Origin of the sequence: Streptomyces rishiriensis, assembly GCF_003112535.1 — a bacterium.
GTDB lineage: Bacteria > Actinomycetota > Actinomycetes > Streptomycetales > Streptomycetaceae > Streptomyces > Streptomyces rishiriensis.
This window is the reverse complement of sequence record NZ_BEWA01000001.1, coordinates 1-115,343: the sequence shown is the minus strand read 5'-3', so window position 1 is coordinate 115,343 and position 115,343 is coordinate 1. Positions and strand designations below refer to the sequence as shown.

Here is a 115,343-nt window from a genome sequence, read left to right as displayed (position 1 = left end):
ACACGGTCATCATCACCAAGGACGGCCCCGCGGCCGCGGCCACCGTCATCTACCTGATGACCGTCGTCTCCGTCGTCCTGGGCGCCGTCTTCCTCGACGAGCCCCTCGGCTGGAGCGTCCTGCTCGGCACCGCCGCCGTGCTCGTCGCGATCGCGCTGCTGCGCCGCAAGCCCGTGGACAAGCCCGCGCAGCAGGCCGCCCCCGCCGGCGCCGCCCCCGCCGGCGCCCCCGCACCGGCGAAGGGCCTGACCGCCGGCGCCCAGTGAGGCCCGCGGACCTCACCGCACGCACCACCCCTGGACGGGACCCGGCGGGCCGGTGACACCACCGGCCCGCCGGGTCCCGTCGGCCGTCACCGCCCCGGGAGCCCGCCCGCCCCCGGCCCCCCGGCCGCTCCGCCCCCCCCGGGCCGCTCCCGCCCCCGCCTCCGGCCCCCCGCCCCGCCCCGGCCGCCACCCCCCCCGGCTCCGCCCCCTCCCTCGTCCACCGCCGCCCGGAACGGGACCGCCACCCGCAACGGGACCGGCGCCCGCGCCGCGCACACGCTGAGGTGACCCCATGCCCTACGTCGTCGAACGCACCTTCCACCCCGCCGAATCCCGCCTGCACCAGGCCTGGCCCGACCACGTCGCGTACCTGCGCTCACTGTCGGGCCGCGGCATCCTCGTCGGCGGCGGCCTCGCCGGCACGGGAAACGGGGACATCCTGGTGATCGCCGTGTCCGACGAGGTCGGCCTGCACCGGATCCTGCGCGGCGACCCCCTCGTCCGGCAGAAACTGATCGCCCGGACCAGGATCCGCTCCTGGAACGTCGAGTACGGCCACAGCGCGCTCACCGGACGCGAGCCCGAGGAGCCCGCAGCCGCTCCCGACGCGGTGCTCACCCCGCACGAGTCGCGCATCGCCCGCATGGTGCTCTCCGGCATGACCAACCAGCGGATCGCCGAGCGGCTGAACGTGTCCTGCCGGGCCGTGGAACAGCACCTCACCCGCATGTACCGGAAACTGTCGATCAGCCGCCGCGCCCAGCTCGCCGCCGCCCTGGGCGCCACCGTCCCCCGCTTCGGAATTCCGCAGCAGGAGCGCCTCACTGCGTGATTCCGTAGTGCCGCGCACCGCCCTCCCCACCTAGCGTTCCAGGCGACGGGAAAGCCCGCGACCGGACGTCCCCGGCACGGCTGAAGCCGTCTCGGGAAAGTCCCGGAAAGCCTCGGAAAAACGCCTCGGAAAAGGGGAAAGATGTCCTTGCAATCTGCGGAACGCCTCGGGGTCGTCGTTCCTTCCGGCAACGCCGCCGCCGAACCGGAGATCGCCGGCCTCGTCCGGCCCGCGATGAACGTGCACACCTCCCGCTTCCCGGTCCTGCCGGGGCGGACCCTGCGCGAGCGGCTGGACGCCTACAACGAGGGCCTCGACGAGGTCGTCGCCGGATTCGGCGGCCTCAAGCTCGGCGCGGTCGTCGTGGCGTGCAGCGGCTCGCACTACCTGCTGGGCCCCGACGGCGACCGGGCCCTGTGCGAGAAGCTCGCGGACGCGGGCGGCCGGCCCGTCGCCTCCTCCACCCTCGCCACCCTGGACACCTGCGCCGACCTCGGCGTCCGCGACATCGTCCTGGTCTCGCCGTACGAGCCCTGGCTGACCGACCTGTCGCGCACCTTCTGGGAGCAGGCCGGCCTCACCGTCTCGCGGGTCGTCCCGATCCGGGCCGGCGACCGCTTCTCCCCCTACGACGTCTCCACCGGCGACCTGGTCCGCCAGGTCGCCGAGGCCGGCCTCGGCGACGACGAGGCCCTGCTGCTCACCGGCACCGGGATGTTCACCTTCGACGCCCTGCGCCAGATCGGCGAGGGCAACGACCGCGTCCTGCTCACCTCCAACATCTGCTCGGCCCGCTGGGCGCTGAAGCAGACGGGCCTGCCGGCCGACCCCGCGGAGGAGACGGGCCTGCTGCGCCGGCTCGCCGCCCGCACAGGCGGAACGGCATGAGCGTGCGCCGCCGCCCGGTGGTCGTCGTCGGCGCCGGACCGGTCGGGCTCACCGCGGCCCTGGTCCTGGCCCGGGCCGGCGTGCCGGTCACCGTCCTGGAATCCTCCCGGGACCTGTCCACCGCCTCGCGCGCCTCCACCTTCCACCCCTCCACCCTGGACCTGCTCGACGAACTGGGCGTCGCGGCCCCCCTGCGCGCCGCGGGCCGGGAGGTGCACGAGATCCAGTGGCGCGACCTGGGGCAGCGGGTCCTGCACCGCATCGGCTACGACGCCCTGAACGGCCGCACCGCCCACCCCTACCGGGTGCACGCCGAGCAGTCACGGCTCACCCCGCTGCTGCTGGCCGCACTCGAGGAGTACCCGCACGCGGAAGTGTGCTTCGCCGCCGCCGTCTTCGACGTGCGGCCCCGCACGGACGCCGTACGGCTGTGGCTCCACGGCCCCACCGGGCTGCGCACACCGCTGGACGCCGACTACGTGGTGGCCGCCGACGGCAGCCGCAGCACGGTCCGCGCCGCCCTCCAACTGCCCTCCCGGGCCACCGAATACCCCTCCTACGCCCTGCGCGTGGTGACGCACACGGCCCTCGACGGGCTGCTGCCCGGCCTCGCGCCCCTGGCCTACGTCCGGGACAGCCGGCAGTCCTTCAGCATCCTGGGCATGCCCGACCACTGGCGGCTCATCTTCCGCATGCCGGCGCACCTGCCGCGCCGCCAGGCCGTGGAGCGGGCGCAGGTGAGCGCCCTGCTGCGCCGGGCCCTGCCCTCCTGCGCCGACGACGTCCAGATCGCCGACGCGCACACCTACCGGCTCGCCTCCTTCGTCCTGCCCGACTACCGGGCGGGCCGGGTGCTGTTCGCCGGGGACGCCGCGCACCTCACCTCCACCGCAGGCGGCATGAACATGAACTGCGGACTGCACGACGCCGTCGCCTGGGGACGGGCGCTGGCCCGGCTGCACCACGGCACGGCCGGCGAACGGATCCTCGCCTCGGTCGCCGCCGAACGGCGCCGGGCGGTGACGGACAAGGTGATCCCGCGCAGCGAGGCCCGCACGGCCGGCCTGGACGACCCGGCCCGTCTGCGCGGCGCCCTGGAGAGCATCGGCCGCATCGCGGCCGACCCGCAGCGCACCGCCGACTACCTGCTCAAGGCCTCGCTACTGGACTGCGCCCCCCGGCCGCAGCTCACCCACTGACCCACCGCCCCACCGACCCGCCCCACCCCCCCTTTTTCACCCCGCCCGCCCCTGTGTCCTGTCTTCCCCTGCCCGATTTCAGCCGAGAGGACGGAAGCGCCATGCGCATCTGGTTCCACAAACACACCGTGGAAGGACGGCTGCCACTGCTCGACCAGTGGTATCGCGAGCATCTGGACGCGATCGCCGCCCCCGGCACCGTCATCGACATCAAGACGCTGCCGGCCGACACCTACCCCGACAACACCCCCTTCGGACTGGTCGGCCACCACGCCGCCCAGGTCCTGTTCAGCGAACACTTCGCGCACGCGGCCCTGAAGGCCGAACGCGCCGGCTACGACGCCTGGATCACGGCGGCGGGCCAGGACCCCGGCCTGCGCGACGCCCGCCACCTGGCAGCCCTGCCGACGCTGGGCTACGGCGAGACGGCGTTCTTCCTGTCGGCCCTGACCGGGCACCGCTTCGGCCTGCTCGGCTTCATGCCGCCGCTCGAGGAGCCCATCCGGGCCAACGTCTCCCGGTACGGCCTGGAGCGGTCCATGGCCGCCTACGAGGTCGTACCGGGCGGCTGGGACGGCGTCCACCGCGCCCTCGACGGCGACGGCGACCAGTTCCTCACCGCCTACACCGAGGCCGCCGCCCGCGCCCGCAAGGCCGGCGCCGAGATCATCATCCCCGCCGAGGGCATCCCCAACGAGATCTTCTGGAACCTCGGCGTCCGCGAACTGCACGGCATGCCCGTGGTCGACCCGGCCGGCCTCGCCGTGAAGTTCGCCGAACTCACCGTGACCCTGCGCGACCTGCGCATCTTCTCCCGTTCCGACGCCGGCTACTGGTTCCACCGCCCGCCCGCCGAGATCTCCCAGCACCTCGAGAAGGTCTTCCTCGGCTCGATCCTCCAAGGAGCGTGATCCGCATGACCATCCACTCGACCATCGGCCCCGCCCCCGTCAGCACCCCCGCAGGCGCCCCGCTGCACCGCCCCCGCCGGCTGCGCCGCACCCCGCACCTGCGCCGCCTCACCGCCGAGACCCAGGTCCACGCGAGCAACCTGATCCAGCCCCTGTTCCTGCGCGAGGGCCTGACCGCGCCCCGGGAGATCCCCTCCATGCCGGGCGTCTTCCAGCACACCCGCGACACCCTGCGCAAGGCGGCCGTCGAGGCCGTCAGCGCCGGCGTGGGCGGAGTGATGCTGTTCGGCATCCCGCAGGACAAGGACGAGCGGGGCAGCGGCGCGGTCGACCCCGACGGCATCCTCCAGGTCGCGCTGCGCGACGTGGCGGCCGAGGTCGGCGACGCCACCGTCGTCATCGGCGACATCAACCTCGACGAGTACACCACCCACGGCCACACCGGCGTCCTGGGCCCCGACGGAGACGTCGACAACGACGCCAGCGTCGAGCTGTACGGTCAGGCGGCCGTCGTGCAGGCCGAAGCCGGCGCCCACATCGTCGCCCCCAGCGGCATGATGGACGGCCAGGTCGGACACATCCGCGCGGCCCTCGACGCGGCCGGCCACCACAACGTCGCCATCCTCGGCTACTCGGCCAAGTACGCCTCCCACTTCTACGGCCCCTTCCGCGACGCCGTCGAGTCCTCCCTCCAGGGCAACCGCCGCACCTACCAGCAAAACCCCGGCAACATCCGCGAGTCCCTGCGCGAGGTCGCCCTCGACATGGCCGAGGGCGCCGACATGGTGATGGTCAAGCCCGCCCTGGCCTACCTCGACATCGTCCGGCTCATCGCCGACCACGTCGACGTGCCCGTCTCCGCCTACCAGGTCTCCGGCGAGTACTCGATGATCGAAGCCGCCGCCGCCCGGGGCTGGCTGGAGCGCGACGGCTCCATCGTGGAGAGCCTCACCTCGATCCACCGGGCCGGCGCCTCCCAGATCATCACGTACTGGGCCACCGAGTTCGCGCCCCGCCTGGGCTGACCCGCCCCCTGCCACGCCCGGCCCCCCGGGCCGGGCGCCCGCCCCACGTCATCCATCGAGGTGTAAGGAACGTGCGACGAACAACACCGGACGACAACCGGTTCCTCGCGGTGGGCATCAGTCACGCCACCGCCCCCCTTGACCTGCTCGAACAGCTCTACGAGAGCCCCAAGCCGCTCGACGACCTGGCCCAGCGCCTCGCCGACGCCGACGGCCTGTCCGCCTCGCTGATCCTGTCCACCTGCAACCGGCTCGAGGTCTACGCCGAAGCCGCCCCCGACACCGACCCGGTGCCCCTCCTCGACGCGCTCATCGCCGACCACACCGGCGTCGACGCCCGGGAACTGGCCCCCTACCAGTACGTGCGCCACGACGACGACGCCCTGCGCCACCTCTTCCAGGTCGCCTGCGGCCTCGACTCGGTCGTGCTCGGCGAGGACCAGATCCTCGGCCAGGTCAAGGAGGCCCTCGAGCGCGCCCAGCGCGTCGGCGCCACCAGCAAGACCCTCAACCAGGCCGTCCAGGCCGCGCTGCGCACCGGCAAGCGGGCCCGCAACGAGACCGGACTGAACGAGGCCGGCCGCTCCCTGGCCACCGCGGGCCTGGCGTTCTTCGAGCGCCTGGTCGGATCGCTCGACGGGAAGACCGCCCTGGTCATCGGCGCCGGCTCGTTCGGCGGGGTCGTCCTGGCCGCGCTGCGCCGCTGCGGCCTGAGCCGGGTGCACATGGCCAACCGCACCCCGGAGAAGGCCCAGCGCCTCGCCGAGACCGCCGACGGCCGCGGCTACCCGCTGCAGGACATACCCCGCCTGCTGACCGAGGTCGACGTGGTCGTCAGCTGCACGGCCGCCACCGAACCCCTGCTGCATGCCCGCCAGGTCGCCGACGCCATGGCCCCGCGCGGCGGACGCGACCTGTACCTGCTCGACCTCTCCCTGCCGCGCAACATCGAACCCGAAGCCGGCCAGGTCCCCGGAGCCACCCTCGTCGACCTCCAGCGCATCGCAGAGGAAGGCGGCGACGACGAACTGTCCGTGGCCAGCGTCGAGAGCGCGCACCGCATCGTCGACACCGAGGTCGAGGCCCTGAAGGCCGCCCGCCGCGCCGCCCGGGCCACCCCCGCCCTCTCCGCGCTGCGCGCCACCGCCGCCGCCGCCACCGAAGCCGAACTCGCCCGGCTCGGCAAGCGGCTGGAAGCCATGGACGGCGAAACCCTCCAGGAGGTCTCCCGCACCGTCCGGCGCATCGTCGACAAGGTGCTCCACCAGCCCACCGTCCGCGCCCGCGAACTGGCCGGACGCTCCGACGGCGACGTCTACGTCGACGCCCTGCACGTCCTGTTCGCCCCGCACCCCGCACCCGCACCCGCGTCCGCCCAGGAGGTCATGGCATGAGCGCGATCTCAGCCCTGTGGAACGCCGACTCGATCGCCGTCGTCGGCGCCACGGAACGCCCCGGAGCGCTGGGCCGCAAGCCGATGGACTTCCTGCTGCGCCACGGCTACAAGGGCCGCATCCTGCCGATCAACCCGAAAGGCGGGAGCATCCTCGGCGTCCCCGCGTACGCCTCGCTCAAGGAGGCGCCCGGCCCGATAGACCTGGCGCTGATCATGGTGGGCGCGGACCGCGTCGCCGGCGCCGTCGACGACTGCGTCGAGGCCGGCGTACCGCTCGCCATCATCGCCTCCTCCGGCTTCGCGGAAACCGGGGCCGACGGGGCCGCCCTCCAGGACGAGATCGTCGCCCGGGCCCGCGCGGGCGGACTGCGCCTGATCGGACCCAACTGCATCGGCGCCGTCAGCTTCAACAACCGCGTCCTGGCCACCTTCAGCCCCCTGTTCGGCGCCGAGAGCGTCCCCTTCGAACCCGGCACCCTCGGGTTCGTCAGCCAGAGCGGCGCCCTGGGCTTCGGCGCGGCGAGCCTGGCCCTGCAGCGCGGACTGCGCCCCGGCTGGGTGGTGAGCACCGGCAACGACGCCGACGTCACCGCGCTGGAGGTGCTGCGCGAGCTGGCCCAGGAGCCCGAGTGCCGGGGACTGCTCGGCTACCTGGAGGACGTGCCCGACCTGGACGCCCTGCGCGCCCTGAGCGCGTCCGGCAAACCGGTGGCACTGCTGAAGTCCGGGCGCACCGAAGCCGGCGGCCGGGCCGCGGCCTCCCACACCGGCGCCCTCGCCACCGACGACCGCGTGCTCGACGCGGCGCTGCGCCAGCTGGGCATCGCCCGGGTCGACGACATCGACCACCTCCTCGACGCCGCCGCCGCCTTCGAGGTCCCGCTGCGGCCCAAGGGCCCGCGCGTCGCCGTGGTCACCACCTCCGGCGGCTCCGGCATCCTGGCCGCCGACGCCATCGAGGACTCCGGCCTCCAGCTGAGCCGACTGTCACCGCAGAGCATCGCCGCGCTCACCGAGATCGTGCCGCCGTTCGGCGCGGTGGACAACCCCGTCGACATCACCGCGACCGTGCTCAGCGACCCCACCCTGTTCGACCGGTCGCTGGACGTGCTGCTCGCGGACGACTCGGTCGACATCATCATCGCCTGCTTCTGCGTCATGGCCGGACCCGACGTGCAGAAGGCGGTCACCGCCCTGTCCAAGGCGGCCCGCAAGGGCGGCAAGCCGATCCTGGTGGCCCGCACCGGCGCCGACTTCCTCGCCCCGGACGCCCCCGCCATGCTCCGCGACGCCCAGCTGCCCGACTACCCGACGCCGGCCCGCGCGCTGAAGGCCGCCGCCGCACTGTGGCAGGTCAGCCGGCCCCGCCCGGACACCCACCGCGACCCGCTCACGCCGCCGCTCCCCGCGCCCGCGCCGCAGGCCACCGAGCCGCAGCTCAAGCAGCTGCTCGCCACCGCCAAGATCACCGTGCCGAAGGGCCGCACCGCCCGCGACGCCGACGACGCTGCCGCGCTGGTGCGGGAGCTGGGCGGCCGCGCCGTGCTGAAGGCCGTCGTGCCCGGGCTGCTGCACAAGTCGGAGGCGGGCGGCGTCCGGGTCGGCGTCACCGAAGCGCAGGCGCCGGCCGCCTTCGCCGACCTGGCCGCGCTCGGCGGCGAGGTGCTCGTCGAGGAACTGGCCCCGGACGGCGTCGAGGCACTGGTGGGCGTCCGCACCAGCGCGCTGGGAACCGTCCTGACCGTGGGACTCGGCGGCATCTTCACCGAAGTCCTCGACGACGTCGCGCACCGCGTGCTGCCGCTCGCCGACGGCGAGGCCGAGCGCATGATCGGCGAACTGCGCGGCGCCGCCCTGCTGCGCGGGGCGCGCGGCACGGCCGCACTCGACACCGCGGCACTGGCCGGCCTGCTGTACCGGCTGTCCGACGCGGTCCGCGACTGGCCGGGCGAGTTCGAACTGGACCTCAACCCGGTGCGGGTGCTGCCGCACGGCGCGATCGTCCTGGACTGCGCGTTCAGCGCCGCCCCCGCCCCGGCCCGCTGACGGCCGCCCCTCCCGGCCGCCCCCGCCGGGCGGGGCCGGTGGCCCGCCCCCGGCCCACCGGCCCCGCCCGGCCCCCCCTCACCCTCCGCTCTCCTCTTCCGACTGCGAAAGGCACCGACCGATGTCCTCATCCCCTGCACCCGCCGCCCTCGACGGTCCCGCCGGCGCCGTCTCGGCCTCGCTGTTCGAACGGGCCGCGACCGTCATCCCCGGCGGCGTCAACTCCCCCGTGCGGGCATTCGGTTCCGTCGGCGGCACCCCCGTCTTCATGGCCTCCGCGCAGGGCCCCTACCTCTACGACGTCGAAGGCCGCGAGTACGTCGACCTGATCTGCTCCTGGGGCCCGATGATCCTCGGCCACCGGCACCCGGCGGTCCTCGACGCGGTCGGCGCCGCACTCGCCGCGGGCACCTCGTTCGGCACCGCGACCGAGGGGGAGATCGCCCTCGCCGAGGAGATCGTCGACCGCGTCGCCCCCGTGGAGCAGGTCCGGCTGGTCACCTCCGGCACCGAGGCCACCATGTCCGCGATCCGGCTGGCCCGCGGCTTCACCGGCCGCTCCAAGATCGTCAAGTTCGCGGGGTGCTACCACGGCCACGTCGACGCGCTGCTGGCCGCGGCGGGCTCCGGCCTGGCCACCTTCGCCCTGCCGGACACCCCGGGCGTCACCGGCGCCCAGGCCGCCGACACCCTCGTCCTGCCCTACAACGACCTGGCCGCGGTCGAGCGCGTCTTCGCCGAGCGCGGCCCGGAGATCGCCTGCGTGATCACCGAGGCCGCGCCGGGCAACATGGGCGCCGTCCCGCCCCTGCCCGGCTTCAACGCCGGCCTGAAGGACCTGTGCCGGCGCCACGGCGCCCTGTTCATCTCCGACGAGGTCATGACCGGCTTCCGCGCCGGCCGCGCCGGCTGGTACGACCGCGACGGCGTGGCGGCGGACCTGTTCACCTACGGCAAGGTGATGGGCGGCGGCTTCCCCGCCGCGGCCTTCGGCGGCCGGGCCGACGTCATGGCCCACCTCGCCCCGGCCGGCCCCGTCTACCAGGCGGGCACGCTCGCGGGCAACCCGGTGGCCACCGCCGCCGGCCTGGCGACCCTGCGCCACTGCACCGAGGCGGTCTACGAGCGCCTGGACGCGGTGTCCGCCGCCATCGGGACCGAAGTGTCCGCGGCGCTCTCCGCCGAGGGCGTCGCCCACGTGCTGCAGTACTCCGGGACGATGTTCTCGGTGTTCTTCTCGCCGCGGCCGGTCCGCGACTACGACGACGTCCGGGCCAGCGAGGCCTTCCGCTACCGGGCCTTCTTCCACGAGATGCTGCGCCAGGGCGTCTACCTGCCGCCGTCGCCGTTCGAGGCGTGGTTCGTGTCCGCCTCGCACGACGACCGGGCCGTGGACCGCATCGTGTCGGCCCTCCCGCAGGCCGCCAAGGCCGCCGCGGCCGCCGTACCCCCGCCGGCGTGAGCAGGCCCGCACACGCGGACGCCGCCGGAGCCGGACCCCGTCCGGCTCCGGCGGCGCACACCGGGAGCATCACCTCCAACGCGCCGAGCCCATCGAACGCGCCGCAGGGGAACCCGGCCTTCAGCCGGCCAGCTCGATCCCCACGCGGACGTTGCCGCGCACGGCCCGCGAGTACGGGCAGCGGGCATGGGCCCGCTCCACCAGCTCCCGCGCCGCCTGCGCGGCCACGCCCGGCATCCGCACCGTCAGATCGGCGCTGATCCCGTAACCGGAGTCGTCACGCTCGAGGTGCACCCGGGCCGTGACGGCCGGCTCCTCCTCGAGCCGCACCCGCGCCTCACGCGCGGACAACCGCAGCGCACTGTGGAAGCAGGCCGCGTACCCCGCGGCGAACAGCTGCTCCGGATTGGTCCGCTCCCCGGAGCCGCCCACCTCCTTGGGCGCGTCCAGTCCCAGGTCCAGCACACCGTCCGAGGAGCTGACCCGGCCCTTGCGGCCGTCTCCCGACGACGTGACCTCAGCCGTGTAGAGAACCGTCACGATTCCTGCCCTTTCTCATCCGGGAAAGCAAGAGGAAAAACACTCGCAAGATAGGGAAGAAATCAGAGGCGAAACAATACGGAATCCCGAAGCGAAAATCGCGAACCGATTCGTGAAAACTCATCACCATAGACCCGTCCAAACCGCACCCGAGAAATCAGAGAAGTCACTGGAAAGGAGATGAGCCTCATGGGGCCACTCAACGGTGTACGCGTGGTCGAGCTGGCGAGCGGCGCACCCTGCGCCTTCGCCGCCACGCTCCTCGCAGACCTGGGCGCCGACGTCGTGCGCATCGACCGCCCGGGCGCCGGCACATCCGGGCCCGCCGACCCCCTCGGCCGCTCCCGCCGCTCGGTCACGGCCGACCTGAAGAACCCCGACGGCATACGCCAGGTGCGCGCCCTGGTGGACCGCGCCGACGTCCTGCTCGAAGGCCTGCGCCCGGGGGCATGCGAGCGCCTGGGCCTGGGCCCGGAGTCCTTCGCCGACTCCAACCCCCGCCTCGTCTACGCCAGGGTGTCCGGCTGGGGCCAGAGCGGACCCTGGGCGCAGCGCTCCGGGCACGACATCAGCTTCCTCGCCCTGGCCGGAGCACTCCACAGCGACGCGGACGCCGCCGGCTCCCCGTCGCCTCCCTCGACGTATCTGTCCACCTTCGCCGGCGGCGGTCTGCTCCAGGTCCTCGGTGTGCTGGCGGCGCTGCACGAGCGCTCCCGCAGCGGGCGCGGCCAGGTGGTCGACGCGGCCATGGCCGACGGAGCGGCCCTGCTGGAGGTGATGGTCCGCCAGTGGCGGGACAACCCGGGCAACGTCACGGTGACCGACGCGCCGTTCTACACCACCTACGCATGCCAGGACGGCGGGCACGTCGCGGTCGGCGCGATCGAGCCGCGGTTCTACGACGCCCTCTGCGCACAGCTCGACCTGGACGCCGCCGACCTGCCCGACCGCGCCGACCAGGCGAACTGGCCGGCCCTGCGAGGCCGGATCGCCGAAGCGTTCCGGACCCGCCCCCGGGACCACTGGGCCAAGGTGTTCGCCGACCACGACGCCTGCGTGGTGCCCGTCCTCACCCCCGGGGAAGCCGCGGAGCACCCCGCCCTGCGCGAGCGCGCGACGTTCACCGAGGTCGCCGGCCGCCCCCAGCCGTCCCCCGCCCCCCGCTTCTCCCGCACCCCGCCCCCCGCCCCCCGCCCGGCCCCCGCCCCCGGCGCCGACACCGACGCCGTGCCGAAGCACTGGAACACACCGGCCTGACCCCACCCGCAAACCAGACCCCACCGGCCTGCCCGCGACCGGCCTGACACCGGTCGCCGGCGACGGCACGAGGGCACGGCATTTCGAAGGCGATCGAAATCATGGCGTCCCCCCCCGGCAGGTCCGGCAAGAAGGGCAGCCGCTACTCGTACGGGGTCAGCGCCGTCTCCCTGAAGGGTGACACATACGCCGGCCTGTCCGTCGAGAACGGTTACTGCTGGTGACTGGCGCGGCATCGATGACGGAGACGTTCGCCCGTGGCGGACCCCGGCCGGCTACGGGCGGGTAGCGAGGGCGACGGCCTCAGCGATGGCCGCGGCCAGCGGTTCGGGGGCCTCCACCGGAAGGAAGAACGCCGAGCCCGGGATCGTCACCACACGGGCGTTCGGGCAGGCTTCCAGGGTGCTGCGCTCGGCGTCGGTGAGCCCGCCGTCGCCCTTCTCGGCGTGGATAAGCCAGGCCGGCACGCCGGCCTGGCACAGCCGGACGGCCCGCTGCTCGTCCTGGCGCAGCCACCGTGTGTACTCCAGCAGGATCCGCCGCATGACCGCCGGGTCGTTCCTGTCGAAGTCGGCGCGCAGTTCGGCCTGACGTTCCGTGGACATCCGCATGTGCTTGAGCATCACCCCGGTCGCCTTGCCCAGCAGCCTCACCGGGATGCCGCCGAGTACGCGGCCCAGCGCCACGAGCGCGCGGAAGAACGCCGGTTCGTCGGGGGAGCTGAGGCTGACGCCCGACAGCACGACCGGCCCGGTGAACGCGCCGGAGGTGACCATCTCCACCGCGACGGACGCGCCCATGCTGAACCCGGCCACGACATCCGCCCGCATCTCTTCCGCCAGCTCCGCCGACACCCGCGCGTAGGACGCCATGCTGCAATCCTCCAGAGGTGCGGCCCCCGCGTGTCCTGGCATGGTCGCGGCCACGAGCCGCAGCCGTTCGAGCACGGGTTGCGCCATCACCTCCGCGAACGACTCTGCGCTGCACATGCCCCCGGGAAGCAGCAGCACCGTGTCGGCGGCGTCTGCCGGTCCGGATTCGAGCAGCTGCCAGTCAGCGCCCATCCCCCACCGCCTCCTCCCTGCCGTACGGTGTGGGCCCGAGGGCCGGCGCGTCACGGCTGAGCACCCCATCGCCGGAAACGGCGACCGCGGGGGAACATTCCTTGTTCCACGCTAAGAGCCGTGATCGAGCCGCGCGACCGGCGGGCAACCGGGATGGCTCGGGTCCGCCTGGTGCGACCAGCGGACCAGCCACCACCGCTGGCGCGAAGCCTTTCGCCGGGCGGCAAGGGGCCGCCGCGGACCTCGCCGGTCGCGGTCGGCAGGTGCGGGCCTCACGGGGTGGCGCCCGTCCGGCTGCGCGACCGGTATCCGGCGACCTTGGCGAGGTTGCCGCAGCGTTCCATGGAACACCAACGGCGGCGGCGCGCCTGGGAGTCGTCCAGGAAGAGCAGGGAGCAGTCGCGGTTCTCGCACTTCTTGACCCGCTCCAGCAGGGGGCCGCGCACCAGCAGGACGGCGTCCCGGGCCACCGTCGTCAGCGCGGCACGCACCGGATGCCGGGCCGTCCAGCGGCGTTCGCCCAGCTGGGGGGCCAGGTCAGGGCGGGCAGCGCTCTCGTTGACCAGCGCCACGTCGGCCGGGTCCGGATCATCGTCGGCCATCGCCGACCGCAGGACGCGGTGGAGCGCCTCGCGCAGCACCCGGGCCTCGCTCAGGTCGCCGGCGGTGACCTGCAGGGGGCCCTCGTCCGGCGTGAGCCCGGCCTCGTGGAACCAGTGGGCCAGCGCGGCGGTGTCGGGGATCCGCTCGACCGGGGTGGCGTGCCGCCTGCCGAGCGTGGCGACGAAGTCCAGGCAGGGGCGGCCCCCTACGAAGGGGAAGGCGAGCACCGGGTCGGACGCACTGGTCATGCGAACGATCCTAACCTGCCTTGACACCGGTTCATGTGGTGTCGCAAGGTGACACCACATGAACCGGTGTCAGTCGTCCCGGCGGCTGCGGCAGGAAGCGGGTGCGGTATGCGTGCGGTGCGGATCGACGACTTCGGCGGCCCCGAGGTGCTGGTGCCGGTCGAGGTGCCCGATCCCGTGGCGGGGCCCGGGCAGGTGCTCGTACGGATCGCCGCGGCGGGCGTGAACCGGGCGGACGCCCTGGTCAGGTCCGGGGTCTACCACCGCGCCGGGCGGCCGCCGCTGATTCCGGGCGCGGAGGCGGCGGGAACCGTCGCCGCGGTGGGGGACGGAGTCACCGGGCTGGAGGTCGGACAGCGCGTGGCGGCCCTCGACGGGGACGCCGCTCCCGGCTTCTACGCAGAGCTGGCCGCGGTGCCCGTCGGGCAGGTGGTGGCCTTGCCCGACGCGGTGGACCTGACGACCGCGGCCGCGCTGCCGATCGCATGGCTGTCGGCCTGGTACTGCCTGCGGCACCTCGCCGGGGCCGGCAAGGGGGACACGGTCGTGGTGAAGGCCGCCGCGAGCGGGGTGGGCAGTGCGGCCGTGCAGATCGCCGCCGAGGCCGGCGCCCGGCGGCCGGGTGGTGGCGCTGGCCAATGTCGCACGGGAGCCCACCACCGTCGACACCCGCGACTTCTACCCGAAGAACGCCTCGATCCTCGGCTTCCAGCTCACCAACCTGCAGATCCACGGCTACGACCCGCGAGCCGACCTGCGGGAACTGGCCGAGCGCGTCGCGGACCGGACGTACCGGGTGCCGGTCGAGACCGTGCTGCCGCTCGAGGAGGCCCGGGCCGCCCACGAGCGGCTGGAACAGCGGGACAACCGCGGCAAGATCGTCCTCGCCGTCGGGGAGGCCTGACCTCAGGCGTACAGCTTGTCGAGGAAGACGGACAGACGGCCCGTCGCCGAACGCCGGTATGTGGTGCGCATCTACGGGCGTCGGAACGCAGTTGAACACATCTTTGACGTCTTTCGGCGTTGCCGCTCCAGAGCGAGGACCGCTGCTGCGATGAGCAACAGTCAAGACTTGTGGATCGGGTAGTTGCTCAGCTTCGAGTTGATCGGAGCCCGGTGAGTCCTCCGACCGCCGAGAGCTCGTCTGACGCTCGGAGGGGGGCTTGTTGGTGTACGGGGCGGCGGCTGGCCCGGTGTGTTGCTGGTTCGCTGAGAGGCGGGGCGGGTGGCTTCGGTGGGGAGGCCGGGGTGTGTGAGCTGGGCTTGTGTGGTGTGTGTGGAGCGGGGCTGGGTTCGTTGCAGGTAGCTCTAGCGTGAAAAGGCCCGGCGTGTGTTTGTGCTGGCCAGGCCTGTTTTGGTGGTGCCGTCGGCGGTGGTCGCGCCCGCCTCGGCGTAGAGCCCGGCCAGCCCCTCGCCGGGCACGACGGGCTGTTTTGGTGTGTATCGGCTGGGTGGTGATCGGCTTGTGTGGCCGCCGGACCGGTGCCCGCTATGTTTCCGGCTCGTAGAAGAACATGTCTGTCTCTGAACCGATGTCGGAAGAGTGCCAAAGCGCGCGGATCTCCCCAACTGGGTTCGTGCGTGGTGGCATTGCCTCACCCCGGAGGTAGGCGCCCAGGCAGGCGATGGCGTCACGGCAGAGGTGGATCCTGTCGACCCGTCGCTGCTCCCAGGTTCTGGTGTCGTCAGGAAGATGGAGAGGCATCAGCAGGCAGTTTTCTCTCACTCGGTCACGAAGGCCGGCGTCAGGAACGCGCTGCATCAGGACTTGGATGCTCAGTATGCGTTCGTGGAGTAGGTGACTGCGGGCGTTGTCGTGAGGGCCGGCTCGGCGGGCATCGCGTTCTATTTCGAGCAGTTCGGTCAGCGCCGCCTCAGTCGCTGTGGCTGCACGGGTCTGCCGTTGATCATCACGCGCTTGAGCTGCCTGCCGTCGCTGGGCAATGACTGCGGACCAGATCGAAAGGGTTCCTCCGATCATGGTTCCTGCCAGGCCGAATAGCGCCCCCACCCACGCCGATGAGTCCACGCAGGCGTCCTTCCCGGACGGCGGGAGGCTGACTCCTGGACGGGCTGGATTGGCCAAGGAACGGGAGCGAGTCCTTGGCGGCCGGTCGGCCCCTTGACGCTGCGACGGCCATTGCGTTTGGGGGCGGGGGTTATCGGGTGCGGGGACGGTGGTGGGTTTCGGCGAGGTGGTCGAGGCGGATGGTGTCGAGTGATTGCTTGGTGATGCGTTCGGTTCCGTCGTGGATGGCGGTGATGGCGGCTTGGCGGATGAGTCGTGTGAGGGATCCGATGCGGCTGGCGGTGCGTTGGTGGAGGTAGGGGGCGTGGCGGGGGAGGGTGCCGTTATTCAGGTTGGCGGCCAGGATGCCGTCGAGCGGTGGGAGGCGGCGGTAGGTCCAGCCGATGTACGTGCACGCCTTCGCCACCGCCTCAGCGGCCTTCATCGCGCCTGCGCCGCCGGCATCGGGGTGGCTGGGGCAGTCGGCGAGCAGGGCGGTGCCGTCGGTGTAGCGGGCGAAGAGCTGCGCCACCCTGGAACGCACCTGCCCGCGGGGGTTGCGCCACAGCAGCCGTACCGGCCGCCCCGTCAGGGCGGTCACGCGCGGATCGCGGTCGAGGACGATCAGCTGGGTGCGCATCGCGTTCGATCCCGCGGAGACATGCTTCCCGGTCGTGGCCGACCACCACAGGCCCGGTCCCCACCGCCGCCCCGGGATCACCGGGAACGCGGACACCGGCGCCAGGTCCTCGGACGCCACCGCGAGGGCGGCGTCCGCCCACCGCTGCCGGACCACCTGCCCGACGGGGTCGTGAAAGACTGCCTCGAACTCGGTAGGGCGACCAGCCGCCACCCGCCCTGCCAGGCTCCCCGGCCTGGCCGTATCTGCGTTGATCACCTGCTTCAGCCAAGCCGTATCCGCCTGCGGTCACCTGGTTTTGGGGATTCCTGCCACGAACGGGTACCGCGTGCGCTAACGGTTGACGAGCCCCCTTATGGCGGCCGCTCCGCGCTTGCCGGGCGGTCCTTCAGCCACTGTCTTCCTGGCCGGCCGTCAGCATGTTCATCAAGGCGTCAGGGGTCATGTCCACCCACCGGGCGACTTCTTCCAGGGGGATTCCGGCGTTCGCGGCCGCCAGAGCGGTCCGCTTCCAGGCGTTGTCGCTCAGGCCGGCGCTGTGGCGGAGGCTGCGCAGAAGCTGCCGGGTGACGTCGGCGGTCCCGGTCTGCACCCCGCGCAGCTGGAGCAGCTGTTCCTCGGCCCTCTCGATCGCCCGGGTGATCAGCGTGCGCTGTTCGGCGGGCACCGCCGCCCGCCACATCCTCCCCGAGCCGGGCGCCTTCTTCTCCTTGCCCAGTACCTCAACTGCCCTGCCATGGTCGCGCTCTGGTGCTCCTGGCGCAGCCACCACGGGTCGTTGTCGTATCCGGGCGGCCCGCCGGCGCCGCGGTGGAGGCGGATGACGCTGCCCATCCAGGAGGTCAGCGGGCCACCGTAGTCGGTCGCGGCCAACGGCCCCAGCCACGGCCGGCCGACCCGCTCACCGAGCCGGCCGCAGAACATCCCCTCGGCGGGCAGCGCCCGCGGCCGCCCGGCACCGCTGTCCATCCACACCAGCTCGGCCATGGCGGGGTCCAGCAGCGCGTCGGCGACGGCCACCACCTCGGGGAAGACGACCGCGTCCCGGCCCACGATCCGCCACCGCTCCAGCTCTGTCCCGGCGTGCCGCCCGCGACCTGGTGCAGCCGCCGCGGCCAGATCGCCTCGCGTTCCCAGCGAAGGGCCTGCTCCCACCACCGGGCCACGACCGCGTGCGCCAGAGCGAACACCCTCGCCGGCCCGGCTCCGGCCCGTGCTGCCCGCCGCGCCACACCGGCCCACCGCCGCGGCCACTTCGGGCACACCCCGTACGTCCAGATGTTCAAGAGGCTGGTCGGCGTCCGCGTCCAGCAGCCACCGCCGGTGCCGGGCGCACACCCGCTCCCATCGCGGCGCGTACCGCACGACCCGCACGGCCGTTCCCGTGCGTCGGGCCGCGCACAGGCGGCAGCCGAACGCCACCGGCCCCGCGGCCGCGCCGCCGGTCCGCCACGCCGCCGCCGGCACCCCGTTCTTCCCGGCCGACAACTTGGCGTCCTCCTGTCCCCAGGACGGCAACGCCTGCGCAAGCACGTCTTCGGTGACGCCGCACAGGCCTGCCAGGAGCTGCCGTCCGGCTGCGTTCAGCGGCACCTCGGCGTCGGCCCGCGCGCCCCCGCCGTCGTGCCCTGGCGGGTAGTTGCGCAAACTGCCAGGACGACCGCAACGCTTTCGCTTCCATGCCGTAGCGGCTCGCGATGCGGCAGATCAGCGACGAGGTCGTCTCACCCTGCAGGGGAGCTGTCCGCAGGAGGCCGGGATGATGGGTCACTCCACCACGGTCTCGTATTCGCCGATCCGGGCGGGCGCTTTCGCAAGGGAGCCCAGCGGAAATCCAAGCAAGCCGGTTCCCCGAAGAACGGCTGTGGAAAGCTGCCCCTCGGCTCCTGGGCACCCCCGCCGGTTTCAGTCCCAGCCGCATGGACCTGTCATCTCCCGCTCCCCGCAGGCGGCAGCCGCGCGTGGACCAGGTGCCGCGAGGACGGGACACAGGAGAGGATCCGTGTGTTGATGCCTACCGCAACGCACTTCGTACGTGTTTCGTACGGCAAACGTACGCGATAAGTACGGTTCGTGGTTAGGGTGTTGCTCAGGAGGTGTTCGATGTCCGAGTTGTTCGACGCGGTCGATGCGCTGGTCGCGTCCCGGTCTGCGCTGCCGCCGCCTGCGGAGCGCAAGCGGCTGCGTGCCGCGCACGGCCTGACGATCGACGAGGTGGCAGGCGCGCTGAAGGTACGGCGGGCGACCGTCAGCGCCTGGGAGTCCGGCAAGACCGAGCCTCGCCCGCCGGAGCGCGACGCCTACGCCCGGCTGCTGGACCAGCTCGCGGAGCTCTACCCGGCGCCTTCAGCGTCGGAGGAGACGGACGCCCCGGCGGTGCCGGCCACGTTCACCGCCTCACCGACCCCGGCGGATGCGGCTGTCGAGGCTGCGGACATGACTGCAGTCGAGAACACCCAGCCCAGCCCCGCCCCCGTCGCCGCTGCCCCGGCGGCCGCGACGCGTCCGGTGCGCACCGCCAGGGCTACGTCGTCGGCGTCGCGCCGCCCGGGCGCGAAGGAGGAGGCTCCGGCTGGAACCCCGGCGGGCGGCACGGACCTGCGGTTCGAGAACGGACCGCTGGCGGTCGTCGATGTCGACGCCGATGGGCAGGTACTGGCGTACTGCACGGGCGGTCTGGTCCTGGACGTGCCCGCCAAGTCGATCCCGTCCCTGGTGGAGTGGACGTTGCGCGAGGCGAAGCTCGGTCAGCCGAAGCTGGCCGGTCCGGGCAAGGACGCCGATCCGCTGCTCGTCCTCACCCAGTCCGTGCTGGAGCGTTACGGCCTCCCCGCCACCCTCACGGATGAGGAGCGGCTCGCCGGGCGGATCCCCGAGGGCCACAAGGTCATCAAGCAGTTGGTCCGTGCGGAGTGGAAGCTGACGAAGCGCGGGTTCGGGCCGTGGGCGCGGATCTACCGTCCCGCGACCGGTTCGGACCGCCAGTGCGTGCAGTTGTGCATTCCGTCGTGGAACGCGCTGGACTCCCGGCACTGGGGCGAGGCAGGGCAGCTTCCGCCGGCGGAACTCGCGCGGGTCCTGGGTGTGTACGCGTCGCGGGTGATGACCCCGCGCGGTTCGACCGCGGTGACCGGCCTGGAGCTGATGACCGCGCTGCACCCGCCGACCCGTGCCTCCGAGCCCGACGCGGCGGGCAAGCGGCACTCCGAGCACAACCCCGGCTCGCTGGGCAAGGATCCGGTGGACTGTGCGCCGTGCGAGGCCCCCGACGGGCACCCGCTCCTGGCGGATCTGCCGCGGTTCCACGTGCGCGGCCCGGGGGAGAAGTTGTTCGAGGAGGCGTACGACTGGGCGCGGCCGATGACGGATGCCGAGTGCACCCTGCGGCACCTCGTGGGCATCGACGTCAACATGGCCTTCGCCGCCGGCGCCAACGGCCTGACCGTCGGCATCGGTGCGCCCACCCGTGTCAAGGCCCCCGCGTTCGACGCGAAACTGCCCGGCTCCTGGCTGGTTGACCTCTCCCATGTGGACCTGTCGCGGGTGAAGGCCGGCAAGGACAAGTGGGCGGAGCTGGAAGCGAGTCTGCTGCCCAGCCCGTTCACGCCGAAGGGCGACCGCCCCGAGGGCCCGGCCTGGTACGCGACGCCCACCGTGGCGTACGCGGTGGAGCTCGGCTACGACGTCGCGCCGCTCGAGGCGTACGTCCGCTACGAGAGCGGCCGCTATTTGGACGGCTGGTACAACCGGCTGCGCGACGCGTACCTCGCCACGATGGCCGACCTCGGAGTCGACGCGGACATGGCACCGACCGACTTCCTGGCGGCGATGGACGGCTACCGCGGCCGTGACCCGGAGCTGGCGATCGTCGTCTCCGCGGTCAAGGCGACGGTCAAGGGCGGCCTGGGCAAGCTGCGCGAGCGCCCGCGCGGGGAGGGCTGGAAGCCCGGGCAGCCGTGGCGGGCCCTGTCCCGCCCGACGTGGCGGCCCGACATCCGCGCTGCGGTCATCTCCCGTACCCGGATCAACCTGCACCGCAAGATCGTCAAGCATGCGGCGTTCACCGGCCAGTACCCGGTCGCGATCCTGTCCGACTGCGTCGTCTACGCGGCCGACGGCACCAGCCCGCTGGACTTCCTGCCGTACCGGGACGGCAAGCCGCTGCCGGGCGGGTTCAAGCTGGGCATCAACCCGGGCCTGGTCAAGCACGAGGGCACCCAGAGCGTCCTGTGGGGCGAGGAGGTCCGCGAACGGTTCGACGCGCCGCAGCTCAATCTCGCCCGGTACATCAAGGACGGGCAGGTCACGGACGAGGACAGCGGGGAGTAGCAGGCGATGAGCACGTTCGGGGACGGCCTGGACCAGGCGGTGCAGAAGGCGTTCACGCGCCCGGTCCCGAAGTCGGCCGGCGCGCAGATGCGGTACCTGGTCAAGCAGCTCAAGGGCACCAAGGCGGTCGCCCAGATGCTGCGGATCTCCCAGCGCACCGTCGAGCGGTACGTGAAGGACCAGATCAAGAAGCCGCGTCCGGACCTCGCCGCGCGCCTGGAGCGCGAGGTGAAGGCACGCTGGCAGCCGCAAATCCGGGCCAAGGCCAAGGAGCGGGCGGCGACGACCGGCGGCATCGTCATCGACACCCGCGCCCGCCTCGGCTACACCGCGCCGATCGGGTCGACGGACCAGGACCGTATCCGGCACCTGACCGTCGCTCTGCCCCCGCAGTACGCGGCGCGCCTCTTCGAGGCCCAGGAGCAGGGCGCCACCGAGCAGCGCCTTCAGGAGCTCGCGGCTGAGGCACTCAAGGAGGTGTACTTCCAGGACGGCGGCCGCCGCGCCGGAAGCCTGGAGGAGGTCCGCTTCACGGACATCGAGCACCTCGAGTTCGACCTGTAGATCTCGAACATCCGCGAGCCCCGTCGAGGGCATCAGGCTGTGGTCAGAGCCGGCCGGCCGCCCGGAACTCGATGTCCACGACGGTGGAGGCGATTTCGTCCTTGCGCCACTGCTCGGGGGAGTTGTGGTTCACCAGGCCACCCGTGTAGGCCATGCGCAGCAGTTCTGCCTTGGTGTGCTTGCGCATCAGCTCGTTCATCCGCTGCGCCCGCGCCCGGCCCCGTGCCGCCTGAGCCTCGCCCTCCGTCACGGTGTCGCCCTGGCCGTGGTCTTCCAGCGCCTGTGCGTCCGACGGCGCGGGCTGGACCGAACCGTCGTCCCCCGATGCCGGGCTGGACGGGGCCGGCACCGCAGCCTTCGCCCAGGGCACACCCAAGGCGGCGAGGGCGGCCTGCTGCTCGCAAGTGAGGTTGTCCCGCCTCGCGCGGGTGTTCGATGTCCATACGCCCAGCTTCACCACGGTCGGTTCCGTCTCACCGTCGACCACGATCTCCTCAGCGTGGCCGCGCGGCGTCGGCCGGTCCGGGCCTTCCCGTTCCACCCACTGCGCGAGGGCCGTAAGTCCGCGCTGGAACGCCTGCTGCGCCTTGCCCGGCTTCGTCGCGCGGGTGGCCGCAGGGGCCGGAGACGGCGCCTGGATGGGCTTCAAGCCCAGCTGGGACAGTCGTTCCTGTTGCTCGGTCGACAGTTGTGCCCAGGTGCTCGCTTCGCGTTGCCGTGCGAGCCATCGTCCGAGGTCGTCGCCTTCGTAGAGGACGCCGGGGGCGATGTGGGGCAGGAGGCCGTCGGGTTCGTCGGCGGCGAGGTCGGCGATGACGCGGTGGTGGCGTTGCCAGTCGAGTGGCCATGGGCAGTCCCAGTCAGGGTCGATCTGAGCGAGCTGCGTGGCGCGGGCCGTCGCGCGCTGCGGGTTCTTGCCGAGGCCGTCCTTGCGGCGGAGGTTGGCCATGTGCTCCCCGACCGGGACCAGTTCACTGTCGGCGTCGCCCCATACGGCGTCGCGTCTGGGGGCGAGGTGGCCGTGGGCGCGGTGGTAGGAGCGCAGGGCGGCGAGTTTGGTCTCCCAGGCTTCGTCGCCGGGTTCCCACACCATCCCGGCTTCGTCGAGCAGCTTCTGGCGGTGGTCGTCGAGTTCACCGGCGCGGTAGGTGCGCCGCTGCTGGTGAACCCACCGCCCGAGGGGGAAGCGTTCGGTGGCTCCGGCCTCGGTCTCGGTGTCGTACGGGACGGCGTACAGGCCGGTGATGTGGTTGTCCTTCCGCCAGTGCAGCAGGGCCTGGTAGCCCTCTAGCCAGACCAGGGACTCTGGCCGGTAGACCCGGGTGCGCAGGAACGCCGCGATCGTGGCGGCGTCCCGGGGAGAGGAGAAGTGCAGCAGCGCGGACTCGGCAGCGGTGCCGGTGTCGCCCTGCTCCTCGCCCGCTTCGCCGCCGGCTCCGACGATCTGCCCGTCCTCGTCCCGTTTCACGTACACGTGCCGCTGCCCGCTGCTCAGGGCTCGGCTGGCGAGCTGTTCGACGAGGCGTTCCGAGTGCGAGCGCAGGCCTTGGAGAACGGCTACGAGGGGGGCGAACGAGGCGGAGGCGACCATGTCGGCGGGGTCTTCGCCGGGCTTCAGGAAGACGGGCACGACGATCCTTGCGGTCTTGGCCGTGCCGTCGAGGTTCGGGCGCAGGGCCCGGCCGATGTTCTGCACGATCTCGACCTGGGAGCCGCGGGTGTCGGCGAAGCAGATCGCCTCCACACCGCGTTCGCCGACGATGTCGACGCCCTCGCCCAGGACCCGCACGCTGGCCAGGAACGCCCGGTGCACGCGCCTGTTGCCGGCGTCGAGGCCGCCTGCGAACTGGCGCAGGACTTCGCGGCGTTCGGCGACGAGGTGGTCGCCGCACAGCCAAGCCGACCACACGCGGTCCGGGGGCACGTGGCGGCCTGCCTCCAGCTCGTAGAACTCGGCGTCGATCGACGACTTCGGCAGGGTCTCCGCGCCGGCCAGGTCCCTGTCGGAGACCTCGGCCTCGTAGAGTCGCGCTGCCGTCTGCGGCATCTTCTGCGCGAACGCGGCGGCCTCCTCGACACGCTGGTGGAACGTCATGACGGTGCGCAGGTTGCGCGCGGCGGCGTGCTCCAGGAGCGCCGCCTGCAGCAGCGCCAGACGCCGGCCCCGCTGCGCCTCCTCCGATTCCGCAAGGACGGGGGAGGGATCGTGGATCTCCAGGACGTCGATTTCGAACCCGGCGAGGATGCCGCGTTCGATCGCCTCGGACAGTCTGAGCTCGTAGATCCACGCGCCGTAGGGGCCGTCCGGGTCGGACGCCATGGTGGCGATCTCCAGCTCCTGGCCGGCCCTGCCTTTCTGCGGCCGTGGGGAGGCGAGGATGCGAGGGGTGGCGGTCAGGTAGAGCCGGAAGGCGGCCGGGATGCGGGTGTTGTCGTGGATCGCCGCCCACGGCCGCCCGAGATCACCGGCGGTTGCATGGGCTTCGTCGACGACGGCGAGGTCGAAGCCGTCGAACGTCTGCCCGTACAGCCGCTCCCCGCCCGCCAGAGCGGCCTCCAGCGGCCCGCGCACCTTCGCCCGGCCCGTGACGTCCTCGGGGTCCTCACGGTCCACGAGGGAGGCGTACGTCGCGAACACGACCACCGGCCCCTGCCCCGCCCACAGTGCCAGCTGGATCGGGTGGGTGGTCGTCCGCACGCCGAACTGCTCCAGGACCTCGTCCTTCTCCAGCGAGCACACCGCGACCATCGGCCCGTGGTGGCCCACGCTGCGCCACGCTTGGGCGGTCTGCACGAGCAGGTCGAGGGTGGGGACCATGACGAGGATCCGCCCGCCACGAAAGCACTCCAGCGCAGCCCATGCGGCCGTGATCGTCTTCCCGGAGCCGGTTGCGGAGACCACCGTCGCCCGAAGCCCCTGGGCGGGCGTGGACGACCGTACGGGGAATCCCGCCCACGCGCGGATCTGCGAGACGGCCTGCGCCTGGTGTTCCCGAAGACTGATCACGACGCATCCCCTGCCCGGCCGGCAGGCTCCGGGCTGTCCTGCGGCTCCGGACTCTGGGACGGCGGCTGCTGGAGCGGGGGAGTCTGCTGCCTACGGCGCCGGCGCAGTTCGCGCTGGGCCTGGGCGCGGGCGCATTCGCGGGTGCAGTACTTGATGCCGCTGGTGCGGTTCTGCCCGTACTCGGCGCGGCCGCGCTGGCGCACGAAGCTGCGCCGGCAGGTCTCGTTCGCGCACTCGCGGATCGTGGCGTCCTCGGCGAGGTGGTTGTACAGCTGCAGGAAGACGACCGAGAGGATGCTGGGGTAGCGGTCCGTCAGGCCGCCGATGCCGATGCTGAACGGCCTGAGCGCGGCGTTCAGTTCATCCACCAGGTCGCTGATCTTCATTCCCAGGACGGTCTCGCGCATATGGTCCAGGTCATGCGGCCACACCTTGCCCCCGTCCGTGTTGTCGGACTGCCACTGCGCCAGCTTTTCCCCTGAGATCTCGGCTTCGACGAGCGCGTCGAGGCCGCCCTCGCGGCGCAGGGCCAGCCAGGTAGTGATGGCCGCCTGGGCTTCCGTTACGTAGAGCGTGGCCAGCTCGCCGTGTAGGCAGAACGGCCCGCGGACTGGGTGTTCGCGCTCGGTGAGTTCCTTGAGTCGCTGGTACTCCTCCTCGTCCCAGCCGCCGGTCGTGATGCTGCCGCCCAGAGACCCGTAGGCGCACATCATGGCGGCCACGGCATCGAGATCCGCGGGGTCAAGCTCCATGAACTCACGCAGGTAGAAGTCCTCCGGCAGCGGAACGGTCTCTCCCTCGGATCGCAAATGGGGCTCCCAGACGATCCACTCGCCGTCAGCCCGCGCCCCGGTCACGGGCCGCAACTCCGGTGCGGGCACGGGTGTTCCCGGCCAAAGCGTGGGACGAAAGCGTGGGTCAACGTATGCCGCCATGAGGGGCATCATAGCTAGCGGATGGGTAGTACGAACAGTGAATGCTTCGTATCACGGGCGTGGCTTTCGGGACTTACTCGAGGGGGAACCGGCAGTGGGGCAGTGGGAGGACCGCAAGGCGGTAGGTGACATGCACGAACGTCGAGTGGCTGCCGCTCTGCGCGCACGCGGCTGGACCGTTCACCCCTGCGGACAGGGCACCTACTCGCCCGCCGTACGCGACGCCCTGCGCCGGACCCGCTCCGCCCTGCGGCACTTCCCCGACCTGATCGCCGCCCGCGGCAGCGACCTGATCACCATCGACGCCAAAGACCGCATGCCCAGCACCGACACCGACCGCTACGCCATCAGCACCGACACCGTGAACGCTGGCCTCCTCTTCACCGCGGCCCACGCACCCACTCCGCTGTACTACGTCTTCGGCGACCTCAAGGTCCTCACCCCGGCCGAAGTCGTCCACTACACCGCCCACGCCTTACGCCACCACAGCGGCGCCTTCCACCTCGTACGCACAGAGCAAGCACACTGCTTCGACGACGTGTTCGGATCGGCTGGCGCAGCAGCTGCGGCATGACCGCCACCGCACCTGCTGCTCGCCAGGACGCTTGTCTGGCCTTGCGCTCAAGGTGGCGAACGTCGCGAGCCCGAACCAGTCCGGGGTCGCCGGCCGCCAGCCGGGAGGACAGTGGCGTTCAGTGGCTGAGGGTGTCCCCCTCGGGATGGTCCGCAGCGGTGAAGAAGGCGTCGATGAGGTAGCTGGATGCGTCACGGGGGCCTGTATGGTCCCTGGCGGCAGGCTTCGGGGTGCCGGCGCGGGCGGGCTGCTGAGGTAAGTGTTGAAGCGAGGGCTGTCGCGGAGGACGTCGGGGAGGCGTTCGTAGGCGGGCAGGCGGGTGGCGTTGCAGGGCAGGCACAGGAGGCCGCGGACGCACCGCCCGCATGAGCCGCCGGGCGGGCAGCAGCGGTGGTCGTGGTCGACGTGCCAGAAGCTGACAGCGTCGGGGCAGTGGTCGATCGGCAGGCCTTCCTGGCACAGGGCGCAGACGTCGCCCTGGAAGCGCAGGATCGCGTTCCTCCGCGGCAGGGTGATCTGGTAGTGGCGGACCTGCCGCTCGGCCCTGTCGCAGCGGACGCACAGCGTCTTGTCCTGAACGCGGGACCCGCGGGTCGGGTGTGTCGTCGTCGCCGCACCCGCCGCAGAGAAAGAGGTGTCGTAGGCGCCGCGGGGCAGTGCTGTCCTGGGGCGTTATTGCATGTGGGGTGACGCTGTCTCAGTTTCGTGAGTTCTGATCCGCTGGCCGGTGGGTGTTGGTGTGCTCGGGGGTGTGGATCAGGGAGAGCAGGACCCGGTCCCGGATGGGGTGGGTGGTGACGCGGGTGGGGCTTTGCCGGCTGTGTCGGTTCGGGCGTTGCGGGGAGTGGCGGTGCGCCGTCTGCTGGCCCTGCGGCGGGAGGGGAAGCTCACCACTGGGCAGGTGAGGTCGGCGGCGGACGTGCTCGGGGTGCGGGAGCGTGCGGTGTGGCGGTGGCTGGCGGCCGCCGAGCGGGACGAGGCTGCGGCCCGGGCACCGGGGGAGCGGGCCGCGTATCCCGGGCGGTTCACGGTTACTGATGAGGTCCGGGCTCTGCTGGGGCTGTGGAAGGGGAACGTCGCGGCGGTGCATCGCGAGCTGACCGCTCGCGCGGCCAGGGGCGAGGGGCGAGTCTCCTCCGTCGATCAGCCGATACACCGAGGGCTCTCGAACCGCAGCGCTGGTTGCGTGCCGCGTCACCCCGTTTGGCAGCGGCAGCAGAGCAGGCCGGCCGGTTCCTGTGTCCTCGCGACTTCGCCCTCCATCTGCTCCGAGACCTCGATGCGGTGCCGCTGGCCTCGGCCTGCACTGGAGCTCCGGCGGACCGAAGGCGCCGTGAACCGTATCAAGAAGATCAAATGACGAGGGACGCGGGCTGACCTGAGGTTTGCTGCACAAACACTTCGGACCAGTGAGAACTACGCTCGGTAGTTCTCACTGGTCCGTGGTGTTTTCCGGTGCACTGTGCCCTGCCCGATCACACTGGCACCGCATGGTTCCCGAGGGCACGACGGGCCGGTTCTCACACGGCGTCGTCCGGTCGACCTGGAGATCCAGAAGGAGGCTCGACATGGTCGGCTACGAGACTCAGGATGTCCCGGCTGCTCATGCCTGATCTCCGCGCGGTCCGGACGAAGTGGAGGCAGGCTTCGATGACCATGGCCTGGTCGGCGGCTTCGGCGGTGACGACCGCTCCGCGTCCAGGTCGGAGATCGATAAGCCGGTCCTCCTTCAAAATCTGGTAACCCCGCAGAACCGTATGCATGTTGACGTCCAGAGTGCGGGCGAGAGCGCGAGCGGAGGGCAAGCGGTCGCCCTTCCCGAGTCTGCCCTCGGCCATGTTGCGGCGTACCGAAGCGGCGATCTGCTCGGCCAGGCCCAAGGGCGAGGAGTGGTCGATGGTGACCAACATGTCAGGGACCTTCGTGTCCGCGAGCGAGCAGGTGGTTGGTGAGCTCGGCGGCTGTATCGGCGTCATCGATGGTGATGACGAACTGGCTGCCGCCTGTGAGGGCGAGCCAGATGGCATCGCCTTCGCGCAGTGAGATGCTGCTGAGTCCCGGGTTCCAGCGGTAGCCCCACCCTCCGATCTCGGCGGGCTTGGTCCATCGAGCCGAGGCGCTCTCGATGCGTTCGAGAGGGAAGCGCCGTCGTAGAAACGGCACAAGCAGCGAGCCGGCTGTGACTCCGCGGGGGGAGACCGTGACTCGGATGGCCCCGACGATGAGAAATGCGGCCGGGAACACCAGAAGCCACAGCATGAACGATCGGTGATGGGGGTCGACACCTGCCAGGACGAACAAGCCGACCGCTGCGACGATGCCCGTGGCGAGCATCCAGCCACTGATCAAGGTGCGGTGCCAGACGGTGACCCGCTGCGGCCCGTGTTCCTGGTTCATGCACGGCTCCGGGAAGCGAACCATGCGGCGGCGGCCACGACTGCACCTACAAGGACGTCCACGGCCCACTGGTACGACGGCAGATGAACATTCCGTCCGCTGGAGTCGCTCACGACCCACAGCGTGGCTATGAGGTCGTAGGCCGTCCCGGCGGCGAGCCCGCAGCAGAATGCCCTCAGCCCCCTGGCGGCCCTGGGGGCCGCCTTGACGGAGAAGACCACACCGAGCGCGCCGATCGCCTGGATGGCGAACAGCAACATGTATTGGCCAAGCGTTGTCCCTGGGCTGCTGTAGCCGTCGGCGCTGCCGCCCAACGTGAAATGAGTGGCGATCCTGTCGGGCAGAGAGCCCTTGAACAGCAAAAATGCCACGCCGGTGATCACTGCCCCACCGGCGAAGGGGACGGTCGCCTCCACCACTAGACGGGTGCGACTCAGGGCAGGGGCACGGTTCTCTAACACAAACGTCAGGTCCTTTCTGTGAAGCGCGTCACCAGGATTGTTCACTTTGAAGTAGAACGATAGTCGCGCACTGACACATCCTTTGCCCCGCCCTTATGACACTCATGCGGGCCCTGATGAGCTTGGCTTGATCTCTACCGGGTGACGTTTTAAGTCGTTGGCCTCCGTTTCGAACGCTTGTAGCGTTCACCCGTCCGTGTCCAGAGATTGCGCTGAGTGACCACTGGACTATCACGTCGTACCACGGGGAGTCACTATGCACAGACGCGTGAGCGTCGCCATCGCCGCTGTCGCCGTCCTCGGACTCGGCGGCGCCGTGGCTCAGGAGGCCGCTGCGTCCGCGGCCACGACCCATGCCACTTCCTCCTTAACCTCGGGACCGCGCACGAAGACGGAGGCGACCAAGGACGGCCGGCTCCTCTTCGAAGGCTTGGCCTTCGCCCAGGGACCGGTGGCGGAGAAGCTCGCCCGATCGGGCAAGTTCGTCGATGTCGCCACCCTTCGGAAGGAGAACAGCACCGCAGAGCAGATGAAGGCCGTGACCGCGGTGCTGGACAGGATCCAGAAGGAGCACTCGGACTTCTTCAGCTCCTTCTCGGCGAAGCTGCGCTCCGGTGACCCGCGCCAGGTGGAAAGCGGTGTGGATCAGGCCGCCGGCATCCTCAAGTCGCTGGCGACCACGAAGTCCAGGACCGGTGACACCGGTACCGGCATCGGCAGGTGCGCCAACGTCGTGGTGGCCGTCAACGTGCTTGTCGCCGTCAACTTGGGTGGCGCGGTAAACGTCTCGGTGGCCGTGAACTTCCAGGCAGCCAAGTGGGTGGTGACCACATCCCACTTCTGGTCTGCCACCGAGAAGGGACAGAGCTCCCTCAGCAGGGATGAGGAGATGGCCCAGCTGACACAGGTTCTGGCGGCTTAACCCAGCCGGGTGGTGGGCCGAACTGCCATTCGCTGTGACAGTCCGGCCCACCGCTCTGCGCCGTTCACCTGCACGCCGGCTCCCGCACCATGTCGATCAGTCGAGGGCACAGCAACCATGCGTCTCATCCTCACCATTCGTCTGCGCTCACGCGGTCCAGCCCACTCCGCCACGGTGCCCCGCGCCTGGGTCGCGACAATCTCCGCGATCTGGGTTGTCGTGAGCCTTTACGTCGCCCAAAGCTTTCTGCCGCACAACGTGATCTCGTTGCCCGGACAGGGCGGCATCGGGAAGGTCGCCACCGTTGCAGCGCCCCAGGGCTGGGCCTTCTTCACCAAGTCAGGGAAGGACCCTCAGTACGCTCCGTACCGCATGACCGACGGTCACTGGCACAGTGCCGCCCTCACGCCGCACTCCAGACCATCGAACGCCTTCGGGTTCGACCGGGCCTCCAGATCGCAGGGCATCGAGATCGCTCTGCTGCTGCACCAGAAGCACCTCAGATGGACATCATGCGACGGGACACAGTCCGTGAGCGCTTGCCTCGCACACGCGTCGGCACCGGTCGCTGCGACGACCAATTCCTCGCCGACCCCCACCCTGTGCGGTCGGGCGGCAGTTGTGGAGATGCAGCCAGTCCCATGGGCATGGCGCCGCCTGTCCTCTGAACGCCACACTCCCACTCGTGTTGCCGTCTGGAGCCTGAAGTGCCCGTGACCCAGCGCCCCGTCCCGCTGCCCTGGACCAACGTGTACGGCTTAGCCCGCACTCTCGTCGCCCTTGGCACCGCCGGAACCCTGGCTGCCTCAAGTGCTGAAACTCTCTTCCGACCGGTAGCGACCATCGGTGACTATCCGCTGTGTACCTCTACCACCGCCGCGAGCGTCTTCTGTCTGGCACCCCACAATTACACTCACCTGGCCTGGATCAAATGGGCGTGTGTGATGGTTCTTCTGGTTGTGGCCTCGGGCTGGCGGCCTCGGTTCACCGCCCTGCCGCACGCGTACATCAACTACAGCGTCTTCTCGGGCATCGCCATTGCCGACGGAGGCGACCAGGTCGCCCTCATTCTCTCAGTGCTGTTCGTACTCCCGGCCATCGGAGACAAGCGCCGCTGGCATTGGGAGCCGCAACAGCAGGCGTCGGGGTCACGTACCGCCCCCCTGCTGGCGCTCCTCGGCACCAGCGCACTCGTCATGGTGCGTCTGCAGATGGTCGTGATCTACTTCCAGGCGGCTGTCGCCAAGCTGCCTCACGCCGAATGGCAGGACGGAACCGCCATGTGGTACTGGGGCAGCAACCTCGACTTCGGACCCGCTCCATGGCTCAACACGCTGATTGCGCCGATCATCGCCACACCATTGGGCGTGGCCCTGATGACCTGGGTTCCTCTGGCGATCGAGCTCTCGCTGGCCATCTGCCTCCTGCTCCCGCAACGTCAGCGATGGTGGGTGATGGGCGCAGGGCTGCTATTCCACTTCTCCATCGCCCTGATCATGGGCCTGTGGAGCTTCGCTCTGGCCATGGCTGGCGGCATCCTGGTTCTGTGCCAGCCCCTCGGCGGGTCCATACACGTTCGACGGGTCACGAACTCCGTCCATGTGGCCGCTTCAGACGCGCCTGACACCGAAGAAGGCTCACAAAACGATCTGGATGGCTCATCGGTCCAGCCGGCTGGCATGGCGTAACCCTCTCGTGAAGACACCTGACGATCGCTGACACGGGCCTGGCGTGCAACACTTGCTCGTACGCCGTTCGGTGTAGAGCAAGCCGTCGAGGTTGTGAGGTCGCACCGTTGTTGCGGTGACTGCATGCAGGTGGCCTGCGGGGCTGCAGATGGATTGCGACGGGTTCTGGACCCTGCTCGGGCCGTTTGACCTGCGATCCTGCAGGTTGGGTGAGAGTGCCGCAGGTGTGGTGAGAACGCCTACTGTGGGGTGCTGGGGGAGTGCGCCGGAAGGTGATCATGGACGCAGCTCGGGGAATGCCTCCTCCCATACGTCCTTGATGGCCCTGCTGATGAGCTTGTGGAGCACTGGCCAAAGCTCAAGCAGGATGTCCCGGTTGAGGAAGCGGCATAGGTCGTCACGCATGCCTTCGGCGAGCACCGTTCTGTACAGGCTCATGCGCTGTCGTGGCAGGCCCAGATCGAGGGTGCGCAGTCCGGACCACGCGATGTGAAGCGGCAGCTCCACCATTCCGTGCTCGGGCCCGGTCAGCTCGTTGAGGGTGGAGGGCAGGCGTTGCTTGTACCTGGCTCGCAGCAACGATGCGATGGCGCTGGGGTCGTCGTGCACGGCGTCCATCTTCCTCTGTGCGCTGGCTCCGGGACGGCAGCAGGCAGATCGGGACTCGTTGGCGGGGAAGGCTACTTCGGGGCGGCGATGAGGGGTGCCCGCAGGGGGTGGGAGTAGGCCCGGACGGCGAGGCGTGCCTGGTGGCGGGCACGGGGCATGACGACGTGGTCGCAGTTCCAGCCGGGACGTCCCAGGTAGCGAGTGGTGGCGCACGTTCAGGTGCCTGTACAGCCGCCCTTCGGGCCGCCTGGCCTCCTGCGCCGTGCCGTTCTCTGTCGCCGTTGTCTGCCGAGTGCGAGCGGCCTTTGGACGGCTGCAGGAGCCAGCCAGGTCAGCGAGGAAGCTCCGGCTTGGTGACCGAGGTGCGGGAGTAGTCATTGAGATTTCTGTTTCGGGTGACGGGGGCCTGCCACCTCCTGTCAGGGCAGCCATCCTGGATGGCGCTTTTGTTCGATGCGTCTCGGGGGTCTCGCAGCAAGGGGCTTTCAGTCCGAAAATGGTCGAAAGGCGTTGTCGTCCAAAAGCTGTCGAGCGCGCACGGGCATGGTGATGGGCCGATCGCCTGATGGTCGGTCCCCACCCTGGAGGGGGAAGAGTGTGGACGAGGACCAGTCGCCGGACTGCTTGGGCTGCTGCGACGAGTTGAGTCGTCAGAAGGTGGTGTTCCCGAAGGACAAGGACCAGGATGGCGACTCTCGTGCGGAGTCGCCGGTCGGCCTCTACACGGACCGTGCGCAGTGGTGTCCGACCTGCTGGAAGTACCGTGAGCCGTTCGACCGGTTCCATCTGCTGTATGGCCAGCGACTGCGAAACTACTCCCGCGGGGTGCTCAACCACCTTCCGTCCGGCCTGCGTCAGACGGCGGCGGACGATGTCACTGCGGAAGCTCTGGAGGCGCTGTGGAAGCAGCGCGAGAAGCTCAAGGTGCCAGAGCGCGCCATGTACCGCATGGCCAAGCGGATGGCCTGGAGGCGTTTCCCGCTCGAACCAAAGGAGACGCCCGCCGAGCCGTCAGAGGCTGAAGAAGCAGCCGAGGATCTGATCGATGAACTGGTCGACCTGCTGATCTTGGAGGAGGAGCTTGCCAAGCTTCCGGAGAAGACACGGCAGTACCTGTACGAGCACAAGGCACTCGGCAAGACGGCTGAGGAAGTGGCGGCTTCCTACGGCGTGCGCAAGAGCACGGTGACCGAGAGCGCCAGGCGTGGCCTGGCCGCGCTCCGGCCAGCCTTCGACTACCTCCGTTACCTCGCGGCCATCGCGGAGTTGGTCCGCTCAATCGTCCACTGGTTGAGCTGAGGTCCCAGCGAGCCGTCCCCCGGCGTGGGCTCGGTCGGCGGCGGGAATCGCCGGTGCGGTCGCAGCCGCACAGCAGGGGGTGAGCGGGATCAAGCATTATTTCCCGGCCTCACCCCCTCGGGGCAGGTGTCGTGGCGGGCCGCGTTGGTGGGGAAGGGCTATTCCAGGGCTGCGATGAGCGGGGCCCACAGAGGGTGGGAGTTGGCCGGGACGACCAGGTGCGCCTGGCGGCGGGCACGAGTCATGACGACGTAGAGCAGCCGTGAGTTGATGGGGAAGGGTTCACTTTCGTAGCCGTACCATTCGCCGTCGGCCAGCAGCAGGATCGTGGTGTCGGCTTCGCGGCCCTTGGTCTGGTGGAGGTTCATGACCTGCACCGGCCGCGGGCGCGGCCGTGTGTCGCCCACCAGCGTCTCGTCGCGGGCGCGGTGGAGTTCCGCGGCCACCGCCGTGATGCTCTGGTCTTGCTTGAGCAGGCGCAGTGCGCGACGGGTGGTGGGAGCAGCCTGAATCCAGGATTCCTGGCCGCGAAAGGTTCCGATGCGTGCGTAAGCGCCGGTGATGATGTCGGCGAGGAGGTCGATGTCGGCGTTGGAGCTGGTCCCTGCTGAGCGTAGATCCTGGGCAAGGGCCCGCAGGGCGCGCTCCAATGCGGGATTGGACTTGTCCAGCATCTGCCGTGCGAGATCGGAGAGTCCGCGGCTGCGCAGGCACGCGGTGACGAACACCGCCAGTGCCCGTCGCACCTGCGCCCCCTTCTCCCCGAGCGCGAACTGGACGAGGGCGAGTTGGGCGGAGAGAGCTTCTGCGTGAGCCTCGGGAAAACCGACCTGCTCGTGGATCACGCCTGCCGTCGACCCTGCCTTGCGGAAACCGGGCGACCTGCTGGCTCAGCGGCGCAAGGAACTGCTCGAGCTCTCGCAGGCCTACCGTCCACGAGCTGCCTCGCTCACGATCGTTCGGGAGAAGGAGCAGGAGGAGCAGGAGCCCGCGGCAGCGCGGGGAGCGGTCGCGCCGGAGCAGCGGCTGCAGGCTCGGGAGGGCTGGCTGGAGACCATCGGGAGCGTGCACGCCCGGGACTCCCTGCTCTATCTGCAGGGCCGCTGCCAGGGGGCCGGGTGGGACAGCCGCGACAAGCGAACAGCACTGGCCCTGGCCGCCGACGTGACAAGCGAAGCGGATCTGCGGGAGCTGGGCGCACAGATCCGAGACGTCCACTTCGGGTTGCACAAGGCCTTTGCCGACGCGGTCACCTTCTCCGCCGACTCCTTCGACGTCCGCCCCTTCCGGGAGGACCCCGGCCGGCTGGGGCCGCTGGCCGGAGTGTGGGTGTACGGGTCGAACCTGCACGGCCGGTACACGGGCCGTTCCCACGGAGTGGGCGACGCCTGCCGGCATGCGAGGTCCCTGGGCCCGGGCCTGGAACGGATCTCCCTCGCGCAACTGCTGGAGCTGGAGGACTTCTGGCAATGGAACGGGCCCAGGTGCTCGTTCTGCAGCGGCTGGTCGGGACAGCGCCTGACCGAAGAGCAATACACGCACTACCTGAGCGCCACGGCAAGACCGCGAACGGCCGCCCCCTGAACGCGCAGTAGCGTCGATGGAAGCCGGGGGAGGAGTTCTTGGTGTCGTTATGTCTGTGCGGTGAGGAAATCGCTGACCGCTTCGTGTTCTGCCCGCACTGCGGCGTGGAGTTGCGCGGGCCGGGGCAGGCGGCCGTCCCCTGCGTCTCCCCGGCGGCGCGTTCGGTGTGCCGGACCCTGCGCGCCTGCGCCACGCGCACCTTCGAGCGGCTGGCGCTTGACCACTTCACCGGCTCCGCGTCCGGGGAGGAGATGTACACACAGCTCAACCTCGGGGATCTGCAGCGCCTGCACAGCGACCGCATCGTCGTGCGCGAGTTCCACCGGCGTCAGGAGGCCCGCAACGGGGCCGACTGGGAGTGGTGGTTCCACACGGCCAACCGGGGATTCGGGATGCGCGTGCAGGCCAAACGCGCCAAACGCGGCGGCGGATACAACCTCGAGCATGTGGTGCGCACCACCGGTGAGCGCCAAAGCGAGTTGCTGGTCCGCGATGCACTGGCCGCCAGCTGCCTGCCCGTCTACGTGCTGTACAACCACCGCAATTGGGTGCCGAGGTCACCGACGGGCCTGGTGGTCGACTGCCGTCACGGCCGCGGCTCGCCGACCCAGCTGGGATGCACCATCGTGTCTGCATTGACTGTGCAAGCCGTCCTTCGGGACCGGCCGATCAGGGCGTCCTATGTCCGGGACCGGAGCGTGCCGTGGCATCGCGTCCTGTGCGATGCGCCGGGTGCCGGGCGGAGCGGCCTTGAAGCAGCTCACGCGACGGTTGCAGATCTCCACCGTCGCGGGAGTGATGACCTGAGGGCTGCGGCTCAGACCGAGGTGGACCGGCTGCGCACGTCAACTCGCCGTGACGTTGCGGCCCGTCCCGGGCCGACGGACAGCACTGGCGGATCAGCGCGGCGTGGGCGATCGAAGCCCAGGGCGGCAGCTTGGGGGCGTGAGCCGCTGGACGACCCGGTCTACCCGGGACTGGATGAGCTCGCCGGGCGTCCGTTGTCCCGGCTGCCCGACCGGGTGAAATTCATGATCCGCGAGCGGGGCTTCGAGCCGCCTGACGCACGCGCGGCCGGAGTGGTGCTGGTGGACCTCACGGACATCTAGCTGTTCAGGACAGCCGCGGCCCGCCGTCGTCGTGTCAGCACAGCCTGCCAGGTGTCTGACGTCATCCGCCTCAACGACACCACTCGCCCGGGTGACGGAATGCCTGCCGCCGGTGCCCGCCCTCTACCATCGGCGTCCGTGTCATCTTCACGCCCTGCCGCCGGCGCCCGCGTCATCTACGCGCTGGTTGATCCCCGGGACAACACGCAGCGATACCTGGGCCAGATCCCCGTCTCCTCCCGACTGCCTCTCGCGCAGACTGTGTTGAAGAAGCAACCCTCGGCCCATGCTGCGGCCGCCTGGGTGCGCGGGCTGGAGGAATCCGGCCACACCCCAGCGGTGGAGGTCGTCCGCGACCAGGTGCCGGCCGCCGAGGTCAAACGTGTCCTGCAGGAGGAGCTGACCGAGCGCCTTGCCGCAGGAGCCCCGCTCCTGAACGAACAGGGCGCCGCCAAGGGGCGCAAGCTGCGCCAGGAACGGGTGATGGCCCAGCGCGCAGCCGACGAGACCGCCGCCTGGGCCGAGATGGCGCATGCCCTGCGCACACGCCTGGGCGGGCCCCTCCCGCCGAGTTCCGCGACGGCGATGCGGCTGCCCGAGCTGGTCAGGACTCACATCCCCTTGCTGCCCGACAGCGACCGCGATCCTCTGGCCTTCTCCGAATGCTGGAACACCCTGGAACACACCGACCGCCTCGAAGGCGCGTTGACACATGCGGTCGACGCTCTGTTCTGCGAGCTGGAGGACCTGCACAGCTACGGCGACAACGGCCCCCGTCAACAGCTGCACTACCGCATCTGCTCCATCGCACTGCGCCGACGACGAACCGACCTTGCCCGGCTGGAGCAGATGATCGGGCTCGTGCCCTGGTGCATGTATGCCGTCGCACCCTGGTATCGCATGGCCCAGGCCGGCCGCCTGGTCGACAGCCCCGCCCAGTTCATTCCGTGGCTCGGCGACACCCCGGCGGCTCGCGCGCTGCGGCTGCTGGCCGGTGAGGAACGCCAGTTGTGCCTCATGCTCGAGCACCGCCACGACGATGGGCGGGTGCGCCCGGAGACCTTCCTGCTGGCCACCGCCGCCGCCCACTGCCCCCTGGACATCCCGGCCCCGCTACAAGACCAGGTGCGCCGTCTGCTCGCGGATCTGCTGCCCGATCCGATGCTCACCCAGCCGATGGCGGATCTGCTGCTGCGGCTGGACCCGCAGGCCCTGCGCGCGCTGGGGCTGGATGTGGCCCCCGGGACGGATGAACGGCTGGGGCTGGCGGAGGGCACCACGGCACGGGTCCTGGCCGATCTCGCGGCGCACCGTGCCTTCGACAGTAACCGCCAGCTGCGGCAGGCCGCCTGGCGCGCATCGGGCAGCGCACCCACGGTCGACGTGCCCGACTTCGGCGGCTGGTCCGGCCCGAGCGTACCGACCATGCGCGTGGTATCCGCCAACCTGGTCCACGCCGGTGTCCTGGCTGCGCCCGAGGGGCGATCGGCCGCCGAGTACGTCACCGGCGTCCAGCGCCTGCTTGCTCCCAACTACGACACTCACGCCGCGCGACGGCTGACCAGCGAGCCGACCGACGGGCACGGAGACCCGGTCGGCCGGCCGCACTGACTCGTACGCCGGTCAGGCCGCCTCGGCCTCGAGCTGGGCGGGGATGTAGCGGTTGCTGCGGTCCAGGTGGATCTCACGCACCCCGGCCAGTGGGCGGGTCAGGGGGTCGTTGACCGCGGCGATGATCTGCATCGGGGTACCGTCCGCATCGCCGTCGGCGGCCGCGTCGGCGAGCTGCTCCAGGAGCCGCTGGGCCATCTGCCCGTCCAGCCCTTGTCCGCCCAGGCCGCTGAGCGGCGAGTCGACCATGAAGAACAGCGGGAGCAGCACTGTCGGCACCGCACGTGCCACATCGCGCAGGGCCAGCATGGCGCAGAGGTTGGCCAGGGTCTGTGGGCCGCCGGCTACCGCCTGGTCGTCGAAGGCTAGCCCGTCCACATGGGGCAAGAACGTCTCCGGATCGATGTGGGCATGGCGCACATCGGGGTTGACTGCCCTGAGCCGGGTGAGGAAGTGGCGTGACCACTGCTCCACCAGCTGCTTCAGCTCGGTGGCGAGCTTCTTCTCCGTCTCTTTCCACACTTCGTGAGCCTGATCCTTCTCCTCCAGTAGCCGGTCCCGTTCGGCCTCGAGAGCCGCCAGGACTCCGACCTCCTTGATGCGTTCCTGGAGTTGTTCCAGGCGCCCGGCGAGGTGTGCGGCCTCCTTCTCGTAAGTCAGGGCGGCTGCCCGGCAGGGGTCCAGGGTCGAACGCGTGAAGTCACCGATCGCCTGCTCGGCCGCCCGCACCGTCTCCCGGGCGGCGTCTTCCGTCTCTTGCGCCCCGGCCAGCTCGCCTTCCAACCGCGCGCAGGCCTGCCGTGCCGAGGCGAGTGCCTTTTCCGCCTCCGCGAGAAGGGCGGACCGGTCCGCCAGGCGCTGCGCATACAGCTGGTCCTGCTGTTTACACACCCGGCAGTGGTCCTCAGGCAGGCCATCGACCTGTAGTGCCTGAGAGCAGTGCGGGCAGTGCTGGGGCACGGACGCCTGCTGCCGTAGTCCCTCCAGGCGGCCTTCCAGACGGCCCTCTTGACGCTGGGCCTGCCGCATTCGCTCTTCCACCGAGCCGGTGTGACGGCGCGCCGACTGCTGTGCCGCCCTGGCCTGCTGGCGCTGCCGGTCCAGCTCGGCCACATGACGCTGATGCCTGCTCAGCTCCTCTTGGGCATGCTGCGCCCGCTCGGCAGCGGCAGCGTGCTCCTGCTTCCACAGCTGCTCGGTCGCCTCCAAGTCCATCGGGCCGGGCAGCCCGGCCGCCTGGCGCGCCGCGCGCATGGCCGCGGCCGCAGCCTTCGCCTGTGCATGCGCCGCCTTGGCCTCCTGGAACCGCTGCTGGAGGGCGTCGATGTGCTCGTCGTGCAGGCCCAGCAGCACCCGCCCCGTCAGCCGACGCACCGCGTCGCTTCCTCCGCCCAGGTAGGCGGTGGCAATGGTGGACTGCCGCAGCGCCAGCCACCGCTCCACCTCGGCCAGCCCGACCCGGCCCTGGCCGCTGCCCAGGAGCGGGATCCCCAGCAGCTCCATGACGAACTCGCTGGCACTCTGCTCGCCACCGCGCCCGCGGACGACCGGTCGGCGCACCTCGCCGAGTGTCGGATCGCTGAGATTCTCGAAACACACATAGCCGCCGCGGTGCACAGCCGGCCGTGTCGCCTGCCACCGTGTGTCACCGACCCGGAAGACCAGACGGACCTGGGTACACGACCGCACCGCGTGCATGATCTTCCCGCTGTTCAGCCCCAGGGGATACAGCAGCGACTCAAACCCCGTCGACTTCCCGGACCCGGAACACCCCACGAACAAGGTCACCGCGCTGGTGAAAACCTGACCCACCCAGGAGCCTTGGACCTGGAATTCGTGCCGCTCGATTCTGAAAGACCGCCGACGCACCGCGCATACTCCCTCCGCCCGGCCCGCATGGCCGAGTGCGCTGTCGCCAACGAAGGGCCCGCCCCGCATGTGACGGGTGCCGCCGTATCTCATCCGCACGGATGATCAGCAACCCCGCATCCTCGGAAGACCTTCCGTCCGGGCCTGCGCCGCCCCCTTGGCGGAACAGACCACTGCCACAACACCGCTGTCGACGCATGGCCTTGAAGCACCCGCGGCGGCAGACGTCCCACCGGTGGTGACGAAGGGTGCCTGAGATGTCAACCCGCCATCGTGGCGCAGAGTTGACGCGACGTCACCCCCACGCAGACGCAGTCCGGGCCGCTGACCCAAGGGGATCCCGTGGGGGCAGGGCGCCATAGGCCCGCCCACCGGATCGCGTAAATGCTCGCCCATCACACGAAGTAGCGATAAGACCGTCACATCCACTGCTCTTCGTCTCATCGGTCGTTGCCCTGGGGGAGGGAGAGCACCGGTCACACGGGCTGGTGATCTTTACGACGAAGCAGGGGGCACCCATGGGGCGTACCAAGAAGAACAAGCCGCGCCACAAGCTGCGCGGGCTGCACGACACCAGCCAGCGCCAAAGCGCCAAGGCCCGCGCGGCGCAGATCGCCTGGACACCGCTGAAGCAGGCATGCGGCTGCGTAATCGACTGGGGATGGAGCAGTCAGACCGCCGACCCGATGACATTCAGCAACTGGTGCGTCAGCCGCCCGATCGTGCCCTGCCCCTGGCACACCACCCCCGTGGCCGGAGTACCGGGACCTGATCTGCCCGACGAAATCACCGTGCAGCCACACGGCACCAGCGTCCTGCTGCACGCCCGCAAGGCTGCTGCCGACCGCCACGAGCTCGGCGGCGAACTCACCTTCCGTCTGGCCCACTTGATGGAGACCGTCAGCCGGGGACAAACCGCAGTTCTGGACGACGCACCGGCCGGCTTTCGTAGCTGGCTGATCGCCAACACCGCTGACCCCGTCCAGGCCTGGCTTGAGCATGAGCTGTGCGAGATCATCCTCAACCAGGGCCGCTCCGCCCTGCCGCGTGAACTCCTCGAGCACCTGCCTGAACAGCTCCGGACCGCTTCCCTCGAGAACTCCCAGCCGCAGAGCGTGGCCTGCAGCATCTGCTCCTTCTCCGCCGCCAGTGGCGGCATCCTGTGCACCTGCGGACACGACTGGTCGTGCCACCCCACCAACGCAGAGCGGGACGAGCCGTGCTCGCACTGCCCCTGCAGCGACATGCAGGACGCCTGAGTCCTCCACGCCTGCAAAAGGACCATGCCCGTGAACTCCCCTGCCCTGCCTTCCTCCCGCCCTTCGGCTCCCCACGCCGTCGTATCCCGCGCGGTGTCCGTGTGGGAGCTCCTCCACGAGGCCCTGCACACGGCTGCCCACCGGTGCGAGGGCGGCACGATGACCTACACGTCCGGCCTGCTGGGTGTCCCCGTGGCACGCGCCAGCCTTCTCGCCCTCGCCGACCAGCTGGCTTCCTCCCACAGCGGCCTGGAAGGCAGGATCCTGCGCCTGGAAGGCCACGACGAAGAAGGAACTGTCCTGGTCGAGAACGACCGCCGGGGCCGGCGCTTGCGGCTGAGCCACGGCTACTGGCCCGGTGTGCGCCGGCTGTGCCAGCAGACCGGATGCCGCCATGAACTCGCCCGGTACCGAACTCTGTGCGACACGCACATGAAGGCTGCTGGCCCATCGGCGGTGCGGGAACAGACCACCCTGGTCGCCGAGGAACTCCGCATGGACCGTGAGGCTGCAGACTTCAACGCCAGTGAGGCGATGCGGCAATTGATGGAGGCCGCACTTGCCGTGGGCATCCCGGCAGCAGGGCACGCCCGCTACTTTGCCGAGCGGCTCCACCTGGCCGACGCCGAAACCGCGGAGGACTGGGAATACGACGAGCACGAGCACGAGATCCGGCAGGACGAAGTGCGGCTCCTGCTCTGCATCGGGACCCAGCTCCAGAGGGAGCAGACGCCGGTGGACCGCGGCGCCGCCCGACCGATCGGTCCTGCTGATCCTCGGCAGCTTCCAGGCTCCCCGGACCACTTGACGCTGGACTTCTCGTGCACCACGGGCGGCATGCCGCTCGGCCGGGTCGATGACGACATCCAGTACTGGCAGGTGGGCGTGCACCACCGCGTGCCGGACACCGCCCGCCGAACTGGGGAGCGCGACCGGGGACAGGTCGGCCAACTGGCCTTGCTGAGGGTTGGCTGGGGGCAGGACACCCACCTGCTGGACGGCACGGATGCAGGGTTCAATACGGGTCTGACCGCAAGGGCCGCCTACGATGCTGTCGACGATCCAAGCAGTGCGATCCACCAGCTGGGCTTGCGTGCGGAGGGTGACCTGCTGCTCCTGCTCACCGTGGAACTGGACCCGGCGTGGCGGGGTTTCGGGCTCGGTGCATTCCTGGCCCGCCAGGCCCTTCACGTTCTGGGCCGCGGATGCCGGGTGGTCGCCACCACTTGCGTCGAGGACGCCGATTCGCCCACTGGTCGTCTGATGCTGGCTGCGGGGTTTCGTCCCGTCAGCCCGTTGCTGGCCGTGCTCGACCCGTCCAGCAGTGGTCAGACTGTGCAGGAGCGGCTCCTGCACAGGCACCACCTCGACCGGCTCGTCACCCTGCGAGACCCGGACCGCGACGCTGAGCCGCCCCTCTGACCGCTGGCCGCTGGCCAGGGCCGGTCTTCGTGCTCTGGCCAGCGGGTTCGGCTGGCACGCGGCAGAGCGGACCCGCCTGTCCTTGCTGGCGGGCAGTGGCGTGAGCCGCGTGATGCAGTGTCTGGTCACCACTGCTTCAGCGGGTGGTCGTCGAAGCGGCCCACCAGCTGACCATCGAGCAGTTCCTCGGTGATGGCCTCGATGCCGGTCTCGATGGCCTCCTGCGCGGCCTGGCAGACGAGGTAGGACAGCGGCTTCATGTAGCCGCCGGTGCGGCGGTGCAGGTGGGCGGCGAGCTTGAGCAGGTCGCCGGGGCGGTGCTGGTGCAGGCACAGGCCCTCATCGAGGGCCTTGACGACCTGGTGGAACAGTTCGTAGTCGTCAGCGCTGTAGGGGATCGGATTGACCGCCAGCGTGGGGATGCCGCCTGCGCCGCCGTCGGATGGTCCAGGCCGCCTGCCGCGCCGGGCCTCGTTGACGATCTCCTGGGAGCCGACCCCGCAGTAGACGAAGGACACGTTGCATTCCGCGGCGAGATAGCCGAAGTAGTCGAAGGCCGTTTTCAGTTCGCAGTTGTCCAGCCGGTCGATGCCGTCGACGAGGACCAGCCGGGTGCCGCGGGTCTTCATAACGTGGCACACGGGTCCGGTCATGTCGGTGCTGCGCTGGCTGCTCTCGGGGTCCTTGGTGTGCTTGTGGCCCAAGAACTCGGCGAACGGGATCGACATGTCCAGCTTGCTGCCCGGTGCCAGGGGCGTGTTGATGTGGACCACCGGGATCCGCTTGGGGTCGGCAGGCAGCCGCTCCCGCACGATTTTCTCGTAGGCCCGGCCGATCTGCCGCAGCACCGTGGTCATCCCGGTCTCACCCGGCCCGTCCACGGCCAGGTGCAGCGGCCCCTCGCTGCGCGGGCCGCCCACCAGCCACAGCCGCCGTGCGACGGCGACCGCCTTCTTCAGCGCCGGAGTCTGCAGGGTGCCCATCGTGGCGTGGTACACCAGCCGCGGATCATCCAGCGGGACGGGGCTGTCGGTGAGCGGGCAGGCCGCCAGGTCGGGCGGTTCGATGACGCGGTCCAGTTGGGCCTGCCAGCCCGTACGGGTCGTCAGGGGCACAAACCGGTCGGCGGTGTCAGGGGTTTCGGGCACAGACATGGCAAGCGTCCTCGGGGAAGCCGGCGGTGGCCCGGGACACTCGCGACGGCCACCACCAGCAGACGGGAATGAGAGCTAGGACTGTCCGGCGGATGCGCCGCCGTGACTGCCGGTATCGCCCGGCAGTGATGTGCTCGACGGGCCGCCCGGCAGAGCCAGGCGGGTAGCCGGCGCAGCCAGCGGACGCGGGCCGGCATCCAGGACGGGCAGGCTGGCCACGCTGTCAAAGGCGGGGGCGGGGATGCCGCGGTAGGGGTCCTGCACCGGGGCCGGGCCGACCTGCATGCCACGGTCGACGGGAGCCGGATGCGGTGAGGCGGTGCGGGAGGGGCCGCGGCCGGCGCGCTCCAGCAGGGAGCGCACCAGCCGGGCGATAGCGGTCTCGTCGCGGGTGGTGCCGCCCTTGTCGAGGTGGGCGGCGGTGGCCTGGTCCCAGACGTGCTCGCTCCAGGCGTCGCCGATCAGCCGCTGGTAGACGAAGTCCGCCTGCGCCCAGGTGTTGTTGCGGTGGTCCTCAAGCCAGACCTTCTCCGGCTGGTGGGGGTGGTAGCGCACCGGCCACCGCTGGCCCTTGCCCGGCCACCCGGAACGGGCGTTGCGGTAGCCGTTCAGGGCGCGGCTGTCGTAGGTGCGGTTGTTGAGGCGGATGCCCTTGTCGGTGACCTGAACCCAGGCGGTGGGCAGCAGCCGCAGCCGGTCCTCGGCGCTCAGGCGCACAGGAACGTAGCCGCTGCTGGCGACGTGGGCGCCGAACACCTGGTTGGGAGTGCGCGGCGGCATGGATGGCAGGAAAGGGTTGCGCAGTTCGCTGTGCGGGCGCTGCTGCCAGCCCAGAGCGATCCACTGCTGCAGGAAGTCGTTAATCTGGTCGATGCGCCACAGCCGCTCACCCGCGACGTGCTTGCCGCGGTGGGTGAGGTCCTTGCCGGTGTATCCGGGAAAGAACTGGCTGAAGAGGCTTTTGACCGAGCCGAACGTCCGCTCGATGATCGCCTTGTGGGTGGGGGAGTTGGCGCAGGCCGGGCGCACGGAGATGCCGAGCTGGGCGCAGGCGTCCATGAAGGCCCGCCCGGCGAACACCTTGCCGTTGTCCATGACGATCATTTCCGGGATGATTACCGGCCGGGCGGCGGCGCCCTTCATCCGCTCGTCGGCCTCCACCAGCTGGGCGTAGGGCAGATCGGAGGCTTTCGCGGCAGCCTTGAGAGACCAGTGCGGGCGCATCTGCTGCGGGGTGCACATCTCGGCCAGCAGCACCAGGGCATCCACCGCCTTGGTGGCCCTCCCGCCGTGACGGCGGGAGGTGGAACTGGTCTTGGTGCCGCTGGACTTGGGCCGCACGACCGCGGCCAGGACCGACCGGCTGACCACGTCGATGGCCGCGGTCAACTCCAGGGAGACCACGCATCCGCTCTCGTCCAGGCCCAGCATGTCCAGCGAGGTGGTGTCGATCTGCACCTGCTCGCCCGGCGCGGTGGCCATGGCCAGCGTGAACGGCGGCCCGGGGCGGTAGCTGCCGTCGCCGCGCCGGGCGGCGGCCTGCTTTCCGCAGACGATCCCCAGCCGGTCCAGCAGCCGGTAGAACGTCGCCCGCGACGGCATCAGCTGCTCTGCTCGTTTCTTGAACTTCCTCACACACGCCCTCCTGAGAAGTTCGAACAGCCGTGACCTGGTCCCGACGGACCGCTTCTCCTGCCGCTTGTGGATCTTCCACAGCAGCGTGACGACCTGCTCGTCGACACGGCCGTGCCGGCTGGGCCCGCGCACCCGCCGTTTGTCGACGAGCCCCCACACGCCCTGCTCCAGCCAGGCCAGCCGCTTGCGTTCCACCGTGCCTGCCGACACTTGGTGATGCGCCGCGCGCAGTTCAGCGGCCTTGGTCTCGTAGCGCTTGCGCAAGGTGGTGTGCCCGGGGTCGTAGCAGGGGCGCGGCGCACTGCCCGGTGCTGCGAATCCGGGAAGTCCCGTGTGCACTTCCAGCACATGGTCGAGCCAGAAGCCGACCTCTCGGCGGGCTTGGTCCGCCAGCCCGTCCAACAGCTCCGCACCGCCCAGAGACCGGCGTGCGGCCACCAGCGGCTCGGCGGGAACGTCGTCGTCGACTTCCGTGTCCGGCCCGTCCAGCACACGGAAGCCGGGGGAGCGGTGCAGCGCGTCCAGCAGCACGACGGCGTCCTCGCCGTCGGCTTGCCGGCTGAGCAGGTGCACACTGCTGCCCTGCAGCGCCGCCACCAGGTACGTCTCGCCGCACCAGCGCACGGCGCTGCCCACTCTCACGACGCCAGGCCTGGCCGGCGCACGCACCGCCATCACCGCACCCCTTGCAAGGACCACACCAGGGAACGGGCGGGCACGAAGGGGGTGCTCCAGTCGATGAGGAGCTCACGCATCCACACCAGGTGCAATGCCCGGGCCACCGTGGCTAGTTCGGGCAGAGCGCTTGCCTTCACCCCGTCGGCGAACGGGCGGGGCCGGGCGAACACCTGGTGCAGGACGCGCGCGGTGTCCGTATCCGCCAGCCGCGCATGCCGGTAGCGGGACAGACGCCGCCGATTCGAGGCCGCGGCCGTGTCATCCCCGCCGGGATGCACCCGCACCTCCCAGCCGGCCTGCTCGCCGGCCGCCTCCAGAAGCCTCGAGGTCTCCTCCCACCCGCTCGTCGCCCGTTCCGGCGGCCGGCACACCACCAGCCTCGCCCGCCCGTCGGCCAGCCGGGCGAAGAAGTCCGGCACGAATCCCTGCGTGCTGCCCGCCCAGGCCAGTCGCACCGGCCAGCCCGTGAACGACACCACCTGCGGATCGAACTCCAGGCCCACAGCCGCCTCCAGGGCACCGAGACTGACGCAGCCCGCGTGCCGGGCCTGCGCCGCAGGCCGCCACCAGGTGGCGATCGCCTGCCGTCCCCGGTACCGGTGGGGTCTCCACACCTCGGCCCGCTCCTCCAGCCGCTCCTGACGGACCTGGTGCACGGGTTTCTCGAGCAGCCGCCCCGCGGGGGACAGGAACTGTGCCCAGACCACCTCAGTCACGACAACACCTTCCACACGGCGAAAAGCACGGATATCGCCTGTGTGATCGATCGGGCGACGTCGATCACCGTGGCCGCTCGGTGACCGCGAAGAAAGCCATCCGGATCGAACGCACTCGAACGAGCGAGCGCGCGCCGCACCCCGCGCGCCGTTCGATCGCACGGGCGAACGGCCCGTCGTGCCAGGTGAACCCGCCCGGCAGAGGCCGGGAAGGGGGCGCAGGACAACACGCGGCGCGCGCATCGCTCGAACGGAGCAGATTTCCCGCCCGGTCCCGCGCCATCTCCGCAGGTCGACAGCCAGCGAAACGTTCATGCGACTGACGCATGAGATTTGCGACTCCTGCATGCTGCGCTGCCAAGCGCACCTGCCGACCAGCAGCGCGCATCCGAGAGATCAAGCACCAGCGGGGGAGCAGACCCAATCGTGGACGCACTGTTCGACGTCGACCCCATCCCAGAGCCCGGGCCCACGCCCGACGGCCTTCCCATGCCGGCGCAACAGCGCAGGCTGCGCCGCGAGTGCGGACTCTCCCTGCACCAGGTCGCCGACGCCTGCGACGTGAGCGAGGACACCGTCCACTCCTGGGAACAGGGCAGCACCACCCCACGCGGCGACACCGCAGCCGTCTACCGCAACCTGCTGACCGCCCTGCACGCCCGGCAGGAAGGCGCCGCCGCACCACCGCAGCCCTCACCCGCCCAGACCCCCGACTGGGCCGCACTGGGCGCCCTCCGGCACGAGATCCCCACCTTGGCGCCGGCTCCCGCAGCATGCCGCCGCTGCCAGCAGGCCACCCAGCACCGCGTCGGAGGCCACCCCCAGCACCTGGGCACACGCTGCCCCGCGCCCGACCCCGACCCCGCACCGGCCCAACCGGCCCCGCCTCGGCCCCGGACCGCCCCCGCGCAGCCTCCTGCGGCCGCCCCTGCCCCGCCCGTGCAGCGCACACCCAACGGCCCCACGGCACGCTTGGCCTATCCGCCGATCAGAGCCCGGGGCATGTCCGACGGCCCTCTCGCCGTCCTCGAGGCCGGGGCCTCGGGCCTGATCGCCCACCTTGCTGACGGCCGCACCCGGTCCTGCCCCGCCGACGACCTGCGCGGGCTGCTGGCCTGGGCCGTGAACACACCGCTCGGCGCAGCCCCCGTCCGCTCCGAAGCCCTCCCGCCCGGACCGCTGCTGGTCCTCACGCCCACCGCCCGCGCCCGTCTGGCGCTGCCCGCCGACCTGCCCGACCTGCCCGGCCGGCATCCGCGCAGCGACCACCCCCTGCAGCAGCAGGCCCGCGTCATCGGCTGGCAGACCGACGCAGACGGCCTCGGCCCCTGGACGCGGCTGCACCCCAGCACCGGTGATCCCGCCTGCGACCGCATCCACCTCGCCGTCACCGACTGGGGCGCCCTGCACCACGACGCCTGGAACCTCCCTGAACACCTCACTCCCAGCGAACTCGCCGCACTCCTCGGCCAGTACACCTCGCTCGTGACCACTCCGCTGGGCACCCCGGGCGCCTGCGGCCACCAGCTCATGCGTGACCTGCGCCCGCCCGCACACCGCCACACCACCACCGGCGCCGTACTGACCACCGGGGTGCGCGGAGCCCTGACACTGCCCGTCGACCCTGCCCCCTGCGAAGCCCCACCCGGCCACCAACTCGCCCGCCACCGCGCCGAACAAGACGCCCTCGCCGACGCCGACATCGACTGGTGGAGGCCGCCTGCCCCCGACGAAGCCGACCGCGCACACGTGGTGTGCCTGGCCGTGAACCTGCTCCACCTCGCCGGCAGCAACGAGATCCAGGTCGCCGACGGGCCGGCCCGCCACGTCCACCACCCGCCCTTCGACCCCAAGCAGCCGGGCAGCTGGCTCGTCGACCTCTCCGCCGTCCCCCAGCACCCCCGGCTCCCCCCGGCCTTTGCCGGCACCGGCCTCGCCTGGCACACCACACCAGCCGTCGCCTACGCCGCGCTGCGCGGAGCACAGCCCAAGCCCGTCCAGGGCTGGCTGCGCCCCGGCCCCAAAGGCCCCTACCTGAACCCCTGGTACCAGCACCTGCGCCTGGCCCGCCTGGCCGTCCTCGAACGCCTCGGCATCACCGCCACCCAGGAAACCCCCGACCTGCTCACCGCCCTCGCCTCCCTGCCCCACGCCGACCCCCTGCAGCAGGCACTGCTGCACGCCCTGCACACCACCGTCCAGGACGCCTTCGCCGCCCTGGAGCAGCCGCCCACCCAACCCGACCAGGCCGCTCTGGCCGCCTGGCCCACCCCCCAAGAGCCCACCTGGCGCCCCGACCTGCGCGCCGCAGTCATCGCCAACGCCCGCGCCAATCTCCACCGCAAGCTCGCCCGCACCGCCCGCGGCGGCTACCACCCCCTCGCGGTCTCCGGCGACCACATCGTGTACGCAACCCGCACCCCGCACCTGACCGAGATCACCGGCACTGCCTACAGCGACTTCAGGATCGGCATCTCACCCGGCCACGTCCGGCCCGTCGCGGTACGCCCCCTGCACTGGTACACCGCTCAATGCGCCCAGGGCACGAACCCTGCCCAACTGCTGAAGGACACCTGCCCGTCATGGTGAGCACCCAGCCCGCTCGCGCCACACCCCGGCCCACCGGCACCCCCTCACTCCAGGGCCGTCACGGATCGGCCCAGCCGCCAACCAAGACACGACGCCTCCTCAAGCGCCCCCCGTTCCAGCAACCCGTGATGCGGTTCCATCACCGGCAGATGCCCCAACCGGTAGCCGGGCGGCGGCGCCGACCGGGCCAGCCGGGCCACCACCGGCGCGGTGACGCGATGCTGCAGCGTCCACTCCCGCAGCATCCGGTAACCGCCGCGCTCCATAGGGCCGGCCATCCCCAGCCGCTCGCCCACGAAGGTAATCCAGCGAGGCGAGATCCAGCCTGGTGCACCGTTGTCGAACTCCCGCCCCCAGTGCCGCTGCCGCTCGTACACGGCCATGGCCTCGGCGACGATGACGGCTTCCGGGTAGACGACCAGCGGCACCGCCCACCGCTGCCGCCCCGTGCCCAGCACCGCTTCCCGACCGGCCCATACCGTTTCCGAGCCCATCTGACGGCCCTGCCACCAGGCCGAAGCCACCTGCAACGCGTCGGCCAGCAGAGCCCGCGCATACGGTCCCACCCGCTGCTGGAGCCTCACACGCCGCCGATGCGCCTGGACCACCTCCTCCAGCCCGGCCAGCAGAACCCGCGCGGGACCGCCGTCGGCAGCGCTGCGCAGCCAACAGCCGTGGCGCACACACACCTGCCACGGCTCGCCGCCGGCCACCACCACCGGTGCCACGAGGTCGTCATGCCGGGCCAGGCACCCCACGCACGGTCCAAGCGGCGTCCACTGACCGGGCCACGGCAGCACCCGAACCGGCTGCCCGCGACCGGTACCGGCGGCCAGCGTCGGCAGGGCACGCAACAGCTCCTGCGGCGTCCGCCAGGCCATCACCGCCAGCCGCGCGACCGCCTGTTCACTGAGAAACACCTCCTGCGCCCACGGATCCAGCTCCTGAGGCGGCCTGCGTGCTCCCGCCTCCCGCAGCACCTCCCCGGCAGGCAGCCCGTTGAGCAGGGCCAGCCTCCGGACAAAGGACGCCGCCGCCTCGCCCGGCACCGGCTCCAGCCCCACCGGCTTCGGCACCGCTTCCTCGTCCACGCCCGCCCCTCCCGCCTACCTGGCCCGGGCTCCGCCCCAGCACCTCACCGCGGACAACGATCAGCCCACACACCGGTAACACCTGGCAGGAGACCACCCACGCCATGCCGCCGCCGAACACCTCCGTCGCCCACGCGCTCGACCTCGCCGACGCCCGGCACTGGACAAGCCAACCCCCCAAACGTCCCGCCGCCCGCCTGCGCCACCTGCTGCGCCACCACAGCCCCGCCGTCCTGGCCCCGAGACTGTTCGCCTACCCCGACGCCCTGACCCGGTGGACCGACGGAGACACCAGCGACCTCACATCCGCCCACGCCACCCTCATCGAGCGCGAGATCCACCGCATCTGGCAATCGGACGTCCGCCGCGCTGCGCACCAGCAGATCCTCGACCGCGGCGGCTGCGTCACCGCCCAGCTCCACGCCCGCTTCGCCTACACCACTCTCAGCGGCGAATTCCACGACCCCCGCCTGCTCCGCGTGACCGAGGACCTCCCCGCCCTGCACGCCCGCCATCTCTTCTCCGCCCGCCATCACGACGCCCCCGAAGACGAACTGCGGCGCATCCTCGCCGACGGCATCGGCGAGGCCTACTTCTTCCGTGCCCTGCCCGCCGACCAGCAGCAGGCCGCCGTCGCCATCAGCGACCTGCACCTCATCCAGTTCCATTACTGACCCAGGAGCCCCATGACCGTCATCTACGCCTTCAAGGACAGCAGCGGCCACTGGCACGGCGACCCCGATGCCCCCCTGTACGACCCCGCCGACGAGTCCGGCCGCGGAACCCTCACCTACCAGCCCGTGCCCGGCACCCCCGAAGCGGCAAACCCTTTCGCCGGCCAGCGGCTCACCGTCCTGTACGGCGTCACCGACCTGGACACCGGCCCCGTCACCTACCAACTCGACACCGGAGGACGGTTCCTGGCCACCTGGCACGTCCACACCCTCCTCGCCTCCCCGATGGGCGCCGCCCCCCTGCCCGCGCCGCCCGACCCCGTACCAACACCCTGCCTGGAGTCCGCCTTCACCGAGAACGGCCGCCGCTACGTCCTGACCGGCACCCGCTGCGACAACGGACAGCTCACCCTGGAACTCACCATCAGCAGCGAGCGCGGAGACATCCAAGGAGAACTCTGCGGCGCGGTCACCGCAGACGCCCTCGCACCCCTGGCCCGCCTCCTGGACGCCTCCTCCCGCACCCTCACCAACCCCGCCCCCGTCCCGCCGCCCCGCCAGGACTCCACCTGGGCACCCGCAGCCAGCGCCCGGCTCGCCACCCGGTTCCGCCAGAGTCGCGACTTCGCCGTCCTCGCTGCGGAGTTCGGCTGCTCCCGCGGCGCCGTCTACGAAGAACTCAAACGCCAGGGACTGCTCCGCGCGCCGGGATCCGATCCCGCCCCCACCAGCCGGCCCCTCTCCGACGTCATGCAGCAACGCCGGCAGGTCCACCGCAACTCCCACGCCCGCTGGAGCGACGAAGACGACCGGCAGCTCGCCCAGCGCTGCGCCGACGGAGTACTCGCCCCCGCACTCGGCGAAGAGTTCGGCCGCAGTGAACAGGCCATCGAATCAAGGCTGCTGAAGATCGGGGCAGTAGGCCCCGCCGCAGACGAAGCCCGCCTCAACGCTCTTTGAGGCCACCACGATGTACAAGCCTGATCAGATAACTGATCAGGCTTGCAAACAGAGATGTGTGCGGCTACCGTCCTCTCCAGCACCACACGCCACCGAGGAGACGGACATGGCCGTACTGCTGACCACAGGACAGGCCGCCACCGAACTCGGCTGCGCCATCACCACCCTGCGCCGCCTCATCCGCGCCGACGTCCTGCCCGGCCTCTCCTACCGCGGCGTCCGCGTCATGATCCCTCTCGACGTCGTCCAGGCACTCCACCAGCGCCCGCCCGCCCCGCTGCACCGCCTCAGCGCCCGCGAGATCGCCGTCCTGCGCGTCGACGCAGCCCGCCGCGTCGACGAGACCGACCGCACATGGATCGGCTACGCCCCCCACCTCGGCCCCAGCCACCTCCTCAAAAGCCTGCGCGGCTGGTGGCGCTGCGACCCCACCAGCATCGCCACCGCAGGCCTGCTCCCCATCACCCTGTCCGGCTACGTAGTCGCCGTCCTCACCGGCCTGGACACCTGGCAGCGCAACGACCAAGGCCGCTACGCCTTCCCCGACGCCCGCCTGGCCGGATACGTCACCGACCTCGCCGCCCCCACCACGGAACTGCCCTCCACCCGACAAGACGACCGCACCCTCGCCGCCCTGCTCCTCGGCACCCGCCTGGAATCCCACTCCGGCGGCACGATCGCCTACGTCACCCCCCACCCCGCCAGCTGACCGAGCGCCCACGAGGAACCACGATGGATGCACAGACCTACACGACCGGCCTCGCTGAGCTGCGCACACTGCGCGACGACATCAAAAAGACCGCAGCCGCCCTAGCCCGCCTGGAAACCCAGCGGAACAAGACCGTCACGGCCCTGGCAGCCCACGACAAGGCCAAAGCAGAGCGGATCGCCCCCGCAGCCGGACTCAGCATCGCCGACATCGTCGCCCTCGCCCCCCACCTCGCCCCCCAGGGCATCCCCGCCCCCCACACGGCCGAACCGGCACAGCAGACCCCCCAACCCGCCACCCCCGCCCCGGACCCGGCACCCCCCGCGCCGCCCCCGCCGGCAGCCACCGACCCCTCCACCCCCCGCGAACTGCCCAACCTGCCGCCGGACACCGACACCGGGCGCTGGTTCACCCCTACCCCTGGCCTGGCCTCCACCCGCCCCAACTTCACCCAGCAAGCCCGCCCCACCGTCTTCCTCGACACCGCCACCGGAACCCTCGTCCACCGCGACCAGACCATCCGCCTCGATCTCGGCGACCAGTCGGCCGCAGCCATCCTGGCCGCCGTCTTCCACACCGTCCCCGACACCACTCAGCGCATCTACATCACCTCCGGGGCTCCCTGGCACCACGACGCCGACCGCTACCCCTACCTCCGCGACGCCGTCGCCGCCTGGCTCAACGCCCCCGTCCCGGGCTGGCGCACCGACACCGGCCGAGGCCGCGACCGGATGGCCGGACACTTCGTCCACGCCCGCAACCCCGTCGCCCGCTACCAGCGCGAACACAGCGACCACCACGTCGAAATCCGCAGCGTGGGGGAGTGGTTCGACGTCGAGGACGCCGACCACCCCGGCATCGTCCGCGACGCCTTCCGCCTATTGTGGGAAGAACTGCGCCGCCACTTCAGCGACGCCGTCATCATGGGCTCACCCTCCCAGACCGGCCGCGACCTGTGGACCCGCACCATCCCGCAGCGCGGCCAGCACGCCGACGGATTCCCCGTCCTGTCCGAAGAACTGCGCGGCCTGCTGCACGCCACCGCAGGACAGGGCCGCAACGAACTCCTCACCCCACCCCGCATCCCCGACCAACTGCCCGCACTGATCGAATACGACCGCACCTTCGCCTACGCCAAACACACCTGGAAATCCCCGGTCGGCGCCCCACGCCGCATCACCGGCAAGACCTTCGCCTCCTGGAGCGCAAAAGAACAACACAACGCCCTCTACGGCTGCGGCCACTGGCACATCCGCGTCACCGTGCCCGACGGCTGGAACCACGTCGGCCTCCTGCCCGCCCCAGCACCCGGCGAGCGCGCCTGGCACTACCCCGCCGAACCCGGCACCACCTTCACCACCTGGGCCGGCGGACCAGAAGTCCACGCCGCCCTGTCCAACCCCCTCCAGCCATGGAAAGTCGAGATCCTCGACGGCATCCTGTGGGAGGCAGGCAAACCCCTCGACGACTGGTCCAAGAAACTCAAGGAGACCTGGACCAGCCTCTCCGCCCAGGCTCATTTCCAGGGCAACCCCCAGCAGGCCCGGGCCGCCCACCTCGCCTCCCGCGCAGTCCGCTCCATCCTTCTGTACGGCATCGGCTCCTTCGCCCAACGCCCTCGGATGGTCACCGGTACCACCCCCCGCACAGCGGAGCGCGACGTCCCGCCGGACGCCGAAATCATCGGCTTCGACGACGAACTGATCACCTGGCAGAAACCCACAGGCTTCGCCCGCGACCCCAACGCCCACCCCGAATGGGCCGCCGCGATCTGGTCCGGCGCCCGGGCCGCCCTGCTCACCCAGTACCACCGCGACGACGACACCTACGCAGGCGCCCTGCATACCCCGCCCGGTACCGTCATCGCTTTCCGTACCGACGCCGTCTACCTAACCCAATCCCAAAACTGGCCCTACCATCACCGGCCCGGCGACTACCTCCTCAAAGGCCACCTCCCCGGCCCCGTCGACGCCCCCGCCGACGAAACGCAACTCCTCGTCCTGCGCGACATCGGCCGCCAGACCCTGAACAGCACACCGGAAGGCACCTGATGCCGCCCCGCCGCAATCCGACAGCACGCGCAGGCGAGTTGAACGAGGCAGCCCGCCTCGCCGACCGGCTCCAGGCCGCCGGCTACACCAAACGCGACATCGCCCGCATCATCGACCGCGACCCCTCCTTGGTCTCGCAGTTCTACACCAAGAACAAAGGCGCAGCGTTCGTCCCCGCCCTGCGCGAAGCCCTGACAGCCGTCGAAACCGGCGGAATCACCGACCTGCCCGAACTGACCGCGATCGCCGCCCGACACACGACCCGCCGCACCACCTCCTCCGGCGCCCGCGCCCGGGTCCGCAGCAAAGCCGTCCTGATCACCCCCACTGGCACCGGCTCCGGCCGCGTCGCCGCCCAGGCCATCGCCTCCGGCTCCGCCCGCCTGCGCCCCCTCATCGCCGAAGCCGCCCGCCAGGGCCTCCGCCTAGCCTTCACCGTTCGCTTGGCCAAGACCGCATACCTGCATCCCTCCGGCAGCCGCACCGACTCACCCGGCATCCGCCGCGATGTCATCCAACGCGCCGACCACACCGAAGAACGCTCCTACGGCTCCGCCCAGACCGGCGGCTTCGACGCCGCCGACATCGCCCGCCGCGTCAACGCCGCCGCCGGAGACGTCACCGCAGCTGTGCACCAATGGCTGGTCGAAACCGGACGCATCCACCCCGACGCCCGCATCCTCCACCTCGAAATCCGCACCTGGCGCCCGCACTGACCGGCCCTCCACGACACACCAGGGCTTCCCCGACCTGCCGACGTGCAAACGTGGCAACGATGGACAGCGGTAGGTTGACCACCATGGTGCTGTCGTCAGGGGAGCGCGTGAGGGCCGCGATTGCCGCGCTCATGCAGTTGACGGGGGAGACGCAAGCCCACCTCGCTGTGGCCCTGGGAGTCAGCCAGGCACAGGTCAGCCGCCGCCAGTCCGGCGCCGCGGCGTGGCCCCTGGATGACTGCGACCTTGTGGCGGCCTACTACGCCATCGACGTACTCGACCTCCTGGCCGGGCCCACCCGCGCCTGCGAAAGCCTGCCACCGTCGCGTCGACCCACCCCGCAGCCCCAGTATCCACCGACTGCAAAAGGCCCCAGATGGTGGTGCGTTCATCAAGGCGCGCCGACCCATGACTCTTCCTAAAACTCCGTTGCCCGGCCTCCTGTCCACGGACTTTGTCCAGACGTCCCGTGCCTGCAACCTGCCGGCTCGGCTGGTGATGGAAAGCGGGCAGTGTCCTGCTCGCCCGGTGCGGCTCGAGTGCATCGTTCGCACTCCAGAACAGACAGCTTGATCTTGGCTTGCGGCCCCTCTACGAGGCGCTTTGCTTCTCTTGACAGGTGCCCTCCCTCCAACTTCCCTTCCCCATAGGCCAGGTCGTCAGGGCGAGTTCTGAGGCCGTCGCTACTGACCTTTGGGGCATGATGCCGTCAAAGTGAGGCTGGCGAGGCTGGTTTCGGCGAGGCAGGTGGCGGTGGTCAGTAGGGCTTCCATATCGCTGTCGCAGGCAGGGCAGAGCCGGGGGGCGGGGCTGGTAGCGCCCCGGCGAGGCCAGCCGCCGGCTTTCCAGGCGGGTGCGTCGGCCAACTCATCTTCGTAGAACTCCTGCGGTAAGACGTGTAGGCGCAGCCCACGACCGCGTTCAGGCTCAGCACGGGGCCAGGCACCGCTCTTTGACTACCGGTACCAGTACTTCACGCCCCGGTGCCGCGAGCAGGTGCCACGGAAGTGGGCACTGTACGAGTACGTCCCGTCCTTGCACTTCGCCGTTGCCCCACGCGGGTGCGGACTGTTCGCCTTGCACACGCCCGTCGTGTGCCGGGCGCACGACGCCGCTGCTGCGTCTGTCGCCACCGCCAGCGGTGCCAGCAACGCGCCCGCCACCAACGCTGCGGTCACAGCACCCCGAAGCCTGACAAACATGAAGCCCCCTTCTACGTCGAACCGGAGATGAGATCATCCACCGGTCGGCCGCAGCACCGGCACAGAGTCCAAGGCACTTTGCCGGGCTGTGACAGAGAGAGCCGAAGAGACACCCCACGTTCGACAGGATCGGACTTATGTGCGAGGGCGGCGGTCGTCGACGCACGCCCCCCCGTCGGACGGTGTGGATGCTCCCGCCCGGGCACCCCGCCCGGTGTGCGCGATTCCCGGTAGGGCAGCATCTGCTCAGTTGCCGCCTGCCCGTGAGGGGTCGTCATGCGCTTCACTAGCCGCGCTGCTGTGTCTGCGCTGCTGACCTGCCTGTCTCTTGCAGGCTGTTCGTCCGTCCCGCTGGGCATGCCGGGCCCGTCGTCATCCAGCGCGGCGGCGTCTTCGGCGGGTGCCGCGGGCGGGGCCCGGTCGATCGCGGTGGGGGCCGGCCCGCAGAAGAAGTACACGGTGCAGCAGCAGCCCGCGGCGGGCAGCTGCCACTACCGGTATGAGAAGGGGGAGCCGCTGGAGGACCCGAAGTGCACGCCGGGCGCGATCTCCCCGGCCGTCACGCAGGCGAACCTGAAGTCGACGATCTGCCGCAAGGGCGGCTACACCTCCGGCGTGCGCCCTTCCGCGTACGTGACCGGCAAGGAGAAGCGGCTCAACGCCGCCTCCTACGGCTACACCGGGAACACGGGCGACGCCGAGTACGACCACTTGATCAGTCTGCAGCTGGGCGGCGACCCCAACGACTACCGCAACTTGTGGGTGGAGCCGGCCGACCCGGGCCACAAGAGGGGCAGCGGGGTCAACAACGGGAAGGACCCCGTGGAGACGAAGCTGCACACCGCGGTCTGCGCCGGCAAGGTCACCCTCGCGCGGGCACAGCAGGCGATCGTCTCCGACTGGACCACCGCGCTCACCACGCTCGGCCTCAGCTGACCCGGAACCCCTCAGCGTGCCGTACGTGGGGCCGGGCCGGCGGTGCACCGAGACGGCCGCGAAGCGGCTGTTCAGCGACCAGCTGGTCGACCAGGTACAGCGCCTGTCCGGCATCCACACCTGGATCGAGTAACCACGCGCCATCACGAGTAAGAATGCGAGATGAGTGAAAGCGTGCGACGAGCCAACGGACTCGTCCCGGTCCAATACCACCAGTTCAACATCAGCGACGAGGACGGGCCGACCGGACCCGGTCTGGCACCCGAGCACAACGGACTCGTCCAGGTCACCGACGGCGTCACCACTGTCCTGACCGGCATCCACACCGGCAACGTCGACGTCACGGTCACGCTTCACCAGAACGAGCCCGCACCTGACGACGCCGACTGGCAGGAGCGCGTGGAGATCTCCGCGCACTCGGCGTCGGGCGACTGCATGGTCCGCGGACTCATGGACGATCTCGACGAAGAACTGCCCGTCCTTTCGTTCGACGGCCCCGGCGACTACCGCCTGCGCATCCACGCCCGAGGCCGAGACACCGCAGTCGACCTCGCGCCCGACGAGGTGACCGAGTGGTACCTCATCCAAGTGTGGCCCGCACCCGCCGCGCCAGCGGCAGTACTCAGCCGGAGTGACGCCCACGGCGCATCAGTACGCGGCGGTCACTGACAGGCCGACCCCTCTGCTCGCCCGCCACAGGGCGGGCAGACGGGCCGCCGCCTGCTGCGCCAGTCGTACTACTGCGACGAGTTCTCCACCGTGGCGGTCATGCACTCCCTGATCGCGGTGGAGATCGTGCTGCGCGACCGCATCCCCGACGCGGGGACCAAGCCGCTGTTCCAGCTCATCAAGCAGGGTGCGCACGCGCGGTCCTGAGGGAACGGCAGGCGGAGTGCCTCGACCACGGCCGGCAGATCCGCAACGGCATGGCCCACGGCAAGACCACGCACGCGGTGACGCCTCGTTTTCGATCGTCTCCGAGCTCTGTGCCGCTGTCCGATGACGATGGACTTGGACCGTCTGCCATCCAAGTTGGGTCATTGCAAGCCCTGGAGCTACTCGCCTCGATCGTGCCGTACCTGTTCGCTGTCCGCCGTAGTCGGTGCCCCTCGCTGCGTCGAGCGCCGTAAGAGCATGGCTGGTCTGATCATCAGATAGATGGCCGAGAACACCACGCAACGGGACGCCAGCTCGGATCCCCATGCCCTGTCCGTCAGAAGGGTCACGGTGGCACCTGCTGCGAGGCCAAGGGCGACTGGTGCCGCCACCCACAGCCACCATCGCCTCATACCTGGCGAATACCCCCAGGGGGCGGTTCTACTTCGATGGCGATCGGTCCGACTTCGGTGGCATAGGACAGCCGCGCCCGCCTGAGGATCACGGATCGGTAACGGCGCTCGAGCGAGTGTCACACCGTCGACTTCCGCCACACCTCCAGCAGGTGACGGGGGATTCCATCCAGCCCCCGCGCCACCGGGAGCGCGAACCTGAGCCGCGCTCGACCTGGTCAAGGGGTGTCGAGCGGCCTCCGGACGGCTCGGAATCCAGTGCCGTGAACGGTGCCGCGAACGATTCCAACGTCTTTCCCATCACCGCAGCTCACACCGCCCGCCAGGGTGCATCCCGGCACGCTGACACCTCTCTCCTTTCTCCTGAGACGTCGGCGAAGGGGAAGAAGTCCACCCCTGCGGCCAAGGTGCGTGCCGATGCGCTGCGGATGCTGGGGTGTGTGCGGATAGCGACGGTGCGGCAGATGGCTGAGGTGATCACGGCGGAGGATCGGGACGGTCGGTCGTACGTGCGCAGGGCGATGAAGAAGCTGGCGGAGCTGGGGCTGGCGGAGACAAACGGCAAGGACGGCAAGCATCAGATCTGGAACCTGACCCCGGTGGGGCAGAAGGCCGACGGCAACGAGTTGCCTCCCCATCCGAAGGCCGGCACCGGGGCGAAGGCTGTTCGAGCCGGGTTCGGTCCGCATGGCGTCGCGGTGACGGACATGATCCTGGCCTTCGGCCCGCAAGCATCTGACCGACTGGCAGGTGGAGGTGAACCACGCCATCAAGGACACCGGCCTGAGCTTCACCACCGACGCCGTCCTCGCGCTGCCGACCAAGACCAGCGAGATGCGCCTCTTCGAGCTCGACAACGGCACCATGTCCCAGGCCCGCCTCGCCCGTGAGGTCTGGGACTACGAGCGCTACGCCGGACACCGCGTCTGGGAAGGAGCCCGCGGCACCAACGGCCGCACCTTCCTGGCAGCGCCATCGCTACACCCGCTCCCAGACCTTCCCGCGGCTGCACGTCGTCCTGGCGGGCAAGGAGGAGCACCTACTCGACAACCGGCTCCAGGCGCTCACCGCCGACGTCCAGGGCATCGCCATCGCGATCTGGGTGAACACCCTGCCCCGGCTCCTGTGAGGGGAGCCCTGGTACGAGATCGGCGTCGACGACCCGACCGGCGCCGCCAGCGCTCCCCCGAGCCCGCCGGCCGCTGAACGCCGCCCACGACGCCGGGCGCGTCCTTGCGTACGAAGGGCCTGCCCGGCGCCCGCCCCGGCGTAGGGATGATGGCAAAGCGGCGACGCGATACGGCGAACGTCGACAGACAGGGCCAGCACCAGGCCGGCGGACGGCGAGGGCGTGATCGTCACACCCGACCGCCTCCGCAAAAGGCCCCGAGTGGGACGTAGACGTGACCTCAGCGCTCCGCCGCCTGTTGCATCGGCGGGGGCGCATGGTCCGGACGCGCGCTCCCAGGACCACGGGGGATGCGGATGACGTATGAGGACAGCGCCCTCACTGTGCTGGAGGTGGTGGCTGACCGGCAGGAGGCGGCCGGCCACGGCTGGGCCTTGGACTGGGACCTGCGCCCGGTCAAGCAGCGCGTGTTCAACCTGGCCGCACGCGGCTTGGTGGAGTTGGCGGGGCGGGAGGACCGTGCGGAGCTGTCGGCGTGGGAGGGGCGGGCCGTGCGGTGGGCGGCGCGTCCGACGCCGTGCGGTCACGACCTTCTCCTCTACAACCGTCTGCGTCCCCAGCCCGCGCCGGATGAACCCGGGCCGGGGCTGCGGCGGGTGGAGTTCATCCCGGCGCAGATGACCGCGCTGCGCCTGTTCGTCGCCCTCACCGGCCGACTCCGGGTGCCGCCCGCCGATGGACTCGCGGAGCGGGTGCGCAGGGCCCGGCGGGAGGCGGGCACGAACCGGCATGTGCTGTACCTGTCGCCAGAGCAGATGGAGTCGGTGGCGTACGGGTTCTGGCTGCACAAGATGTCCGGTTCCGCGCTCGAGGCCAACCGCTTCGCCCGCGAGTACGGCATCGCCCACCCCACTGCTTCGGCCACCGAGCCCTCGGCCCGGCCAGGCAGCACAGAGGGGCTCCAGATCTGTCGGTAGCGAGGGCGGCTGTCACCCACTTTCGGGTGACGCCTCATCGCGAGGCGGGGTGGCGTGCCGTGGCGGACAGGCACGATGCCTCAGCAGTACCAAGGGGCGTCGCCGCGCCAGGCCGTCAACTACGTGCATACACGGGATAAATGGTTGTTACAGGCGACAGTCACAGAGAAGCGGGCAACCAGTAACACAAGCCCTGTTTCCCTCCGGACTCCGGTGAGCGGCGGCCAGAGTGTGTGTGCGGCCAAAACCGGCCGCCACCCACACATCGCACCGACATCCCCGACGGCCCTGAACGCCGGCGGGGGAGGGTGCCCGCACCATCTGGGGGACTTCTTGTCCGCTTCTGCTTCCGTCACCGCCCGCCGTCTGGCCTCCGCCGCGCTCGCGGCCGGCGCTCTCGTCTCGGTGGCAACCCTGCCGGCGTCCGCGGCCGACCACCGTGCGGCCCGCCCGACGGTGGAGATCTCCGCCGTCCAGGCCGACTCCCCGGGGCGCGACGACCGCTCCAACCGCTCGCTGAACAAGGAGTGGGTGGAGCTGACCAACACCACCCGTCAGAGCGTGAACCTCGACGGCTGGACCCTGAGCGACGACTCCGGCCACCGCTACACCTTCGACCACTACCGCCTGGCCGGCCGGGCCACGGTCCGGATCCACACCGGCGTCGGCCGCGACACCCGCACCGACCTCTACCAGGACCGCCGCGCCTACGTGTGGAACAACGACCGCGACACCGCCACCCTGCGCAACGACCACGGCCGCTTCGTCGACGACGCTTCCTGGGGCCACCGCCGCGGCGGCCGCCACTGACCCACCCGCCCTCCCACAGGGCCACGCCACGGGTCCATCGCCCCGTGGCGTGACAGACATGCCGGCAGCGCGCGACCCGGTGGTGCGGTCGCGCGCCGCTTCCCCGTTTTCCCTCGGGGGAGTACTTCCCGGTGCCGGGGGCTGCTGGTGTTCGTAGGCTGGAAGTGCTCGGGGCCGGCGTTGGTGGAGGTGTGTGGTGCCCCGAACGATTTGGTCCGGCGCGATCAGCTTCGGCCTGGTCACGGTGCCGATCCAACGTGGTGAGCGCTACCGAGGACCACAGCATCCACTTCCACCAGTACCGCGTGGAAGACATGGGCCGGATCCGCACCCGCAAAGCTGCTCAGGGTGCGCGAGGACGCGATCGTTTTGCACGCGATGCGCTGGCCGGACGGGATCCGCGACCCCGCCGAACTGCTGCCGCTGGCCGTGGAGCTGTCCGAGGGCGAGATCGAGGGCGCGATGGCGCTGATGGAGTCCATGAGCAGTGAGGATCTTGAGGGGGAGGAGTTCCGCGACTCCTACACCGAGGCTGTCGCGAAGATCATCGAGTCCAAGCGGGAGGACAAGCCGCTGCCCGAGGCGCCCAAGCCCAAGGCGCAAGGCCAGGTCCTGGACCTGATGGCCGCGCTGCAGGAGTCGGTACGCAAGGCTCAGGCCTCCGAGGCGAAACCGACGACACCGAGGCCGACGTCCACGACCTCGCCCAGCCGAAGAAGAAGACCGCCGCCAAGAAGACCGCGAAGAAGACGCCGGCGCGCAGACCGCGCAGGGCGTGATCCGGGTGGCGCGGTGGGTTCGGTCACCCGGATCCGCCTGCGCTGTGAGCCAATTATGGGGCGGTTACTTCGGGGGAACGAGCATGTGTTCGGTGCCGAAGGTGGCGCCGGTGTGTGTGTACATGGTGGTCTCGCCGTCGGACCAGCGGACGAGCAGGTCGTCCGGCCAGCCGTTGGAGTCGTAGCTGCCCGCCGTCATCACCGAGTCGTGAGACCAGATGCTGCCAGCCGGAGCCATTTGGATCTCCTTGCCGACGCCGCCGGGGCCGGTCTCCTGGAACTGGGAGACATGTCCGTCGGACCAGCGCACCAGCGTGTCCCAGTTGTTGCCGCCGGTGAAGTCACCCGCAGTCACCAGAGTGGCGTCCTCCCAAGCACTCTTCGGCTTCTCCAACTGGTGTTCGGTGCCGAAACCCTTGTCGCCGACCGCGGTGTAGTCGGTGACTTCGCCGTCGCTCCAGCGCACCAGCAGGTCGCTGACATACTTCGCGGTGCCGAAGCTGCCCCCGGTGATCTGATCGGCATGGCTCCAGATGGAACCGGCGTCGGCCAGTTTGCTCCCGCCGTCCACGCCCTTGGTGCCGACGTCGGGGAACAGGCTGACCTCGCCGGAGTCGAACACCACCAGCAGGTCCGAGCCGTTGCCGCCGGCGAAGTCCCCACCGGTGATGGACTTGGCGTTTTGGAAGATGCCGTGCGGCGCGGCCAGCCGGCGCTCGCCGGTGAAGCCGTCGTTGCCATCACCGGTGTACAGGGTGACCTCGCCGTCGGTCCAGACCACGATCAGGTCGGCTTTGCCGTCGCCGGTGTACTCGCCCGAGGCGAGCAGCTTGGCATGGGACCAGGTCTCACCGCCGCCCATGGAGTACGGCAGCGGCGGCTGGTCGTAGGTGCTGCCGTGCTGGGGGACCTGGTTGTTCTTCGCCTCGTCGTACAGGCGGAAGAACCAGTCGCCGTGCATGGGGCTGTAGGTGAGCCAGTCCACGTTCGCGTCGTTGCCGCCGCCGAAGTACCCGCCGACGTTCCCGATGATCTCCCCGGTGCCTTTCGCCCAGTCCACCTGGGAGAACCAGGGACCGCCGGAGACACCGCTCCACATGCCACGGCACTTGGCCTGAACCTGGTAGAAGCCCGGCAGCGCCTCCGTCTGCGTGGGGCACCGCACCGGATGGTCCTCGGGGTCGTGGCTGGAGGGGTAACCGACCATCGTGACCTTGTTCAGGTAACCGGGAGTCCGTACCAGCGTGTTCGCGCCCACCACGTCCTGCGCCTGCTTGCCGCTCTTCGAAGGCTCGAGCCGGCCGAAAGAGAAGTCCAGGTCGGAGACAGGCTTCTTGGTGTTGTGCACGTAGCGGTTGTCGGTAAAGAACTTGGCGACGCGGTAGAAGCCGAAGTTCTGCTTGTCCAGCGTCTGTTCGGCGGCGTACATGGGGACGAAGACGGCCTTGCCCCCGTCGCAGTGCCCCGCGGTCAGGATCAGATTGTGCCCGGGGCTCTCCACCACGCTGGCGGTGCAATGGTGCGCGTGCATCCGCTCGGTGGTCGGGTCCGTGTCGTAGGTGAAGATCGTCCCGACGGACGGCAGGCCGAGGAAGTGCTCCGCGGTCGGCATGTCTGCCGCCACGCCGGGATCGGCCGGGGCCGCCCGCCGTAACTGGGCCTTGGCGCTCGGGTCCGCCTGTTGCGCGGGTCGCGCCGGGTCGGTGGCCGAGGCCATGCGTTCAGGCGTCCAGAAGCGGATGGCGTCCTCGTCCGAAAAGGCGTCGTCGCCGGGCTCGGTCGCGGCGGACCCGCTGGCGCTCGCTGAGAGTGAGGCCGAGGGCTCCCCGGTGCCGGTCCCGGTCGAGGGGCTGGCAGATACCGAGGGCGCGGGTTCACCGGACGGTGCGGCTGACCTTTCACGGGACGGTCCGGCGGACGGCACCGTCGCCGGGGACAGGTGGGGCGCCGATGTGGCGTCCTGAACTGTGGCCTGCGCCTGGGCGAGGCTTCCCCCTCCGGTCAGGAACAGGGTAGTTCCGGCCGCGAGGATCACGAGGCGCGATATTCGTCTGTGTGAGGTAAGCAAGGAATACTTTCTGAGTCGTGGACAAATGGCCTCCGGACCGGAAGCGGCCGGAGGCAGCGAAGGAGATGAAGGGAGTACCGGAGAAGGCGGGGAACACAGTTCGGCACGCGCCCACCGGTGCCCGCTCGAGCCGCTCGGGGTTGACGGTCCGCGGCCGCCACGTTCGCCGCTACGCGGAGGGCGCAGCCTTCCGTGAGCGGCGGCGCCGTACCGCGAACGCGCCGCCGGAGGCGAGGACCAAGGCTGCGGCCGCGCTGCCACCGGTGACTGCCCAGGACGGGCCGCCGCCGTCCGCGATGGGCTGGCCGGCGATCGTGACGTGCTGCTTCGTGGTCTGCTGCCCATGGTGGCTGACCACGGTCACGGTGTAGCGGCCGTTGGGTACGTCGCCTCGCAGCTGTCCGTGGCCCGCGTATACAGTGCCAGGGTCGTCGCATTTGCAGCCGGGGTCGTCCGGGCTGTCCGTCTTGATCGTCAACGGGCCCTTGAGGATGGGCGACGTGATGGTCAGGGAGTTCTCCCCCGGTGCGGCCCGCAGGTCGGTGAGGACCACCCGGACGTCGCTGCCCGGGCGGAGGGAGGCGGGTGTGCCGCTGCCGGGGGACGCGTTCCTGGGCCCGATGACGAACCGGTAGATCTGCGCAGTGTTCTCCGCTAGGACCTTGAGTTGTGCGGTGGCGATGGTACGGCCGTGGCTCGTCGCGGTGACCGGATAGGTGCCCGCGCGCAGGCCCGAGCGGACGCGGTGGTCTGTTCCTGGCGCGTCCACCTGGACCGACTGCGGCGAGCCCTTCTTCAGGGGAGTCAGGGTGATTGGCTCCTGCAGGGCGGGGGAGGTGACCTCGACCTTGTCCCATCCCGGTGGCATTCCGTCGAGGCTGAACGAGATGTCGTCACCCGCCTCCAGGGCGAGGTTCTGATTCACGTGGTACTCCAGGCGGACCGCCGGAGGCGGGCTGCCGCCCGGAGCGGGGCTCGCGCCCTCGGCGGCCGACGCCCCCGTCGCCCCTCCCAGCAAGGGCGTCACGGCAAGGCCAGCGACGCCCACGGCCCGAACTGCGTTGCGTAACAATGAGTCTCCTTCGATGCAGGACAGCTGAGCCGGGAAGGCCACATCGATACCGATCCGCCCTCGAGGAAGAGGGCAAAGACGCGCATCAGGTTGCGAAAGATCCTGTTCACGGTGCACGGCCCCTCGCCGAGGACGAACACCCCTACGCATCCCCCATGCGCCGCACGCAGTCCGACAGCTACGCGCTGAACTACGGCGCCGCTTAAAGAACGTTTTGTCCCGGCGAGGTTGTTTGGTTCGAGGTTCAGGTGTCGCGCCAGTTCAGGGTGGATTCGCGGGTGAGTCTGCGGCTTATGAGGTCGATCATCGCGACGTGGATGATGGCTTCGGAGCGATGGGGGTGGGTTTCGTAGTCGCGGGCCAGTCGGCGGTGGTGCATGAGCCAGCCGAAGGTGCGCTCGACGACCCAGCGTCGCGGGATCACCTCGAAGCCTTCGGTGCCCGGGGTGCGTTGGACTACTTCCACATCGATGCCGAGGCGGGCGCCGTGTTCAATGGCTGGCTGCGTAGGTGAGACCGGAGAGCGCTTTTAGGCGGTTCCGGAGAGCGGTCTGGGTGTCCACCCCTGTGGAATGTTGCTGAGAACTGGCAGCAGGCAGTTGCGTCGGAACCGGATGACGTCAAGCAGATGAGAAGCGGAGCATCGTCACCGACACGATCGGCCTTCTCCTTGCCGTGCTGGTCACCGCGGCGAACGTGCAGGACTCCACCGTTGGCACCCAGCTCCTGGACCAAGTCGCCGCCGACCATCCCCGCATCCGCAAGGCGTGACGCGGGCGGCTATGTGGAGGTGGCACCCGCGCGGCGTGGCCGAAAGAAGCTGGACACGTCGCGTCTGTCGGTGTACTTCGGCGAGGAGGGCATGCGGCGGGCGGCAGCAGCGGAGGAGAGCGAACGGGAGACCGAGGCGGCCGACGGCCAGGGCTGACGCCGAGTCACCGGAGACACACAGGGGCACCCCCACCCCACCGGACGGACGAGGTGGGGGCGCCGCTGCGTGTGTGCCCTTGGCGAAGGCTCCACCCGGCAGCTACCTAGACTGCAGCCTCAGCCGCAGTCCACGTTCGGGTTGTAGTAGTAGTGCACAGCGCCCGTCTTCACCCGCGAGGCCAAAGACCACTGGCCCGGCGCCGTGCAGGCGCTGCGCGTGAGGCTGTCGCCGGTCTGAACTGACGACGTGTGCCCGTTCTGCGGGTGCTTGTAGTTCGACCAGGCGGTGTTGGCGCCCGAGTCGTAGCTCCACGTGCCGCCAGCGATGTTGACGGTCGTGGCAAGTGCCGGCGAGGCGGCAGCGAGCAGAAGGGCCGCAGATACGACGGCGGCCTTCACTCCTGTCCTTTTGTTCATGAATGACTCCCCTTTCACCATGATTTTTTGATGAGGACAAGTCAAGATCATGACGCGCAGAGTAGCCGCCGCACAACCCAATGTTTATGTGACCTATCCAACTGTATGCCGCATACAGCAGTGGCGAGTCGACCTTGACACTCTCGTGTCGCGAACGGGCAAAAGGCAAAGGAGCGGAGCCACAGGCATGAACTGCGGCTCCGTTGGGTTAGTTCCTATTTCCGGCACATCAGGCGGCGGAGGTCGTCAACGCAGTAACGATCAGCGGGCAGACGCGCGCCGCTCGTAGAGAGTGACCCTGCGGCCACGATCCTGCTTGTCGGCTACTGCCGTGAAGTACGATCCCAGCACGGAAATCTTCATCTTGTCCCGATCGGCTGTCACCGGTTTCGCCACCGTAGAAGCATCCCCGACCAGCAGGATCTGCTGCTGCAGCAGCATCGCAGCACGAATCTTCGCCGGATTGGCCTCCACGCCCTTCAGCGTTCCGGACCTCTCCGGGCTCTCGGTCAGGGCGATGTCATGGAGTCCGGCAAAAGCTCCTGGGGAGACCGATTTGACGTCTCTGCGGGCCGATGGGACGAACAGCACCGCACTGCCAGTCTTCTTCATCCGCTGTATGTCTGCTGCCACAGCCAGGACGTCGTCCACTCGACTTTCGGGAGAGCGTTTGGACAGTGACTGCGGCAACAGGGCCGCCATCGCCGCAGCGACCACCAAGGGCAAGATCCACACCGACAACCTCGGGAATCGAGGCGCTGCCGCCTGTACCGCTGAGCCGATGATTCCGCCAACCAACAGGGCGAGGCCCAGCATGCTAAAGAGGATGTAGCGGTCCAAAAACAACGGTTGGATCAGGGAAAGACCGATGAGGCCAAGCTGTGGCACTGCCAACAGCGGTAGCCCGACGGTGGCCAGCGACAACTGGCCGGCCCGCGGCCGGTCAAGCAGGGCTCCCACGCCACCGATCGCCAGCAGGACCGTCGGGCCGATCAGCATGTGCCAAGTCAGCGGGGGTATCCATGACACCTGCGCTGACTGGCCTTGGCTGAAGAGGATCAACGGCGACACGCAGGCCACAGCGACTGCAGAAGCTACCAACCAGCGACACCACAGCGCCCGCGATGTTCGGGACCAGGCCAGAGTCGCCAGGTGAGCCAGCAGAACCATGAGTGACAGCCAGTTAAGCGCTGCACAGATCAAGACAGTGCCGCCGTAAGCAGCCCAGTGCACCGCACGGGCGCGTCCCTGAAGCACAGTGATGAGCAGCAGAGTCGAGATGCCAACCCCGGCTGCCACAAGCGCATATGGCCGCCCTTCCTGCAAGTAGAACTGCACGGCCGGAAGCAACCCGAACGCCAGGCCGCCGGCCAAGCCTGCCCACGTGCCGGCAAGCCGCTGACCGATGACCGTGACACAGGCCGCTGCCACGCTCGTGGCCAGGACCGAAGGGAGGCGCAACGTCGTGGTGCCGGCTCCGAAACACTCGAACAGCACATGCATCAGCAGGTAGTAGCAGCCGTGCACGACGTCCACGTTCCCCAGCAAGTGCCATATCTCAGACGTGGAGCGCTGAGCTACGTTCCAGGTCGCGGCCTCGTCGCGCCAGACACTGTCTTGCCGAGACAGACCCCATGTGCCGAGGGCGAGTGTCCACAGCATCGGTATCAACCAGAGAGGGACGGGGCGACGCAAAACAACTGTGGGTGATGGCATGAAATGTGTTTCCGACCCTCATGTTGCGGTGCAATGACCGAATTGCCGGTCTGTGGACGTGTACTTCGGAACAGTGGCTGTCGCATACAGCGCTACGCGGCAGCAGCCGGACACGAAGCGTATGCACCGTAGCGCCCCAGCGCGGTCTGACCCGAAGTCGGGGTGATCCAGGGCGGCATCTCCACGACGAGATACCGCAGAGCCTGGCCTGCACTCCGACGACTCTTTTTCGCCAACCTGTCTCGGCCAGAGGGCGCGAAAGATTCTGCGACCCAGAGGTTCAAGGTGACCCAGGACCTCTCTGCGTGCGGCGCGTACCACCAGGTCCATGCCCATGCCAATCGGCGCGCGGATAGCTGTACATCTCACCTGGTTACGTAGATCACATAAGCGCAAGGTTGCGCACCGGCTACCCTCCGCGTCAAGATCTTGACCTGTCCTGATCAAAATCATGGTGAAAAGGGGAATCATTCATGAACAAGAGGACTGGGGTTAAGGCCGCCCTGGCATGCACCGCCATCATTTTCGCCGCGGCCACGCCGGCGATGGCCATCACAGTCGACCGTGACGGAGGCAAGTGGAGTTACGACGAGGGCGCCAACAGTGCCTGGTCGAACTTCAAGCACCCGAATAACAAGCACGCGTCGTCGGTGCAGAACAATGACCAGATCTCCCGTAGCGGCTGCACGGCGGCGGGGGTGTGGTCCCTGGCGTCGATACAGAAGGGCTCCAGGAACAACATCAGCTTCTACTACAACCCGAGCTGTTAAGCGTTCATCGAGGTCTATGCCGGTCGGCGGCACGCTGCCTTTGAACGGCTAGCTCGACTCGGCTGTGGAGGCGGATCATCTCGCCTCCACAGCCATTTCCTACCGGTCTCTTTCTGAACGCGCCCGGCGAGGCGCCCTGATTTTTAGGTATCCGATGCTGCATCGAGGCATAAGATTCGTCCACGCTGCCGTCTTGGTCTTCTCAGCAGCGCTGGCTTTTCTGCTCGTGCAAGCGCTGGATGAGAGCGAACCGCTGGGTAATTCTGCTCTGGTTTACGCGCTCGATTCCGATAACTCAGTGAACAGTACGCAAGTTATCCAGGCCATCACGTCATTCTCGCATGAACATCATGTAGTGGTCGCTCGCGAGATATCCGACCTGCACGATCCCGACGGTCTTCGGCACCTGTATATGACTTCGGGTGCCACGGACGCCACTGCAGCGGATTGGCTAAAAAAGGGATACCCGGAATTCAGCAGGAACTATAAGACTCGCGTGCATCCTATCTCAGAGATCGCGCAACGCGATCCACGCGGAATGTATTACGTGTTTGGCTCCTCTGAGGCTGGCGTTGACTTGAAATCCGAGCTCGATGGGCTCGGTCTGGTCACCAGCGTGTCTCATCCCCTCTCGTACAGCGAACTGGCTGATCAGTATTCGGGCGATCCTCTGCTGTTGGCCTTTTACGCTGTCGCTCTCGCGGCGCTGACGCTGACAGGCGCGAGCGTGCTGCTCAGCGCGAAGTCGTACGGGGTGCTTCGCATGCAGGGAATGTCGCTGGCAGATATCCTGATTCGCGATCTCCGCCAGTTGGTTCTGTTCTGGTTCCTGACGGCCGGCATCGTAGGCAGCGCGGCACTCGCTTTCCTGGGCTTTTACAACGGCCTTGCCTGGCTGGGGCTCTTCGCTTCCATAGCCGCAGGAATCGCCGCCCTCCTAACCACCGTCGTGCTGGTTACCCATGCCGCCGCTCTTGCTCTGACCTCCAAGGTCGGCATACTTCGCGCACTGAAAGGTGAGCTGCCTTCGCGTTCGGCATCCGTCAGCGTCTACCTCGTACGCATCCCTGCTCTGCTACTCACTCTCAGCATTGCCACGGATGTCACTCTGGCTGCTCGCGATGTCATGGCGCGTCAAGAGAACCGTGGTGTCTACCAAGAGGTAGGCGATGCCGTTTCGCTCCGCCTCAGCGGTGCTTACGCGGCACATTTGGATGAAATGGACAGGCGGCTGGGGCCTTGGCTAAGGAACGCGGACAGAAAAGGCGAGGTGATCGTTGCGGGACGCCGGGATCTTCAGATTTCTGCCCCAGGTGCGAACTTGCCTTCCGGTGAATTCCTCATCGTCAACGACACCTATCTGAGTAAGCAGCCAGTTTTTGACCCAGCGGGACGCCGATATGAATCGGAGGCCGCGAGCGCCAAGGTACCTGACTCGCGCCCTGTTCGACTCATCATTCCCGAATCGCTCGGTCCCCATTCGCAGGCAATCGCCAAAGCTGCCTCCCAGATAATTGACCCGGCTCAGCGTCGGAATATTCCTACCGAGACGCTCAAAAGCAGGGTGAACCAGCGCCTGTTCGGCTATAATTCCGGCGCTCAGGTTTACAACTCGGCATACGGTCCGACGGAGGACAGATCCTTCGTCCGTAATCCCATTCTCATTGTCGTACCCAATGGTTCTCGCTTCCTAACGAACGACGCCTACGATACATATGCGTCTCAAGACGGCGTGATCTTCCCCGACCCTGATGACGCCTTTAAGTCCATCGAAGCGCAGAAGTTGCAGACGTACATAACGGCGGTCAGCCCAGTAGGTCAGAAAGTCGCCCGAGACTACAAGAATTCGGTCGGCGAGCTTCGGCTGCAAATCTTCAATCTTATTGCCGCTATGGTGGTGCTACTTGTGGCCGGCGTCGGCATCTGCATCATCTACTCACGCAAGAATGCGCAGAGTATCTTCGCGCAACATGTGAGCGGCTGGAGATATGTCGCCACTCATCGCTTCATCCTCGCCGTAGAAGTGGCTATTGCTGCCGTGTTCGCCACGCGAGTTCCATTCGAGGCATGGCAGCAGAACCGAGAGCTGGACAAGTTCGCTGCTTCGGGTGCACCCGCCCCCTTCCAACCCACTCACATCACTGCACTGGATCTCGGTGTCATCACGAGCATCGTCGTCCTCGAGCTCGGTGCGGTGCTTATCGCTCTCGCATTCTTCCACCGACGAGTCATCAAGGAAGCGGCAGCGGCATGAGTCACTCAGTCCCAAGAATATTGCCAGTCCGGAGTGCGCTGTGATCGAAATCGCCAATCTCTCCAAATCCTTCGGCAATCGAGCTCTGTGGCGGGATGTCACCTTTACCGTAAATCACGGTGAGATGCTTGCTCTCGTAGGGCCGAGCGGCTCAGGTAAGTCAACTCTTCTCAATTGCCTCGGATTGCTCGACAGGCCAAGCTCCGGAACGATTCGATACGAAGGCAAGGAAATCACCGGATTTAATCGACGTGAAATCCGTAGATTCCGCCGTGACACTCTTGGCTACCTGTTCCAGAACTATGCCTTGATAGAGAACGCGACAGTCGCGGAAAACCTAGAAGTGGCCGTGAAGCCGCGGAAATGGTTGCGCACCAAGAGCAGCACGGCTATTTCTGATTCCCTGGACCGAGTCGGTCTGTTGGGGCGGGAAAAAGAGACAATCCACCACCTAAGCGGTGGAGAACAGCAGCGCGTAGCGCTCGCCCGTCTCATCATCCAGCAGCCGAGCCTGGTTCTCGCGGACGAACCGACCGGTGCTCTCGACGAGGCCAACACCGTTGTTGTCGTCGACATCCTCCGTGACTTGAGCAGAGCGGGATGTGCCGTGGTCATCGCAACCCACGATGACCACGTCCGCGACCGATGCGACGCTGTGTTCGCTGTGCATGAGTCCTCTCTCGTAAGCACAGCTGAGACGGCTTGACCACCACTGGCTTGGGCGCAAGTTCAGATAATGTAGCCAGCCCTGTCTGCCTCAAGGTTGAGGGCGCCTCGGCAGCGGGGCCGCCTCGACGTCGACCGGCTGCGGACCGCGCTGGCCGGCCTGCCGCTGCCGCGCGCCACCGACGGCCGCCTGGTCCTCGCGGTGGACGTCTCTCCGTGGCGGAGGCCGGATGCGGCGACTTGCCCGGACCGGTCGTTCTGCCACACCTACGGCCGCGGCGACGCCAAGCACCAGATGATCCCCGGCTGGCCGTACTCGTTCGTCGTCGCGCTGGAGGCCGGCCGGACCTCGTGGACGGCCGTACTGGACGCGGTGCGGCTGACACCCGGCGCCGGCGGCGCGCTCCGAGCTGCGGCAGCTGGCCCGCGGCCGGCGAGCCGTCCAGGCCGCGTGACCGCGCGCCTCGGGCGACCAGGAGCCCGAGGTTGCGCCAAGGGCTGCGCCCGACCTTGCGCTGGATGTCGCGCCAAGGGCTGCGCTAGGTGTTGCGCGGCCCGCAGGACCGTCCCCGTATCCGCGCAGATCACCGGACGGTTTTGCCGTGGTCGGCCCGCTGACCGATACCGGACGTGCCACCCTGACTTCCAGGCAGGAGAGCTGATGCCGCTCCCACGCCGCCACGGCCGCCCCCGGCAACAGGGCGCACCCAGCGAGGCGGCCCGCCTCGCTGACCGGCTCCAGCAGGCCGGCTTCACCAAGCGGGACATCGCCCGCATCATCGACCGCGACCCCTCGCTGGTCTCGCAGTTCTACACAAAGAACAAGGGCGCGGCCTTCGTCACCGCCCTTCGCGAAGTCCTCGCCGCCGTCGAAGCCGGCGGCATCACCGATCTGCCCGAACTCGCCGCTATCGCCTCCCGCCACACCGCCGCCTCCGGTGCCCCGTGCCCGAGTCCGCAGCGAAGCCGTCCTGATCACCGCCACTGGCTCCGGGACCGGCCGGGTCGGTGCCCAGGCGATCGCCTCCGGCTCCGCCCGCTGATCGCCGAAGCCACTCGCCTGGGGCTGCGCCTGGCCTTCACCGTCCGCCTGGCCAAGACCGCCTATCTGCACCCCTCCGGCAGCCGTACCGATTCACCCGGCATCCGCCGTGACGTCATCCAGCGCACCGATCACACCGAAGAACGCTCCTACGGCTCCGCCCAGACCGGCGGCTTCGACGCCGCCGACTTCGCCCGCCGCGTGGACGCGGCAAGCGGTGACGTGACCGCCGCAGTCCACCAATGGCTCGTGGAGGGAGCACGTATCCGAGCGGACGCGCAGATCATCCACCTCGAGGTGCGAACCTGGCGGCCGCGCTGCGACACCACGCCCTTCTCGGCTGTTCAGCGGTGACAGGACTATGGGCGGCTCCTGTGGCGCGGGCCCACCACGGTACTGCACTTGGAATGGCGCGGCGGGAGTGTGGCGCGCGCAGGCATGCCAGCCACACTCGGCCTACAGGGGTTTTGACGCCGGGGCCGAACTCTGCGGCTTCAGCGGGCCGCGTCTTCGGGCTACGCCTCGGCCTGGGCCGTAGTTGTCGCCTCCGGCGCCTCGGGGCTGGTGTAGTAGACCGAGGAGCCCTGCTTGGTGCGCTGTGCCTGGTTCTTGGCCACGAGGCCTTCCAGCGTCGTACGCACCACGGTGGCCTTGACCGCGCGCTCGGGATGCTGCTGTCCCAGGGCGGTGGTGATCTCGGCCGCCGAGCGAGGCTCGCCCTGGCCGGTCAGGTGTGCCCGCACGAGCTCCACCAACGTGGGTGCAGCCGTCGGCGCGGCTGATTGTGCAGCGGTGGTCTTCTTGCTGGCCCGCTTCTTCGCAGGTGCGGCTTTCCCCGCCGGCGCGGTCTTCTTCGCCTTTGCCTGCTTGGGCGCACCGGATGCGGCCGCAGCCTTGTTGCGGGGCGCGGGCACCGCCGTGACAGGCTCAGCCTCGGGTGCATCGGACGCCGCGGGGATGCCGAGGGCCTGCTGGAGGCTCACCAGGATGGTGTGATCGTGCTGTAGGGCGGTCAGCTTCTCCTGCAGTGCTTCGATCTCACTGCTGAGGCGTTGTTGTTCCTTGAGGTTGCGCTCCAGGTCGCCAGTCACCTGGGCGCTGTACTGGGAGGTCAACTCGGTCGTCTGGGCAGTGGTTTCGGACATGATGCTTGCGCCCTTTCTGTGTTCAGCCGCTGATGAGCGGCGCTCTCATGGCGTACGCGATATCAAAGGCTCATGCTGTGCAGCCTGCTGGCGCGGAGTGCAGCGGCAGTTGCTGTCGCATAGCTGCGTTGTAGCGATAGTACGGAAGCCGGCCGCGTTGTTCTCGCTTGTATGGCTGAGATGTGTGGGGCGGGCTCCGGCGGCGGGTTATAGCGCTGGCCTGCTTGCGGGAGGGAGGGGGAGCTGGTGATGCGATGCAGGTTTCCAGTGCACCTCGTCGGTGTCCCTTTGATGCTGCCAGGCTGCCAGGGTTCCGTTTGCCGCGAGCCGGTCGAGAAGTTCTCCCGTCTGCTGACAGGAGTGTCCGCACAAGCGGGAGATGACAGTCATGTCGGCGCTGATGCCGGACAGTCCGGTGTGGGCTGCCAGTACCAGGGCCGTCAGACGTTCCGCCGGCGCAGCCGTCGACGGCACGGTCAGGGGGGCAGGCTGCAGGGCCCAGTGAGCGGCCCGCCGGCGAGCCCCGCGGCTGGGGGCCTGATCCAGGATGGCGTCGTCCAGTAGCCGGACCCGCATGACTGCGGCGCGGGCGGTGGGCAGTTCGAGCCAGCCGTCCCGGGCCAGTTCCTGCCACACCTCGGCGCGCCGGTACAGACGCATGCCGCGCAGCAGCCCGGCCGCCAGCCGGGCGTGGCCCTCGGCGTCGGCGCGCAAGGCGCATTGCACAGCGAGCAGCCGGGCGGCGGGAGAGGTGACGCAGCCGAGCGCGGACGCGAGGTAGGTGAGCATCTCCCGCACTCGCCGGGCCTCATTGTGCAACTGCCGCCGCGCCGGGGGAGGAGAGGCTGCGGGCCGCTCGGGGGCGAGCACCGTCTCGGGCACGGCAGCGGTGCGGCTGGTCGCGGCCGCGCAGGCCCCGCACGCATCGGCGAGCCGCCAGATGCGGCCGCTGCGGTCCCGTGTGAGCGTGAGCAGCACCGGTCCGGCGCACCCGCGGTGCCGCGGGTGCCATGCGCATCCCCGTTCACGGCACTGACAGATCCGCAAGTGCCGGGGAAGAGCGTCGGCGCGGGCATGGCAGGCCAGATGTGCCAGCGCGGCGGAGCGCGCTGAAGCGGCCGCGGAAAGCGGGGGGTGGGCGGTGCAGTGAGGGCAGACGAGGCGCGGGCCGTCCGCCTGCGCCCGCAATTCCACCGTCCAGATACGCCGCACTGCCTGATGCGCGCCGCCAAGCCTCATTGGCTGGTCGTCCTCCCGTCTGCCTACGCCGCGATGACCGCTGCCCGGCCGTGGGAGCCGGAGACCCCGGCACGCTAGTGCAGATCCCTGCACTGCAAACGTCACTCTCGCCCGGACAGATAGTGCAGAAGTCTGCACTGACAGGGCAGGGGTCTGCACCGTCGGATGGTGGGGTGACGATCTTGCCGCCCGACCCCGACTTCAATGCGCTGCGCATCGAACTCGCGCGCCTGCGGGGCGAGCGCGGCTGGACCTTTGACGAACTCGCCAGCCGCAGCGGCCTGGCCCGCCGCACCCTCATCGACCTAGAGCACGGCCGCACCACCGGCAGCCTCACCACCTGGCACACCCTCGCCCACACCCTCGACGTCTCGCTCGAGAACCTGATGGGCAGCCTCTGCACCGGCCACACCCCACCCGGTACGCAAGGCCCCTGACCCCTCACGCGACCGGGCGAACACCGCGCAACAAATCACCCGGACCGGCGAGCCGAATAGAACCTCCAGTCGACCAGTAGTCCACACGTTCGCTGCGATTAGGCCAGCCGGGCGACCCGCCTGCCGACGCGTTGCGTACTGCCGCACCCCGCCTGGCACGGTCCACGCATGTGCCCCCACCCCCACCCCGCACACCGCCACTGGGACGGCAGCCCTCGCACCACACACCCGCGCCGCCCACTGCGGGTATCCGCCACCAGCCCCAGCCGCCTGCTGCGCACCGGGCAAAGCGGCCACTGCCGCCGATGCGGCAACCGCATCGACATCTACCAACGCACCGACCAGCAGCCCGTCGCCCTGCATCCTGCCGAACTAGCCAGCGACCACGTCCCCGAAGTCTGCCGCTGGCACCTGAGCGAAGGCGTCGCCCACCCGCACCACGACAACAGCACCTGGTGTCGCATCTCCCACCATGTCATCTGTCCCCGCCACACCCCCGCCCCGCATCTGGGGCCACACCTTCAAGCCCTGCGCCGTCAGCTCTCCCTGCTCACCCGCCGCCTCATCGACACCGGCGCCCTCCCTGCAATCCCGACCGCCACCCCGCGACCGGTCACGGCCGCCGCCATCCCCGCCCGCCCCATCGTGCAGCTGCTCCTCAGCCGCTACCTGGCCGGCAGCCCCGTCGAAGACATTCAATGCGTGACCCAGACCCGCCGGCGCCAGCGCTGCCCCCGCCCCGTACGCGACCCGAGCCTCCCGGCCGGCCGCTGGAGACTGCTGCCCACCGGCCCCAGGCGCGGCCAACTCACCCTGCCCACCCAGCTGATGGCCGTCTACGACCTCGGTCACCTCCCCTACGCCGAACAACTGCGCTGGCGCTCCCAGCGCTGCCCCGCCCATGAGACGGCCCTCGGCGCCGCCGACCTCGCCCTGACCGGATGGCAGGTCTTCGACCCCCTCCTGCACGCAGCACACATCCACACCCGCCTCCCGCACCCCCACAGCGCACGGAGGTGACAATGCCGCACCACGCCCTAGAGATCACCCTGACCTGCCCTCTCTCACCGGCGGCCCTGCACCACGCCGCCCGCAGGCTGCCGCTCGCCGCGAACCACGACGCCACCCGCCGCCCGCCGACTGCGGCACCGGCTCGGCGAGCAGCTGCCCATCGACGTGATCACCACGCACTATCCCGACACCGACGACAAGGTGCTTCTCAACGTCGCCTTCCCGCCCTCCGTGCACGCCGCCCTCGCAGCCGCAGTCCGCTGTGAGGGCCAGAGACCAAAACGAGCGGTGGAACTGGACGTACGCCGGGCCCTGGACGAACACGCCGACCAGTGAAACCGACCGCCTCGCCCGGGCGGTACGCCAACTGTTGGCCCACACCACCCCCGCCTACCTGTTGGCCGCCGTCGGGCAGGTACTCACCCCACTCCTCGAAAGACCCACCCCATGAAGCCCACCGACGAACAGACGGCAGCAGTCGACGCCTTTTACGCCGGCCACCATCTCGCACTGCAGGCCGGCGCGGGCACCGGGAAAACCGCCACCCTCACACTGCTCGCCCGCACCACCCAACGCCGCGGCCGCTACCTCGCCTACAACCGCGCCATCGCCCAGGACGCCACCGCCCGCTTCCCCAGGAACGTCTGGTGCAAGACCGCCCACGCGCTGGCCTACGCCGCCATCGGCCACCGCTACCGCCCACGCCTGGGCGCCCCCCGCCGCCCCGCATGGCAGACCGGTCACGCCCTCGGAATCACCAAAGCCATCCGCATCGACGAACGCGACCTCTCCCCAAAGGCCCTCTCCTACGCCACCCTGCGCACCGTAGCCCGCTTCTGCCACACCGCCGACCCCTACATCACCCACCACCACGTCCCCCACCTGCGAGGACTCGAAAACAAAGACCTCCACGCCCAACTCGCCGCACATATCACGCCCTTCGCCCGCAAGGCCTGGGCCGACCTTCAGCAACCCGACGACGGCGCGGTCCGCTTCGACCACGACCACTACCTCAAGATCTGGGCCCTCACCCACCCCAAGATCAATACCGACTTCCTCCTCCTGGACGAAGCCCAAGACACCAACCCCGTCGTCGAACAGATCGTCCTCGCTCAACGCGACCACGCCCAGCTCGTCATGGTCGGCGACTCCGCCCAGGCCATCTACGACTGGCGCGGCGCCAAAGACGTCATGACCACCTTCGACGGCACCCGGCTCGCCCTGTCACGCTCCTTCCGCTTCGGCCCCCAGCTAGCCCAAGAGGCCAACCGGTGGCTTGCCCTCGCCAACGCCCCCATCCGCCTCACCGGCACTGAAACCGTGCCCACCGAACTCGGCCCCCTCAGCCGACCCGACGCAGTGCTGTGCCGCACCAACGTCGGCGCCATGGCACAAGCCATGGACCTGCTCACCACCGGATACCGAGTCGGACTGGCCGGAGGAGGGGACACCCTGCGCGCGCTGGCCCTAGCCGCTCGCGACCTCAAAGAAGGCCACCGCACCAGCCACCCCGAACTACTTCTCTTCCCCTCCTGGGGCACTCTGCAGGACTATGCCGCCCACGACCCGGCCGGACGCGACCTCCAGCCCCTGGTCGACCTCGTCGACACCCACGGCACGGACGCCATCCTCAACGCTGTCGCCCAGCTGGCACCCGAACAACAAGCCGAGGTGACCGTTTCCACCGCACACAAAGCCAAAGGCCGAGAATGGGACCGCGTGAAGATCGCCGATGATTTCACCCCGCCCAAGGACAGCGACCTGCACGACGAGGCCGGCCGCCCCCTGCCCGGTCCAATCGACGACGCCGAAGCCCGTCTCGCCTACGTAGCCGTCACCCGCGCCCGCCACCGACTCGACATGGACGGGCTGTCCTGGATCCACGACCACCCTGACGGGATCCGCGAGCGCCCTCGTCAGACCGACCGCTGAACCGGCCATGACGATGCCACCCAGCTCCTGCCCTTGCTGGACGCGGTCGCATCCATCCGAAGTCTGAGGGACGCCCCCGCCGCGAGCCTCGGCGACTGTACGAGACCGGGCTACGACTTCGACAAGTCCCGCGTCAGGAGGTTCGGGTGTCTCAGACTGCTTGCCATCTCAGCGAACGGGCCGAATGAAGGTTGCTCGGCGCGCTGGGTCCTGCCCCAGATGTCTCACGAACCATCGAGGAGTTCAACGAACTACCGGTAACTCCGCCCATCGAAGATTGCGTACAGGTCCCTCATGAGACCGGCGGGGCCGGGTGTCGGATCCGGGGCGATCAGAGAGGCGGGCTCGATGTACAGCCCCGGGATCAGGGCGTAGTCATGCTCGCGTACTGTCGCGACGCTCGCCGAGAAGCAAAAGTCGGGTTCGTCGTGGTAGTGCGAATCTGTGCCGCGCCAGGCAAGGTAGACACCGGCGATCTTTGCGAGGTTGGCGTCCGTCAACACACGCTCTCTTTTGCTGGCCGCTGTGCCCATCTCATGAGCGTCAATGAACAGGATCTGGCCGCGTCGGTCCGCCAGTCTCTTCGCGGATTGCGCGGACTTGTCCTTGGCGAGAATCCAGAGACAGGCCGAGATGCGAGTCGTGTGGAAGAGCTGGGGTGGCAGGGCCACAATGCACGCGACGAGGTCGTCCTCCACCATCGCTTGGCGGATCTCGCCCTCGGCGTTCCGCGCGGATCTGATTGAGCTGTTGGTCAGGACGACTGCAGCAGTTCCCTGGTCACCCAATTTCGCAACCACGTGCTGGAGCCACGCGAAGTTGGCGTTGCTTGCCGGGGGTACCCCGTACTTCCAGCGAGAGTCGGCCACGTCCCTCGCCCAGTCGCTGACGTTGAACGGAGGATGAGCCATGACGAAGTCAGCTCTGAGGCCTGGATGTTGGTCATCGCTGAGGGAGTCGCCACGGCGCACCGTATGGTCGCCCCGGACGCCGTGGACGGCGAGGTTCATCATGGCCAGACGCCAGGTACGCTCGTTAATTTCCTGACCGAAGACGGAAATGTGGCCCTCGGCCGGGTCGGCTCCTCCGAACTGGGCTGCCTGGGTGAGCATGCTGGCGGAGCCGCACACCGGGTCGTACACCCGCCCTGCCTGGGGCGACAGCATCTCCACCATGAGTCGGGCTACGGACCGCGGGGTGTGGAATTCGCCGCCCCGCATGCCCTCGGCCCTCGCGAATTGGGCGAGAAGGTACTCGTACACCTGCCCCTGCGCGTCCCGCGCCGACCCGTCTGCGATGCCTCCCAGGCGCACGTCACCTATGAGATCGATGAGTTCGGCCAGACGTTTCTGGTCGATGTTGTCGCGGTCGAAGACCCTCGGGAGAACCCCGGCCAGGGCGGTGTTGCCCTGCATGACCGCGTCCATCGCCGCGTCGAGGACTCTGCCCGCGTCCGTGTTCCTGGCGTTGGCCGCGATCCAGGACCAGCGGGCGGTCCTCGGTACCCAGAAGACACCGGCGCCGGTGTAGTTGGCAGGGTCTTCCACCAAGTCGTCGCGCGGGTCCCCTGTGAGATCCTCGCCGACGAGCCCTTCAACGAGGTCGTTGCGGCGCTCGTCGAAGGCGTCGGAGAGGTACTTCAGGAAGACCAGCCCGAGTACCAATTCCTTGTACTGAGAGGCATCGATGGAGCCGCGCAGTTTGTCGGCGGCCCTCCAGAGGGTGGCCTGAATCTCCTTAGGGGTGGAGGCGGCCAGCAACTTGCGGTGCTCGGCGGACATCCTCTCGCGTGACACCATGTCGTGATCACCCCCTCTCCCGTTTGATTGTTCCACGATCGATGCCCGGGGTGTCTGACGAGCGTTGTAACGTACCGATGACCTACTGATTTTAGAACCGGGGGTGGGGATGGCGACGAGCGGTGTGGCTGCGGCCATCGAAGAGCTGCGGCAGGAGCTGTATCAGGCACAGGCGCTCGGTGCCAGCCAGCAGTTCGCCTTCGGCGTGGAAGAGGCGGAGCTCGAACTCCAACTCGAACTGCGCAAGTCCGCGAAGGGCGACGGCAAGCTCTCCTTCGGTGTGGTCGCCGTCGGTGCGGGCGGCGAGCGGTCGACCGTCCGTACTCACAAGCTCACGCTGAAACTCTCCGTCAAGGACAGGGCCCTTGGCGGCGCGAGTCTTGAGATTGGAGACGACGAGTCCGGGTCGCTGGACGAGGATTGACATGGATCCGCGCAGACTTGCGTTGATCCGTAGCGGAGGCGTCGGTGAGGGGCGCGTTACCATCGGCTCCGGCTATCTGATTGCTCCGCGGCTGGTGCTGACCGCGCGTCATGTACTGCTTGATCGGGTCACCGAAACGTTCTGGCCGAAGATCACGGTACGCCTCGGTCACGAGCGTTACGGCGCGCTGACGAAGGCGGGTGCGGAACTGGTCTGGGAGCACCCGGACGGCCTGGACGTCGCGCTCCTGCGCATCGATCAGCCGATCGACGTGAGTGACGCCGTTCGCTGGGGCCGCCCCGCGGGGATCGCACCACTGCCGTATGAGGGGTTGGGCTATCCCTGGGCCGCCAAGAACCGGGAGAGACGGGAACCGGAGTATTTGCGCGGTGTCTTGCCGGCCCTCTCGGGCGGCCAGGGGCGCTACATCCTGGACCAGTCTCCGGCCCCCCTCCCCCGTGTTGGCGACGGGAACGCATGGGGCGGAGCATCGGGGGCCGCGATCTTCTGCGGCGGCCATCTAGTCGCCGTCGTGACCCAGGAGGACGACGCGTACGGCGCCCGCCGGCTGATCGGCCTACCGGTGTCCTCCTTCGCCATGGACGACGATTTCATGTCCCACGTGGAGGAACACACCGGTGGGTGTCCCCAGGTGAGTGCGGTCGGCGCGCCTCTGCCCAAGGCGGGGCCCGCCCCTCAACGCACGCCTGCTGAACGTGAGTTGGAGAAGCTGCTCGCCCCGCTGTTCCCGGATCCGGCAGCCCGTATCGGTCATGCGAAGGATCTGGCCCGTGCCCTGGGCTACGAGGCCGAAGGGTACGAGCCCGGCATCGCGGACCTTGCGGCGCTCGTGACGGCACATCCCCGCGCGCTCGCGACGCTTGCTGAAGCCCTCGTCCGGGCCGCGGGCACCGTCTCCGCAGCTCTCACCCGGCTCCTGTCACGGGCCAGAGTGCTCGTCGAACACGGGCTGCTGCTCTCCGCGAACGAGTACGACGACCTTCTCGGCCTCCTGCGCGGTGTCTGTGACATGGATCCGACGCTGCTGCCCGAATCGGCCCGTGAGGCACTTCGCTATGTCGTACTGCCCGCACCACTGACCCGTTCACGGCTCGATGAGGATCACCTCCCCGACGTGATCAAGTCCATGGAGGGCCTGTTCGATAGTGAGACCGTCCCCGAGGGCACTCCTTCGGTACCCGCGCTGCTGCGGCTCGTCGAATACGTAGCGGCCGGCGCCGACGAGTTGGGCGCCGGGCTGCGTGCGTGGTCAGAGGCGGTCGTCGAGCGGCTCGGTATTCATCCCCACGCCTTGGGCGAGCGGCGGGCGGACGCCACCCTCTGGGCGAAGCAGCCGGCCTCTCCGGTGTCGCGGCTGGTGATGGAGCTGCAACGCGACGACGCGGCAGGGGACGAGCGGTACCGGTGCCGGATTCTGTTGGCGCGCGACGATGGTTCGTACCGGGTGCTGGAGCCAGGGGAGTCGGCATCCAAGACGCCGCAGGAGGTGGCGAGCAGCCTGAACGAGGCGGTCCTTTCCGTCCGGCAGGAGCCCGGGCAGCGCGACCGCGCGCCCTGGGTGACTGTAGAGGTGAGCATGGACGCACTACGGTACGCCGTCGATGAATGGGTTCCCGGAACGGCAAACGACATTATTCCGGCCCGGCCGATCGGAGCGGACTACCAAGTTTCCCTGAGCTGCCCCGAGCTCAGCGATCTGATACCAGGACGCGAGGGCGACCAGGAACGCCGCTGGAAGATGGGACGAGGAGCAACCCTCGTCGTCCCCCCGGCATGCAACAGCAGGGATCGGCTGGTGCACCTGCTGAGGACCGAGCACCGAGACACCGCGCGGGTGGTCCTCCACGGCCCCGCCGACGAACGGAAGCGCTGGCTGCTGGCCACGCTCGGTCTGGGTGTCCCGGTCGTGCTCTGGGACAGAGAGGCGGACGGTCATCAGGATGCGTGGAAGCTGGAGAGCCTGGCCTCTGCAAGCGACCTGGAAGGACTACCCGAACGGGTCCGCCACTTGAGGAGCGAAGCGGCGGCCGGCCCGGCGGAGCGTCGGGCGAAACCATCTCTGGTCTGGGAGCCGGAAAGCCGCCGCCCGAGGACCGAGGCGTTGCAATTGACCGATCCATCGAGAGGAACGAACGCGTCGTGACCACCTCGGAGCCCCTGGACGGACGTGTCTCCGCAGACGCCGAGAACAGTGCCTGGAGGCTGTTCCACGGCGACGGAGAACGCCGGGAGATCCCGTTCCCCGCGGCTCCGCCGTGGCGTCGCTTCGCCCCTCTGGAACCCATAAACAGTGCCGAGGTCTCCCGCCCGCGGCCCTACCTCATCGACCGCGACGAGGCCGACGTGGTGAACGCGGCGCTCCACCTGCGTCGGCCCCTCCTGGTGACCGGGCAGCCCGGAACGGGCAAGTCGTCGCTGGCCCATGCCGTCGCCCACGAACTCGGGCTCGACCGCGTCCTGCAGTGGCCGGTGAACAGCCGCTCCACCTTGCAGGACGCCCTCTACCAATACGACGCCGTCGCCAGACTGCGCGAGGCGACGCTGAGACGCGACACAGACGAAGACGGCACGGCACCTGACATCGGCCAGTACATCCGGCTCGGCCCTCTGGGCAGCGCACTCGTTTCCCGGAAACGCCCACGGGTGCTGCTCATCGACGAGTTGGACAAAGGCGACGTCGACCTCCCCAACGACCTACTGACCGTCTTCGAAGAAGGCGAGTTCGCCATCCCCGAACTCTCCCGCCTGAACGACGGCGGCATGCCCGTCCACGTTCAGACCGACGACCCGGACACGACCGCACCAGTCACACGCGGTCGCGTCCGATGCAGTGAGTTTCCAGTCGTGATCATCACCAGCAACGGCGAACGCGACTTCCCCCCGGCCTTCCTGCGGCGCTGCGTCCGTCTCGACCTTCCCGACCCCGACGAGCGGCGCCTGCGGGAGATCGTCGCCGGACATCTCGGCCCCGACGCCCTCGACGGCGCGGACGACCTGCTTCGCGAGTTCCTCGGAAGGCGCGCCACGGGCGAACTCGCCACAGACCAACTGCTCAACGCCGTGTTCCTGCGCAAGGGCGGAGTGGACCTCGACGCGAAATCGCTTCTGGAGGCCGTACTGCATCGCCTCGGCGGAGCTGTGTGACGCCGTGCTCTCACGTGTGACGAAGATCCTCGCAGAGAGCGGGGCGGAGATCTCCCACGAAGAACTCCTCGACGCCCTGTGGCTGGCCGGGAAACTTCCCCGCGACACGGCGCCGCTGGCTCGCGCCGTCGGCCCGTCCGCAACACCCTCGGATCCGCCCCGCACGCCGCACCCCGACGAAGCGACGACACCGGAACCGGACGTCGCGGAACACATCACGCCGACAGCTGCGAAACCGAGCGAGCCAGGGGCAGCGCGCCCCATCGTGGCCGCGGACAACTCCCGGGAGACAGCCGCAGCGGCGGCACCGTCTCCCGCGATCACCGTCCGCGCCCCGGAGAACCGTCTCACGGGAGTACGGCAGCTTCGCCTCGGTAAGTCTCTCCGGCCTCTCCGGCAGCGCTTCCCTGACCGCCACCGCCACGAACTGGACGTCGGGCGGACCGTTGCTGCCATCGCTGACACGGGCGTGCCCGAGACCGTCACCCGACCGGTGCGTACACGCTGGCTGTCCCTGGCCCTTGTAATCGACGACGGGGTCTCCATGGTTCTCTGGCAGCGGCTCGCCGCCGACGTCCGAACGCTGATGGAGCGCGCCGGGGCCTTCCGTGACGTACGCGTCTACGGACTCGACACACGCGGTCCCGTCCCTTCCCTGCACGCCGGCCCGTACCGCAGTCACGGACGTGTCCTCACGCCGAAAACGCTGTGCGACCCAAGTGGGAACACCCTCGTCCTCGTCGTCAGCGACGGGGTGGGTCCGGCTTGGCGAGACGGCGGGATGCGGCAGACGATGAACCAGTGGGGGAAGAGCGGGCCCACCGCGATTGTCCACGCTCTCCCGCCCCGGCTCTGGGCAGGCACAGGAATCCGCACACGACGCCGGTCGGTCACCACCCACCGGCGCGGTGGTCCGAGCCACGCCTGGCACGTCACCGATCCGGATCTGCCGCCAGATCTCGTCCGCGTCGACTCCGTCCCCGTGCCCGTCCTCACGCCGACCCCACGGGCAGTCGCCGAGTGGGCGCGGCTCGTCGCCTCGCCGGGAGGCACCGCGCTTTTACCATTGTGGGACAGCGACCGGACCGGCTCCGCCCGTCCGGTCGCGGACATACGCCGAAACGACGCCGCCGAGGCGGTACTGCGCTTCAGACAGGCGGCGTCCGCCGAGGCGTACCGGCTCGCGGCCAACGTCGCGGCGGTCGCCCCCGTGACGCCTCCGGTGATGCGCTTGGTCCAGACCGCCCTCGGACCGCCGACGGACGCCGGACATCTCATGGAAGTATTCCTGGGCGGTCTGATGCACGAGGTGGACGGGGGCGAGTCCGAAGCGCTGCCACAGCACCGGCGGTTCGACTTCGCGGTTGAGGCCCGTCGCATTCTGCTCAGCGCCGTTTCCCCGCAAGAACTACTGCGCACCACCGACGCCGTCACCCGGGACATCGAGGCAGCCATCGGCCGCGCGCCGGTCTTCCCCGCGTGGGTCGGCCACCCGGACGGCGTCGCGGCGGTCGATGACACCGGGCGTTCCTTCGGCTGGCTGAGGGAGCAACTGCTGACACGCCTCGGTATCCTGCCCGTGAAATCCGACCCTGTGACACCCGAGCCCACCCCTCTCCCGACGTCAGCCCGGCAGGCGACCGCGGGGAGCGGAGACTCCGAAGACTCAGGGGTGCAGGCGCACACGCCGGACGAGATTCCGCAGGGCGGGTGGGCCGAGCTCCAGCCCGATGACCCAGAACGGCTGGGCCGGTTCCGGCTTCGATTCCGCAGCGCGCGAGGCTGGCCCCACATCACGCTGTACCTCGCCCGTGACGAGGACGACACCCTCGTCACGATCCGCGCCCCCATTTCCCTGTACGCCGACGATCCCCAGGCCGCCCTGGACCTCGTCCGCACCGAAGCAGAGTGCCTCCGCAGGCTCCGGGGCGCCTATGCCCCCGCCCTGGTCGACGTGCACGCGGACTCCGTCGAGCAACTGCCCTGGATCGCCGCAGCGTGCGTCCACAGCGACGCGGACATCCCGGCCCCCAACCTGCGGGCCGTTTTCGACGAAAACGAGGGAGACACCCCCGAGGAACTCTTTCTGCGCATCGGCCTCGACCTGTCCCAGGCCCTTGCGTACGCCCACGGACTTGGACTCGTGCATGGCTCCCTCACGCCGAAGGCGGTCCTCGTGACCGACCAGGACGTCCGGCTGATCGGCTGGATGACCGCGACCGTGGACGGCATCGAAAGTGCTCACCGCCATCTCTTGGCCCGTAGCGACACCTTCCTCGAGGTAGGCGATCTACGCCCGTCGCCCACCCCCCAGAGCGACGTATACGCAGTCGGCGCTCTGCTCCTGGCATTCCTCTCCGGGCGATGGACAGACCCGAGTGCCCACGTCGTATCGGACTCCGGCATCGATCCCGCACTCCACCGGATACTCCAGCGCTGTCTGGAATCCGACCCAGCACGTCGGCCATCTGCCACTGACCTCGTAGAGACGTTCACCATCGCATCGGACCGGCTGTCGGCTGCCGAAACGTCGGAAGCTTCCCTCCCACAGCTAGCCGAGACCATCGCGCGGATCCGCCTGCTGGCTCGGCAGGATCTGAACACCCACGGACCGACCCTCACCAGTCATCTCATGACGTTCTCGAACCACCTGGCGCTCGTGGGGCGGCCCGAAGAAGCCCTGTCCCATCTCCAGGAGGCCGTGCAGGTGTACCGCCAGTTGGCCTCGGAAGCCCCTCAGTCGCACACCGCCGGATTGGGTGCGGCCCTCAGTAACCTCTCGGTGAGGCTCGGTGAGCTCGACCGTACGGAGGAGAGCCTCGCCGCTGTCTCCGAGGCAGAGATGTTGTACCAGAGCATAGAGCGAGAGGACTTCGTGGAATTCGGTCCCGGACTCGCGCGCATTCTGAACAACCGTTCCAACCGGCTGGCTGCAGCAGGCCGAGGCCAGGAAGCGGTCGCCACGATCGAGAAAGCCGTCGACCTCATGCGCAGGCTGGCCGACGTGAACCCCCGCGCGCACGAAGAGGATTGGGCCAGGGTCCTGAGCACCCTAGCCAGACGGCTGAGCGACGTGGGGCAGCGGGAGCAGGCCCTGGCGGCCGCTCTGGAGGCAGTCAGGATCTATCGGACCCAAGAAGAACCGCAGTTCTCGGCGGACTACGCCGTGAGCCTGAACAACCTAGCGGTCCTGTTCGGTGATCTGGGGCGCCGCAGAGAGGCCCTCAGCATTCTCGACGAGAGTGACGATATCCAGCGTCGGCCCGGACAGGACCGGGCGACGACTGGGTCGCAGATCCGGGATCAGTCCGAGCGCATCAGGGCCTGGCTCACGGGCCCTCTACCGTAACCCCCAGGCAGCAGCCCGTCGTCGCGTTCGGACCCACCACCAGACCGGAGCGGGTCCCCGTCGAAGCTTGCGGTGGCCACCGTCGCGGCCGTACGAGGCTGCGCGTGTCAGCAGCCGCGCGAGCCCACGCTCTTCGTGCACGTTGCTCAGCGTCGGCTACGGGCGGCATGCAGGGGCTCACCTGGTGCACGTCGCGCGTCCTGGCCGCTTCGGCGGGGTCTGTCGATGCAGACGTGCGGCGGGCCGGCGGACTGGGTGTCCGCGCCGCAGCCGCCGCCGGGTATCGGGAGCGAACCCGGTGGAGTTGCGCAGGGTTCCGTCGACAACGCGCTTCGTCAAGGCTGAACCATGCGGTGTGGCTGTGCAGTTAGGTTCCGGTCATGGCGCGCCGCACGGCGGTGTTGGTGTGCAGCGGATGCGCAGCGCGTTGCCATCGAGGGCGAGGCGTGCGGGCCGAGCACCAGCTTCGTACCGCTTCGGGTAGGCGCGCGTGGCCGCGACAGCCTAGCTGCTCATTCAGGCGAGGAGCTACTGCTTGATGTAGAGGTGGTCGGTGTCGGAGATGCCAAGCGACGCCCGCGGCGTACCACGTGTTCAGGCCGGGGGAAAACGGGCGAAGTGCGCGATCCGATCCGGCTGGCAGGCGTCCGACGGCCTGGCACGGTGTGTGCCCGCGCCCGGCTTACCCGCTGCACGCTATCCGAGCTAAGGCCTGCGAGCAGGCGGACGCCCTGGTTGGGCGGGTTGGCACCAACCCGCCCAACCAGGCTGACCTGCGAGGTATCGGTATTGCTTCAGGAGATGATCTGTTCTCGGCGGCGGTGCAGCAGGCGGTTGCGGCTTCCGTAGGGCCGCTGTCTCGGGATGAGGGCCCGCTTCTTGTGCAAGGGGGTGAAGCCGCCCGTGTGTGAGGTGTCGTCGTTGGGCGGCGGTTCCAGGGAGCTTTCGACGCGAGCGGCTTCAAGCTCGCGGCGCTTTTCGACCCACTCGGAGAACTCCGGATCTCGTGGCGAGAGTCCCATGCCGATGAGTACTCCCATGAGCGCGTTCTCGGTGGGGAGCTTGGCTCCCCGGAAGACGTTGCAGATGGTGGTCTGGCCCACGGCCAGGTTGTGCCGCGCGGACACGTTCGCGATCTTTTGATACGTCGGGTTGCGCTGCCATACCTTGAGCTGGCGCAGGGCTACGGCGAACGCGTGGACGGTCATGACCTCGGACGGCAGGAGCCGTTTGACCGCGGCTCGCTGTTCGGGGGCATCGGGGAGTCCGGCTGCTTCACGCTGTTTGGGGTCGGCGATCATCTCCCAGCGCGGACGCCAGGCGGAAGGGTCCTCGCCAGCCGCGTCCAGGTAGCGCTTCATGGTGTCCCAGGACGGGCACTTGGTTCCCTGTGTCGCAGCTGAGAGGGTCGCTCGCGACAGGCCGGACACGTCGGAGAACTGCTCGAGTGTCAGTTCCTTGTACTTGCGCAGCCGCAGAAGGTCCACGGCGAGCTGTTCGAGTGCACCCTTGCTCGGGTCGACCTGTGTGGTCGGCCGTCCGGGCTCCCTGTGATTCATGGCGGTCTCCCTTCCGGGCAACGCTGCACCTGGGTGGGGGAGGCAGGCAGCCTCCCCCACCCAGGGCGCGGTCAGCCCTGCGTCTCCTGGGTGTCGGCTGCCTCGGCGCGCGAGGGACCCGGCTTACGGGAGGTCATCCCGGAGACGAGCCGCTCGGCGGCGAGGGTGCAGGACAGGGAGATGCTGGCGGCGGTGGGAGCGTCGCAGCCGGTCTGGATGAAGCCGAACGTCGCGCCCGCGGCGATCGTGAAGGCGGCGAGGTTCAGCCTGATCCTGCTCAGGCCCATGGAACGGCGCACGCTGCCGGGAGCGGGCAGTGCGCCTGCCTGGAGCCCGAAGGATCCGCTCTGCTGCGGGGAGACCACGCAGCCCGGGCCGAAGGGACCCTCGGCCCCGTGGCGAGAAAACCGGTTCATCTTTGAACCTTTCTAAGAAGTGCCTTGTCTCGTGGTGCATGTGACCCAGGCTGTTTTTCCGTCCTGGTGGTGCAGGTGGTGCAGGTGGTGCGGGTACTGCAAACGCATCCGGGTTGCCGCCCGGATTTAGAAAGAATGCCCTACGCGACGCGCGTCATCAAGCGAAGATATTCCTGCGCTTTACCACAGGAACCGCGAGTCGAGTCAGGCACTCATCCGAAGACTAATCACCCTCCAACCCCAGATCATGCACGCCTATTTTCTTAAGAAATACACATAGGCAGCCCTAAGTCGGGGTGATCATCGCGGGCTGGATCGCCTGATGACCTTGTGCGCCAACGGAGTTGAGATTGGTCCGGACCAAGCTGTGCATACTGACCGGAAGGTAAGATGAACACGCGTTCTATGTGTGAACATTCGTTCATAGCGACGCTGGAAGATCCTTATACCGGGAATGAACCGGCTGGTAGGGGTGGCGCGTGAAGAGGTTGGGAGGTCGCGAATTCGGAACTCGAGCCCCTTGGTGAATTACCGGCTATCCTGGGCGGAAGGGGACGTAAAAAGATAGTTCCCGGTGCGCTAAAGATCAAAATGTCGAGAGAAAAAACAACCGGAACCCCGAGGTCGGAACCGCCGGGCGGGATAGGTTTTCCAAAGGCATACGGTGCTATGACAAAAAGGGCTGGTCGGGTGGTAGGCAAGGCCAGGTCTGGGCACACTCAACCTGGCAGCTCTTCGGGGAGGAGACTCCTCGCAGTGCGGCCGAGAGGTGCCTTGTCTCTGACCCAGGCAGGTATCCCGTCCTATCTGGCCGTTGCCGCGGCCTCGGGACAACGCGGTGCGTGGGGGTTCCTGCGTGCCGCGCCCAGCTTGAGGAGGTAGACGGTGGAACTGCTCGTAACTCGTGCTCCAGTGCCCGCATCGGCGGGGTTCGAGCAGCCCGTCGAGTGGCGCTACGGCGCTACCGACGGTGTGAAGTTCCTGCTGCCGCCATCCTGTGGTCCATGCCGCTCAGGCGGCCCGGACCCACGGGGCGCTGTCGTTCGGCCGATTTTAGGCTGCACGCGGCGACGGAGCGGATCTACCCACGCGTAACTGCTTGCGCCGGCAGTGCGGCGGGGCACGACCGCCCGACCGCCAGTTCGACGAAGTGCTCAGCCCATGGGGCTGTGCGGGGGCATCGCATCCATCGTCTTCAGGAGCCCGCCGACCACCAGGTCGGCGGGCTCCTCCACGTGCGGCACCGTGCGGGATCCAGTGGCGCGAGGGGGAGCGGCGACGGCGCCGGCTGCGTGGCCTTGCTCATCGCGTCGAGGCAGCGCCGTTGGTCTGCGCCCAAATTGCCGTTGCCGCCCAGGCAGGCCAGTAACCGCACCGTCCGTGCAGCACAGCACCCCGGCCGCTTCGGCCCTGTACCCGCACGACGAAATCACCCCGCAGCAGCGCCATTCCAGACCGCCTGCCCTAGCGGGCTCACGAGCAGCACCCACGTGAGAGAGCGCCCCCCGTCGGGTAGCAGAACGCACATCGTCCCGAATACCCGCAGAGCTCTCGCCCCTGCCGGACCTTTGCCCGTGCGGGGTCACCGCGTGATCGCGAGTTCATGGATGCGGTCGGGCAGCCGACTGTCGGGCCGGCAGACCAGTCCGCCCTCGTCATGCCGGTCGGCGAGCGCCTCGTAGCGTTTTTGCAGGTGGTGGGTGGGGATCGGCGTCGGTTCGCGGTGGCGGGCGCAGTAGGAGGTGAAGGCATCCACGGCACCGACCAGGTCGCGGGTGTAGTCGTTGGACGGGCCGTCGAACCACTGCTGTGCGGTGCGGTCCCGCATGGCGCTCATCTGCCGCTTCCACAGCGCAGCTTCGCGAATCTCGCCCTGGCTGAGGTGGCGCAGGTGCAGGCAGTAGGCGGCGCCGGTGTGCTCAGCTCCGGCGGCGATCTGCCACCAGAAGACGGCGCTCTCGGGATGGTCGGCGAGGTGGAGGATGCAGGCGAAGACGTGGATGCCGTGGACATCGACGGGCATCCACTCGGTGAAGTCGTCCGGGGTGGGTTTGCCCATCCCGTCGTCGCCGATGACCGTGGCGAGTTCTTCGACGTGGTCGGCGGCACCGGCTTCGGTGACGGTCCACCGGGAGATCAGGTCGAGCTGGCGGCGGGCGCCGGCACCGGCGGGCCGGGCAGGCGCAGGCCGCAAATACCCGGCTTCCGCGGCCAGCCGGCGCAGCCCCTCGCCGACATCGAACGCACGGCGCGGCTCACGCACGACGGGATCCGCCTCGCGCAGCCGCTCGGTCCAGGTCGTCTCCGCTTCGGCCGGGCGCTTGTTCCCCACAGATGTCACTGGCTCTCCTCCTTCTGCTTCGGTGTCGTGCCGCGGTGGTGGTGGTAGACCGGGGCGAGGCGCTCGCGTGCCTTGCGGCAGTGGTGGTCCACGGTGCTCGCGGTGATGCCGAGATACCAGCCGGCCTTGCGGCTGCTGTAGCGCAGGACATACCGCAAGATGATCACGTCGAGCTGACGCTGCGGCAGCTTCAGCAGCGCCGGGTACAGTCCGATCGTGCTCGGCATCGCCGTGATCCCGTCGCGGGCCGCGCACAGCGCCTCGTCACCGACGACACGCCGCAGAATGCTCCAGGTCTGCTGCGGCAGGTTGGCCTCGGCGAGCAGCGCCTCCCAGTTCCGCAGCACTTCCAAAAACGCGCGGTGCACCGCGCGCTCGGCAATGTCGTTGGCGCCGAGCCGGTACAGCGCATAGGAGTGCCACGCCTCCTGGTTCATCACGTAGTGCGCCTCGAAGTCCAGCGGCAGAGGGAGCGGCGCCTGCGTGGCGGAACCGTAGCCGTCGTCGGCACGGAAGACGTCTTCGTGCATGGATCCTCTTCGTTGAGGTGTCGGGTGCCCGGCGTGCGCCGGTGACGATCACTCAACCGGCCCAGCGCCCCGAACACGCATGCATGCGACCCTCAATATGACCGTCCGAAATTCAACAGTCGCGCACGGTGAGCGCGACGCGGGGGAGGGGCGCCCCGTGTGAGCTGCGACATCAGCCCTCACGAGGGTGTCTGAACCTCTCTTGCGGCACCGCAAGGCGTGACGGGAGTCACAAATTAAGGTGACAAGTTTCCGGCCAAATCGTCCTGAAATAAACGCAGTTGCGCTCGTAGCCGCCGCGACCGCCAGTAACTTGCCGACAGATGGGCGACGTCGCCCGGGCAACACACGACACGGGACGCAAGCACGGCCCGTACGACTGCGCTGCTACCTGGACCTGCGCCAGCCCGGTCGGGCTGGCTGGGCCGGAGGAGGGCCTGCCACCGGCCGGCGGAGTCTGAACACGGCGACTGTCTCAGCAGACAGCCGCGACCGCTGTCATCACCACACAGGGCCGGTATCCACTGTTCCTCGAGTCCTACCCGCGCCACGCGCTCGAGATCGCCCTGCGCCGTTTACGGACGAACGGAGAGCGCACCCGGCGCACTTCAGCTTGGTCTTGACGCCGCCCACCGGTGCCGTGGCTCTGGCCTTCCGTACGGGTGTCCTGGGCGCGCCACCGACGTCGATGGAGACGAGACGGTCCTCTTCGTGGCCGACTACAGCGGAACTGCCCTGCGAATCAAGGCCAGTTTGAGGCCGACGCACACGCAACGGTCTTCATGTCCGAGAGGTGCTAGGTTACGCCGACAGGGGAGCAGGGGTCCGGTTCATGCGGATTCGCTGATATCTGCATGCACCGTATCTCGCGTGGTCCTCACCGTCGGCGAGCCGGCTGCCGTTGATACAGGTCCGACCACAAGTGGGGAACGTGGCGCAAGCAGGGTCGCATTCGGCGGCAGGCCAGATGACCGGATACCTCTACCAGTGCGAACTGGCCCTGCTGGAACTCGCGGAGCGCAGCTGGGACGACATCACGGTCGAAGTCCGCATGGAAGTCCTCGACGACATCGAGTTCCTGTACCAGGACAGCAGCGACCCGTCCGTGCTCCTGCAGTCCAAACACCGCGAGCGGGCCGGGCGGCTGAGCGAGACGGGCAAGGACTTCTGGCGCTCCGTCGCCTCCTGGATCGACGCACTGACCGTCCTGGGGCGCCTGTCCGACGGAACCATGCCGCTGCTGCGGCTGGTCACCACCCAGGTGGCAGCCGAAGGCACCTTCCTCCACAAGCTCCGCCCCGGACCCGGGCGCTCCGTCGACGACGCCCTGGCCGGCATGGAGGAGGTCGCGAGAGCGGCCGAGCCCAGCAACACCGCGGACGATCGCAAGAAGTTCACCGACCTCACCCCCGCACAGCGCTACCGACTGGTCGCCGCCATGGAGATCAGCGATGCGTCGCCGCTGATGTCAGACCTCGACTCTAAGCTGGCCCGCGCACTGGGGATCAGGCCCGGCCAGCACACCCGCGCCATCCTCGACGACATCAAGGGGTGGTGGTACGGCATGGCCGTGGAGTTGCTGGACAAGAACCGGAGCCGGGCCTCGGTAACCGCCCAGGAACTGCAGTGCCGCCTGGAAGAGACCCTCGACCGGTTCACGGGCAAGAACCTTCCCATCACCGAGACGCTGCGCCGCCTCACCCAGGCCGAGATCACGGCCTACAAGGACGACCTGGTCGTTGCCCAGATGCAGTGGATCGGCCTCAAGGACCGCACCATCGCCAGCCACCTGCGCGACTACCACTACGCACGCGCGCAACGCTCCGCGTGGCTGCGTGACTTCACGATCACCGAACAGGCCCTCGGCGACTACGAGCGGCTCCTGTGGGACGAGTGGGACCACGTCTTCACCCGGCACACAGATGCAGTCGAGGACGACACCCCCGCCGCCGAACGCAAGACCGTCGGCAAACGCGTCCTCGACGACTCCATGGACAAGGCCGCCGGCATCCCGGCCCGCCCCGGCAGCACCACCGAGAGCTGGATCGGACGCGGCACCTTGCACAGCCTCGCCGGCAGGGCCCACAGCGCCGAGGACGACGAGTCGGTCGGCTGGCATCCCGACTATCCCGATCTGTGCCAGAACCACAACGAGCAGCCAGGCCAGTGACCATGACCAATCATCGCGTTCCCGAAGCCCAGGCCCTGCTCAACACAGCCTTCGGCGCCTACCTCCTGGCCACCAGCGTCCACGCTGCGACCAAGAAGGCCAACCGCCCCCTGCCCTGGCCCAGCGCCTTCCTCGTGCTGCCCCTGGTGCTCCCCACTGACACCCGCAACGACCTGCCCACCCAGGCTGTCCACTCGATGTCCGCCTGGCTCACCGAACACCCCCAGCACCAAGCCGCCTTCGCCCTGCGGGCCGCTGCCCTGACCGACTACACCCGCGCCAGCCTGCGCACCGCCCTGCGCCACCACGCCCTCGAGGTCACCGCAGGAGGACTGCGCTGCCCCCGCCCGCCCAAGGCCGCCTCACAAGCCCCCAGCGATGAAGTCGCGGACTGCGCCCGCCGCGCAGGCCTCGTCGGCCGCTGGCTCGCTGTTCTCGATCCTGCCCTCGCCTACAACCTCCTCGGCGTCCGCCCCTGACCCCCTCTTTGCTCAAGGAGCCTACGAACCACCATGCAGCTACTCGCCCTGGCCCTCTACCACCGAGATGGCCGGCCCACCCCCAGGGTCGTGCGGTTTCGTCCCGGGGCGCTCAACATCCTCACCGGCGAGTCCGAAACCGGGAAGTCCGAGATCCTCGACATCGTCGACTACTGCCTGGGCCGCAGCACTCCCAACCTGCCGGACGAACCCATCGACCGGACCGTGGGCTGGTACGCGCTCCTGGTCGCTTTTCACGACAGCCGCATGCTCCTGGCCCGGCCCCGCCCCGCAGGAGCCTCCACCACCCAGGCCATGATCCGCACCGGCGGCGACACCCTCGACCTGCCCCGCGCCGACGAACTCACCCCGAACTCGAACGTCGCCGCACTGCGCAGCCAGCTCAGCGCCCGCCTGGGCATCGAGGACTTCCGCTTTCAGCCGCCCACCGGCGCCGCCTGCCAGGCCTTCGACGTCTCCATCGCACAGGCGGCCCTGCTGTGCTTCCAGAACCAGAACGAGATCGCCGACAAAAAGGCCCTCTTCCACCGCCAGACCGAAAACGGCATCGCCCAGACCCTCAAGGACACCCTGCCCTACTTCCTCGGAGCCGCCGGACCCGAACAGGCCCTGCGCCGCCACCACCTCAACGAGGCCCAGCGCGCCCAGCGCGCCGCCCAGCGCAAGCTCGACGACGCCCACCGCCACCGCGACGCCGTGGACGCCAGCGGTGTCGCCCTGCTCCGCCTCGCCCAGAGCGAAGGACTCCTTCAGGAAGTCCCCCCGGCCCCCGGCCCCGAGGAGATCCGCGCTCTCCTCGAGCAGGCGCTCACCGTCACCGTCTCCACTGTGGGCCCAGTGGATCTCACCGACCGGCGCCAGGGCCTGACCGACGAGCGACGACAACTGCGCGAGCAACTGCAACAGCTCGACGAGGCACTCGCCCTGGTGGACCGCTGGCAAAAGCAGGGAGAAGCCTTCACCGGCGAACTCCACCTGCAACTCGGCCGCCTGCAGACCCTCAGCCTCCTGGGACCCGAACGCGACTACGACACCGCTCTGTGCCCGATGTGCACCCGTCCGCTGGAGGAACCGGACGCCTCAGCAGCAGAGATCACCGCACTCACCGCGCAGCTTGCCGAAGAACTCGACCAGGCCCAGGGCATCCAGCCGATCCGCGACGAGCACCGCAGATCCCTCCAAGCCGAACGGACATCCGTCGTCGAACGCCTCAGGGTCAACGGGGCGCAACTGCGGGAACTGACCACCAACGACGAACGCATGCGCAACCTCCAGGACCAACATGTGCGCATCGCCCGGATCCAGGGCCGCATCGACCAGGCCCTCACCGCAGGCACGGGATCACCCGTCGGCGACATCGGCGAACTGCGCAACAACCTGGCCCTGGCCCAGGAAAACGTCGCCACCCTCCAAGCCCTGATCGACGAGGACGACGTCACCGCCGAGACGGAACGACGGCTGGCCGACATCGCTGGCAACATGACCGACTGGGCCCGGCGCCTGAACCTGGGGCAGGCCGCCTCCGCGGACGAGGTCGCCGTCAGCCTCAGCCAGCTCAACGTCGTCGTACGACGCCCCCAAGGACGCCTCCCGCTCAACCGCATCGGCAGCGCCAAGAACTGGATCGGCTACCACATGGTCGCCCATCTCGCCCTGCACACCTACTTCCGGCTCCACCGCCGGCCCGTCCCCGGATTCCTCATGCTCGACCAGCCGACCCAGGCCTTTTTCCCCGCCAAGATCAAGGACGCCACCACCGTCCAAGACGCCGACTGGAACACCGTCACCGCCTACTTCGAACTCCTCAAAGACGTAGCCGATCTCAACGAAGGCGCTCTGCAGATCATCGTGTGCGACCACGCCAACCTCACCGAAGAGCCCTGGTTCCAGGACGCCATCGTCGAGAACTGGCGGCCGCTCGATGGTCAGCGCAAGGCCATGATCCCGAACGACTGGCTTGACTGACACCCGCTCACAAGGAGGCCCGGCTCTGCGAGCATGAGCAGGGCCCGTGAAGGCTTGGACGCCGGTGCCGCGGCGGACACCGACCCCGCGACCTCGCCCTGCCTGCGAAGCGATGACTGGACCGGCGAGTCCCCACAGAATCCCAGACGCTTCCGCGCCATGGCGTCTTCGATTCCTTGGCCAGACCTCCGGGAGTCGACTGGCGAGGAATTTCAGATGGACAGGCAGTTCAGCACTTCGACGGCCGCTGCAGTGGCACCCTGCTGCAGAGCAAGGTCGTTCACGAGAGTGCCCGTGTCGCACTCCTCCTCGCCCAGCGTTGTGGTGACGTGCACCCACTCGCCGCCGCCCGTCGCGTACTCGCGCCAGGTCCTACCGACTGCAAGGCTGTCGTGGACGACTCTGTTGCGGCGCTTGATCGCCCTCTCGATGACGTCGAGGGCCGGCGGCCATTCGGTGTCGCAATGGCCGTCGATCTTCGCCCGCACCATCCGCAGAAGCTCTCCGGCGGGTCGGTTAAGACGGACTGTCGGGTCGAGACGCGACAGGATGAGGCCGAGCACCGCCTCGGTCTGGGCCCCTGCGGGAGATGACCGGCAGGATCCGGTGTTTTCGCAGTTCACGAGGGTTGGTGTCGGAGTCGTAGCCCTTGTCGCCGAGCAGAGCCTGCGGGCGCCGGCGGGGCCGGCCCGGGCGTCCAGCGACGGGCGGGATGCTGCCGACCAGGGCAAGGGTCTGGGTGACGTCGTTGACGTTGGCCGCGGTCGTGATGACCTTGAGCGGAGTGCCTTGGCCATCGCAGATCAAGTGGTGCTTACTGCCCGTCTTGCGCCGGTCGACCGGCGACGGGCCGGTGTCGGCTCCTCCCTTTTCACGCGGACATGGGAGCCGTCCACACAGGCTCTGGACCAGTCCAGCTCGCCGGCCGCGTTCACTTGGCGAGCAGGATCCGGTGCAGCTGGTCGAAGGTCCCGGCCTTCTGCCACCGCTCAAGCCGCCGCCAGCAGGTCTGACCCGAGCCGAACCTCAGCTCCAGCGGCAGCAGCCGCCAGGCGATGTCGTTGTGCAACACGTACAGAATGCCCTGTAAGCACTGCCGGTCCGGCACCGGCCGCGGGCCGGGAGCCTTCTCGGGCCAGGGCGGCAGCAGCGGCTCGACCAGCGCCCACAGGTCATCGTCCACGATCCACGGTCGAGTACTCACACCCTCCCGAACAGCTGAGTCATCACACCGGTCACGGCCGACCAGGGCCGTTCAACAAGATCGCGTTACCAGCTCTAAAAGGCGGGTCGGCAATTCACTCGGCGAAGCACCGATGCGCGGTCGAAGCCGAAGCATCGAAGGCCAGCGGCAGTTGCTGCCATGTGTAGTCCGTCGTAGTGTCAATCCAGGCCTGAGGTGCGCCCGCGGCGCACCTGCCGACGGTAGTACGTGATTGCGCACATGCCGACCACGATCAAACTGGCAGCACGGGCCGCTTCGATCACGAGGTCACTGCCAACCGGAGCGCCGTTTTCCACGACCTTTCGGGCCGCGCTGAGGGCGTGGTACCCCGGGACCCAGTGCGTAGCAACCGTCAACCATGTCGGATAGGCGGACGGAGGAACGAAGAGGCCCAACGCCAGCGAAAGGAACCACATGGCGAGGTTGATGACGGTGAAGATGTCGCGCACGTAGAGAGCAAAGACACCAAGAAGCATGCCGAGGGCAGCGCTGGAGAGGGCCCCGCACAGTAGGCATCCCAACAGAACAGGCAGCACGTCGTCCGGCAGTCGCACATCGAGGAGCAGCATGCCGACGGGGAGGGTGACGCCCCCAGCGAGCGCTCCGAACAGGGAGTAGGGCAGGGGGCGGAGGAAAAGGGCAGGCCCTAAAGCGTTTGGGCTGATAAGGAGAGCGTGCAGGGTGCCGTAGTAGCGCTCACTCGTCACGGACATCACTCCGCCCGAGAGTGCGGGCAGGCATGCGGCAAGCATGACGCCGCCGGTCAGGTAGAAGGCTCCGTCCTCGACGCTCATGTAGTGACCGAAGAGGCCATAGAACAGAAGATCAAATACGGGTGCAAAGACGAATGCCAGGAGGAAGTCGCTTGGTCTCGACCAGTTGAAAAGAGCCCGGAAAGAAAGGTAGTTGGACACCATCACGTGTCGAACTGCGGGAGCTGCGTCTAGCGGGGATTTGCTCAATATGGTGCGGCTTTCATGGCTCACCACAGGTGCATACCCCCTCGGGATCGAGACGATTGAGCCGCAGCGTTGACGGCGGCCCATCCGATTGCCCCGTAGAGAAGGCTAAGGCCGAGGCAGGCTGCGATGGCGCGCACATCCCAAACGTTCCGCGTGGCCGCCCGCAATGCTTCCGCTCCGAAGGTCATGGGCAGGAGCCTGCTGATTGCTTGCACAGGGTCGGGGAGGGTGGAGACGGGAATCAGGACACCCGAGAGCAGCCACAAAGGAGCTACGACGGCTTCAGCTGCACTCTCGGCTTTCCGTACCCGGACAAACACGGCAGCGACCATGAAGCCCACTGCACTCATGGCGAGAACAGTGAGTGTGGCGGCCACTGCCAGAGCAGGCAGAGCAGCAGCATCGATCTGTGCGTCAAAAAGAAGATATCCCCAGGCGAGAGTGCCAAGCATGGCCTCGAACCCAAACAGGGCGACAGCGAGGGTCATCGTCGCAATCGCCGAAGGGAAGCGCCCAGGCGCTGCCAACAGGAGTTCGAGTATCCCAAGGCGCCGCTGTTCCTTTATAAGGCCACCCGCTCCGTACATGACTGTGGTCCACATGCCCATGAGGCCTGCCCCCAGCGTAATTTCCAGAGGGGTGATCCGGTCCGACCCGGATTCCGCGATCAGGTGCGCCACGGTCGCGTAGAAGAGGGGCAGCATGAAGGTGAGAGTGATCTCAATCCGTGATCGCGAAAGATATAGCAAGTAGAAGCGGACGTTGGAGGCGAAGTATCTCAAACCTGCACGGCGATCCGTCATGCACTTTCCTTGTCGCGGGACTGACTCACCAGCGTGACATACTTGTCTTCAAGCGTCGGCTCGCGGAGCTGAAGATCCAATAGCTTTACTCCGGTATCTGCTGCAGCCGCCTCGCCAACGACTCGGGACGCCTCGACTTCGGTCTGCGCCGCGAACCGAATGGTCACCAGTTCGCGCCCGCTGAGCGGCTCCAGGTGGCAGTTGACGACGTCGGCGCGATCTTCAAGGGCCCGGCACAAGGCCTGGGCGCCGCCCCCACTGACCTCCGCCCGAACGACGGGGCCGGCATTCGCGAGCGCGCCGAGGTCCTTGCTGGTGCCCTCGGCGATGATGCGCCCGCCCTCGATGACGGCCAGGCGGTCGCACAGATCTTCCGCCTCGAACATGTAGTGCGTGGTGAGAAGGATCGTCTTACCGGAGTGCTTCAGCCGTCTCACAATGTCGCGCACATCGCGTGCGGCCAGCGGATCGAGACCGTTCGTCGGTTCATCCAGGTAGATGATGTCCGGGTCGTGGAGGAGCCCCCGGGCTATATGCAGCCGCTGCTTCATTCCCCGGGAGAACGTCTCCACCCGATCGTTCTGACGGTCCGTTAGGCTCAGCATTTCGAGAAGTTCGTTGATGCGCCTGCGTTGCTGTCCCGGGGCAATGCGGTACAGGTTCGCAAAATATCGGAGGTTGTCACGGGCGCTGAGCCGATCGTAGAGTCCCTTGTCGCCTCCGAACACATAACCGATCCGACTGCGGACCTGATCCGGGTTGCGCACCGAGTCGAGGCCGTTGAGGTAGACCTCCCCGCTCGTCGGAACCAGCAGAGTCGTCAGAATCTTGATCGTGGTCGTCTTGCCAGCTCCGTTAGGGCCGAGAAGACCGAACAGCTCGCCCTTTGACACATCAAGGTTCACGCCTCTGAGTGCCTCGAATTGCTGCACCCTGCGGTTCATCCGCCAGGCGGATCCTTTAACGACGTCGAAAGCGCGTCGGACGTCGCGCATGACGATTGCGGACACTGCCTGCCCTACCTTCTTCAACCAGAATCGAGAGAATTACCGCGGAGCCACCGTGTGAAGTTGCCAAGCAGGTCCGGGTCGTCCCTCACCAAGATCTTGATCCCCGTAGCGAGCAGCTCATGCGCGCTCCTGAGTAGAGAATCCTCATTCGCCCCATCGCCAGCAGCTTTAGCCCAGCAGTCCATCACCTCGCTCAAAGGCGTGCCAGGCACACCTGCAGGAGAGATCGCTGCCTTCACGAGTAGATCATTGAGGCCCGACACCCTGCGCAGGTAGACGAAGCTGCTGAGAATGCCCAGGAAGGCCCCGGCCAGGTCACGTTGGTCTCCAAGGGCCAGGCGTCCTGCGATTCTCTGCGGACGGAACGGACCCTCGCCGGCGAGGGCACAAGCCAGCGTCGACCATGTCACGGCTGCGACAACCTGTTCCGGGGTGTCACAGCGGGCGGTCGGCTGCGCGACGTGTCCCGTTGGGTTGACGACGATGGTGACGCGTGAACGCCCCCACATAGCCGACCCAGGGGGCAGTGACAGCCGGATCTGGCCCAGTGCGTCCACCGCATGGCAGCGGTCGGGAGTCAGCAGTCTGCGCGCGACGACGAGCGGGCCGTGTTGCTCCGTCTGGTAGCCGAAGAGGCGTGTAACGGCATGGGGTACGTGGTTCAGCGCCTCGGCCACTGCCGTGTGACCAGGCCGCCAGTGATTCGTGCAGATCAGCTCGCCCACCGTGCGGCCGGCCAGCACCCGGGGAACCACGATGATTGATGGCCCGCGCACTGTAGCGGCAATGCGACAGGCATCGCCCGCGACCGGTGACCAGTCCCTGGTCATGAGGGCATATTGCAGCGCGTCGGCGGTTGACTCGCGCAGCCAGTCCCCAGCAACCTCGCGCAACCGTTCGAGTTCGGGCAGGCCGTCTGCCACTGGATCGCTCATGCACTTCTGCAACGACTTCAGGGCGACGGCAACCTCGGACGCAAGAGGTTCAATCGGCAAGGTTCACCGCTTCCTCTGCAGTGGTGCGCAGGCTTCGGAGGGCGACGACCGCTCCCAGCGGGGGCGTGCGCCCGCTGATGGAAGCCTGTTCTGGCACAGGTGTTTCCGCCAATGCGAGACTGAGGTTCTCGGCCGCCGTCTCCATGACCTGCAGGAGGTGGCCCAGATCGAGGAACACTGTCGGGTAGGCGGTGCTCGCCCGGTACCGCCACTGCACTCGACGTACAGCGAGATGGACGGCTATCAGCACGTAGCCGGGTGCTACGGGGGCGATCGAAGTGGCAGGAAGGCGCACCAGCGCGTGAGCCATGGGGTCGTACCCGAGCGTGACGGAGCTCCCGTCGCGCTGGGAGTTCATGATGACGGTGAGGTCGAACGGGTGTGCCGCACCGTGCGACGGAGGGACCCGGAGAGTGCGGGGCAAGGGGCCGAGGGCCGCTGGCCGTAGAACAGCATTGCTGTAGTAGAGGACGTTGCCTAATGCATAGTGCGGACGTTCAGGCGCATCGTGGACGGGATGCGGCAGAAGGGTCCGACGCAGCCCGAGCGGCCACTGGACGGAGACGGCAGGAGGAGCTTCTGCGGCAGCAAATCCCTCCATCTGCCGGAGATCGATGACCTGTGTATCAGGATCCCTGTAATCCGCAGGCAGAGCCAGGTTGGCCAGCCGCCAGTCCTGCAGGACCGGTGCCTCCGCGCGAGGGAGTGGGTGGGACGTGGTCGGCACCAATAGTCCCGCGCGCCGGAACGAATCCACACAGCGGTCAGCTGCTGCTTCGGGCACGCCCGCAGCGATGGCAGCTGCCGCAGCCGCAGCCGTGTTGACGGAACCCAGTTCGACCAGTCCGCGCAAGAAGTCCCAGAGTGTCTCGTTGCTGATGCCCAGTTCCCGGATGGCGCCTTGGTAAGGGTCATCAAGGAACCAGTTGCTTGCATTGCGCAGAAGGGACGCGGTGGGCGAAACGGTCCACGCCTGAAGTGGGGCAGTGATGTCAGCCTCCCAGGAATGCAGGTGCCAGCCCGCTCGGGGTGCGGGTGTCCGGGGTGAACCTTGGCAGTGCGGGACAGAGCACGCGCAGAACATGCAGGCCTAGTGCGTCAGTGAGTTCGTCGCCGCAGTCCACCGTGGCGACCGGACCGTCGATAACCTTGAGGATGGAATCCCTGGTACCCGCCTCCTCCCCGTGATCGATCGGTTCCTCCCTGCCGGGCTCCGTACAGTCAGAGCGGGCGGGGAACTGCGCGAGGAAGCGGATTCGGAAGTCCTCGTCCACTGGGGTGTGGCCGATTGGAGGCCCGAACACTACTTGTCCCTCTCGCGTCACCACAGGCTGAGGAGCGATGTGCATTTGGAAGGCTTCTCGCCAAGCGGCGTTGACTGCGGCATCAGCGGTGAGTGCTGTTCCGCCGCCGAACGCGGCGGTGGGGCGTATCCTCCGCTCGGTGAAAATCACGCATCCCGCCACGTGCCAGTCACCGTGACGCAGATGCCAGACCTCGCACGCACTGTCTGGCAGAGCCAGGGACGTCCCGCGCATCAGGTCAGAAGCAATGCGGGAGTGGATGGAACAGCGGGTACTGTCCGGCTGTGTCCACCATCTGTGTAGCACCGAACGTTCCAGCCATTCACGCAATCCGTGGAGAATCGCACGCTCCTTGGACGTGTGTGCGGACATGCCCGTCGTGTCCGTAGCGACGGGTGGTGTGCCTCGCCACTGGGAGGCAAGGACGGCCTCCTTGAGCGGCAGCCAGGTGGGCTCGCCGTCCAACCCGTGCGCCTGGGTCCACCACATGGGAGCTTCTTCGGCGACGGCCTCAGACATGGCAAGGCCCGGGGGCTGCACCGCGAAGACGAGTTGCTCCCGCGGCCGCCTGAACGAGCAGCGCCGTTCAAATGCTTCGATCCAGCCCAGGGTAAGAGCCTGCTCTGCAGTGGCGGCCAGGCCACCGCCGACAACAGCGGGAAACCCACGCGTCCCGCAAGGAACCGTCACGAGCACGTCCGACGACCACACCCCGGCACTCGCATCCTCCACCACCTGCTGCAGAAGCAGAGGTCCGAAAGGAGCGTGAACGCCCAGCCCGTCGGGCTTGAAGTCGAGGGCCTGCCACCGCTCGTCTCCATGCGGATGCTCCCAGCAGTCGGGATGCACCACGAAAGTCTGCGACACACCGGTGCTTGTGGCGACGAACGGGTGTGCCTCTGCCGCCCATAGAGTTCCACAGGAGCGGCAATCGGTCGAGGGAAGCGAAAGTTTGGGAAGGCCAGGTCGGTGCGTCACGCGAGAGCCATCGCGTAGAGCGGAAGATGGAGCGCATCCGGCAAGGCGAACAGATGCCGCGCCACATCGTCGAAAAAGCCTCCGAGAGGACAGTGGGCGACGCCCCGGGTGTCGAACGCCAGCGCCAAGTTCTGGGCCAGGTGACCGGCTTCGAGCAGCGCGTACCGGTAGCCGCGCTCCCCATAGCGCGCGCCGACTCCGTTCATGTCGGCAGCGAGAAGCAGAACCGCCTGCACGGTGTCTGCACGGAGCACGGTTGTGCGGAGGAGATCCGAGAGGTCCGGCAAGACCGGATTCTCGGCGTCCTTGGCGGGAAGGGAAAGTAGGGATCGTACTGACGGGTCGAAACGGTACGCCCCGGGACCTGCTCCCTCTATGTCGCTCACGTAGCAGTACACGGAGACGGAGTAGCAGCCGCCGGCGCTCGGGTAGGGCCGCAAGCCAGTGGTAGAGGCAGCCATGGCACTGGTCAAGGCACCGACCAGTGTCTCCTGGGCCACCCTCGTGGACCGTGTGCGCCGGGAACGACGGGCACGCAAGATGCGGTCCAGATGCTCCACATCGTCCGGGCACGCAACCGCCATGTCGGCCTGAGGCTGCGTCTCGGTTGCAGCCCTGGTATGCGCCCACAGGTCGGCAGGCCGCGGTTCCGGATAGTTTCCGTACGTGGATTGTTCGTGAAACGCCAGAGCGCCTTGCAGGTAGTAGTCAGTTGGAATGTCCATGATCCCTGCTAGCCGGCGGCAATAAGGTAGAGGCTCGACTCCTCGAACCGGTTGGTCCCGATGAGGTCATCAGCCAGAACCGGCTGGTGTGCGGGCGTCGGAAACGTCGTGAAGCCGAAGGCCGTCAGGGCCACGAGGTAGCGCTGGGCGAACTGCCCGACCAGGGTCAGCAAGGTGCGGTAGGCCCGCGGGTCGCCCTCGTAGCGCAACATGTGCCGTTCCCACACCGCTGACAGCAGCAGCGCGCAGGAACCGCTGCTGGCTCGTTCCTGCCCCGTGAACGCAGTGCGAACTTCCTCCCGGAGATCTCCTGCTCGGACCAGCGAAAGGCGGTGCCCGGCCGGGTCGTAGTGGTAGAGACCTGGTGGGATTCCATCGACGTCGAACGAGACGAAATACGTCTCCATGTCCGCGTACGCATTCTCGAGGAGCGCGGACGGTCGTGCGACGTACTCCTCTTCTGCACGGCGCCGCATCGCGACGAGCGGCTTGTTGGCGTCTAGCAGTACGCGGCTGACCTGTTTGGCATCCATCACCTCGCCCGACCAGGGGATGTGGGTACGCCTCGCCAGCAGAACCTCTCCCAGGTCACGCGGAGGGTATTCGCGCGGTTCGGAGAGAACGATGACTCGGTCGGTGTCGATCTGCTTCCAGAACGCCGGGAGACCGTGCCTTGCGATCCGTTCCTGCAGTACGTCGTCGGGGCTGTGAGGATCGGCCGCATCGACGACGTCGCAGTAGTTCTGGCCCTCCGAGAGGCAATGCAGCACCAGTGCGTCGAGCCAGCCGTACCTTTTCCACTCGTGGACTTCGGGCATCAGCTCGTGTTCGTGGTCGGCGTCCTGCAGGACGCCGGCTGCGATGAGCTTGGTCACGAGGCTCTCAGCTGCCGCGGCATCGCAGCCGAACACGTCAGCGGACAGTTTGATCAGGTCAGGTTCGCTCATGCGCTGTCGTACCCGTCCGAGCAGGGACAGGACGCGGACGTCCGGCACCTTGACCGACCGTCGCTCCAAGAGGAGATCAAAGATCACCGGAGAGCCGAGGCGAATCCGCATGAAGTCGTTAAGGCGGTACATAGTCATAGAGGTCAGGCCTCCCAACCGATGGCCATGAACGACATCGCCGGGTTCATGAGCCTGTCATTTCCGAGCAAACCAGCAACTGCCTGTTCATTCATGGAGAAGGCACGGAAAGCCGTCTGACCGAGCACGCGTGAGACGAGAGACGCAGTTTCGAGTACGTGCCCTGTGTCGTAGTGCAGGACGCGGTAGGAATTGCTTTCGCGGTATCGGTACATGCTGACCTGTACACGTGTGGTGAGCACTATGAGGGCTGCTGGCGAAGCGATGCGCCACCGTGGCACACCGATGATGTTTGCGGCCACCCAGTCCTCGTCCAAGCCGTCCTGGATTTGTTCGAGTTCGTGGTTCTTCACGCCGTAGTGGTAGACACCGCGGGCGAGGCCAGCCACGTTCAAGGCGAAGACGTAAGCCTCCGTGGGATGCCGACTTCCGCCGGAGGGGCTGGTTTTGGTGATGTGCTCACCCGTCACCGGCAGCTTCTTGGTTCCGGTTTGACCGAAGCCGAACCACAGGATCCGTGACAGGGTCAGTGCGTCCAGCTCGGGAGCGGCCTCAGCTGCTTCGAGGGCGAGCTCATCCAACGCGGCCTTCACTGAGACACCGAGCGTTCGCCCCGGTTCTGGGAGTGGCGTGATGCGCGACGAGACAGCGGTCATATAGACGGGCGGCGGCGCCTCCACAGCAGAGTACTCGCGCATCAGCGCCACATCCTGACGTTGCCCGTCTTGGTGCCTGTAGTCGATGCGGGGAATTGCATCGGTCGATGCGTGATAGGCGAATGCATCGCCCCATCCGTACTCGTCCCACAGCGCCTTGCCGGAGAACAGCTGACGTTGCTCACCGGATTCGTCATCGCTGACCAGAATGGCCGCTGCGAGCAGGCGATCCACCTCCGGTCGAGCAACTGCAGCGGTCACCCCCGTAAGCGCGGCGATGCGCTCTGCGGCCGCATCGATCGAGGTCCACTCCTGGAGTTCACTGAGGAAGACCATCAGGTGCGTGTCGCTGAGCGTGCCGCCGCCGAACGAACGGGCTTCACGAGGGCTTCTCAGGTAGACATCGCCAGCGACGCTGCGTATCTGGAGATCAAGCGCACATCGAACTTTCAACGCACCGTTTCCTTGTCTGAGGTAGTGGTCGAAATCTTCAGCAGTCCTGGAAGGTCAAAACGATCCGGTCGGGACCGGTGACCGTGCGGTAGTGCCGCTCCAGCGCCACCGGCAAGGCGTAGCCTTGGCCGCTCTCGGTGAACACCTTCCGGCGGAGGCCGGCGGCCTGATTGCTGAGTTCCTGGGGCGCGTCGAGGGAGTTACGAGCAGCTGACTCTCCCGCATAGATGTCACCGAGGACGACGCGAACTGCTGCGTGTGCATCTTCCCAGTCGACATGCATCTGTCCCGCTTCGACACGGAGCGCGCCCGACACGTGAAGCGCGGCGGCCCAGAGGCAGCCATGTTCTCCGTCGAGCGACTTTCCGATGCCGTTCGCCTCCGGGTCCAGCGCGTTGCCTACCCGCACGGACCGCAATAGCCGCTCAGCCAGGACTAGCTCCTGGGCTAGCCGGGCACGTTCGCCTAGCTCCCCTTCCAGGACCCCTAGAGCGACGAAGGCGCTCATATCCGTTCGCATTTCCTCGACTGGCCCGTAGTCCATGCCGAGGGAAAGCTTGTGGCCCGGTTCTGCGAAGAGAGGCATGGGACCACTCGCGTGCATCATCTCGTGCAGGGTGAGCCAAAGCGTGAAAGCATCGTCGATTTGCTGGTCTGAGGCATCACACAGTGACGAGAGACGCGTATCGATGCGAAGACCGTCTAGGAAGGGCCTGGTGAGAAGGTCGAACCGAGCACGGATTATGTTGTGCAAGATCAAAGACCGGCGGTTCTCGCGCTGGCGGGCGACATCTGACCACCCGTCGAAGTAGAACGGGGTAAAGAGGGCGATGCTACTTGCTCCGGCTTCTTCGAAAGGGCCCACCGCAGCGGTCATGTCGTAGAACTCAACCAGCCGGTCCATAAAGGAGCATGGAACACCGAACATCGCCGTGCCGATTCGGTTCGCAGCCTGTTCCAGCATGGCTACCGTCTGCGCGGCATGAGGCCGACGCTCGAGGATGATAAGCCCCATGCTCGACGGACCATCGTCAGAAGTGCGTATGGGACCCAGATAGAAGTTCACCTGTTGCCCGCGAGAGCGAGTGAACGCGCTGACGGCGTCGTCCCAGGAACCTCCGTGTAAACCTGTCGCAATTCCGTTGAGGAGCCCTTCGCTTATTCCTGCAACGGCGAGATGAGAGCGGACAGCCGTGAAACGCTCAAAGACTTCGCTGTGCGCGGCACCTTGGCGAACAGCAGTGCAAAGGAGCCGCCACTCGGAGTGCCCCGCCAGCGCACGGGACGCGGGTCCGTTCAGATGGACGTGGGCCGGCTTGTGCTGCTGGCTGATAAGCAAAGTGCTCTCCTTACAGGTAAACAGCCTCCGTGGTACCCGGGTTGAGATGTCGAGTCACCTAGGCATGTCAGATGTGTCTTGCCTGGAGCCTGTAGCGGACCTCTAGCTCGGCAGGCTTCTCTCCGGTGGGCCGGACTCGCTCGTCGAGTCGCCAGCCGGACCTTTCGTAGAAGGTGCGCGCGCGATCGTTGCGTTCAAAAACCCAGAGAGTCGCCTCGGCGACGCCTTGCTCCGACCAGTACTGGGCGGTCGCTGACATCAAGGCGTGCCCCACTCCAGCGCTCCAGAGCGAAGGATGCACGTAAAGGGCGTAGAGCTCCATGACGCGATCACCCTTGAGGTCTTCGTCCCGGACTGGTCCGAAAGACGAGAAGCCCACGACTTGATCGCTTGACTGTGCCACCAGGAGCTGCGTACCTGCCACCGTCGAGGAGGCCATCTGCTCACGCCAAAAATCTGCCGACCTGTAGACATCCAGTGCTTCCAGCTCTTCTGCAGAAAGGATTTCGCTGTAAGCCTGTCGCCAGGTGACGACTTGGATTTCGGCCACCTCTTGCGCATCTCGAGGTTGCGCTGCCCTCACGAGAGGGATAGGAGAGCGCATTTTGCGTTCCATTCACCAGTGATGTCCCGGAGTGGGGACGGAAAAGAAGCGGGTCAGTGCCGCAGAGGCAGCACTGACCCACCGCCGTCAACTGCGTTCTATCGGATACAGCCCTGCTTGGGCATGATCTGAGCCGGCTCGACTTCGGAGACCTCGATCTCGAAGATCGGGGCGATGAGCTTCTCGGTGTCGACGTCGTCGGTGCTCAGACCGGTCTTTGCGGTCTCTTCGATCGGAGAAAGCATCTCAACTCCTTACGTGGCAACTGGACTGACAACGTGAAAGTTACGTTGCAGATTTTTCTTGCGCAAGATACATCCCGTCATGACAGGAGGCGCAAAGAGGGCCACGTGCTGCCTGTAAGAGTGTGCATGGTGTGCCCATTTCAACCACTTTGCTGTTGATCTTGTCGATGGATTTCGGCCGCATGCAGTCTTCGAGGTGAACTTCACGTTTATTCAGGTCGGACTGGAATCTGGCTCATTTCTTGCCGTCTGGCTCATTCGTAAGAGCTCGCCCGGCCGCCCGCGCAGACGCCCCGACTCGCTCCTCGGCGACAAGGCCTACGACTCGAAGGCCGTGCGCCATGAGCTGCGACGTCGCCGGATCCTGCGGGTCATCTCCCGCAAAGGCGCCCCGAGCATCAAGGGCCTGGGCAAGCTCCGCTACGTCGTGGAACAGACCTTCGCCCTGCTGCACCAGTTCAAGCGCCTGGCCGTCCGCTGGGAACGCCGAACCGAACTCCACGACGCCTCGTCTCATTGGCCTGTGGCCTCATCTGCTGGAGGCGGCTGAAGAGGCACCGATCATGATCGGGTCACGAGCTTCCAGCTACAACTCACGCCACTCACCCAGAGGGCCGGCCGCCCGCGCCTGGGTGAAGTCGTGCACCAGGTCCCACGCCCGATCGATGTCCAGAACAAAGTCGCCCGTGAACGCGGCGAGGTCGTCCGTGATCGGGACTTCGACCTCGGCACCCGAGGGTACGGTGCCGTCTCCTACGAGCAGAGACATCCGCTCGGTGTCACTCATCAGATGGACGACCGCGTGATCCTCTCGGAAGACCAGGATCAGCACCGGGAACTCTCCGTTCGGCCCCTGCATCCGCAGGACGCCCCGGCCGCAGTCGCAGCCGCCGCGGTCATCTGCCACGCGCGCAAGGAAGAGCGGGACCTCAATGAGGTCGGTGGCCACCTCCATCCAGCGAGCCAAGGGCGAGACGCATGCAGCCACCCTCATCCTCGAATGCCTCGACAGCCGCGGTCGCAAGTACGACGTCCACGAGACACTCGCGCTGGTAGCGCAGTCGAAAGATGTGGCTGACGCCCCCATCACCCGTCGCAAAGCAGCGCAGTTGCTCTTCGTGGGCGCAACCCGCCCCACACACCTCCTGGTCTTCGCCGCGCACCGGACGCGCATCGCGCCCCATCTCGAGGCACTGCAGGCTCGTGGGTGGCTGGTTCAGAGTGTGCCGACCGGGCGGTGAGGTCGTGCGGGACTACGCGTCTAAATGCTTCCCGGCATGCTCTTCGCTTGCCTTCACGGGATGTTGCTGCAGAATCAGGCGATCGGCACGGTGGGCGGCGGGACTCCGAGCCGATGCCGTCCGCGGAACGCGTCATTATGGCCAGGCATTCCAAGCCGACGCCGACCAGAGCGTTCACCAGGAAAGGCCGTTGCGGGCCGCCGGCCAGCCCCGACCGGGCAGGCGGCTGGACGCCGTCCGGATGGGCGGGGAGTTGATGCCGACCTGGCGCGGGGACCACACCCGCTTCCTGCTGCTGGCCGTCGGCCAGCTCACCGGCGGACGACCTGGAGGGGGGAGCCGCCGCGGCTGTCCTGGAGGCCTGCCACTCGATCGCCGCCCCCGTCCGGAAGGTACTCGCCACGCACGTGGACGCCTAACGCGCGGCGCACGGTCCGGAGACGGGGCGGCACCCGAGGCGCGGCTGCGCACGATGTGATGGGCAGGGACGGCTGCATTGTTCCGGGCACTGTCGATCAAGAGTGTGGCGCCGTCGGGGCGGGGCCAGTGGTGGGAGTGTTCCCGAGGACGACCGCGCCAGAAGGTGCGTTCAACGTGCTGAGGGGCGCACCCCTGTCTCACTGACGGGGCTTGCGCCGGCCACTCCGCGTGGTTTTACGGGGCTGGTTGCGGACTGTGGCTGGCGGCCGGGACGGTGTGGCAGGTGCCGGCGGGAGACGGACGGATACGGACGCTGCGGCGAGGAGTCCGTTGTCGCTGGCGTCGGTGATACGGCGGCTGAGTTCGGCAGGGGAGACCATGAGCCTGCGGTGTGCGGTGGTGTCGTGGATGTCGAAGCCGTAGCCGTAGAAGACCAGCGCGCTGCGGCGGGAGCGGGCGGCGCGTTGCCATGGGCCGGGCGCTTGTACGAAGGAGCGGGCGATCACGGTGCCGTCGTCGTGTTCGAGGATCAGCTCCTGGCCGATCAGGACGAGGGCCAGGTGCTCGGGCGAGGGGATGACGGGGTGCGGCCCGACGAGGCGGCGCAGGCCCCTGTCGCAGGCTCGGTGGATCTGAAGCTCGATGGACTTGCCGGTGTCGGGTGAGGTGGCGCCGAGCATCTTGTGCGGCTGGAGGATGACGAGCGGCCGGGGGCCGGGCAGAAACTTCCGCGCTTCCGGCAGCAGAAGGTCGACGGTGGAGTTCACCGCGATGCTGCTGTAGAGCCGGTCGGTGGACAGCGCCAGCACAGCGTGGCAGCGGGCCGTCTCGTAGGCCTCCTTGAGCATGGGATCCTGTTTGAGCAGCGGGACGCCGATTGACAGGATGGCCTCGCCCGCTGCCTGATACTGACGGTGCAGGTTCTCGTCCACCACGGCCGACAGCCGAGGCGCCAGCCCGGCATAGATCCGCTCCCACACGTTGTCCGGGTCATGCGGATCGGTGAACGTCTTGTCGGTGAGCCGGCGCATCAACTGCAGGAACCCTGCGCCCTGTCCGCTTCCGTTCATGGCCCGCCAGCTGTCGTGCACCACCTGGAGCAGAATGAACCGGGCCTCATCGGTGGAGGTCTCGAACGCCGGGTTTTCGGCGATGCCGGTGTCCTCGAGCAGGCGGCCCAGCAGCTCCACCGCCCGCTGCTCGCCCTGAACCACCCACTTCCACGCACATACGCATCCGACGTTGTGCACCAGATGGTGCACGGCGAACCCGTGCAGCGTGTGAGGTCCGCAATACGGGAGGAAGTCACTGAGCGCGGCGTCGGCCTGCTCCCACTTGTCCTGCTTGGCCAGCGCTTCGACGAGGAGACGCTTGAGGTCGGCCGTCGCGGGAGACCACGGATCGGTGCTGCGGGACAAAGCCAGCGCAGCGGCCTGCTCGGCCCGCTCGGCGGCTCCCTCTTCCAGCAGGTCCTGGATGTCGAGGAGGTCCTTGGCCGCTTGGGTGGTCTTGCTGGGTTCTTGTGCATCGGCCAGCGCGCGATAGTCCCGCAGCAACTGCGCCAGCTCGTCGTCCGGGGCATCCCGCAGATGGGTCTGGAGGATCACCGATGCCTTGATGGCGAGATGGGCGACCGGCTCAGGTGGCGGTCCGTCGAGCTGGCGCAGATAGGAGAGCACGGGACGCAGATGGGCAGCAATCGGCTTGCTGGCGCCGGCCTCCTTGCGCAGTTGGATGATATGAGCGAGCAGGGTGTGTGTCTGGGCGGTCAGGCCCTCGTCGGGGTCACCAGCATGCTGGAGCCATTCCAGTTCCAGTTCAAGCAGGCTGTGCGCGGCGTCGTACTGGCCGTGGGCATGGTGGAACGCTGCGAGATTGCCCATCAGCAGCGCCGTGTTCCCGTCGGCAGTCTGTGTTGCGCGGATATGCCCGACCAGCGCGGTAGCGTGCTGGGCCAGTTCCCAGGAGCGCTCTGCCTGCCCGGTGAGCAGGGCCCCGCGCAACCAGCGGTCGGTGTGACAGGCCACATGCGACAGGCCTTCGACCATGCTCGCCTGTGTCAAACGCAGTTGCCGGATCAGGATGCCCTGCAGCACCGCGTTCATCGACACGGTGTCCTCACTGCCGGGGAAGATCTCCCCCCGGGCCGGCAACGGCTCGTCGTACCGCACGAGGGAGACATCAAGGAGCTCGCGGATGATCTCGCGTACGGGGACCTGCGCCTCGTCGAACACCACCCATCCAGGTGCCGGAGGCAGGTCCTGCGGGCCGACGAACGCGCTCGCCAGTGCCAGATGCACCGGCGCCCGGCGCGGGCCCAGCCAGCACAACGCCGCCACCGTGGCCAGCGTGGTCTGCAGCAGGCCCCGTGCGCGGGCGCTGCTGATCAGACGTTCCATGCTCAGCGCGACGGCTGCCGCCAGTGTCCTGGGATAGCCGTCAGGCACGGACCGCTCGTCGTCCGCGGCTCGGGCGATCAACGTGTCCGTGTAGGAGGAAAGACGCTCGACTCCGATGCGGCAGGTGACCAGATAACCACAGGCCACCTCGATCGCCAGCGGCCAGTATTCCAGCGTCCGCACCAGGTCCGACAGCGACGACGCATGCTGGGCTGCCTCGCTCTCACTCAAGCCCAGCCGCAGCCGCAGCAAGCGAAGGGCTTCCTCACTGCTCATCGAAGCCAGCTCGATGTGCCCCTGCGCGCCGCGCCAGTGTCCGCCCAGCGCCGTGACGATGACCCGCCCCTGCCCGCGCCGCGGTATCCAGGCATCGGCCACAGACACGCTCGCGTCGTCGAACACCATCAGCCACGGTCCTGGCAATGACTGCAGCTCTGCGTGCACACGCTCGCGCAGCAGCCGCGGATCCCTCACCTCGGCCGGCTCCCCGGCACCGGTCAGATGCGCCAGCACGCGAGCGAACGAGGCGACCAGAGCTTCCTCGCTCTCGGCGTCCACCCAGAACACGGCGTCGTAGCGGTAGGCGTGGCCAGCGATGTGCGCCGCAGCCAGGCTCGATTTCCCCAGCCCCGACAGACCCGTGATGACGCACGTCCTCACACCCCCCGGACTGCCCTCGCCGCCCGAAAGGAACTCTCCGATCTGGTCGACGAGATCCGCGCGCTCGATCTCAGGAACGGGCGGCATCTGCCCATACACGATCCCGAAATCCTGCCGGCCCACGGCCGAGATCAGCTCGGCATCGCCGACCAGTACCGATCGCCGGAAGTCCTCCACGTCCCAGTGCGCCAGATCAGGGTCAGCCGCCCGGCGCATGACCTCGGCCACCAGATAGCCCAGAACCAGCCCTCCAGAACGGCGCGCCAGCCCCCGTCGCTCACGCTCCCGCTCCTGGCGCAGCGCCGTGTTGAGGTCCTCCCTCAACTGGCTGTCACTGCGGCCGTCGAACTCGATCCCGGCACGCCCCAGCCGCTCCCAGTGCTGCTCGGGCAGTGCCTGGCAGATTTCCCACACCTTGGGTGCGCGCGCCAGAAGATCCTTCAACTCCGCTTTGAACAGCGGAACATCACCGCCATGTCGGCGCAGCAGCTCGGCCAGCCGCACACAGCTTTCGTCAGGTGCCGCCGACGTGATCAACCGGTACTGCTGGGCTTCGAACCCGGTGATCAGATGCACCAGCACTGACACGGCCTCGCGTGCCCTCACTGTCCTGCCCGCTGCGGCGCTTTTGACCTGTACAGCCATCAGCGAGCAGCCGGCGGCATCGGTCAGATCGAAATCGACCGAATCCGCATGCTGTACGGACACCGTGCTCCCGGGCCCCTCGATGCGGCACCCTGCCACATCTGCGTCGCCCGCAGCGGCCAGCAGGGCTTCCACCGTGCGCAAATACTGGTACTGAAACCCGCGAGCGGCAATCCGCCCACCGTCGATCGTCACGCAAACCCCCTGTGCCTGAGCCGAGTTGTGGGCCACAAGGCTAGGCGGGGGCTCTGACAACGCGGCCCCCTGACAGCAGCGTCACCAGCAACTTCCAGCCGCGAATGGGCAGTCACCACCCTCCGCCAACCTGCCCCCGCCGGCCCGAAGAGATGCGGCCGAGACCCGGCGACACCTACCACTGTCAGTGCAAGCAGCTATGTTCTGGCCTCATGCACTCGCACTCCTTCTGGGACGCGCTAGCGGAAACCCCCACCCTGTCTCTGACGCAGCAGCGCGCTGTCGCCGCAGCTCTCACTGAGCGGGAACACCCGGACACCGCCGCACGGTTCTTCGCCCGGCCCGATCTCGACGACGAGACAC

104 protein-coding genes and 4 pseudogenes (1 of these 108 running past the window's edge) are annotated in these 115,343 nt (G+C 68.5%); 57 read left to right on the top strand and 51 right to left on the bottom strand.

Annotated elements, in window-relative coordinates:
* The 9 genes from Sri02f_RS00530 to hemL form a co-directional block, all read left to right on the top strand.
* A protein-coding gene (locus Sri02f_RS00530) for a DMT family transporter (RefSeq protein ID WP_108999086.1) crosses the window boundary here: on the top strand, positions 1–266 show its 3' portion. It extends 694 nt beyond the left edge of the window; 266 of the gene's 960 nt are visible here — the last part of the coding sequence; its start codon lies beyond the left edge, outside the window; its stop codon occupies positions 264–266.
* Between the two features lie 292 nt (positions 267–558).
* Positions 559–1,098, top strand: coding sequence for a helix-turn-helix transcriptional regulator (locus Sri02f_RS00520; protein ID WP_108999085.1), 540 nt, complete (start codon positions 559–561; stop codon positions 1,096–1,098).
* A gap of 141 nt (positions 1,099–1,239) precedes the next feature.
* A complete protein-coding gene (locus tag Sri02f_RS00515) occupies positions 1,240–1,986 on the top strand; it encodes a maleate cis-trans isomerase family protein (protein WP_108999084.1) in 747 nt (248 codons plus the stop codon).
* Complete coding sequence (locus Sri02f_RS00510) at positions 1,983–3,185, top strand: FAD-dependent oxidoreductase (protein WP_108999083.1); 1,203 nt, start codon at positions 1,983–1,985, stop codon at positions 3,183–3,185. The genes Sri02f_RS00515 and Sri02f_RS00510 overlap by 4 nt, the downstream gene beginning before the upstream one ends.
* Before the next feature lie 101 nt (positions 3,186–3,286).
* Positions 3,287–4,096 carry an aspartate/glutamate racemase family protein gene (locus Sri02f_RS00505; protein WP_108999082.1) on the top strand — a complete coding sequence of 270 codons (810 nt, stop codon included), beginning with the start codon at positions 3,287–3,289 and terminating at the stop codon, positions 4,094–4,096.
* 5 nt (positions 4,097–4,101) lie between these two features.
* Positions 4,102–5,121, top strand: coding sequence for a porphobilinogen synthase (hemB, locus tag Sri02f_RS00500; protein WP_108999081.1), 1,020 nt, complete (start codon positions 4,102–4,104; stop codon positions 5,119–5,121).
* 71 nt (positions 5,122–5,192) lie between these two features.
* The gene (gene hemA, locus Sri02f_RS00495) at positions 5,193–6,515 is read left to right on the top strand and encodes a glutamyl-tRNA reductase (RefSeq protein WP_108999080.1); all 1,323 of its coding nucleotides are present in this window, start codon (positions 5,193–5,195) and stop codon (positions 6,513–6,515) included.
* Positions 6,512–8,563, top strand: coding sequence for an acetate--CoA ligase family protein (locus tag Sri02f_RS00490; protein ID WP_108999079.1), 2,052 nt, complete (start codon positions 6,512–6,514; stop codon positions 8,561–8,563). Before hemA ends, Sri02f_RS00490 begins: the two co-directional genes overlap by 4 nt.
* A gap of 121 nt (positions 8,564–8,684) precedes the next feature.
* Positions 8,685–10,025 (top strand): glutamate-1-semialdehyde 2,1-aminomutase, encoded by a 1,341-nt coding sequence (hemL, locus tag Sri02f_RS00485; RefSeq protein ID WP_108999078.1) that lies wholly within the window; start codon positions 8,685–8,687, stop codon positions 10,023–10,025.
* A gap of 120 nt (positions 10,026–10,145) precedes the next feature.
* On the opposite strand, the gene Sri02f_RS00480 is transcribed toward hemL, so the two are convergent.
* Positions 10,146–10,565 (bottom strand): organic hydroperoxide resistance protein, encoded by a 420-nt coding sequence (locus Sri02f_RS00480; RefSeq protein ID WP_108999077.1) that lies wholly within the window; start codon positions 10,563–10,565, stop codon positions 10,146–10,148.
* Between the two features lie 189 nt (positions 10,566–10,754).
* Here Sri02f_RS00480 and Sri02f_RS00475 point away from each other — a divergent pair, with 189 nt between their 5' ends.
* Both Sri02f_RS00475 and Sri02f_RS43565 read left to right on the top strand, forming a co-directional pair.
* On the top strand, positions 10,755–11,822 hold the full coding sequence (locus Sri02f_RS00475) for a CaiB/BaiF CoA transferase family protein (protein ID WP_245970232.1): 1,068 nt from the start codon (positions 10,755–10,757) through the stop codon (positions 11,820–11,822).
* Between the two features lie 101 nt (positions 11,823–11,923).
* A complete protein-coding gene (locus Sri02f_RS43565) occupies positions 11,924–12,046 on the top strand; it encodes a hypothetical protein (RefSeq protein WP_281261874.1) in 123 nt (40 codons plus the stop codon).
* A gap of 51 nt (positions 12,047–12,097) precedes the next feature.
* On the opposite strand, the gene Sri02f_RS00470 is transcribed toward Sri02f_RS43565, so the two are convergent.
* Together Sri02f_RS00470 and Sri02f_RS00465 are read right to left on the bottom strand one after the other, a co-directional pair.
* The gene (locus Sri02f_RS00470; protein WP_159106628.1) at positions 12,098–12,886 is read right to left on the bottom strand and encodes an alpha/beta fold hydrolase; all 789 of its coding nucleotides are present in this window, start codon (positions 12,884–12,886) and stop codon (positions 12,098–12,100) included.
* A gap of 272 nt (positions 12,887–13,158) precedes the next feature.
* Positions 13,159–13,737 carry a CGNR zinc finger domain-containing protein gene (locus Sri02f_RS00465; protein ID WP_108999074.1) on the bottom strand — a complete coding sequence of 193 codons (579 nt, stop codon included), beginning with the start codon at positions 13,735–13,737 and terminating at the stop codon, positions 13,159–13,161.
* Between the two features lie 33 nt (positions 13,738–13,770).
* Between Sri02f_RS00465 and Sri02f_RS42430 the strand changes: the two are divergent.
* Both Sri02f_RS42430 and Sri02f_RS42425 read left to right on the top strand, forming a co-directional pair.
* Positions 13,771–14,124: pseudogene (locus Sri02f_RS42430) on the top strand (alcohol dehydrogenase catalytic domain-containing protein); the annotation flags it as partial.
* A 238-nt stretch (positions 14,125–14,362) separates the two neighbouring features.
* On the top strand, positions 14,363–14,641 hold the full coding sequence (locus tag Sri02f_RS42425; protein ID WP_245970231.1) for a zinc-binding dehydrogenase: 279 nt from the start codon (positions 14,363–14,365) through the stop codon (positions 14,639–14,641).
* 585 nt (positions 14,642–15,226) lie between these two features.
* Here the strand turns inward: Sri02f_RS42425 and Sri02f_RS40995 are convergent.
* From Sri02f_RS40995 to Sri02f_RS00450, 4 genes are all read right to left on the bottom strand, one after another.
* Positions 15,227–15,766, bottom strand: coding sequence for a hypothetical protein (locus Sri02f_RS40995; RefSeq protein ID WP_159106627.1), 540 nt, complete (start codon positions 15,764–15,766; stop codon positions 15,227–15,229).
* Positions 15,767–15,896: 130 nt separating this feature from the next.
* Positions 15,897–16,541, bottom strand: coding sequence for a TnsA-like heteromeric transposase endonuclease subunit (locus Sri02f_RS00455; RefSeq protein ID WP_108999073.1), 645 nt, complete (start codon positions 16,539–16,541; stop codon positions 15,897–15,899).
* Between the two features lie 232 nt (positions 16,542–16,773).
* Positions 16,774–17,052 (bottom strand): hypothetical protein, encoded by a 279-nt coding sequence (locus Sri02f_RS42420; RefSeq protein WP_245970230.1) that lies wholly within the window; start codon positions 17,050–17,052, stop codon positions 16,774–16,776.
* Positions 17,028–18,032, bottom strand: coding sequence for a DNA-binding protein (locus Sri02f_RS00450; protein ID WP_245970228.1), 1,005 nt, complete (start codon positions 18,030–18,032; stop codon positions 17,028–17,030). Before Sri02f_RS00450 ends, Sri02f_RS42420 begins: the two co-directional genes overlap by 25 nt.
* A 456-nt stretch (positions 18,033–18,488) precedes the next feature.
* On the opposite strand from Sri02f_RS00450, the gene tap (Sri02f_RS00445) reads away from it, so the two are divergent.
* Complete coding sequence (gene tap / locus Sri02f_RS00445) at positions 18,489–20,714, top strand: telomere-associated protein Tap (protein ID WP_108999072.1); 2,226 nt, start codon at positions 18,489–18,491, stop codon at positions 20,712–20,714.
* 6 nt (positions 20,715–20,720) lie between these two features.
* Positions 20,721–21,278 (top strand): telomere-protecting terminal protein Tpg, encoded by a 558-nt coding sequence (gene tpg / locus Sri02f_RS00440; protein WP_108999071.1) that lies wholly within the window; start codon positions 20,721–20,723, stop codon positions 21,276–21,278.
* Between the two features lie 43 nt (positions 21,279–21,321).
* Here the strand turns inward: tpg (Sri02f_RS00440) and Sri02f_RS00435 are convergent, their stop codons facing one another.
* On the bottom strand, positions 21,322–24,285 hold the full coding sequence (locus Sri02f_RS00435) for a DEAD/DEAH box helicase (RefSeq protein ID WP_108999070.1): 2,964 nt from the start codon (positions 24,283–24,285) through the stop codon (positions 21,322–21,324).
* Positions 24,282–25,166: a hypothetical protein gene (locus Sri02f_RS00430; RefSeq protein WP_245970226.1), complete on the bottom strand. Its 885-nt coding sequence runs from the start codon at positions 25,164–25,166 to the stop codon at positions 24,282–24,284. Before Sri02f_RS00430 ends, Sri02f_RS00435 begins: the two co-directional genes overlap by 4 nt.
* Before the next feature lie 184 nt (positions 25,167–25,350).
* Here Sri02f_RS00430 and Sri02f_RS00425 point away from each other — a divergent pair, with 184 nt between their 5' ends.
* A complete protein-coding gene (locus Sri02f_RS00425) occupies positions 25,351–25,794 on the top strand; it encodes a hypothetical protein (RefSeq protein WP_245970224.1) in 444 nt (147 codons plus the stop codon).
* Here the strand turns inward: Sri02f_RS00425 and Sri02f_RS43975 are convergent.
* The 4 genes from Sri02f_RS43975 to Sri02f_RS00400 form a co-directional block, all read right to left on the bottom strand.
* Positions 25,696–26,358, bottom strand: a complete 663-nt coding sequence (locus Sri02f_RS43975; protein WP_108999255.1) for an endonuclease VII domain-containing protein — start codon at positions 26,356–26,358, stop codon at positions 25,696–25,698. The two genes, Sri02f_RS00425 and Sri02f_RS43975, sit on opposite strands and share 99 nt — an antisense overlap.
* Positions 26,359–27,314: 956 nt before the next feature.
* The gene (locus Sri02f_RS00410) at positions 27,315–27,704 is read right to left on the bottom strand and encodes a GntR family transcriptional regulator (RefSeq protein WP_108999067.1); all 390 of its coding nucleotides are present in this window, start codon (positions 27,702–27,704) and stop codon (positions 27,315–27,317) included.
* A 1-nt stretch (position 27,705) separates the two neighbouring features.
* The gene (locus tag Sri02f_RS00405; protein WP_108999066.1) at positions 27,706–28,191 is read right to left on the bottom strand and encodes a hypothetical protein; all 486 of its coding nucleotides are present in this window, start codon (positions 28,189–28,191) and stop codon (positions 27,706–27,708) included.
* A complete protein-coding gene (locus Sri02f_RS00400) occupies positions 28,188–28,607 on the bottom strand; it encodes a DUF1648 domain-containing protein (RefSeq protein WP_159106626.1) in 420 nt (139 codons plus the stop codon). Before Sri02f_RS00400 ends, Sri02f_RS00405 begins: the two co-directional genes overlap by 4 nt.
* Before the next feature lie 313 nt (positions 28,608–28,920).
* Between Sri02f_RS00400 and Sri02f_RS00395 the strand changes: the two genes are divergently transcribed.
* The 3 genes from Sri02f_RS00395 (at position 28,921) to Sri02f_RS00385 (ending at position 31,262) form a co-directional block, all read left to right on the top strand.
* Positions 28,921–29,574, top strand: a complete 654-nt coding sequence (locus Sri02f_RS00395) for a sporulation delaying protein family toxin (protein ID WP_159106625.1) — start codon at positions 28,921–28,923, stop codon at positions 29,572–29,574.
* Positions 29,575–29,691: 117 nt separating this feature from the next.
* The gene (locus tag Sri02f_RS00390) at positions 29,692–30,291 is read left to right on the top strand and encodes an SdpA family antimicrobial peptide system protein (protein ID WP_108999063.1); all 600 of its coding nucleotides are present in this window, start codon (positions 29,692–29,694) and stop codon (positions 30,289–30,291) included.
* A complete protein-coding gene (locus Sri02f_RS00385) occupies positions 30,288–31,262 on the top strand; it encodes a sporulation-delaying protein SdpB family protein (RefSeq protein WP_108999254.1) in 975 nt (324 codons plus the stop codon). The genes Sri02f_RS00390 and Sri02f_RS00385 overlap by 4 nt, the downstream gene beginning before the upstream one ends.
* Before the next feature lie 276 nt (positions 31,263–31,538).
* Here the strand turns inward: Sri02f_RS00385 and Sri02f_RS00380 are convergent, their stop codons facing one another.
* The gene (locus tag Sri02f_RS00380; protein WP_108999062.1) at positions 31,539–31,880 is read right to left on the bottom strand and encodes a hypothetical protein; all 342 of its coding nucleotides are present in this window, start codon (positions 31,878–31,880) and stop codon (positions 31,539–31,541) included.
* Positions 31,881–32,468: 588 nt separating this feature from the next.
* Between Sri02f_RS00380 and Sri02f_RS00375 the strand changes: the two genes are divergently transcribed.
* Entirely contained in the window at positions 32,469–33,170 is a 702-nt protein-coding gene (locus tag Sri02f_RS00375; protein WP_108999061.1) for an RNA polymerase sigma factor, read from the top strand.
* Between the two features lie 158 nt (positions 33,171–33,328).
* Here the strand turns inward: Sri02f_RS00375 and Sri02f_RS00370 are convergent, their stop codons facing one another.
* Entirely contained in the window at positions 33,329–34,015 is a 687-nt protein-coding gene (locus tag Sri02f_RS00370) for an ATP-binding domain-containing protein (protein ID WP_108999060.1), read from the bottom strand.
* A gap of 19 nt (positions 34,016–34,034) precedes the next feature.
* On the opposite strand from Sri02f_RS00370, the gene Sri02f_RS00365 reads away from it, so the two are divergent.
* The 3 genes from Sri02f_RS00365 to Sri02f_RS00355 all read left to right on the top strand — a co-directional run bounded on the left by Sri02f_RS00365 (position 34,035) and on the right by Sri02f_RS00355 (position 37,474).
* Positions 34,035–34,754 (top strand): hypothetical protein, encoded by a 720-nt coding sequence (locus Sri02f_RS00365; RefSeq protein WP_108999059.1) that lies wholly within the window; start codon positions 34,035–34,037, stop codon positions 34,752–34,754.
* Positions 34,755–34,795: 41 nt separating this feature from the next.
* Positions 34,796–35,863, top strand: a complete 1,068-nt coding sequence (locus tag Sri02f_RS00360; protein ID WP_108999058.1) for a DUF6615 family protein — start codon at positions 34,796–34,798, stop codon at positions 35,861–35,863.
* Positions 35,864–36,001: 138 nt separating this feature from the next.
* Positions 36,002–37,474: a hypothetical protein gene (locus Sri02f_RS00355; RefSeq protein ID WP_159106624.1), complete on the top strand. Its 1,473-nt coding sequence runs from the start codon at positions 36,002–36,004 to the stop codon at positions 37,472–37,474.
* Positions 37,475–37,486: 12 nt separating this feature from the next.
* Here the strand turns inward: Sri02f_RS00355 and Sri02f_RS00350 are convergent, their stop codons facing one another.
* Positions 37,487–39,343: a P-loop NTPase family protein gene (locus tag Sri02f_RS00350; RefSeq protein ID WP_108999056.1), complete on the bottom strand. Its 1,857-nt coding sequence runs from the start codon at positions 39,341–39,343 to the stop codon at positions 37,487–37,489.
* 518 nt (positions 39,344–39,861) lie between these two features.
* Between Sri02f_RS00350 and Sri02f_RS00345 the strand changes: the two genes are divergently transcribed.
* Together Sri02f_RS00345 and Sri02f_RS00340 are read left to right on the top strand one after the other, a co-directional pair.
* Positions 39,862–40,602, top strand: coding sequence for a hypothetical protein (locus Sri02f_RS00345; protein WP_108999055.1), 741 nt, complete (start codon positions 39,862–39,864; stop codon positions 40,600–40,602).
* Between the two features lie 159 nt (positions 40,603–40,761).
* Positions 40,762–42,024 carry a hypothetical protein gene (locus tag Sri02f_RS00340; protein WP_159106622.1) on the top strand — a complete coding sequence of 421 codons (1,263 nt, stop codon included), beginning with the start codon at positions 40,762–40,764 and terminating at the stop codon, positions 42,022–42,024.
* 125 nt (positions 42,025–42,149) lie between these two features.
* Here Sri02f_RS00340 and Sri02f_RS00335 read toward each other — a convergent pair whose 3' ends face one another.
* The 3 genes from Sri02f_RS00335 to Sri02f_RS00325 form a co-directional block, all read right to left on the bottom strand.
* Entirely contained in the window at positions 42,150–43,178 is a 1,029-nt protein-coding gene (locus tag Sri02f_RS00335) for a TniB family NTP-binding protein (protein ID WP_108999053.1), read from the bottom strand.
* 75 nt (positions 43,179–43,253) lie between these two features.
* A complete protein-coding gene (locus Sri02f_RS00330) occupies positions 43,254–45,449 on the bottom strand; it encodes a TnsB C-terminal domain-containing protein (protein ID WP_159106621.1) in 2,196 nt (731 codons plus the stop codon).
* 38 nt (positions 45,450–45,487) lie between these two features.
* Entirely contained in the window at positions 45,488–46,207 is a 720-nt protein-coding gene (locus Sri02f_RS00325) for a TnsA-like heteromeric transposase endonuclease subunit (protein ID WP_159106620.1), read from the bottom strand.
* 426 nt (positions 46,208–46,633) lie between these two features.
* Between Sri02f_RS00325 and tap (Sri02f_RS43560) the strand changes: the two genes are divergently transcribed.
* Positions 46,634–48,796: a telomere-associated protein Tap gene (gene tap, locus Sri02f_RS43560; RefSeq protein WP_108999050.1), complete on the top strand. Its 2,163-nt coding sequence runs from the start codon at positions 46,634–46,636 to the stop codon at positions 48,794–48,796.
* A gap of 44 nt (positions 48,797–48,840) precedes the next feature.
* On the opposite strand, the gene Sri02f_RS00315 is transcribed toward tap (Sri02f_RS43560), so the two are convergent.
* The gene (locus tag Sri02f_RS00315) at positions 48,841–49,887 is read right to left on the bottom strand and encodes a TniQ family protein (protein ID WP_108999049.1); all 1,047 of its coding nucleotides are present in this window, start codon (positions 49,885–49,887) and stop codon (positions 48,841–48,843) included.
* A 104-nt stretch (positions 49,888–49,991) separates the two neighbouring features.
* Between Sri02f_RS00315 and tpg (Sri02f_RS00310) the strand changes: the two genes are divergently transcribed.
* The 5 genes from tpg (Sri02f_RS00310) (at position 49,992) to Sri02f_RS00290 (ending at position 54,997) form a co-directional block, all read left to right on the top strand.
* A complete protein-coding gene (gene tpg, locus Sri02f_RS00310) occupies positions 49,992–50,561 on the top strand; it encodes a telomere-protecting terminal protein Tpg (RefSeq protein WP_108999048.1) in 570 nt (189 codons plus the stop codon).
* Positions 50,562–50,573: 12 nt separating this feature from the next.
* On the top strand, positions 50,574–51,521 hold the full coding sequence (locus Sri02f_RS00305) for a hypothetical protein (protein WP_108999047.1): 948 nt from the start codon (positions 50,574–50,576) through the stop codon (positions 51,519–51,521).
* Positions 51,522–51,627: 106 nt separating this feature from the next.
* Positions 51,628–52,230 (top strand): helix-turn-helix domain-containing protein, encoded by a 603-nt coding sequence (locus Sri02f_RS42405; protein ID WP_245970222.1) that lies wholly within the window; start codon positions 51,628–51,630, stop codon positions 52,228–52,230.
* Positions 52,231–52,253: 23 nt separating this feature from the next.
* Positions 52,254–54,281, top strand: coding sequence for a hypothetical protein (locus Sri02f_RS00295; RefSeq protein WP_108999046.1), 2,028 nt, complete (start codon positions 52,254–52,256; stop codon positions 54,279–54,281).
* On the top strand, positions 54,281–54,997 hold the full coding sequence (locus tag Sri02f_RS00290; protein ID WP_108999045.1) for a helix-turn-helix domain containing protein: 717 nt from the start codon (positions 54,281–54,283) through the stop codon (positions 54,995–54,997). Before Sri02f_RS00295 ends, Sri02f_RS00290 begins: the two co-directional genes overlap by 1 nt.
* Positions 54,998–55,953: 956 nt before the next feature.
* Here the strand turns inward: Sri02f_RS00290 and Sri02f_RS00280 are convergent.
* Positions 55,954–56,199 carry a DUF3761 domain-containing protein gene (locus tag Sri02f_RS00280; protein WP_108999044.1) on the bottom strand — a complete coding sequence of 82 codons (246 nt, stop codon included), beginning with the start codon at positions 56,197–56,199 and terminating at the stop codon, positions 55,954–55,956.
* A gap of 276 nt (positions 56,200–56,475) precedes the next feature.
* On the opposite strand from Sri02f_RS00280, the gene Sri02f_RS00275 reads away from it, so the two are divergent.
* From Sri02f_RS00275 to Sri02f_RS42395, 6 genes are all read left to right on the top strand, one after another.
* Positions 56,476–57,135 (top strand): hypothetical protein, encoded by a 660-nt coding sequence (locus Sri02f_RS00275; RefSeq protein WP_108999043.1) that lies wholly within the window; start codon positions 56,476–56,478, stop codon positions 57,133–57,135.
* A gap of 162 nt (positions 57,136–57,297) precedes the next feature.
* Complete coding sequence (locus Sri02f_RS00270; protein WP_159106619.1) at positions 57,298–57,804, top strand: hypothetical protein; 507 nt, start codon at positions 57,298–57,300, stop codon at positions 57,802–57,804.
* A gap of 883 nt (positions 57,805–58,687) precedes the next feature.
* Positions 58,688–59,314, top strand: coding sequence for a replication-relaxation family protein (locus Sri02f_RS43970; RefSeq protein ID WP_281261873.1), 627 nt, complete (start codon positions 58,688–58,690; stop codon positions 59,312–59,314).
* On the top strand, positions 59,208–59,630 hold the full coding sequence (locus Sri02f_RS43965; protein WP_281261878.1) for a replication-relaxation family protein: 423 nt from the start codon (positions 59,208–59,210) through the stop codon (positions 59,628–59,630). The genes Sri02f_RS43970 and Sri02f_RS43965 overlap by 107 nt, the downstream gene beginning before the upstream one ends.
* Positions 59,631–59,903: 273 nt before the next feature.
* Positions 59,904–60,530 (top strand): DUF6417 family protein, encoded by a 627-nt coding sequence (locus Sri02f_RS41985; RefSeq protein WP_174855555.1) that lies wholly within the window; start codon positions 59,904–59,906, stop codon positions 60,528–60,530.
* A 333-nt stretch (positions 60,531–60,863) separates the two neighbouring features.
* Positions 60,864–61,340: a lamin tail domain-containing protein gene (locus Sri02f_RS42395; RefSeq protein ID WP_108999041.1), complete on the top strand. Its 477-nt coding sequence runs from the start codon at positions 60,864–60,866 to the stop codon at positions 61,338–61,340.
* Between the two features lie 239 nt (positions 61,341–61,579).
* On the opposite strand, the gene Sri02f_RS40990 is transcribed toward Sri02f_RS42395, so the two are convergent.
* The 4 genes and pseudogenes from Sri02f_RS40990 to Sri02f_RS00225 form a co-directional block, all read right to left on the bottom strand.
* Positions 61,580–61,822, bottom strand: a complete 243-nt coding sequence (locus tag Sri02f_RS40990) for a hypothetical protein (RefSeq protein ID WP_159106618.1) — start codon at positions 61,820–61,822, stop codon at positions 61,580–61,582.
* A gap of 361 nt (positions 61,823–62,183) precedes the next feature.
* Positions 62,184–63,836: a trypsin-like serine peptidase gene (locus Sri02f_RS00240; protein ID WP_245970220.1), complete on the bottom strand. Its 1,653-nt coding sequence runs from the start codon at positions 63,834–63,836 to the stop codon at positions 62,184–62,186.
* Positions 63,837–64,356: 520 nt separating this feature from the next.
* Positions 64,357–65,112 carry a hypothetical protein gene (locus Sri02f_RS00230; protein ID WP_245970218.1) on the bottom strand — a complete coding sequence of 252 codons (756 nt, stop codon included), beginning with the start codon at positions 65,110–65,112 and terminating at the stop codon, positions 64,357–64,359.
* 391 nt (positions 65,113–65,503) lie between these two features.
* Positions 65,504–65,755: pseudogene (locus Sri02f_RS00225) on the bottom strand (transposase); the annotation flags it as partial.
* Between the two features lie 137 nt (positions 65,756–65,892).
* Between Sri02f_RS00225 and Sri02f_RS00220 the strand changes: the two are divergent.
* A pseudogene (locus tag Sri02f_RS00220) lies at positions 65,893–66,027 on the top strand (transposase); the annotation flags it as partial.
* Entirely contained in the window at positions 65,972–66,187 is a 216-nt protein-coding gene (locus Sri02f_RS40985; RefSeq protein WP_159106617.1) for a hypothetical protein, read from the top strand. The pseudogene Sri02f_RS00220 and the gene Sri02f_RS40985, both read left to right, overlap by 56 nt.
* 119 nt (positions 66,188–66,306) lie before the next feature.
* Here Sri02f_RS40985 and Sri02f_RS00215 read toward each other — a convergent pair whose 3' ends face one another.
* Together Sri02f_RS00215 and Sri02f_RS00210 are read right to left on the bottom strand one after the other, a co-directional pair.
* Positions 66,307–66,606, bottom strand: a complete 300-nt coding sequence (locus Sri02f_RS00215) for a lactococcin 972 family bacteriocin (protein WP_159106616.1) — start codon at positions 66,604–66,606, stop codon at positions 66,307–66,309.
* 261 nt (positions 66,607–66,867) lie between these two features.
* Positions 66,868–68,322, bottom strand: coding sequence for a glycosyltransferase family 39 protein (locus tag Sri02f_RS00210; protein ID WP_108999037.1), 1,455 nt, complete (start codon positions 68,320–68,322; stop codon positions 66,868–66,870).
* A 473-nt stretch (positions 68,323–68,795) separates the two neighbouring features.
* Here Sri02f_RS00210 and Sri02f_RS00205 point away from each other — a divergent pair, with 473 nt between their 5' ends.
* The 5 genes and pseudogenes from Sri02f_RS00205 to Sri02f_RS00185 all read left to right on the top strand — a co-directional run bounded on the left by Sri02f_RS00205 (position 68,796) and on the right by Sri02f_RS00185 (position 73,408).
* A complete protein-coding gene (locus tag Sri02f_RS00205) occupies positions 68,796–69,092 on the top strand; it encodes a lactococcin 972 family bacteriocin (RefSeq protein WP_108999036.1) in 297 nt (98 codons plus the stop codon).
* 193 nt (positions 69,093–69,285) lie between these two features.
* On the top strand, positions 69,286–71,346 hold the full coding sequence (locus Sri02f_RS00200; RefSeq protein WP_159106615.1) for a bacteriocin-associated integral membrane family protein: 2,061 nt from the start codon (positions 69,286–69,288) through the stop codon (positions 71,344–71,346).
* A gap of 40 nt (positions 71,347–71,386) precedes the next feature.
* The gene (locus tag Sri02f_RS00195) at positions 71,387–72,052 is read left to right on the top strand and encodes an ABC transporter ATP-binding protein (RefSeq protein ID WP_108999034.1); all 666 of its coding nucleotides are present in this window, start codon (positions 71,387–71,389) and stop codon (positions 72,050–72,052) included.
* A gap of 78 nt (positions 72,053–72,130) precedes the next feature.
* Positions 72,131–72,403 (top strand): annotated as a pseudogene (locus tag Sri02f_RS00190) (transposase); the annotation flags it as partial.
* Positions 72,404–72,673: 270 nt separating this feature from the next.
* A complete protein-coding gene (locus tag Sri02f_RS00185; protein ID WP_245970340.1) occupies positions 72,674–73,408 on the top strand; it encodes a helix-turn-helix domain containing protein in 735 nt (244 codons plus the stop codon).
* 161 nt (positions 73,409–73,569) lie between these two features.
* Here the strand turns inward: Sri02f_RS00185 and Sri02f_RS00180 are convergent, their stop codons facing one another.
* Both Sri02f_RS00180 and Sri02f_RS00175 read right to left on the bottom strand, forming a co-directional pair.
* Positions 73,570–74,199, bottom strand: a complete 630-nt coding sequence (locus Sri02f_RS00180) for a hypothetical protein (protein ID WP_108999033.1) — start codon at positions 74,197–74,199, stop codon at positions 73,570–73,572.
* 207 nt (positions 74,200–74,406) lie between these two features.
* Positions 74,407–75,177, bottom strand: coding sequence for a hypothetical protein (locus tag Sri02f_RS00175; protein ID WP_245970216.1), 771 nt, complete (start codon positions 75,175–75,177; stop codon positions 74,407–74,409).
* A gap of 434 nt (positions 75,178–75,611) precedes the next feature.
* On the opposite strand from Sri02f_RS00175, the gene Sri02f_RS00170 reads away from it, so the two are divergent.
* The 4 genes from Sri02f_RS00170 (at position 75,612) to Sri02f_RS00155 (ending at position 78,818) form a co-directional block, all read left to right on the top strand.
* Entirely contained in the window at positions 75,612–75,875 is a 264-nt protein-coding gene (locus Sri02f_RS00170) for a helix-turn-helix transcriptional regulator (protein ID WP_108999032.1), read from the top strand.
* A gap of 168 nt (positions 75,876–76,043) precedes the next feature.
* Positions 76,044–76,895 carry a DUF6083 domain-containing protein gene (locus Sri02f_RS00165; protein WP_108999031.1) on the top strand — a complete coding sequence of 284 codons (852 nt, stop codon included), beginning with the start codon at positions 76,044–76,046 and terminating at the stop codon, positions 76,893–76,895.
* A 156-nt stretch (positions 76,896–77,051) separates the two neighbouring features.
* A complete protein-coding gene (locus tag Sri02f_RS43795) occupies positions 77,052–77,222 on the top strand; it encodes a hypothetical protein (RefSeq protein WP_307721015.1) in 171 nt (56 codons plus the stop codon).
* A 111-nt stretch (positions 77,223–77,333) separates the two neighbouring features.
* Entirely contained in the window at positions 77,334–78,818 is a 1,485-nt protein-coding gene (locus tag Sri02f_RS00155) for a UvrD-helicase domain-containing protein (RefSeq protein ID WP_108999030.1), read from the top strand.
* A 251-nt stretch (positions 78,819–79,069) separates the two neighbouring features.
* Here Sri02f_RS00155 and Sri02f_RS00150 read toward each other — a convergent pair whose 3' ends face one another.
* On the bottom strand, positions 79,070–80,617 hold the full coding sequence (locus Sri02f_RS00150; protein WP_108999029.1) for a type I restriction-modification system subunit M: 1,548 nt from the start codon (positions 80,615–80,617) through the stop codon (positions 79,070–79,072).
* Between the two features lie 109 nt (positions 80,618–80,726).
* Between Sri02f_RS00150 and Sri02f_RS00145 the strand changes: the two genes are divergently transcribed.
* Genes Sri02f_RS00145 through Sri02f_RS00130 form a run of 4 tightly spaced genes read left to right on the top strand, consistent with a single transcriptional unit; the run spans position 80,727 to position 87,555 of the window.
* Positions 80,727–81,041, top strand: a complete 315-nt coding sequence (locus Sri02f_RS00145; protein ID WP_108999028.1) for a trypco2 family protein — start codon at positions 80,727–80,729, stop codon at positions 81,039–81,041.
* Position 81,042: 1 nt separating this feature from the next.
* The gene (locus tag Sri02f_RS00140; protein ID WP_108999027.1) at positions 81,043–83,205 is read left to right on the top strand and encodes a VMAP-C domain-containing protein; all 2,163 of its coding nucleotides are present in this window, start codon (positions 81,043–81,045) and stop codon (positions 83,203–83,205) included.
* Positions 83,202–84,206: an AAA family ATPase gene (locus tag Sri02f_RS00135; RefSeq protein WP_245970214.1), complete on the top strand. Its 1,005-nt coding sequence runs from the start codon at positions 83,202–83,204 to the stop codon at positions 84,204–84,206. The genes Sri02f_RS00140 and Sri02f_RS00135 overlap by 4 nt, the downstream gene beginning before the upstream one ends.
* Before the next feature lie 16 nt (positions 84,207–84,222).
* Entirely contained in the window at positions 84,223–87,555 is a 3,333-nt protein-coding gene (locus Sri02f_RS00130) for a protein kinase family protein (protein ID WP_108999026.1), read from the top strand.
* A gap of 794 nt (positions 87,556–88,349) precedes the next feature.
* Here Sri02f_RS00130 and Sri02f_RS00125 read toward each other — a convergent pair.
* The 4 genes from Sri02f_RS00125 to Sri02f_RS00110 form a co-directional block, all read right to left on the bottom strand.
* The gene (locus tag Sri02f_RS00125) at positions 88,350–89,114 is read right to left on the bottom strand and encodes a helix-turn-helix domain-containing protein (protein WP_108999025.1); all 765 of its coding nucleotides are present in this window, start codon (positions 89,112–89,114) and stop codon (positions 88,350–88,352) included.
* A gap of 71 nt (positions 89,115–89,185) precedes the next feature.
* Positions 89,186–89,530: a hypothetical protein gene (locus tag Sri02f_RS00120; protein ID WP_108999024.1), complete on the bottom strand. Its 345-nt coding sequence runs from the start codon at positions 89,528–89,530 to the stop codon at positions 89,186–89,188.
* Between the two features lie 1,582 nt (positions 89,531–91,112).
* Positions 91,113–91,871, bottom strand: a complete 759-nt coding sequence (locus Sri02f_RS00115; RefSeq protein WP_108999023.1) for a hypothetical protein — start codon at positions 91,869–91,871, stop codon at positions 91,113–91,115.
* A complete protein-coding gene (locus tag Sri02f_RS00110; RefSeq protein ID WP_108999022.1) occupies positions 91,868–92,401 on the bottom strand; it encodes an RNA polymerase sigma factor in 534 nt (177 codons plus the stop codon). The genes Sri02f_RS00115 and Sri02f_RS00110 overlap by 4 nt, the downstream gene beginning before the upstream one ends.
* A gap of 967 nt (positions 92,402–93,368) precedes the next feature.
* Here Sri02f_RS00110 and Sri02f_RS00105 point away from each other — a divergent pair.
* Genes Sri02f_RS00105 through Sri02f_RS00095 form a run of 3 tightly spaced genes read left to right on the top strand, consistent with a single transcriptional unit; the run spans position 93,369 to position 97,036 of the window.
* On the top strand, positions 93,369–94,571 hold the full coding sequence (locus Sri02f_RS00105) for an ABC-three component system protein (RefSeq protein ID WP_108999021.1): 1,203 nt from the start codon (positions 93,369–93,371) through the stop codon (positions 94,569–94,571).
* Positions 94,572–94,573: 2 nt separating this feature from the next.
* Positions 94,574–95,050 carry a three component ABC system middle component gene (locus tag Sri02f_RS00100; RefSeq protein ID WP_108999020.1) on the top strand — a complete coding sequence of 159 codons (477 nt, stop codon included), beginning with the start codon at positions 94,574–94,576 and terminating at the stop codon, positions 95,048–95,050.
* Positions 95,051–95,083: 33 nt separating this feature from the next.
* Positions 95,084–97,036, top strand: coding sequence for a DUF3732 domain-containing protein (locus Sri02f_RS00095; RefSeq protein ID WP_108999019.1), 1,953 nt, complete (start codon positions 95,084–95,086; stop codon positions 97,034–97,036).
* Between the two features lie 212 nt (positions 97,037–97,248).
* Here Sri02f_RS00095 and Sri02f_RS00090 read toward each other — a convergent pair whose 3' ends face one another.
* From Sri02f_RS00090 to Sri02f_RS40975, 15 genes are all read right to left on the bottom strand, one after another.
* Positions 97,249–97,527, bottom strand: a complete 279-nt coding sequence (locus tag Sri02f_RS00090; RefSeq protein WP_108999018.1) for a hypothetical protein — start codon at positions 97,525–97,527, stop codon at positions 97,249–97,251.
* A gap of 25 nt (positions 97,528–97,552) precedes the next feature.
* Entirely contained in the window at positions 97,553–98,029 is a 477-nt protein-coding gene (locus Sri02f_RS43960) for a transposase (RefSeq protein WP_108999017.1), read from the bottom strand.
* Positions 97,968–98,240 (bottom strand): transposase, encoded by a 273-nt coding sequence (locus tag Sri02f_RS00080; protein WP_159106614.1) that lies wholly within the window; start codon positions 98,238–98,240, stop codon positions 97,968–97,970. Before Sri02f_RS00080 ends, Sri02f_RS43960 begins: the two co-directional genes overlap by 62 nt.
* 179 nt (positions 98,241–98,419) lie before the next feature.
* The gene (locus Sri02f_RS00075) at positions 98,420–99,178 is read right to left on the bottom strand and encodes an ABC transporter permease (RefSeq protein WP_245970317.1); all 759 of its coding nucleotides are present in this window, start codon (positions 99,176–99,178) and stop codon (positions 98,420–98,422) included.
* A gap of 65 nt (positions 99,179–99,243) precedes the next feature.
* A complete protein-coding gene (locus tag Sri02f_RS00070) occupies positions 99,244–100,026 on the bottom strand; it encodes an ABC transporter permease (RefSeq protein WP_108999014.1) in 783 nt (260 codons plus the stop codon).
* Positions 100,023–101,036, bottom strand: coding sequence for an ABC transporter ATP-binding protein (locus tag Sri02f_RS00065; RefSeq protein ID WP_218029814.1), 1,014 nt, complete (start codon positions 101,034–101,036; stop codon positions 100,023–100,025). The genes Sri02f_RS00070 and Sri02f_RS00065 overlap by 4 nt, the downstream gene beginning before the upstream one ends.
* A gap of 17 nt (positions 101,037–101,053) precedes the next feature.
* Positions 101,054–101,971, bottom strand: coding sequence for a hypothetical protein (locus tag Sri02f_RS00060; RefSeq protein ID WP_159106612.1), 918 nt, complete (start codon positions 101,969–101,971; stop codon positions 101,054–101,056).
* A gap of 49 nt (positions 101,972–102,020) precedes the next feature.
* Positions 102,021–102,884: a nitroreductase family protein gene (locus Sri02f_RS40980; protein ID WP_159106611.1), complete on the bottom strand. Its 864-nt coding sequence runs from the start codon at positions 102,882–102,884 to the stop codon at positions 102,021–102,023.
* 139 nt (positions 102,885–103,023) lie between these two features.
* Positions 103,024–104,202, bottom strand: a complete 1,179-nt coding sequence (locus tag Sri02f_RS00045) for a YcaO-like family protein (protein ID WP_159106610.1) — start codon at positions 104,200–104,202, stop codon at positions 103,024–103,026.
* Positions 104,203–104,309: 107 nt separating this feature from the next.
* Positions 104,310–105,038 carry a SagB/ThcOx family dehydrogenase gene (locus Sri02f_RS00040; RefSeq protein ID WP_108999009.1) on the bottom strand — a complete coding sequence of 243 codons (729 nt, stop codon included), beginning with the start codon at positions 105,036–105,038 and terminating at the stop codon, positions 104,310–104,312.
* A gap of 8 nt (positions 105,039–105,046) precedes the next feature.
* A complete protein-coding gene (locus tag Sri02f_RS00035) occupies positions 105,047–106,123 on the bottom strand; it encodes a SagB/ThcOx family dehydrogenase (protein WP_159106609.1) in 1,077 nt (358 codons plus the stop codon).
* Positions 106,124–106,128: 5 nt separating this feature from the next.
* The gene (locus Sri02f_RS00030) at positions 106,129–107,232 is read right to left on the bottom strand and encodes a SagB/ThcOx family dehydrogenase (RefSeq protein ID WP_159106608.1); all 1,104 of its coding nucleotides are present in this window, start codon (positions 107,230–107,232) and stop codon (positions 106,129–106,131) included.
* A 37-nt stretch (positions 107,233–107,269) separates the two neighbouring features.
* A complete protein-coding gene (locus Sri02f_RS00025; protein ID WP_159106607.1) occupies positions 107,270–108,571 on the bottom strand; it encodes a DUF6421 family protein in 1,302 nt (433 codons plus the stop codon).
* A 67-nt stretch (positions 108,572–108,638) separates the two neighbouring features.
* Positions 108,639–109,175 (bottom strand): GNAT family N-acetyltransferase, encoded by a 537-nt coding sequence (locus Sri02f_RS00020; protein WP_281261877.1) that lies wholly within the window; start codon positions 109,173–109,175, stop codon positions 108,639–108,641.
* A gap of 98 nt (positions 109,176–109,273) precedes the next feature.
* On the bottom strand, positions 109,274–109,420 hold the full coding sequence (locus Sri02f_RS40975; protein WP_159106605.1) for a hypothetical protein: 147 nt from the start codon (positions 109,418–109,420) through the stop codon (positions 109,274–109,276).
* Between the two features lie 196 nt (positions 109,421–109,616).
* Between Sri02f_RS40975 and Sri02f_RS00015 the strand changes: the two genes are divergently transcribed.
* A complete protein-coding gene (locus Sri02f_RS00015; protein ID WP_108999004.1) occupies positions 109,617–109,970 on the top strand; it encodes a transposase in 354 nt (117 codons plus the stop codon).
* A gap of 36 nt (positions 109,971–110,006) precedes the next feature.
* On the opposite strand, the gene Sri02f_RS00010 is transcribed toward Sri02f_RS00015, so the two are convergent.
* Complete coding sequence (locus Sri02f_RS00010) at positions 110,007–110,327, bottom strand: hypothetical protein (protein WP_245970212.1); 321 nt, start codon at positions 110,325–110,327, stop codon at positions 110,007–110,009.
* A gap of 34 nt (positions 110,328–110,361) precedes the next feature.
* Between Sri02f_RS00010 and Sri02f_RS41595 the strand changes: the two genes are divergently transcribed.
* Positions 110,362–110,661 (top strand): hypothetical protein, encoded by a 300-nt coding sequence (locus tag Sri02f_RS41595; RefSeq protein WP_167467458.1) that lies wholly within the window; start codon positions 110,362–110,364, stop codon positions 110,659–110,661.
* A gap of 617 nt (positions 110,662–111,278) precedes the next feature.
* Here Sri02f_RS41595 and Sri02f_RS00005 read toward each other — a convergent pair.
* Positions 111,279–114,980 carry a tetratricopeptide repeat-containing protein gene (locus Sri02f_RS00005; RefSeq protein ID WP_108999003.1) on the bottom strand — a complete coding sequence of 1,234 codons (3,702 nt, stop codon included), beginning with the start codon at positions 114,978–114,980 and terminating at the stop codon, positions 111,279–111,281.
* Between the last annotated feature and the right edge of the window lie 363 nt (positions 114,981–115,343).

Excerpts from the sequence above, each read along its gene's own strand:
- Sri02f_RS00510 (WP_108999083.1), top strand. The coding sequence starts at position 1,983 with ATGAGCGTGCGCCGCCGCCCGGTGGTCGTCGTCGGCGCCGGACCGGTC.
- tpg (WP_108999048.1), top strand. The coding sequence starts at position 49,992 with ATGCCGCCGCCGAACACCTCCGTCGCCCACGCGCTCGACCTCGCCGAC.
- Sri02f_RS00150 (WP_108999029.1), bottom strand. The coding sequence starts at position 80,617 with ATGGTGTCACGCGAGAGGATGTCCGCCGAGCACCGCAAGTTGCTGGCC.
- Sri02f_RS00405 (WP_108999066.1), bottom strand. The coding sequence starts at position 28,191 with ATGAACCAGGAACACGGGCCGCAGCGGGTCACCGTCTGGCACCGCACC.
- Sri02f_RS40990 (WP_159106618.1), bottom strand. The coding sequence starts at position 61,822 with ATGGACTCCATCAGCGCCATCGCGCCCTCGATCTCGCCCTCGGACAGC.
- Sri02f_RS00210 (WP_108999037.1), bottom strand. The coding sequence starts at position 68,322 with ATGCCATCACCCACAGTTGTTTTGCGTCGCCCCGTCCCTCTCTGGTTG.
- Sri02f_RS00040 (WP_108999009.1), bottom strand. The coding sequence starts at position 105,038 with ATGGACATTCCAACTGACTACTACCTGCAAGGCGCTCTGGCGTTTCAC.
- hemL (WP_108999078.1), top strand. The coding sequence starts at position 8,685 with ATGTCCTCATCCCCTGCACCCGCCGCCCTCGACGGTCCCGCCGGCGCC.
- Sri02f_RS00240 (WP_245970220.1), bottom strand. The coding sequence starts at position 63,836 with ATGGCCTCGGCCACCGACCCGGCGCGACCCGCGCAACAGGCGGACCCG.
- Sri02f_RS00305 (WP_108999047.1), top strand. The coding sequence starts at position 50,574 with ATGACCGTCATCTACGCCTTCAAGGACAGCAGCGGCCACTGGCACGGC.
- Sri02f_RS00125 (WP_108999025.1), bottom strand. The coding sequence starts at position 89,114 with ATGAATCACAGGGAGCCCGGACGGCCGACCACACAGGTCGACCCGAGC.
- Sri02f_RS00105 (WP_108999021.1), top strand. The coding sequence starts at position 93,369 with ATGACCGGATACCTCTACCAGTGCGAACTGGCCCTGCTGGAACTCGCG.
- Sri02f_RS00490 (WP_108999079.1), top strand. The coding sequence starts at position 6,512 with ATGAGCGCGATCTCAGCCCTGTGGAACGCCGACTCGATCGCCGTCGTC.
- Sri02f_RS00090 (WP_108999018.1), bottom strand. The coding sequence starts at position 97,527 with ATGGTGCGGGCGAAGATCGACGGCCATTGCGACACCGAATGGCCGCCG.
- Sri02f_RS00410 (WP_108999067.1), bottom strand. The coding sequence starts at position 27,704 with ATGTTGGTCACCATCGACCACTCCTCGCCCTTGGGCCTGGCCGAGCAG.
- Sri02f_RS00340 (WP_159106622.1), top strand. The coding sequence starts at position 40,762 with ATGACCTACACGTCCGGCCTGCTGGGTGTCCCCGTGGCACGCGCCAGC.
- Sri02f_RS00020 (WP_281261877.1), bottom strand. The coding sequence starts at position 109,175 with ATGCGCTCTCCTATCCCTCTCGTGAGGGCAGCGCAACCTCGAGATGCG.
- Sri02f_RS00180 (WP_108999033.1), bottom strand. The coding sequence starts at position 74,199 with ATGTCCGAAACCACTGCCCAGACGACCGAGTTGACCTCCCAGTACAGC.
- tap (WP_108999072.1), top strand. The coding sequence starts at position 18,489 with ATGTCCGAGTTGTTCGACGCGGTCGATGCGCTGGTCGCGTCCCGGTCT.
- Sri02f_RS00275 (WP_108999043.1), top strand. The coding sequence starts at position 56,476 with ATGCGCTTCACTAGCCGCGCTGCTGTGTCTGCGCTGCTGACCTGCCTG.
- Sri02f_RS00070 (WP_108999014.1), bottom strand. The coding sequence starts at position 100,026 with ATGACGGATCGCCGTGCAGGTTTGAGATACTTCGCCTCCAACGTCCGC.
- Sri02f_RS00465 (WP_108999074.1), bottom strand. The coding sequence starts at position 13,737 with ATGACCAGTGCGTCCGACCCGGTGCTCGCCTTCCCCTTCGTAGGGGGC.
- Sri02f_RS00505 (WP_108999082.1), top strand. The coding sequence starts at position 3,287 with ATGCGCATCTGGTTCCACAAACACACCGTGGAAGGACGGCTGCCACTG.
- Sri02f_RS00155 (WP_108999030.1), top strand. The coding sequence starts at position 77,334 with ATGAAGCCCACCGACGAACAGACGGCAGCAGTCGACGCCTTTTACGCC.
- Sri02f_RS00520 (WP_108999085.1), top strand. The coding sequence starts at position 559 with ATGCCCTACGTCGTCGAACGCACCTTCCACCCCGCCGAATCCCGCCTG.
- Sri02f_RS00075 (WP_245970317.1), bottom strand. The coding sequence starts at position 99,178 with ATGGTGTCCAACTACCTTTCTTTCCGGGCTCTTTTCAACTGGTCGAGA.
- Sri02f_RS00380 (WP_108999062.1), bottom strand. The coding sequence starts at position 31,880 with ATGGACGCCGTGCACGACGACCCCAGCGCCATCGCATCGTTGCTGCGA.
- tpg (WP_108999071.1), top strand. The coding sequence starts at position 20,721 with ATGAGCACGTTCGGGGACGGCCTGGACCAGGCGGTGCAGAAGGCGTTC.
- Sri02f_RS00270 (WP_159106619.1), top strand. The coding sequence starts at position 57,298 with ATGAGTGAAAGCGTGCGACGAGCCAACGGACTCGTCCCGGTCCAATAC.
- Sri02f_RS00110 (WP_108999022.1), bottom strand. The coding sequence starts at position 92,401 with ATGCACGAAGACGTCTTCCGTGCCGACGACGGCTACGGTTCCGCCACG.
- Sri02f_RS00100 (WP_108999020.1), top strand. The coding sequence starts at position 94,574 with ATGACCAATCATCGCGTTCCCGAAGCCCAGGCCCTGCTCAACACAGCC.
- Sri02f_RS00470 (WP_159106628.1), bottom strand. The coding sequence starts at position 12,886 with ATGGGCGCTGACTGGCAGCTGCTCGAATCCGGACCGGCAGACGCCGCC.
- Sri02f_RS00515 (WP_108999084.1), top strand. The coding sequence starts at position 1,240 with ATGTCCTTGCAATCTGCGGAACGCCTCGGGGTCGTCGTTCCTTCCGGC.
- Sri02f_RS00290 (WP_108999045.1), top strand. The coding sequence starts at position 54,281 with ATGCCGCCCCGCCGCAATCCGACAGCACGCGCAGGCGAGTTGAACGAG.
- hemB (WP_108999081.1), top strand. The coding sequence starts at position 4,102 with ATGACCATCCACTCGACCATCGGCCCCGCCCCCGTCAGCACCCCCGCA.
- Sri02f_RS00205 (WP_108999036.1), top strand. The coding sequence starts at position 68,796 with ATGAACAAGAGGACTGGGGTTAAGGCCGCCCTGGCATGCACCGCCATC.
- Sri02f_RS00425 (WP_245970224.1), top strand. The coding sequence starts at position 25,351 with ATGCACGAACGTCGAGTGGCTGCCGCTCTGCGCGCACGCGGCTGGACC.
- Sri02f_RS00145 (WP_108999028.1), top strand. The coding sequence starts at position 80,727 with ATGGCGACGAGCGGTGTGGCTGCGGCCATCGAAGAGCTGCGGCAGGAG.
- Sri02f_RS00165 (WP_108999031.1), top strand. The coding sequence starts at position 76,044 with ATGTGCCCCCACCCCCACCCCGCACACCGCCACTGGGACGGCAGCCCT.
- Sri02f_RS00060 (WP_159106612.1), bottom strand. The coding sequence starts at position 101,971 with ATGAGCGATCCAGTGGCAGACGGCCTGCCCGAACTCGAACGGTTGCGC.
- Sri02f_RS00280 (WP_108999044.1), bottom strand. The coding sequence starts at position 56,199 with ATGTTTGTCAGGCTTCGGGGTGCTGTGACCGCAGCGTTGGTGGCGGGC.
- Sri02f_RS00335 (WP_108999053.1), bottom strand. The coding sequence starts at position 43,178 with ATGTCTGTGCCCGAAACCCCTGACACCGCCGACCGGTTTGTGCCCCTG.
- Sri02f_RS00120 (WP_108999024.1), bottom strand. The coding sequence starts at position 89,530 with ATGAACCGGTTTTCTCGCCACGGGGCCGAGGGTCCCTTCGGCCCGGGC.
- Sri02f_RS00095 (WP_108999019.1), top strand. The coding sequence starts at position 95,084 with ATGCAGCTACTCGCCCTGGCCCTCTACCACCGAGATGGCCGGCCCACC.
- Sri02f_RS41985 (WP_174855555.1), top strand. The coding sequence starts at position 59,904 with ATGCGGATGACGTATGAGGACAGCGCCCTCACTGTGCTGGAGGTGGTG.
- Sri02f_RS00390 (WP_108999063.1), top strand. The coding sequence starts at position 29,692 with ATGCGTCTCATCCTCACCATTCGTCTGCGCTCACGCGGTCCAGCCCAC.
- Sri02f_RS00140 (WP_108999027.1), top strand. The coding sequence starts at position 81,043 with ATGGATCCGCGCAGACTTGCGTTGATCCGTAGCGGAGGCGTCGGTGAG.
- Sri02f_RS00345 (WP_108999055.1), top strand. The coding sequence starts at position 39,862 with ATGGGGCGTACCAAGAAGAACAAGCCGCGCCACAAGCTGCGCGGGCTG.
- Sri02f_RS40975 (WP_159106605.1), bottom strand. The coding sequence starts at position 109,420 with ATGCTTTCTCCGATCGAAGAGACCGCAAAGACCGGTCTGAGCACCGAC.
- Sri02f_RS42405 (WP_245970222.1), top strand. The coding sequence starts at position 51,628 with ATGGCCGTACTGCTGACCACAGGACAGGCCGCCACCGAACTCGGCTGC.
- Sri02f_RS00215 (WP_159106616.1), bottom strand. The coding sequence starts at position 66,606 with ATGAACAAAAGGACAGGAGTGAAGGCCGCCGTCGTATCTGCGGCCCTT.
- Sri02f_RS00295 (WP_108999046.1), top strand. The coding sequence starts at position 52,254 with ATGGATGCACAGACCTACACGACCGGCCTCGCTGAGCTGCGCACACTG.
- Sri02f_RS00185 (WP_245970340.1), top strand. The coding sequence starts at position 72,674 with ATGCCGCTCCCACGCCGCCACGGCCGCCCCCGGCAACAGGGCGCACCC.
- Sri02f_RS43565 (WP_281261874.1), top strand. The coding sequence starts at position 11,924 with ATGGCGTCCCCCCCCGGCAGGTCCGGCAAGAAGGGCAGCCGCTACTCG.
- Sri02f_RS00475 (WP_245970232.1), top strand. The coding sequence starts at position 10,755 with ATGGGGCCACTCAACGGTGTACGCGTGGTCGAGCTGGCGAGCGGCGCA.
- Sri02f_RS00035 (WP_159106609.1), bottom strand. The coding sequence starts at position 106,123 with ATGACTATGTACCGCCTTAACGACTTCATGCGGATTCGCCTCGGCTCT.